The following is a 115,343-nucleotide window of genomic DNA, read 5'->3' as shown; positions in this document are numbered from 1 at the left end:
CCGCTGGAATATCCGACCTGGGATGCAATGGTCTCAATGCTCCAATCGGTGGTTCCCAGGAGTTCTACAGCGCGTTCAATCCGGGTCCGGTTCAAGTATTCATTGGGGGTCAGGCCGACATATTTGCTAAATGTACGCAGTAGGTGGAATTTGGAGAGTCCCATTTGCCCGGCAAGCTGCTCTTGGCCGATCATGGAGCTGTAATGGGTGTCGATGAATTGGACGGAATCCCGAATAGCTGCAGGCCATTCCACTGTGTCCCGTGGTCCGCCCAGAGAGAGTCTGCCGAGCTCCATCATGAATTGATGCAGCAGGGAGGAGGCCATGTAGGGATCTGAAATTCTTCCCGAATGGGCTTCACGGGCAATGTCGCGCAGGATACGGATCGGCCTGCTGCCGGGGACAATGGCCGGAGCGGCTCCGAGCTTGGACTTAATGTCTTCCCAGAGAGGCAGGAGGGACTTCGGCCGGAAGAGCAGGAAATAGAATTCCCATGGCACTGAATCACCGGGATGATAATAACGGTGGCTGCCTGGGATTTCAGTCAGGAACGCCCGGCCCGGCCCGATGCGGTGGGTCTCCAGATCCGTCTCGAACATTCCGTGTCCTTCTACGGTATATTGGAACAGCAGCAGTGGTCCATCCGTACGGCTCATGCCGTTCCAGTGATAGGAGGAGTCCGTCACGATCTCATGTCCGACTGCGAAAAGATGGCAGAGTGACAGACGGTCAGGCTCACTGAAGCGGAAGCCGTAGACCCCGTGGCTGTTTTTGTGTGTCACAGAATGCCTCCCTATAGAACAAAATGTTTATTTTAGCTTATTGTACATAGAATCTACGGTATAGAACAACAAATTTAAAATATTAGTTGAGCGTGAACTTATTGGGCATCCATGGAGTCTTGATCAAGTAGAACAGTAAGAAAGATGGGGAGAATGGATTGCGCGAAGCCTATAAATTCTTATCTTTATACAAAAACAGCCCCCTGCCGGGAGCTGCTTATAAGATAATAGGGTCGAAGTCAAGCAGCTTCTGCTATTCTTTACCTTCATCCTGCTCAGCAGATTCAACAACCTCTGGACGGCGTAGGTCATAATGGCGGGCGGCCAGCCAAATACTGCCGGTGAACAGCACGATGAGGCCAAGAATGATCCCAAAACGCCAGTCCCCTGCCTTGAAGTTGAGCTGGAGAACTGTCAGCACCAGCGCGACCTGTGTCCAGACCAAAGTTCTTTTGCGGAAAGCGGTAATATCTCCAGCCATATTCGGCATGCCGCGGATGACGCGAAATGCGATCAGGGCAAGAATTAGAGCGAAGGCAATGGTTACAATCCATTCCGGTGTTGTTAGCGTATTCATGTTTCTCAAAATCCTTTCGGCTTAACATCAGACTGTGCCATCCCCTGAAGGACGGCACAGCCGGTTCTTCTTATTATACTGGCTATAGCTTATGAAGCAACCTTATGAATATCTTCGGGAGGCAGCGGCGGGAAGAACAAGAAGCCCTGGATATGCGGGCAATTATGCTTAATCAGGAATTCAAGCTGTTCCTGCGTCTCCACGCCTTCGGCGATCAGATCATAACCGAGCTGAGAGGCGACGAATACAATGGATTTGATAATCGTTTCATCAATCGAACTGACACCGATGCCGGTAATGAAGGTGCGGTCAATCTTGATTTTGTTCACGGGAAAGTGCTTCAGGTAGTTCAGCGAAGAATATTTGGTTCCGAAATCATCGATCGAGACGACTATGCCATGATCGCGCATCTGCTGCAGCAGCGGATAATGCTCTTCAAGGAGCGCAGTGCTCTCCGTAATCTCGAACTCCAGCACACTGGTCTCCAGTCCATGATGGTCAAGAACAGCAAGCAAATTCTCGATCAGGTTGCGGTTGTAGAACCAGCTGTTGGAGATGTTGATTGAGGTCCGAAGCAGCGGCAAGCCCATCGCTCTCCATTCACAGAGCTGGCGGCAGACCTCGCGGATGACCCAGTCCGTAAGCTGAATCATGAGTCCGGCTTCTTCCACGGCAGCAATGAAGGTCCCCGGTCCTATCAGGCCCTTCTCGGGATGGTTCCAGCGAATCAGCGCCTCCATGCCGATCATTTTACCGGTAACGGCGTTGATTTGCGGCTGATAATGAAGCACGAATTCTTCACGTTCCAGAGCGGAGTGCAGATATTTGGCGATCATCGTCTTCTGCTCCAGCTTCTCGCGCAGTTCCCAGTCAAAGATGAAGAAATTGGCGTCTTCCAGCGTTTTAGCCTGATACATCGACATGTCTGCGAACTTCAGCAGATCATCCTTGTTCAGCGAATGCTCCGGATACAGGGAGACACCGATACTGGTCGATAAGCTCAAATGCGCGCCGGAAATAAGCAGCGTCTCCGAGATCAGTCCGCTGATCTGGCCGGCTATGACGCGAATGTCCTCCCTGGGAAGGTCGGAGAAGATCATGACGAACTCGTCACCGCCGGTGCGCGCGAACAGTTTGAAGGGCAGCGGGCCACCTTTCAGCCGGCTGGCAAGGGTCTTGATCACCTGGTCCCCGATGGAGTGTCCCAGGGTATCATTGATTTCCTTGAACCGGTTGAGATCGAAAAAGAACAGCGTATAGGTCTGGGTCAGCTCTGCAGATTGCAGCAAGCGTTCGAATTCGTCCATGAAATAACGCCGGTTGGGTATTTCAGTCAGACTGTCGTAATGCGCAAGCTTCTCATACAGACGTTTGGATACGCGCAGATCGCGTGTACGGATGCTGACCACCCGTTCCAGTTCACGGTTGAAGCGGCTCTGATGCCAGAAGATATACAGAATAAATGCGATGACCAGCAAGAAGGCGATGTCGATCCAGAGTACGCTGCGCAGCACCTCCCATTTTTTCTGTGAGGGTACTGGGATGCTCATAAGCCAGTGCTGATTGTAGACGGTAACAGGAACTGTAAGCTGCGTTTCTTCCGCAGGGGAAGGGTTGCCGAACAGAAAGGTATGGTCGTCTGCAGTAACTGAAATTTGGGTGTTCTTCAGCGGGAGCTGGTTCACGATGTTGTCAATCTTCAAAGTGACGGAGACAATGCCGGCAAATGCGCTGTTTTCATAGATGGCTTGCCTGATCACCATACCGTAGTCACCCTGAGCCAGTATCCGTGGTCCGTCTATGGTAATGCCGCGGGAGCGGATCGTTTCCTGTATCATCCCGGGTGAGGAGAGTGCCGAATCCAGTAGCAGGCTCTTGCCCAGAATTGCTGTATTGCCGGGGAGAGGGTATAAATAATGGATGAGGCCGTCCGGAGCGATCATGATATTCATAACGTTGTTAGAATTATTGTGGTATGTGGTGACTAAATATTGGTTAATCAGTATTGGATCAGCGTCAAAGCCGACCGTTTGAATAAAGGAACTGACGCCTTTGACAATCGAAACTTGTTCTTCAATATTCGATGTTAGCATGACTGCTTGTGAGGACAAATCGGCTTTCTCAGCCCGGTATTCCCGTTCTACTGATAGAGAGTAATAGTAGAACAGAGACAGCTGAAGCACGACTAAGAAGCCGATGATGATGGTTAAGGGCTTTTTATTAATGAAAGCCATGGATTGCCTCCGATATCGAAAAAATTCAACATTAAATTTGTCACAAGTAGAAACAGCTACGCCGTCAGATTGAAAGAGGTTTCGCCCGGGTTCCTGCACCAGAGGAAAATGTCGATATATGTCGCAGGTGTTTCTATAGCATGTCATTTTTATCGTCATTGTGCAAGGGAAAAGCTTACAATGTTCCTACAAAATCAAAACGGATAAACACGTTCTGCCTTAGAGCAGATTGTATTTATCCGTTGCGGTGGAAAAACTATTTTTTGAAGATCCCAAGCGGAGCTCCAACCGGTAGGAAGGTGCGGCCAAAATGAGCGTTAAGCACGGATGCGCCGCAGCCGTAAAGGGATACAATACCAATAGCCATTTCGGAGCAGGCCGCCAGCTTGTGGAAGAATTCAGCAGCGACCCCGAAGGAATCCATGGTCAGGCCGAGGAACAGGAAATCAATTAACACAAAGATGATGAGCAGCACCCGGTTTGCTTCTACCGCACCAAGCGTCATGAATAGTGTGAAGACCAGATATCCGAGAAAAACAAATCCGAGCTGTTTGGGATCTACACCTTCCGCCAGAACTGTTCCAAATACTCCGAGCTTGATCAGCCAGCTTGCAGCCATGCCGAACCAGAAGAATGCATAAGCTCCAAAAGCAGTCATGCCGAAAGTGTTGTTGTGCTTGGCATCCTGAATGGATGCGAACAGCTGGGCGAAGGCTCCGAGGAAGATTGCCCATGGGATGCAGTAGCTAAGACCTGTTGTAATTTCGAGCTTTTGTGAAGAAGCGACCAGGGTAACGATAGCCAATCCGAACAGGCCGATGGCGCTAGGGTCGGCGGTGACGATTTTGACGGATTGAGTGTTTGGCGATTGCGCTGACATAACAATAAATGCCTCCAATTTTCAAAAGTGTTCGCATAGGATAACAGCACCCGGAGCGGGTGCTGTTATCAGCTTGCCTATCATATCATATCACCAGAACCTTGCCTATAAAGGAACCGTTCATTTTCTGAATTTTCCTGTGATAATAAGGGAGGGATTTCCCTGGCTGTAACCGGCTTGCTGATATAGAAGCCCTGCAGCTCGTCACTGCCCAGGCTTCGGAGCATATCGAACTGCTCCGGCAGCTCAATGCCTTCGGACACCACGCACAGCCCCAGATTATGGCTTAGCTCGATAATGGCTTTGACCAGCACGTCGCCTTGGGGTGCCGGGGTCATTTCGGAGACAAAGGAACGGTCAATTTTGATTACATCGACAGGGAACCGCCGCAGATAGCTCAAGGAAGAGAATCCGGTGCCGAAATCATCGAGCGATATACGGAAGCCGTGCGCCCTAAGCTGCTGCAGCGACTGGAGGATGCTGTCACCGGAGACCAGCACACTCTCCGTAATTTCGAGTTCCAGGCAGGAGGCGGGCAGCCCGAATTCATTCAGCAAACCCTGCAGCAGATCCAGCAGCCCGGATTGCATCAGCTGGACTCCTGAAATGTTGACCGCAGCTGTTAGGAATAGGCCTTGCTCGCGGAATTTCTGTAAATCAGTGCAAACCTGCCGGAGCACCCAGCCCCCGATACCGACAATGGAGCCGCTCGTTTCCGCAAGCGGGATGAACTCTACAGGAGAAATGGGCCCATGGGAAGGAGTAGTCCAGCGCAGAAGGGCTTCCACTTTGTGCACCTCCAGGTCCGTACTTCTGAGAATCGGCTGGTAATGCACCTCAAACTCATCCTTAGCCGCTGCAGACAGGAGCAGCTGGGACAACACCTTTTTACGCCGGATGCTCTTTTCCAGGTCTTCGGAGTATTGAAAAATGTTGTTTCTCCCCGTCTCCTTGACATGGAACATCGCCAGATCGGCCTGCTTCACCAGATAGTCCGCGTCCTCCCCATTTTGGGAATAGATGCTGATGCCGATGCTTGCTGTGTTATAGAGGAGGTGTCCCTGGATATGATGCGGCATGGAGAGAGCCTCCTGAATACTCGTTAGCTGAGTGGCCATCGCAGCGGAATCGGGGATGTCTGAGAGGAGTATGGTAAATTCATCGCCGCCAAGGCGTGACACCACATCATGCTGGCCGACAGCCTGTGTAATCCGAAAGGCCGTTTCTTTGAGCATAGCGTCACCAAAATCATGGCCAAGCGTATCGTTGACGGTCTTGAAATGGTCCAGATCAATAAAGACGAGCGCAATCTGCCGGCTGCTGTCCTTCGCGGCGGCAATCGCAGCGTTGAGCTTCGCAAAAAAGAGCGAGCGGTTAGGCAGTTGGGTTAGCGGATCAAGCGTGGATTGCTGCCTGAGCTCATCCTGGGCCTGTTCCAGAGAATCAATCATCCGGTTGAACTCATGCTCCACGTCACTGAATTCATCTTTTCCGGTGCTGGGGATCCGGATGGATAGATCCTTACTGCTGCCAATAGCGCGGATATTTGAAATCAGTGAAGACATCCTTTCCAGAATGGAGCGGTTCACGAAGAGCAGACTCAATAGGCAGCTCAGAGCGGTTATCAGAAAAAAGGATATCCGGAAGCTATAGATGGATTCCTGCCCGCTCTCATAGATCTGGCGGGGCTGCTTCAGTGTGATGACCACGCCCGGATTGCCAAACAGATCATCTACGATGGTGTGAGCCGACATCATGCTGTTGGAGACCGGACTCATCCAGAGTGTATTTCCCTTGCTCTGAGCCAGTACTTCTGAGCTCACTCTTGTAATTTGAATACTGGAGGAGCCTTCCCCCCGGATATGGGTGGTTTCCTCCTGGTGAAGCATTCTTCCGGCAATGGCGGTACCGATTACCGGTTGATCTCTGAGGCTGTTGACTATAGGTGTAAGTGTAATTAGCATTGGGCCTTTATCCAGCATCACGATTCCGGACTTACTGTCGTTTGCACCGGAAAAGGCAGGTATCCGGCTATTCATCAACCTTAATAGCGTTTGAAGCTCCGGTGTCAACAGGGAAATTCTCTTGAGGCTTGAATCATATATTCCTCCATATAGAGGCTGTCCCGACTTGTCCAGCAGGGCAATCATATCGAAGTGGTTCACTTCATAGGTTGTCCTATTGAAGGTGCTGCGGATAAAAGCATCGTCTGCCGCAATGGAACCTTCGGACTTACTGCCCGGTTCAACAAACCGGTACGTCTCATCCCGGAGTGAATAATTGAGCAATCCGGTCTTCATATCCCGCAGATCCTCCTGGTAGGAAGAGAGTGTATCCGCCAGGCTGTCCTTCAGAGCGGCTTCATCCAGCTTCTCGAAGCGGTTGAGCATGATGAGGTGCAGAAGCAGGTAAGTAACCCCTAAGGAAAGCAAGGCAACAACAAAAGTGAAAATGATCATTTTTTTGCGTAGCTTCATGATGCTCCCCTTTAATGTATTTAAATGAATAGGAAATAAGTACCATATTGAATAGTGTACCACGATTAGGGAATATTTTGCAGCGCTTTTCTCCCTAATGTGTCGAATTTTGATGTATAATAGTTCGATGATAATGATTATTAAATGATAATAGAAGGAGAAAAACCTTGTTCTACCCCGCATTTATTTGACAGATAAGGAAGTATGGACGTGAATGTGAAAAGTTTTTTACGATTTGTCGAGCTGCCGACGAAGGTGGCAAGCATGCTGCCTTTTTTGCTGGGGACCTTGTACGCCTTGTACCGGTTTGAGGATTTCTATGTACTGCGTTTTGTGCTGATGTTCGTGTCCCTGCTCAGCTTCGACATGGCAACAACGGCAATCAACAACTATTATGATTTTAAAAAAGCGGCCAAAACTCATGGCTATGGTTATGAAACGCATAATGCTATCGTTCGCCACAAGCTGAAAGAGAGTACGGTCGTTGTTACCATTGCTGTCCTTCTGGTGCTTGCGGTAGGCGGTGGAATTGCGCTGGTAGCCGAAACCGGACTGCTGGTGTTTTTGCTGGGCGGCTTGTCCTTCCTGATAGGCATTCTGTACTCATTCGGTCCGATACCGATCTCACGGATGCCGCTGGGCGAATTGTTCTCCGGGTTGTTTATGGGTTTTGTGATCATTTTCATCTCGGCCTATATTCACTCCGATCAAAGTGTGGTGACGCTCCTGTTCTCCGAAGGCTGGGTCAGTCTGCACGTTAACATCCTGGAAGTGCTGTATCTCTTCTGGTTCTCCATACCGGCGATTCTAGGGATTGCCGGAATTATGCTGGCCAACAATATCTGCGACATTGAGGATGATATGGACAACCGGCGGTACACGCTGCCTGTGTATATCGGACGAAGCAACGCGCTTCTGCTGTTCAAGCTGCTGTACTATGTCTCCTATGTAGACCTTGCCGTGCTGCTGCTGTTGGGAGTGAATCCGGTGTTGGCCGCGCTCCTGCTGCTGACCTTGATTCCGCTGCGCCGGAATATTGCGAAGTTTGCCCACAAGCAGGAGAAGGCGACCACCTTCATACTGTCCGTCAAAAATTTTGTACTGATGAGCGTGGCCCGAATTGTGGTGCTGGGTGCGGCAATTCTGCTGAATGTCCTGCTGTAATAACCGCCTCCATTATTAGAGATATGCCGGATTCTGTGATATTGTTTCATTAGAGACAGCCAGAAAATCTATGATAAGGGAAGGTGTATACCGATGACACAAAAGCTGCGTTGGGGCATCATGGGCTGTGCGCAAATCGCGACAGGCTCGGTCATGCCGGCCATACAGGAATCGGAGACGGGCGTGATTCAGGCGGTAGCGAGCCGGGGACTGGACAAAAGCAGTGCCGTCGCTAAGGAATTTGGCGTGCCGCAGGCTTACGGCAGCTATGAGGAGCTGTTGGCGGACCCGAATGTTGATGCGGTATATATTCCGCTCCCGAACCATCTGCACCGGGAATGGGCGATCCGCGCGGCGGAAGCCGGCAAGCATGTGCTGTGCGAGAAGCCGATTGCCCTGAATAGCCGGGAGGCGGCAGAGATAGTGGAAGCCTGCCGGAAGGCGGGGGTGCATTTGGCTGAAGCCTATATGTACCGGCATCATCCGCGGATTGCCGAGGTGCTGCAGATTATCGCCAGTGGTGAAATCGGTGAACTGCGGTCCATACGGGGAACTTTTACCTACAACGATGCCGAAGACACCTCGAATATCCGCTTCAAATCGGCATGGGGCGGAGGTTCCTTGTACGATGTCGGCTGCTATCCGCTCACTGCGGCGCGGCTGTTATTCGGCGCCGAGCCGGAGGCGGTTACAGTCCAGGCGATCTTTTCCCCTGAGCATGATCATGTAGATATGATGGCTTCCGGGCTGGTCGAATTCCCGGGCGGCGTCAGTCTGATCTTCGACTGCGGCATGTGGGCCTACAACCGCCAACTGCTGGAGGTGCTCGGGACAGAAGGGCGGATCGAGATTCCGATGCCTTTCAATGCCAGATTTGACGATGCTGAATTTTTTGTATACGCCGCAGGGGAAGTCAGACGTGCCCGGGCAACGGGGGCCAATCCGTACGTCCGGCAGGCCGATAATTTTGCTGCAGCTGTCTTTGGAGCAGAGCCAGCGGTTGCCGCTGATGACCCGGTACAGAACATGCTGCTGCTTGAAACCTGCCTTGCATCCGCACGGCAGCGGGAGAGAATCAGTCTGAAGCCAGAGTGAGAATACAATATAGGGATTCTATATGGAGCGGCCACTGGCCGTTCCTGTTTTCTTTTCACCCATGTTGCAATTCTTTATAGGTGGACGATGTGAAATTTGATAGAATAGGATTTGTGTTAATAATTACATAAATATGGAATTGGATAACGTAATTTTGAAGGGGGCGCAGGTTATGGGACTTACCGAAGAACCGGTCATTTCGATATCAGGATTATGGATGAATTACAGTGACCGGATGGTGCTGCGGGGGATCGACCTCGAAGTTTACAGGGGACAGATTATCGGCTATATCGGACCGAATGGGGCAGGCAAGAGTACGACGGTAAAAATCATGCTGGGTCTGGTGGATGGCTACACGGGTTCGGTACGGATTTTTGGCAGGGATATCGCGGATGGAGATACCGCCTACAAGCGGAGAATCGGTTATGTGCCCGAGATTGCCGAGCTCTATGACAGCCTGACCGCCCGGGAGTATCTGACGTTCATTGGCGAGCTGTATGGCATGAAGCGGAACGAAGCCGATGCCAAGGCAGAACGGCTGATGGGCTTGCTGAATTTGGAAAAGGCCTACGATATGCGGATTGCCTCCTATTCCAAAGGGATGAAACAGAAGGTGCTGCTTATCTCCAGCATGCTGCATGATCCCGATATTCTGTTCCTCGATGAACCGCTCAGCGGCCTCGATGCGAACAGCGTTATGGTGGTGAAGGAAATCTTCGCTTCACTGGCGGCGCAAGGCAAAACGATCTTTTATTCCTCGCATATCATGGATGTCGTGGAGAAAATCAGCAGCCGGATCATCCTGATCAATGGCGGGGACATTGTGGCGGACGGAACCTTCGCACAGCTTCAGGAGCAGAGCAGGGAAGGGTCGCTTGAGGATATCTTTAATCAGTTGACCGGATTCGATAAGTACCGGGATATCGCCGGCGAGTTTGTGGCCGTTCTTGGAGAAGGTGCTACGCATGAATGATTTCCGGGTATTGAAGCTGCTTGACCGACTGCAGGGCGTATTCAAGAGGGCTGGTGTGGATTATGAGATGCTGCGCAGCATTCTGCAGGTGAAGCTGACCATGGACGGAAGGCGGACACCGACAGTGCTTGGAACACAGAAGAGCGGCCAGGAAACCGAGGGTTCGCCTCTCCGGGTACAGTGGATTTATCTATTGCTTGGACTTATGCTGATCCTCTTCGTTGTACCTGATAGCAACTACATGCTGACCATGAGTGTGCTGTTTGCAGTTGTTATGTTTATGATCACGACCACCCTGATCTCTGATTTCTCTTCAGTCATGCTGGATTTACGGGACAAGAACATTCTGTTCTCCAAGCCGGTGGACCGCAGGACGCTGAACATGGCTAAGAGCCTCCACGTTCTGATTTATCTGGTTTCGCTGACGCTAACCCTGACGGCACCCTCGCTTGTAGTTGCCTTGTTTAAACAAGGGGTGCTGTTTTTTCTGATCTATGCGGTAGAAATTCTGCTGATGGATGGTTTTATTCTTGTGATTACCGCGCTGCTCTATTTGCTGATTATGAGGGTCTTTGACGGGGAAAAACTCAAGGATATCATCAACTATATTCAAATTATTTTGTCCATCGGGATTGCGGTAGGGTACCAGCTGGTTCCGCGGCTGTTCAATATGACAGACCTGACAGGCTCCTTCCAGCCCGTCTGGTGGCAATACTTCATTGCACCTGCCTGGTTTGCTGCTCCGTTTGAGGTACTGGTGGGTGGAAGCAGGGGGACGGAGTTTACGGTGCTGGCGGTACTGGCTGTCATCATTCCGCTGATTCTGCTATATACGTATATCAAGCTGATGCCGTTGTTCGAACGGAGCCTGCAGAAGCTGGCGGAGCAGGGGGCTGCCGGTAAAGACAGTGGCCGCTATCCCCGCTTGTTGTCAGAACTTTTATGCCGGGATAAAGCAGAGGCCATGTTCTTCCGGTTCACCTGGGCAATGATGAGAAATGAACGGGATTTCAAACTAAAGGTGTATCCGACTGTCGGGTTATCGTTAGTGCTGCCTTTTATCTTCATATTCAACCAGGTGTGGAGCAGTGATCCGGCGGTGCATACAGAATCCAAAGCCCATTTGTTCATCTATCTCAGTGCGCTGCTGCTGCTGACTGTAGTACAAATGCTCCGCTATTCTGCCAGCTACAAGGGTGCCTGGATTTACAGAACCATTCCGCTGCCCGAAACAGCTCCCGTGTACCGGGGAATGCTTAAGGCCGCGCTGCTGCGGCTTATGCTTCCGTTGTTTGTTCTGGAGTCAGCCGTTTTCTTCTGGCTGTTCGGAGCCCGGATTCTTCCGGATCTGGCCGCTGTAATGCTTGCATTACCTTTATTTGCGTTAATCTGCTTCCGGGTGCTGCCGCCGGCGCTTCCGTTCTCGGAGAAATACGAGGCGGCGAAGCAGAAGGAGTTCTCAGTTAGCGGATTTGTACTGATCTTTATCCTGATGGGAATGGCGGGCCTTCATTATATGTTCACTCTTATCTCACCGGGGGTTTACATCTATTTGGTAATTTTGGCAGCTGTAAATGTATGGGCTTGGCGCGCAGCCTTTCCTCGTAAAGGTTCGCAGTCCGGACAAATCCCAACCCTCGGCGCATGATGCGAACACGCAAATATGGACATTTTTTGCCGACACTAAAAAAAGGATTCAAGTTCCAGTATTTACTTAGACAGTGTACTAAATACAGGGTAGAATACAGCTAAAGTTAACTTTCAGGGATGGCCTATAATCTTTCCGCACTCTTCCATTTATCTGATATTCGTATATATTTTTTACTTCATACATGTACTGCGGCGACGATGATAATTAAACGGGTAAAGAGGTCGACTATGGATCAAATGGGAATCCAATATAATATATGGATTGTTTTACTATCTTTTGCGCTAGCTGCTTCTGCAGCTTATTCGGCGCTTAATTTGATCTCACAGGCCTCCCGTACGGCAGGAAACGTAAGACGCTTGTGGCTGCTCTCCGGAGCTTGTGTGCTTGGCAGCGGCATTTGGGCCATACACTTTGTGGGGCTGATGGCCAGCCGCCTGCCCTTCGAGGTTAGATATCAAGGGGGCATGGCTGTTTTGTCGCTGCTCATCAGCGTGCTTGCCAGTTATGTGTCGCTATGGATTGCCACTATGCCCCGCCAGAGAACGGGGCGTTTGTTCCTCAGCGGCATGATTCTCGGCTGCGGAATTTCCGCTATGCATTATTTGGGCATGTCCTCCATGAAGATGGGGGGGAGAATTCATTATGAGATGCCCACCCAGGGGCTATCCGTTGTTGTTGCCTGTTTGGCCTCATATACTGGAGTGTTCCTCTTTCGCAGGTTCAAGGATTATCCCGGGTTCAGCCGCTGGAAATTGTACTCCTCGCTGTTTATCGGGATCGCGGTTACGGGGATGCATTACATCAGCTTGCGGGCCAGTCATTTGGAGGTTAACAGCTGGCTTGGTGCGAGGCCTGTTCTCGTCCAGACAAATGTCATTCTGCTGACGGGGGTTTCTCTTGTCACTTTATTTATGCTTGCGGTATCGGGCGGCGCAGTTCTTCTGGACCGGCACGGGCTGGAGCGCATGGCCTATCATGATCCGTTGACCGAGCTGCCGAACCGCCATGGGCTGGAACGGTACTTCAAAAATGAATTTTTTGGCGGGCCCTCAGGAGCAGTGTTCTTTGTCGATTTGGACCGTTTCAAGTCCATTAACGATACCCTGGGACATGATATTGGGGATATGCTGCTGCAGGAAGTTGCCGAGAGATTGCGGAATGTGATTGGTACCAAGGGCAAGGTTTTCCGACTGGGAGGAGATGAATTTCTGATTGCCCTTCCGGTCTGCACCATGGAAGATGCCCGGGAAGAGGCTCACCATGTCCTAGGAGAAGTGAAGAAGTCGTACAGTATTGAGGGGAATGAGCTGTACGTCACAGCGAGCGTAGGCATCAGCATGACTCCTGTCCATGGGATTGACCGCTCTGCCTTGATGAAGGCTGCCGACACGGCACTCTATACCTCCAAGGACTCCGGCAAGAATAAGTTCAGCGTATTCGATCAGGAAATGAACCGCAACCAGCTACGCAGGATGTCGCTGGAGAAGGATCTGCGCAAGGCGCTTGCCCGTTCTGAATTCATGGTAGTATATCAGCCTAAATGGGATTCTCTTATGAATGTAACCGTCGGGCTGGAGGCGCTGCTGCGCTGGAGGCATCCGGAACACGGTATTATTTCACCTGCCGAATTCATTCCGATTGCGGAGGAAACCGGGCTGATCGTGCCGATTACCTATTGGATGCTGCATGATGTATGCAGCCAGAATATGCTCTGGCACAAAGCGGAGGTGGCGAGTGTTGCCGTCTCCATCAACATGTCCGCCCGGATGTTTGAAGGCGGCTCCCTGTATGATGTGGTCGAAGAGGCGCTGGTCCGCTCCGGTCTGGAACCTCACTTTTTGGAACTGGAAATTACAGAGTCCATCGCTATGAACAATATGGAAGAGACGGTAGCTCAGCTCTCCAAGCTGCGGAACCTTGGAGTACGGGTATCGCTCGATGACTTTGGAACAGGCTTCTCCTCTCTGGGCAATCTGGATGAAATTCCGGTGAATACGCTGAAGATTGACCAGGTATTCATCCGCAAAAGCAAGATGCATTCCAAGAAGGCGATCATCAGCAATATCATTGCCATCGCCAGCAATCTCAACATGGAGGTTGTTGCCGAAGGCGTGGAGACACCTGAGCAGATTGAGCTGCTGCAGTCCTTGGGCTGCCGGGTGATGCAGGGCTTTTATTACGGAAGGCCGATGCCAGTCAGCGAGCTGGGCCAATGGTTTATTGAGAATACGGCGTAATAAATACATAGGTATAACCTGCCTCAGACAGCAAAAAGCGCAGAACCTCATCGAGGGTTCTGCGCTTTTTGCTTGTATATGAAAGCCTAGATCTTGAACTTCTCTACCAGAACCTGAAGCTTCTCCGCCAGTGAAGAGAGGAAAGCCGCGGAGGACTCTACTTCCTCCATCGCTGCAAGCTGCTCCTGGGAAGTGGCGGAGAGGGTCTCGGCACCTTCAGCCGTATGATTGGAGATCCTGACAATATTCTGAATCGCTTCTACCAGTCCGCCTGAGATGGATCCCAGCTCACGGACTGTCGCAGAAATCTGTTGGCTTTGGGAAGACATGTCAGAGACTGAGGTTTCGATCTCGGAGAACGACTGGCCGGCAGACACGATCAGTTCCTTGCCTTGCTGCATCTCTTCCGTAGAGCGTCTCATCGTTTCACCGGCATCGTCCATCTGGCTGATAATCAGGCTGACCAGCTCCCCGATTTGTCCGGCAGACTTGGCAGAACGCTCAGCCAGCTTGCGGACGGAGCCGGCGACAATGGCGAAGCCCCGGCCCTCTTCTCCGGCCCGGGCGGCTTCTATAGCCGCATTCAATGCCAGCAGATTGGTTTCTTCGGCAATGCTGGCGATCGTGCCGACAATGTTCTCAATCTCTTTGGAGTGGCTGCCCAGTGTAGTGATAATGTCTGAAAGATCCTGGATGCTTCCGCTCATAACGCCTATCTGTGTGGTTGTGGAGTCAATGGACTGCCGGCCCAGACGGGCCTTTTGGGCGTTGCTCGCAGCAGTATCCCTCGCACTGTCGGCATTGTCGGCGATCTCGGAGATGAAACGGGACATATCCTGCACGGATTTGTAGCTGCCTTCCAGGTCCTTCAGCTGGGTATTCGCGCCATCGGCAAGCTCAATAGTAACATTCACACTGTGTTCGCCGGCCCGGTTCGTCTCCTGGGCGCTGGCAGACAGCTCCTGGGAGGAAGACGCTACCAGCATGGAGGTGTCATTCACCTGGGTGATCAGCTCACGCAGGCTCAACGTCATATCATTGAAGTTGCGGGCCAGTGTCCCGATTTCATCTTTGCTTTTGAAGAGCAGCGGTTCATGGGTAAGGTCGCCTCGGGCGATGGTATTCACAGAACCGGACAGCTTGGTAAGCGGACTGACCATACGACGGATCAACAGATAAGCGGCGAGTATGGCTACGATCAGAATTGATGCGCCGATAATGAAAGGCTGAACAATAATATCCTTGGTCCGTTCCTGAATTAAAGGTCCGTCGAAATTGATAGCCATCAGTGCAATAATGGGTTTGCTGGGATCATGATCCTGATAAATGGGGCCATATCCGGTTTTGAGCGAGGTATCTTGGTAGGTATATACTTTGGAGTATGCGGAATGCTTCATGGTAGTTATCATAGCTTTATCTTCTTCTGCGAAGTAGAAGGAATCACCGGCTTTGTAGCCTCTTTTCTTCATGCTGGCATCGGCGGCGAGAATCTTACCGTCCAGAGAAAGGATGAATGCTTCTTTGAAAATTGGCTTATGAGCCACAATCCAGCCGATCCGGTCTTCAATAGCAGCCACCTTGCTGTTATCTCCACCAACAAGTGCCGCAATGTCTGCGGGATCAATCAGGCCAGTCGTGATGTTGGCGCAGCCCACCAGCTCGATTCCAGCAGCCTCATCCACTTGATGATAAGCGGTGCGGTAACCAAAGAATCCAATGGAAGACCCGACCAAAAGCAACACAATAAGCATCATCCAGGTTAATTTTGTTGCCAGCTTCATTATTTCTACCACCAACCCTACTTCTAATGTTTTCAGCAATACTACTGTATCACTTCTACGATTATAGCTCATGAGCGGCTTGAGAGAATATAGTATTTTTGTGTCGGGAAATGCCGAATCGTGTAAAAAAATCATATATAAAAGCATTGAATCATGGACTGTGATAATGTTACGCTTGATCAAGGACAAACGGACTGGAGCTGAAAGGAATGTCGCAACCCATCGATCCGCTGGTAGAACGTTTGGGATTATCCATGTGGAAGGTACAGCGAAAAATCACATCACAGATGTCTTTGCACAAAGAAATGGGACTTACCGTGCCGCAATTTGGCCTGCTTCGTATGATCGCCCAGGAGCAGAATGCCCGTGTGATCCAGCTTGCGGACAAAATGGAGGTCAAGTCAAGTGCGGTAACAGTGATGCTGGATCGCCTGGAGCTGCTGGGACTTAGTGTGCGCGAGCCGGATGAGCAAGACCGCAGAGCCGTCATTGTGACCCTTACCGCCAAGGGGGAAAAGCTGCTGGAGGAGGCGAGATACCGCTACTTGCTGCTGCTTAGCGAGCATTTAGCCATATTGGAGCCGGAGGAGCTGCGCAATTTGGCTGACTATTATCTGATGCTGGAGCAGCAGGAGCGTTAATTTCGGAGGGCAATTGCCGTTCCGGATAAAAATAATAAGGACTTTATAACAAAAGAGCTATCCCATAAGCCATGAAATGGCTGCTGGGACAGCTCTTGTTTTTGGAGCCGGATAGACGGTTGTGCTCGGGGAGGCTCCTTCGCGTATGGACCATTGTTAATCGGTGCCTGGCCCAAAGACGGACACTACCGCTTTTCCGCGGGTCGCTATAACAATTATTTAAACTTCGAATACAACTAGCTTAGAGATGGTTGCATGATATCCGCTTAGCACATCATCTATAATAGCCTTAACGCTTTTAACCTCAGTGATCAAAGGGACAATTTGTCCCGCCATAACAGCACCCTTCTCTTCAACATCACCTTCCAGCATGGCCTTTTTCAAAGAACTTTCAGCAACCTCTTTCAGTTTTACAGCCGCCTCTGTTTTGCTGAATTGGTTCTCGATGTCGATCATTTCCTCAGAGAGTTTGTTCTTCAATTGTCTGCATGGCTCATCCGTTGAATATCCTGTGATCACAGTCTCCATATCACCGGCTTTGATCATGGCATTTTTGACATTTGGATGCACTACTGTTTCATCAGCACACATAAAAACTGTTCCCATTTCAATACCATCCGCACCAAGGGCAATTGCTGCCGCCATTCCCCGTCCATCTGCAATACCGCCGGAGGCTACTAAAGGTATGGATAAACAGTTCGCTGCTTGCGGAACAAGGACCGTGGTTGCCTCATAGGATGTATGTCCTCCTCCTTCCCAGCCTTTTACAATTACTGCATCTGCCCCGGCCTGCTCTGCCGTAATGGCGTCCTGGATTGTGCTTGCTTTCACAATCACTTTCAGGCCTAAATCATGCCAGATTGAAAAGTACTTTTTGGACAATTCCAGATCAAGCCCTAGTAAGGTGTCTGCATAAATTACAGGCGGTTTCTCCTCCAGAACCACTTTTGTTACATGATCTAATAGCTCAGGAATCATAATAACGTTAACTCCAAAAGGCTTACTCGTTAATTTTCTCGTAGCTATAATCTGTTCCTTAATAAACTCCGCAGGGGCAAAACCTACTCCCAATACACCAAGTCCCCCGTTATCAGAAACTGCTGCCACCAAAGGTGCTGTTGATATCCAAGCCATAGGTCCCTGGATTACTGGTTTTTCAATCCCCAATACTGCGCTCAATCGATTCTTGGACATACAAACTTCTCCTTCTATGCTTGTGCATGGCTATTTATATGAATATTATAATTAAGGAAAAATATAAAAAATATCAGTAAAGCCTGCCCCGATTGTTGCTTAAGCAACACATCATATGGAATATGTTGTTCTCAATCTATGATTATTGTGAACATATTGGAGTGTGAACCCTATTGAAGGATATTACAGACTTGCGCGTGATCAAAACCATTGAAAATATAAAGCGGGGATTTGAAGCATGCATTCTCCAAAAAACCTTTTCGTCTATTTCTGTAAGAGATATTACGGCTGCAGCCAGAATTAACCGTTCTACATTCTACAAGTATTATGAGGATAAATACCAGCTGAGAGAATTACTCGTAAAGTCAACACTTGGAGACCTTGCAAACAATGTTAATTTAGCCTCTTTTAATCTGGAGAATAAACAAACCAATGAATCACTGAATGCTTTAAGAAAACAACTCGAATTTATGTATGATCATAAAGACTGGTATCTTATTTTGTGGAATAAAAATATGGAGTTATCGATCTATGAAGATATGGTGCGGTTATTTGAAAGAAGGACCCGGGAATGTCTTTGTGAAAACAGGAAGGGAACGGAAACGGGGAAGGAAAAGGAGCTTTCAGAAAAACAAGAATTATTAACTCGTCTGTTTGCATCGTCTGCAATGACTACGGTGAAGTGGTGGTACGAATATTCACCCCACATGATTCCGGCTGATGTGGCAAATATTATTATGGACAACATTAAATTTGGAATGCATCGAGCCTTTGAGATATAGATTGATCAACGGTTAAACGCAAAAAAAGAAACCACTCTTTTAGTAAAATGGAGTTACTACATATCCATTTCAAAGGAGAGGTTTCTTTTGTATATTTCTGTTGAGGCAAGACTGTTTTTTGGATGGCGTATTATTCTGCAGCCTTAACTTTATCCGGGAGCTGCGTGACGTAGCTGTCCGAGAGCTGGCGCAGGCGCAGCGCACGGTTGTACTCATCCTCGGTTCCGGCCGGAGACTTGTTTCCCGAGGCCAGACGGGATTGCGTATTATCCTCAAAGCTGTTGCCGGGGATCAGCAGCCCGGAGCTGGCGATAAAGGATCCGGTAGGCAGATAATAACGCTGCGGAAGCAGGTTATAGGCCTGGCTTGTCATGTCCTGTCCGAAGTGAATGTTGTTGTCCATGGACACTCCCAGCAGACTAGCTGCGGTTGGCATGATATCCACTTCGCCGCCGACATGATCCAACGTCTGAGGCTGAATCCTCCCCTCATCATGGACAATCAGCGGGATGTTGAGCATATTGGCATATTCGTAGTCATGCCCGTAAATTTCCGTCATTAATTCCTTATCATCATGATCCAGTGAATAGATTGGCAACCCCATATGGTCTCCATAGACCATGATCAGGCTGTCATCCCATACACCATTTGCCTTAAGCTCATCCACGAACTGTCCAAAGGCATAGTCCGCATAATTCTGGGCCCGGACATAATCCCCGACAAAAGTACCTTCATACCGCTCCGGCAGCTTCATCTTGTATTTTTCCTCAGGAATGGTGAATGGATGGTGGGCAGACATTGAAATGACCTGTGCATAAAAAGGTTTGCTGTCCGTATCCATTTCCTTCAGCTTATCAGAGGTCTTGCGGTAGAGCGCCTCGTCAGAGGGTCCGAAGAAAAAAGAATCCTCGTCTCCGAAGAACTTATGATCGTAATAATGTTCCCAGCCGAGTGCGCTGTAGAGCTCACCGCGGTTCCAGAACTCCACATCATTGGTATGGAAAGTAGCTGTCTGATAGCCGTTGTTCTGCAGTAGACGCGGCAGGCTGGGCAGCTCTTTGTCTACATAAGCCATGGTAGCCGCACCCTGCGGCGGAATATAGAAGGAAGAGTTCACTACAAATTCGGCATCTGATGTATTCCCCTGTCCGACCATTTGATAGAAATTGGGGAAATACAGACTGTTCTCCATCAGATGGTTCAGGTTCGGTGTAATCTCTTGTCCGTCCAGCTTAAGCCCAAGCAGAAAGCTCTGGAACGACTCCAATTGAATAATAATAAGGTTTTTGCCCTTGGCTATGCCTTGAAGCGGTGAGACTGCGGCGGTATCTATTCCCTTCAGCTTGTTGATCGCATCCTGGGTGATTTCACTGGCATTCACAAGCTCAGGTTTGTCTTTGGCAAAAATCGTGTACGCCTCATAATTCAGAATGCCCATCTCCTGCGCCTTCTTGATCTCATTCATACTGGCCTTGTTGGGCAGGATATTGAACAGGCAAAGAGCCAGGGAAACTGCAAACAGAAGACTGTGCGAGAGTTTTCCGTTGCGGTGATTAATGTTATCCTTCTTGTAGGTCCGGCCCTTCTTATTAATAAAGAAATAGAAGCCCAAGACGATGATGTCGGCAAAGATCAGCAGATAATACGGATCCATCAGGGAGAATACGCTGTTGCGTACAGCCGTGACCTGATTGACCTGTTCCGCCGCATGGTAAGTTACGATGACGCCGTAATATTTGAAGTACATAATGGCGGCAAAAAAGATTGCGGTGACAAGCAGATTAACCGTCATGTAATAGCCAAGCTTCCGTTTGGAAGCGAAGCGTTCGATCAGGGCAAATAAGGCCCAGACAAAGGGAATCTCTGTTAAGAGTGTTTTCCAGGAGGCCAAATCCCCAAAGATTACGCCCCAGGCAAGAAAGCTCTTCAGGATAAAAAGAATGGAGAAAAACACGAATGGTTTGAACAACCATCGTTTAACGGGTAAGGATGACACAGCTTCGCCTTCTTTCTGCATAATAAACACCAATTCCCGGCTAGGAGGAAGAGGTACAAGACATAAGAATTCCATTATTAATAGACCTAATTATGCAGCGCTGGGCGACGATTGTCAAAAATCAGAAATGCCGTATAGCCACCCGGTAAAGAGCAATTTGAAATGCAGACCTGTGAAGCCTGGAAGATTAACACTTAATGGTGGTATACCGGAGGAAAAGGGCGGAAATAAGGTGGGGTTAGCGGTGGAGGAGGAAGAAACATGGACTGTGCAGAGGTATTTCTTTCGGTACGAACACTCGTGGAATATGCTTTCAGCAGCGGCAGCCTGGAACCGGGTTTTCGGAGCGGCTCAGCCATGGCGGAAGGCACGCGTATTCACCAGCATATTCAGAAGCAATATAAAGAAGGAGACCGCAAAGAGGTCTATCTCAAGACAGAAATTCCTTATGAGGACCTGCTGTTCATCATCGATGGGCGCTGTGACGGACTGTTAACCGGAGAAGATGGCACTCTGATTGTAGAGGAGATCAAATCCATTGCCGGACCTCTGGATTCCACCCAGGAAGGGCGGGAGGTTCATTGGGCGCAGGTGTTAATGTATGCCTATATGATCACACTTGAGCAGGAGCTCACTTCAATTGAAGTGAAGCTCACCTATGTTCTTAGGGGCAGCGACGAGCAGCGCAGCCTGTACCGGAAGGCTACCCGCGAAGAACTTGCAGCCTTTGCCGCTGACACGGTTGCAAGGTATGCACCTTATGCGAAACTGAGGATACGCCATGGGGCGCTGAGGGATGAGAGTATCCGGAGTCTGACCTTTCCCTTCCCGAACTATCGGCAGGGTCAGCGGCGTTTCGCTGCCGCAGTCTATAAGACGGCTTCCGAAGGTGTGAATCTGTTCGCCCAGGCACCCACAGGCATCGGTAAAACGATGTCGACCCTTTTTCCGGCGGTAAAAGCACTGGGTGAAGGGATAATATCAGGTATCTTCTATTTGACCGCCAAGACGGTTACCCGGTTTGCGGCGCAGGAAGCGGTCCTGCTGCTGGTTGCCGGCGGTCTTCATCTGCATGCTATCACCCTGACGGCCAAGGAAAAGGCCTGCTTCCGGGAGGAATGCGGCAAGGAGGGCTGCCCGTTTGCCGAGGGCTATTATGACCGGGTGAATGCGGCGCTGCTGGACATGCTGGAGCATGAAACCCTGATGACACAGGAGATCATCGCCGGATATGCCCGGAGGCATGAGGTATGCCCGTTTGAGTTCTCGCTGGATGCGGCTTATGCCTGCGATATGGTCATCTGCGACTACAACTATATCTATGATCCCCGGATCAGCCTGAAACGGTTGCCGGAGGAACGGAAGAAGAAGACGGTGCTGCTGGTGGATGAGGCTCATAATCTGGTCGACCGGGGCAGGGAAATGTTCTCCGCCTCGCTGACCAAGGCGCCGTTTCTGAGCCTGCAGCGGCAGTATAAGACGGTAAACCGCAAGCTTGGTGCTGCGTCCAAGGCGGTGAATGCTTTTTTCATTGCGCTGCGCAAAAGCTCTAGTGAAGATGGAGGGGGGCAATGGGCTGAATACCCTGAGGACTTGCCCCTGCTGCTGGAGGCCTTTGCCGCTGAAGCGGAATTAGAGCTGCTGAGTCCATCCTCTTCGCTTGTAGCCCTGCCGGATGAAGAGGAAGGCAGCCTGCTGGATACTTATTATGCGGTCCAGGGCATGCTGCGCACATTCAAGACCTATGACGAGCGGTATGTCACCTACGCAGAGGTAAGGCGCGGCGATGTATTCCTGAAGTTGTTCAATCTGGACCCCTCGCATCTGCTGCAGCAGATGGCCAAGGGCTTCCGCAGCCAGATTCTCTTCTCTGCGACACTCTCGCCCATGTCCTATTACCGGGACATGATTGGTTCGGCGGAGGAGGATTATAGCCTGCGTGTGGCTTCCCCCTTTCATAAAGAGCAGTGGGAGGTGTCCGTGCTTCCGGTATCCACCCGCTATCATGACCGTGCTCATTCCCTGGTGCCGCTGAGTGATGCTTTGCGGGGAATGGTTGCAAGAAAGGGGAATTATCTGGTGTTTTTCCCTTCCTATGCGTATTTGCAGAACGTCTTCGAGGTGTTCACGGACAAGTATCCTGAGATACGGACATTGGTGCAGGGGAGCGGAATGAGTGAGCAGGCGAGGGAGGAATTCCTCTCTTCGTTTCGTCCGGACAACCCGGAGACGCTGCTTGGCTTTGCGGTGCTTGGCGGGATTTTCTCGGAGGGTGTCGATTTGCCCGGAGACCGCCTGAACGGTGTAATGATTGTCGGCGTCGGCCTGCCGCAGGTCGGGCTGGAGCGCAATCTGCTGCGCGGCTATTTTCAGTCCCAAGGCAAGAACGGATTTGACTATGCCTATGTCTATCCGGGCATGTGCAAGGTCCAGCAGGCGGGCGGGCGGCTGATCCGCAGCGAGAGTGACAGCGGGATTATCGTGCTGGCGGATGACCGTTTCCTGCACCAGCCTTATGCGGACCTCTTGCCCGAAGAGTGGCGGGACTACCTTATCCGCACCTGAACGGGTATAATCTTTGAAAAGGTATACATCCAGAATTACGGGAGGTAAAATGATGACACTTCATATAGGGATTGTAGGAACGGGCTGGTTCTCCAAGGTGCATGCCGACCTGCTGGCAGGAATGGAGGATGTGAAGCTCCAGGCCATCTGCGGCAGCACTAAGCAAAAAGGCGAAGAGATGGCTAGTGCCTACAGTGCCGAAGGGTATGGGGAAATTACAGAGATGCTGGATGCCCACAAGCTGGATGCGGTGTACGTTTGTGTGCCTCCACAGTCTCATGGAACGATAGAGCGGGCGCTGATCCGCAGGGATATTCCTTTTTTTGTGGAAAAGCCTCTGGGCTCGAGTACGGAGATTCCGGCCAGCCTGCTGCAGGATATTAAGGAGCATGGACTCTTGACCTCGGTTGGCTACCATTTCCGGTATCAGGAGAATATTGCCCGGCTGAAGAAATTACTTAGCGGGGATAAGGTGGGGATGATTGTCGGACAGTGGATGGGCGGCATGCCGGGTGTAGCCTGGTGGCGCGATCAGGAGCAGTCCGGCGGACAATTTACCGAGCAGACCACCCACATCGTCGATCTGCTTCGCTATCTGGGCGGAGAGGTCACAGAGGTCTACGGCATGTTCGGCAACCGCATCATGCATGAGCAGCATGAGGGCGTAACGGTAGCAGATGTAGGGACGGTGTCCCTGAAGCTGGACAATGGCATTGTTGCGAATATCTCGAATACCTGCGTGCTGCCGGGTGAAGTGGGCCGGGTAGGACTTAGCTTTTATAATGACAAAGGACTGCTGGATTGGAATCCGGAGCGTCTGCTTGAGGTGCGCAGCGGCGACAGCCAGGAATATGCCAATTTAGGCAACCCCTACGCGGTGGAGAGCGAAGCCTTTCTGCATGCCGTGCGGACCGGTGACCGGTCGCGTATTCTCAGTGACTACGAAGACGGCTACAAGACGCTGAAGGTGACATGTGCAGCTTATGAATCAGCGCAGAGCGGATTGCCGGTGAAACTGTAAGAACAGACAGTGAGTAAGCAAGTTCATGCACACAAAGAGACCTGACAGCTCTGTAATCTGTCAGGTCTTGTGGCCCAAGCCGGGGCGGCCTAGTGGAGGAAAACCGCGAGAAGAGCCGGCGCAAGCCCTATGGAGAACAGCGCGGTCAGAATCATCGCGATACTGGAGATGGTGCCGGTCAGCGAACTCAGCTCGAAAGCCTTGGAGGTGCCCGTACCGTGCGCGGCGGTTCCCAGCGATACACCGCGCGCAATTTCGTTGTCAATGCGGAAGAGGCGAAGGACAGAAGGCCCCATCAGTGTACCCAGCACTCCGGTCAGAATCACGAATACTGCCGTAATGCTGGGAACGCCGCCGATGCTTTGCGAGATACTCATGGCGATCGGTGTAGTCACCGAACGAGGTACCAGACTGGTTGCCAGGGCGCCGCTTAGATGCAGCCATTTGGCCAGCAGCATCGAGGAGAGCACGGCCATAACCGTTCCTGACAGCACGCCTGCCGCAATTTCGGCGGCGTGCTTTTTGAGTACCTTGAAGTTTTTATGAAGAGGGATTGCAAAGGCGATGGTTGCCGGCTGCAGCAGATCCGAAAGCCATTTTCCTCCCGCATTGTAGGATTCATAGGGAATTCCCGTCATCAGCAGAAAGCTGATAACCAGCAATGGCGTGATGATGAGCGGGGAAGTATACATTTTGCCACTGGAAGCGTAGATTCGCTTCGCCAGCAGGTACACAGCGACGGTCAGTGCAAGCAAGAGCAGTCCGGTCATCATGAGCCTCTACGCTCCTTTACTTTAAATATGGCTCCCGTGAGCAGCCCTGAGCTGGCCATAACGGCAAAAGTGCCTACGAGCACAACTCCCAGCACTTGAAGGCCGTTTGCTTCGAGCAGCTTCGAATAATTCATAACACCTATAGCTGAAGGGATAAAGAACAGCAGCAGTTCGGCAAGCAGCCAGGAAGCGCCAACTTCTACCCAATTCAGACGGATGATACCGGATTCCAGCAGTGCGAATAAAAGGATCATGCCGATGATGCTTCCGGGAATGGGAATATGGAGATATGGGGTTAAGGAATTAACCAACATCGAAAATACGGTGAGTCCGGCTACCTGCAGCAAGCCTATGCCAAGCTTTTTCATAAGGCTTCGCTCCTTTCGTTCAGAGGACAGCGTGTGCTTTCCTTGTTACTGAAAGTTTACATCCTTTTCTTTCATAGGTAAAATGAATAGATTGAATAAGTGACATTCCATTTATCTATACATGGAGGCGAAAAATTTGGATATCCGCCAGCTGCAGTATTTTGTCCAGGTTGCCAGGCTGAACAGCTTCTCCAAAGCGGCAGAATCGCTGTACATCTCGCAGCCCACCATTAGCAAAATGATCCGGGGTCTGGAGGTGGAGCTGGGAGCCGACCTCTTTTACCGTGAAGGGAAGAGCATTCGTCTCACAGATGCAGGAGAGATCCTGCTGACCAAAGCGCAGAATATCGTGGAATCATTCGTTAACCTTTCCTCAGAACTGGATAGTCTGCGCAATCTGGAGAAGGGGCATATCCGGATCGGGCTGCCGCCCATGGTGGGTGCAAGCTTCTTCCCGGCAGTCATCGGAGAATTTCACCGCCGCTACCCGGACGTCACCATCCGCCTGCATGAGGACGGAGCCAAAAAGGTGGAGGATGATGTGGAGACCGGGCTGCTCGATATCGGTGCAATTGTTTTGCCGGTAAATACGGCGCTGTTCCACTGCTTCACCTTTGTGGAAGAGAAGCTGGAGCTGCTAGTGCCGGCAGGCCACCGCTTGGCAGGAGCCGCCTCTGTGCCGCTCCGGGAACTGGCGGAGGAGGAGTTTGTGCTATTCCGGGAAGATTTCGCCCTCCATGACCGGATTATTACGGAGTGCGTAAAGGTGGGCTTTCAGCCGAAGGTCGTCTATGAGAGCTCACAATGGGATTTGATCAGCCGGATGGTTGAAGCGGGAATGGGCATTGCCCTTCTGCCGGAGACCATCTGCCGGGATATGGACCGCACACGGATTTCTGTGGTTTCGTTGACCGAGCCAGTCATTCCCTGGCAGCTGGGCATGATCTGGCGCCGGGACCGCTATTTATCCTTTGCGGCACGCGAATGGATTCATTTTGCCATGGGGGTTCTGGGAGAACGTTACCTCCCGCCCGGAGAAGAGGGACGGCCGCAATTATGAAAATTTCACTTGTGTGATGATCGACATATTTTTCTTTTTTTTCAAAATATGTTTTTTGGCATCATGAATTATGATAAGGGAGAAGTTGATAGAGAGAAGGTGAGTAACCGTGAACCTTTACCAAAATTCTCCGGTTGAACTTGGAAAAGAATATAGAGAAGATGAGTTATTTATTACTATAGAGAGTCTTAGATGTGAATTGTTGGAGGTTGCTCAGGAACGCAGTCTCAGCGATCATGTAGTCCTGGAGCTCAGCCAACGGCTGGACGGTTATATTGTACTGGCCCAGAACAAAATGATGGAGAGTCTGCGCAGCCGCAAGAACACTGTGAACACCTTCGGAAAGAATACCAAGAGCCAGAGAATACGCAATAAAGCTGCGTTACAGCAGTAGTTTGTCCCGGGATAATAGCTTATGAAAATAATGGCCCCATTTTGTTCGGGTCATTTTGTTGTGCTTTCTATAAGCTTCACCTATAATGTCAATTAATAGAAGGTTCATCTTGAAATTGACGGAGGAGGTGCCGGGTGGAGGCAAAGTTGAAGACCATACGCTCTGAAATTGAGAAGCATCTGTCCCGCTCGGGCCATAATCTCGCTTCGTTTGCCAAGGTTTCCGGTCTGAACCGTGGAAGTCTGAGTGCAATTCTGCACGGGAATCCTCCTAAACCGATGTCTCTGGGGCAACTGGATGCAGTCACCAGAGCTTTCGGATTTCCTGAAGGATGGCTGTATCCGCTGTATGTGGACGAATGCTTCAGTGAGGAGCGGATTTCCCGCAGAAGAGTAGAACCTTTTTTGATCCGCTGTGCAGAAATCGGCAAAATGCATTGTGTCGAAGATGTTCTGAACCGGATTATGGAGTACCCCAAGCCACTGGATATCCTGTACTCCGTGGCAGAGAAGTTGTTTACAGGCGGGAAGATTCAGGAATCCCTGGTTTTTTACCGGATTATCGTAGATAACGAGCCGGATAGCTATTCCGAACGAATGGCTATTTGCCAATACCGCATCTTCAAGTCGCTGGAATCCATAGTGGATAAAGAGGAACAGCTCCGTGCGGTCATTACCTTTGAGCCCTATCGCGGGCGTCTTCCGGAGAAGATGCATCTCGATGGACTGCTGAAGCTGGCTAACGTCTGCTTCACACTCCATAAGTGGAAGGACGTAGAGAAGTTCGCCGATGAATTGAGAGCGCTGGCCAATGGGATTTACAGGGAACAACTTCGGAAGAAATCAAAGAGACGTGAGGAAGAATTGGATTTAGAACGCCCCCTGGTCATCTATTATGGTCATGGCTATCTGGCTAAGGCAACCGCACTTACCAAACAAGGTAAATATGAGGAAGCGAAGAAGTATACCGCCGGATATGCTGACCTAAGCTGGTTTGAAATTTTGGATGATGAGGGACGGGAAGTGGTTAAGGACTTCAGCCTTTTTGCAGTAGCCAACAGCTTTACGCTGGAGATGATGATAGGCAATAAAGCGGCTCTTCCGGCATATTCGGCCTTCTTGGCCAACAACCCTGGTGAGATTTTGCCCGGATTGGTAGTTATTGTCGAGGCTGCGAACCGTTACGGTTTCTCTGTCGATAAAGTGCTTGCGCAGTTTTCACGTGAAATGGTGCGCTTTGAGCAATTTATGGACCCTATTAATATTGACCGGTTATATCGTCTGCGTTACCAGATTTCGATGTACCTTCTGGACCGTGGGCAGTATAATCAAGGAGTAGAGACTATTCTTCAGTCTCTTCATTTGGCCATTCGGCTGAATGGTGCGGGCAACGTGATTGATTGTGTAACTTTATTTGAGACGTACAGGAACTATGCTACGGAACAGCAACAGAAGAAATATGGTGAAACCATAAGGGAGCTGAGAAAAAATGAAGAAAACACTGTTAACGGCATTCAGCGTTCTGGCATTATTTAGCTTTATTGTAATCGGACCAGGAGTGTCTAATGAAACTACGGGGTCAGCAGGCGGATCATTTACAATAATGGAGCATGGAATGGGTTATTAAGATCCGTTGCAGGTTGGACAACCAGGCACACAAAAAAACCGCCACTCCGGCGGTTTTTTTGTGTCTTTGATGTTTATAAAAGTGTTCTTCATTCCGTAATAATTGATAACGCATTCATGAATTGACAAAGTGCAGAACCGAAAATATAATTAGGTAACCTAATTAATATAGTGTTTAATAATTTGGCAACCTAATTAAAATCGAGGTGGAAGCATTGGGATAAATCATGAAAATCCAGTCGCACACAAGCTTTTTGCCGCACTCCGGCAGTTGCGCAAAACACACTGGCAGCACACGGTAGAGGGCCATAAGCCAAGTGAGATGACTTTATTAATATCTATCGCAAAAAGATCGCATGAAGGGGCCATGGGACTGAAGGTTTCTGAAATCAGCCGTTACATGGGACTCACCCCCCCAACCGTCACACAGTTGATTAACAGCCTTGAGGCCAAGCACATGGTGGAACGAATGCCGGATGCAACCGACCGCAGGGTCGTGCGGATCAAGCTGACGGAACAGGGAGAAATGATTACCCGCAGGGCAAAGGATCACATGAACCAGACGCTAAATCACCTGGTGGAGTATCTGGGCGAAGACGAAAGCGACCAGCTGGCGGAGCTGCTGCTGAAGGTGCGCAGATTCGTTGAGGACAATCCGCCGCCTAATTTGGACCGGTTACAAATGAACGGAGATGAGAAACTTGATTAAATTAATGAGACAATTGAAGCCCTTTAAGCTGGCTATCGCAGCCGTGCTGATCCTTGTATTCCTGCAGTCCATGGGCGACCTGTATCTCCCTACCCTGATGAGTGACATTGTTGACAAAGGGATTGTGCACGGAGACCGCAGCTATATTTGGAAAATCGGCGGATTCATGCTGCTGGTTGCCGCCGGAGGAGCTTTATGCTCCATCATAGCGAGTTACCTGTCGGCCAAAGTTGCCGCCGGGTTCGGTAAGAATACCCGTTCACGGATGTTCAATCATGTGGAGAACTTCACCCTGCATGAATTTGACAAGCTGGGAACAGCCTCACTGATTACACGTACTACCAATGATATTACACAAGTACAAACCGTACTGACAATGATGCTCCGCATGATGATCGGTGCCCCGATGATGATGATCGGCGGGATCATCATGGCGGTATCGGAGGATGCCAAGCTTTCCCTGATCTTTGTGGTCGTTATTCCGCTGCTGGTGGGTGCGATTCTCTTCATAGGGATGAAGGGTCTGCCACTGTTCAAAGCGATTCAGGTCAAGCTGGACAAATTGAACCGTGTGCTGCGCGAGCATCTGACCGGTATCCGGGTGATTCGTTCCTTTAACCGGATCAATCATGAGAACGAGCGGTTTACCGAAGCCAACAAAGATCTCACGGATACGGCCATCAAGGTTAATAAAATCATGGCAGGTCTAATGCCTCTGATGATGATTGTCATGAACTTCTCGATGATTGCCATTCTGTATTACGGCGGCATCCGGATTGGGGACGGAGATTTGCAGGTCGGCTCGCTGATGGCTTTTATTCAATATGCCATGCAGATTATGTTCTCCCTGATCATGGTCTCCATGATGTTTGTGCTGATTCCCCGGGCGTCCGCTTCTGCGCTTCGTATTAACGAGGTGCTGGATATGCAGCCCGAAATTACAGATCCAACCGCTGGACAGCTCCAAACCACTGCCAATGCTACCCGCAAGGATGGACGGGACAACATGCATGGCTTTGTTGAATTTGATAATGTATCATTCTCCTACCCTGGTGCCGAACAGCCAGCACTCTCAGGCATCAGCTTCAGTGCGAAGCCCGGTGAGATTACGGCGATTATCGGGGGTACAGGTTCAGGTAAATCCACTCTGCTCAGCATCATTCCGCGGTTCTATGATGTAGACGAAGGCGCAGTGCGTGTAGATGGCGTCGATGTGCGGGACATGACACAGGAGGAATTGCGCAGCAAGATTGGCTATATCCCGCAAAAGGCTGTACTGTTCACGGGTACGGTTAATGAGAATATCCGCTACGGCAAAGAAGATGCTACAGACGAAGAAATTATCCATGCGGCCAAAGTCGCCCAAGCTTTTGACTTCATCTCCGCCATGAAAGACGGCTTCCATTCCGAAATTTCCCAAGGCGGGGGTAATGTCTCCGGCGGCCAGAAGCAGCGTCTATCGATTGCGCGTGCATTGGTAAGAAAACCTGAGGTGTATCTGTTCGACGACAGCTTCTCGGCGCTTGACTTCAAGACGGATGCCAAGCTGCGGGCCGCACTCAAAGGCGAGACTACGGATTCGACCGTAGTGATTGTTGCCCAGCGGGTCAGCACGGTTATGGATGCTGACCGGATCATTGTAATTGATGACGGCCGGATTGCCGGAATGGGCACACACCGCGAGTTGCTGGATAACAGTGAAGTGTACCGCGAGATCGTATCCTCGCAGCTGTCAGAGGAGGAAATAGCATGAGTGAACAGAATAGTGCAAGCAAATCAGCTCCCCGCCGGCAAGGCGGTTTCGGCGGCGGCCGCGGTCCTGGTGGCCCGGGCGGTCCGGGTATGGGACTGCCTCCTGAAAAGGCCAAGGATTTTAAAGGAACGCTGCGCCGTCTGATCCGCTATCTGCGGCCGCGTCAGATGCAGCTCATTATCGTATTTGTTATGGCGATTGCCAGTACAGTATTCAGTATTTTCAGTCCCAAAATCATGGGTAAAGCGACGACCAAATTGTTTGAAGGCGCATATGGCAAGCTGATGGGCGTGCCGGGTGCCAAGATTGATTTTGGCTATATTAACGATATTCTGATTATTCTGGGCGCTCTATACCTGTTCAGCGCATTGTTTAGCTATATGCAGCAGTATGTGATGTCCGGTGTGGCGCAAAAGGTTGTTTTTGATATGCGCGAGCAGATCAACAGCAAGCTGGAACGGCTGCCGCTGAAATATTTTGATTCCCGTACCCACGGGGAAATTCTGAGCCGCGCGACCAATGACGTGGACAATATCAGCACTACGCTGCAGCAGAGCTTGACGCAGCTCATTACGGCCATTGTGACGATTATCGGGGTCATTATTATGATGCTGACCATCAGTCCTTGGCTTACCCTGATCACCATAATTACGCTGCCGCTGAGCTTTGTGGTTATCATGGGGATCAGCAAACGTTCACAGACCTACTTTATCGGCCAGCAGAAATCGTTGGGCCAGTTAAACGGGCATGTGGAGGAAATGTACACGGGTCACCGTATCGTTAAGGCTTTTGGACGCGAGAAGCACTCGCTGGGTGAGTTCAATAAAATTAACGATTCACTCTATGACTCCGGCTGGCGGGCACAATTCATCTCTGGGATTATCATGCCGCTGATGATGTTCATCGGGAACCTGGGGTATGTGCTGGTCTGTGTGGTCGGCGGTATTTTTGTCACCAAGAAGATTATTGATGTCGGAGATATTCAGGCATTTATCCAGTATTCGCGCCAGTTCACTATGCCAATTACGCAGACGGCCAACATTGCCAACATTATCCAATCAACGATTGCCTCGGCAGAGCGTGTATTTGAGCTTTTGGATGAAGAAGAGGAGATTCCTGAAGTCAGTACTTCCCTGGCCAAACGTCCAGCGGATGCAGAAGAGGGTTCGGTTGAATTCCGTCATGTGAAATTTGGCTACAAAGAAGATGCCATTCTTATTGAAGACATGAATATTGAAGTCAGCCCCGGACAGACCATTGCTATTGTAGGACCAACCGGTGCCGGCAAAACCACGCTGATCAACCTGCTGATGCGGTTCTATGAAATTAGCGGCGGTGAGATTATCATTGACGGTGTGAATATTACCCATATGAAGCGCAACGAGCTGCGCAGCAAATTCGGGATGGTGCTTCAGGATACGTGGCTGTTCAACGGGACCATCAGTGAGAATATCGCTTATGGACGCGAAGGGGCTACGGAAGCCGATGTGGTGCGGGCTGCTAAGGCAGCGCATGCCGATCATTTTATTCGTACACTGCCGCTGGGCTATAACACCATCCTGAACGAAGAAGCGTCCAATATCTCGCAGGGGCAGAAGCAGCTGTTGACCATTGCCCGGGCAATTTTGGCCGATCCTTCCATTCTGATTCTCGATGAAGCGACAAGCAGCGTCGATACACGGACCGAAGTGCAAATTCAGAAAGCGATGAATACGCTGATGAAGGGCAGAACGAGCTTTGTCATCGCCCACCGTCTGTCCACCATCCGTGACGCTGACCTGATCCTCGTGATGAACCAGGGTAGTGTCATTGAAAAAGGCACTCATGTGGAGCTGCTGGAAGCAGGCGGGTTCTACGCCGATCTGTACAACAGCCAGTTCTCCGATGAAGGTCTACCGGATGTAGGCTAAGCACTCATAATATAGACGAATAGTTTCATCAGCTGCGGCAGTTGCCGCACGAGAGGCTCCTCCTTCCAGCAGGCTAGTGCTTGCTGGGAATGGGGGGCTTTTTGATGTGCACACAAATGACAAAAAACATCTGATCCAGCACAGAGCCTGCAGTTAAGTATAGAGATATAGGCTATACACATATGAATAATGTGTTCTTTTGAAAAAAAGGTTTGATTAAAATTTTTAGGGTATATATGATAAAGGTAACAAAAATGACCCGCGGTTCATTTTGGGGCTGGTGGGTACGAAGAGAGGATGAAAGGAATGTCAGGCTACGGAAAATGGGTGGCAGGCAGTAAGACCAAATGGATTACTCTTGTTGTCTGGATTGCGGTCATAGGAGCACTCACCATGTTATGGCCTTCAGTGAACTCACAGGAGCAGAACAATGCGTCGAACTTGCCTGGGGACTCGCAGTCGGTACGTGCGTCTGTGGTTGCAGAAAGGGAGTTCCCGGCCGGCAGCGGCGTTCCTGCCTTGCTTGTATGGCATAGGGAAGGCGGAATGTCTGAGAAGGACCTGGTACATATCACCACTATCTACAGCAAGCTTGAAAAGCAGCCATTGGCACATCAGAACTACGTTCCCCCGCTGGGACAGCTGCCGCCGCAGGCGCTGAAGGCTTCGTTGTCAGAGGATGGCAGCACGCTGGTCACACCTGTGTTATTTGATAAGACGGCTGACAGTGACCAACTCAGTGATGCTTTAACAGCATTGAAAAAGATTATAACCGCAGAAACGGGCGGCGACCCGGCTGCGGCGACGACAGACAGTAAGGATTTGAGCCTTCGGGTAACGGGACCGGTAGGGATTTCCGTCGATGCCACAGGACTGTTTCAGAACGCCGACGTATCCCTGCTGATCGCAACGGTTGTGCTGGTGCTGGTGTTCCTGCTGCTGATCTACCGTTCACCAATTCTGGCCTTGATCCCACTGGTAGCGGTAGGCTTTGCTTATGGAGTTACCAGCCCTGTGCTCGGTAAAATGGCCCAGGAGGGCTGGATCACCGTGGATTCCCAGGCTATTTCCATTATGACTGTGCTGCTGTTCGGCGCAGGTACGGACTATTGCCTGTTCCTGATTTCCCGGTTCCGTCAGATGCTGAAGGTGGAGGAGCATAAGGGCCACGCCTTGTTGCGTGCGATCACCCATTCCTCCGGTGCGATCGCAATGAGCGGATTTACCGTTGTGCTGGCGCTGTTTGCGCTGCTGCTGGCCAAATATGGCGCGTACCACCGGTTTGCGGTTCCGTTCAGCGTCTCGATTCTGATCATGGGGATTGCCAGTCTGACACTGGTACCTGCTCTGCTGGCGATCTTTGGCCGGACATCCTTCTTCCCGTTCATTCCGCGCACTCCGCAGATGGAAGCCGCCCGGGCCAAGGCCAAAGGCAAGCCGGCTCCGCAGCCCAATCCGACGCGTAAAAGAGGAATCGGCGATCTGGTTGTTTCCCGCCCCTGGGCGATTGTTGGCATAACGGTGGTCCTTCTGGGTGTCCTCGCGTCCTTTTCCAGCGGGATCAAGTTTACTTATGATATCCTCTCATCCTTTCCGAAGGATATGGAGTCGCGTCAGGGCTTTGACCTGATCGGCAAGCAGTTCTCTCCCGGTGAGCTGGCTCCGGCCAAGCTGATGATTGATACACAGGGCAAGGTGAACGGAGAGGATATCAAGGTTGTCCTTGGCGGCATTTCTTATATCGGTAAGGTATCCGATCCGCAGCAGGGGGCAGTTAACAAGAATATTCTCGGCTATGATATTGAATTCAAGAGCAATCCGTATTCCCTGGAAGCCATGAATCACATTCCTGCGATACAGGCATCTACCGAGCAGGCACTGGCTGAATCCGGTCTGGACCATGCCAAGGACAGCGTATGGATCAGCGGACAAACGGCTACCCAATACGATACCAAAGAAATCGGAGAACGGGATACGGATCTGATTATTCCCGTCGTGATCGGGATGATTACCATACTGCTGTTAATTTATCTGCGGTCTGTAGTAGCGACAGTTTATCTGGTAGCCACTGTAATCCTGTCCTTCTTCTCTGCGCTAGGACTGGGCTGGATTATTATTCATTATATGATGGGGGCAGACGCCATACAGGGGGCGATCCCGCTGTATTCCTTCGTGTTCCTGGTTGCGCTTGGCGAGGACTACAACATTTTCATGATCTCGAACATCTGGAAAAAGCGTAAGGTCATGCCGCTGAAGCAAGCCATTGCCGAGGGCGTAAATGAAACCGGATCGGTTATTACTTCAGCCGGGCTCATTCTGGCCGGAACCTTTGCGGTACTGGCCAGCCTGCCGATTCAAGTGCTGGTGCAGTTCGGCATCATCACCGCCATTGGGGTGCTGCTGGACACCTTTATAGTCCGCCCGTTCTTGGTGCCGGCGATTACTGTACTCTTGGGCCGCTGGTCCTTCTGGCCTGGCAAACACAAGGAGCTGGATCGGACGCTGTCTGTGAGCGAGGTTTGATAAGTATCTGAACATATTGGGAGATGGGGGTCAGGGAGCCTTAAGTAAGGCGTGACCCGGCATCTCCGATACTATTGGATATACAACAGGGATGCCTTGCTGAACCGTATAGGTCAGCGGGGCATCCCTGTTTAGGTAGGTTAAACAACGGCAGAAACGCCGTTAACGGGCGCGCCGCTGCCTCCGCAGCGAAGGCGTTTCTGCAGGCCGCTGCCGGTTTCTGCGCGATGAAGTCTGATCCGCGCTCCTTCCACCACCCGGAGGCCTACTCTCCTTGCGTACGGCTGAGCAGCAGCTCGTATTTGTCGAGCGAGGCTTCAATAATGTTCTCGTTCTTGCCGGCGCCGCGGTGAGACTCGCGGAAGGCCGGGCTGGTGGTCCAGCCCTTGAGGGCGTCCTCATCCTCCCAGGTGGTGCATATTTTCAGTTCTTCTACACCGTTCTTGGGCGCGCCATGCCATACCTCCAGGCGGATGAAACCAGGCATGTCCTGTACGCCATTAGCTTGGCCAAAGCGGCTGGCCAGGCCATCTCCATGGCCTTCTTTTACCTTAATGGTATTCGTTACTACGATCATGTCCAGTCCTCCTTCGAAAGGTTAACTCCCCTGTTTACTGCGGATTAGTAGTCCATATCCCTGCAGTTTTCAGGAAGACGCGGTCCGGCAGCTTCAAGGCGGCCAGCGTTAGCTCGGCTACATCCTCAGGCTGCATCATCCGGTCCTCGTCGCCGATCTTCAGTCCTGCATTCTCCGCCAGTCCGGTGTTAACGGTGCTTGGGGTAAGTGCAACCACTCGGATGTTATGCTTACGGACTTCCTGTGCCAGCGCTTCAGTCATACCCATGAGCGCGAACTTGGAAGCACAGTAGGCTGAGCCGGTGGCAAAGCCACGCTCTCCGGCTGTGGAGGAGATGTTGATGATATTGCCGCTGCTGCGCTCAATCATGGCCGGCAGAGCTGCCCGGGTCACATAGTAACTGCCGAAAAGGTTGATCTGCATATGGCGTTCCCAATCTGCTGGGTCCATCTCCAGAAAAGTACCAAACTTGGCGATACCCGCATTGTTGATCAGCGCATCGAACGCACCAAGGTCATTCTGCAGGGCAACTACGGCCCGCTCTGCTTCCTCGCGCACAGCAATGTCTGCCACTGCAATGCTTACCTTGACATCATACACTTCGGTCAGCGCCGATCTCAGCGCCTCCAGATCAGCCGCTGTTCTGGAGATCAGCCCCAGATTTGCGCCTTCTTTGGCCAGTGCCATAGCCAGAGCTTTGCCGATCCCTTTGCCGGCACCGGTAATGACAATACTTTTTCCTCTCAAATCCATGATCTAACGTCACGCTCCTTTGCAATACTTATTAATAGGGCTGCTATTCAGCTCCCATTATACCCGAGCGGGAATGGAGAATCACGTCTCAGACAGGAGGGGTCGCTTCAGCTTACTCCCCGGACTCCAGCCTGGTGAGCGGAAGTGTCGCCGGACCTTCCAGCACATCTCCTTCAAAAGAGAAGCGGGAGCCGTGGCAAGGGCAGTCCCACGAGCGTTCTCCCTCGTTCCACTCCGTTTCGCAGCCCATATGAGTGCAGGTTCTGTCCACCAGATGCAGATGTCCCTTAGAGTCTCGGTATGCCCCAACGCGCTTGCCGTCATGAAAGACGACTGCACCTTGATCCGGCTTCAGATCATACGTCTTTTTATGGACAATCTCTACCTTGCCTGCTACCAGCTCCTTAGCGACATTGGCGTTTTGGACGATGAAATTTTTGATCGAAGGCCGGGCCTTGAAGCGTGAGGGGTCGAACAGTTCTGTGTAAGGATTGCCGTGCCGCTGGATACCGTCCGCAATCAAGCGCGCCGCCAGAGTTCCGGTAGTCATGCCCCATTTACGGAAGCCGGTGGCGATATATATTTCCTCATCCTCGGCGGTTTTACCGATATAAGGCACACGGTCCAGAGTAACCAGGTCCTGGGTCGACCACCGGAAGGGAATACCCCGGATGCCCAGTAGCTCCCCGGCGAACTTCTCCAGATTCTCATAATGGCCAAAGGTGCAGATGCCTTGTCCGGTTTTATGGTTGTCACCGCCGACAATGACCAGCTTTTTGCCATTCCATTCCACTGCCCGCAGAGAACGGGCGGGAGTTCCGGCACTTAGATACATTCCACCCTCATAGTCGGTTTCCGGATCAATAGCCAGACAGTAAGAGCGCTCCGCATGCAGACGGGAGAAATATAGGGCCCCGCCGTCATAAAAAGGAAAGTGGGATGCGGACACGGCATGTCTGCAGCTGATGGTAAGCTTTCCTTGTTCTGTATGCAGTGTAAGCATGCCACCATCCTTGTTCACTTGTTCTCCAATCATCGTATGCTCGTAGATCATCCCGCCCTTATCCACAATAACGTCCAGGAGTCCCTTAAGATAGTGGAGCGGATGAAAACGGGCTTGGCCCGGAAGCTTAATGGCACCGTCAACCCTCAGGGGAAGCGAAATATGATCCTGCCACTCCCCCGGAAGTCCAATCTTGCTATAGGCCTGGAACTCTGCCTCCAGCTGCTTCAGCGTCTTCTCATCGCCCTTATCGGCATAGAGATAAGCTGCTTCGCGTGTAAGTCCGCAGGACAGGTTCAGTTCTTGCGCCGTTTGGATGATCCATTCCAATGCCTCACTGTTTGACAGGAAATAGAGCCGGGCTGCTTCTTCCCCGAAATCCTTGACCAGATCATGATAGATCAGTCCGTGCTGGGCGGTGATTTTGGCGGTTGTAAATCCGGTAGTCCCGGCAAAAAGTTCCCCCGCTTCCAGCAGCGTCACCTTATATCCTGCCTTGGTTAGCAGGTAGGCGGTGGTAATCCCGGTAATTCCGCCGCCGACAATCGCAACATCGGTATCGTGGTTTTCTGCAAGAGGTGGAAAGGAAGGTATCTCACTGCTGGCTCTCCAGAACGATTGCGGATATTGTGGAAGACCCTGCGGGAACTGTGGTGTGCTGTTCATCCTATTCTCCTTCATGTTAATCTCCTCCATCACTGTAAGACTCATTTCATTTATTACCACACTCCCGTCAAAAGAAACCCTGGTGCAGGGGGGGATGCCTGATGAAAGTAATGCGCGCGGTATTTCTGCATGCTGACCTGACGGATTGACTATGTCATCCTCTGGATTTATACTTGATCTAAAAACAAATTAGAGGATGATAAAGATGAAGACCCTGAATCTGACCTCCCAGCGTCAAGCCGTGTATGATATTGTCCGGGGTTCACATGACCACCCCACTGCCGCAGAAGTAATGAACCGGCTAGTAGAGCAGGGACATAATCTCGCCTATGGGACCGTATATAACTCTTTACGCTATCTGTCGGACAAACAAATGATCCGCGAATTGAAGCTGGGTGAGGCCGCCAGCCGATATGATGCCCGTCTCGATGATCATCAGCATATCCTCTGCGAGGTTTGCGGCGCGGTGGATGAGGTCATGACCCAGGTGCCGCAGGAATGGACAGACAGGGTCAGTGAGGAGACAGACTATTCGATTACTCATGCGCATGTGGTGTTTGGAGGGGTATGTCCGTCCTGCAGAAGCAACATGGGTAAGAGGTCTTAAGCACTGGCTGGAAGTGAAAATTAAATTCCGGAAAATTATGAACATATATAAGAAAAGACCGTTTTCATGGAAACGGTCTTTTTGCTGTGTTTATATGAAAATTCTACAAAGAAGTATGATAATACTGAAGAGTTGGTAAATAAAAAAGGGTTTGTTGGGCTGATATATAATTATATATTAGGCTGAAGATCAATTCATACTTAAGACCCAAAAAGAAAGTGAGCGTGAACATGCATATGAAACACAAGTCCCGTTTAACCATCCGTATGAAGCTGATTACCACATATTTGCTTGTTCTTCTGGTACCGAGCATGATTATAGGCTGGCAAACCTACGATTCAGCCAGCAGCAAAGTGGAAGGCCAGCTTATGAACAATGCTAAGGAAAGTGTAGCGGCAGTAAATGAAATCATTGACGCGAATATTCAATCCAAAATGGATGATATCCAATATTTTGCCAAGAAGGTTTCCTCCGCAGCTCTGAATGGAGAACAGTCTGGAGACGCTGGTGCTGCGGTAAAAGAAAGATTGAAGGAGTATGCCGTGCTACACCCTGATGTGCTGGATATATATGTCGCAACCAGCCGGGCGAAGATGGTGCATGCCGCGGATGTCAAGTTCCCGGTAGGGTATGACCCGCGCAAGGAGAATGCTTATGTAAATGCACTGAAGCACGGGAAGGGAGCGGTGATTTCACCGGCTTTCCAGACGGTTAATAATGAAACAGCAGTAGCGATTTCCGCTGTGCTTGAAGATGGCGGAGGAGTGATGACTCTGAACCTCAACCTGGCTGAGCTGGCGAATCTGACAGACATTAAGGTGGGTCAGGAAGGATACATCTTCCTTATCGACAGCAGCAAAAAGTTTCTCGTACATCCTACAGAAACGATTGGGCAGGAAACCTCGCTTGATTTCGTAAAGCTGATGTTTGAGGGGGAGAGCGGTTCATTCGATTATACCTACAAGGACGCTCACAAAAAGATGACCTATCAGGTGAACGGGCTCACCGGCTGGAGAATCGGGGGGACCATCAGCAAAAATGAGGTGACTGCTGCCACGAGCGGGATTAGGGACAAGGCTCTGATCGTAATCTCCATCTCGGTGCTGCTCGCACTGGTGCTGATCTATTTCAATGTGTCCTCTATCCTGAAGCCGCTGACTCGTCTGCGCAAGGCAACAGAGATTATTGCCCGGGGAGACCTCTCGGAAGATATTGGTGACTTCCATAGAGATGAAATCGGACTCCTGGCAGATAATTTCCGTTCCATGGTCGTAAATCTGCGCGATATGATCATCAGCGTGCAGGAGATGACGGACAATGTATCTGCCTCCGCAGAAGAATTAACCGCCGGGGCGGAACAGACAACCAAGGCCATTGAGCATGTAACAATAGCGATTCAGGAAGTAGCGGCAGGCACGGAGCGGCAGGTGCACAGTGTGCGTAAAGGAACGGAGAGTACAGCCGCAACCGCAAACGAAGTGGCGCAAATCTCCGGATTCATGGAGCAGGTATCGGTAATGATGGATAAAACCTCGCTGTCCGCAGCGGAGGGGAATGACTCTGTGATTACTGTTGTAGACAAAATTAACGGCATTCATGAAACGGTAGAGGAGCTCAGCGGTGTGATCGACAAGCTGAATAACCGCACCGGCCAGATTCACGGAATTGTCGGTGTCCTTACCGGCATTGCCCGCCAGACGAATCTTCTGGCTCTCAATGCTTCCATAGAAGCGGCCAGAGCCGGTGAGCAGGGCAGGGGCTTCGCTGTTGTGGCATCGGAGGTCCGCTTGCTGGCCGAGGAATCGGAGAAATCGGCGCATAGGATTGCGGAGCAGATTTCTTCCATTAACGCTGAGATGCAGCAGGCAACGGTGACGATGGAGGATGCCCGGGGCAAGGTGTCAGAGGGGATTCTTGCGGTGGATTCAACGGGGCGTTCCTTCTCCCGCATCCGCAGAGCCGTTAAGGGGGCAGCAGAGAAGATTGAGGCTATGAAAGGAGCCGTTGGCACGCTGACGGCAGAAGCTGTCAGTATGCAGGCAGCCATTAGCGAAATCCAAGGAATCTCCCAGGAGGCAGCAGGTAATACGGAGACGATTTCTGCAGCTGCCGAGGAGCAGCTCGCTTCAGTGGAGGAGATCGCATCTTCATCGGCCGATCTTAGTCATCTTGCTGAAGAATTGCAGAAGCTCGTGGGACGTTTTAGGTTGTATTCGACAAAATCATAAGCTAAGAATAGCTTTGCATCTTTTCTTTTTCCGCCCTTTGCAAGTATACTGATAAGCAATAATGTTTGGGCTGATGAGGGGGAGAAAGGAATATGGCAGAGCAATTGCAGGGGATTACCGTCGCCCTGGCGGGTCCGCGCAAAGCGGAGGAAATGGCCAAGCTGGTGCAGAACATGGGTGGCACCGCACTGCATCGGCCTGCGCAAGGCACCGTGTTTCTGGATGATGAGGCGCTGCGGGAGGGAATCACCGCCTGGACCGCTCATCCGCCGGACCTGGCTATTCTGACGACCGGGATGGGGCTGGAAGCCCTGTTTGATATGGCATTGCAGATGAAGCTGGAGGATCGCTTTCTCGAGGTTCTCTCCGCTGCGCCGATAGCGGCACGTGGCTACAAGACCGTTAATGCGCTGAAGAAGCGCGGGCTACAGCCTGAGGTGCGTGATGACGACGGCAGTACAGCCGGAGTGATACGGGGCCTCAAAGGCTGGGATCTTCGCGGCAAATCGGTTGTGGTGCAGCTGCACGGAGATCCGGCCCCTCATCTGGTATCCTGGCTGAAGGATGCTGGAGCATCCGTCCTTCAAGTGGAGCCTTACCGCCATACCCCCCCGGAGCCGGGGGCACTTGCTCTTTTGTATGACGATATCGCTCAGGGCAGAGTCGATGCTGTAGCCTTCACGAGTGCTCCGCAATTCCGCTTTCTGGCCCAGTATGCCAGGGAGCAGGGGGCGCTGCAGGAACTCGTGCAGGCTTTTGCAGACAAGGTACTGGCTGTTTCTGTAGGCCGGATTACCTCGGAGTCCTTGAAAGACGAAGGGATCACGCGAATTGTGATGCCTGAGCATGAACGGATGGGCAGCATGTTCGTGGAGCTTGGCAAGTACATCGCAGCACAACGCTATTAATTACAACTACAGATACAGAAAGAAGGAGGAGGCCCCCTATGGACAAGAGAAAATGTCTGCTTTTGGGTGACTATACCCATCCCCGGTTCCATCCGCTGCAGGGTGTGGATAAACAAATTAGTGAAATCCTGAATGATCTGCTGATTGTTCAGTGTTCGGAGAATAAAAAGCTGCTGCTCAGCGAGCATCTGGCCGGGTATGATCTATGCATCGCATACAATGAATTATGGAATGAGACGGTCTCCCCCCAGCAGACTGCCGGTCTGCTGAGCTATGTAAGCGGCGGTGGCGGACTGATCGTCCTGCATACCGGAATCTCACTGGCCAAGCGTAACGAGCTGGCGCAGCTGATCGGCGGCAGATTTACCGGTCATCCGCCGTATGCTCCGCTGAACTTCAAAGTGCTGGAGCATGACATTACGGAGGGTATTGAAGATTTTCAGCTTGATGAGGAGCCGTACACCTTTGAATTCGACCCATTTATGGACAAAACCATATTGCTAGAGTATGAAGCGGAAGGTGAGATGCGGCCGGCGGCCTGGTGCCATAGCTTCGGGCTTGGGCGGGTAGTATTTCTGATGCCTGGTCACCATGAGCCTTCCTTCACCCATCCGGCGATCCGCCAACTGATCCTCCGGGCAGCCACCTGGGCAGCACGGATTCCCAGATAATGATCCTGATAACGGGCTTCAGCAGCCTTAAGCTTTGTGAAATTGCCCGCTAAAGGGTATACTTTATCCATAACTGGAATCATTGGGAGGAAAGTGCCATGAGTGATTTGTTCAAGAAAGCAATCTCTTTAGGAGTAGGCCTCACCATTGTCAGCAAGGAAAAGGTAGAGAAGGTAGTCGAAGAACTGGTGAAAAGGGGCGAACTTGCGCCGTCCGAATCCAAGGCTCTGGTGGACCGGCTTGTGGAGCGGGGCGAGGAAGAGCGCGGCGTGTTCAAGTCTGCGGTTCATGAGCAGGTTGAGCGCGTGCTAAAAGAACTTAAGATCCCTGTCCAGAGTGACGTTGCCGAGCTGGAAGCACGGATTGCAGTCCTGGAACGCCGTGTGGCCGAACTGGAAGGCTCTCCTTCCCCGGAGGAGACATTGCCGGAAACGCGTACGGATTAAATGGCGGTACGTATAAGACATGCCGGACGGTACCGGTCTATTGCCATGGCGCTCATGCGTCATGGCTTCGGTTATATGGTGGAGGAACTCGGCCTCTACCACCTGCTGTCCCTTCCGCGGCGGATGATTACCCAGGAGGTTCACGAGAGTCTGACGCTCGGAGAGCGGATCCGCCGGGTGCTGGAGGATTTGGGGCCAACCTTTGTGAAGCTGGGCCAACTGGCCAGCACCCGCTCTGATCTGCTGCCCGATTCCATTATTCAGGAACTGGTGAAGCTTCAGGACAGTGTCCCACCGTTCTCGGCGGAAACTGCGCGCCATATTTTGGAGCAAGAGCTTGATCAGTCTATTGATGAGATGTTCAGTTACTTTGAGAATGCCCCGCTCGCTGCAGCTTCCATCGGCCAGGTCCACCGGGCCGTCCTGCATGGAGGACAGAGTGTAGCGGTCAAAATACAGCGTCCTGGTGTCATGCGGACCATGACAAGGGATCTGGAGATTCTACAGGATCTCGGCGCCCTGGCCGAGAGAAGGATGGACTGGGCGAAACAATACGGACTTACCCGGATGGTCGAGGAATTCTCCCGCGCCTTGCTGGCCGAACTGGACTACGGTCAGGAAGGGCGCAATGCGGAACGGATTGCAGGTCAGCTGACAGAACAAGATCAGGTCTATATCCCGGTAATTTATTGGGATTACAGTTCTACCCGTATACTCACGATGGAATATGTGGAAGGAATTACACTGAACCATCGTGAGGAGCTGCAGCAGAAGGGCGTGAAGCTAAAGGCGCTTGCCCAGCAGCTCGTGGAGATGATGCTGAATCAGATCTTTATCCATGGTTTTTTTCATGCCGATCCCCATCCCGGGAATGTCATGAGGATGGATGACGGCAAGCTGGCACTAATTGATTTCGGTATGGTAGGACGGCTTAGCGAAGAAATGAAGGACAACCTGTCGGCGCTGATTATCGCGCTGATGCGGAAGAATACCGACTCCATGGTGAGGGCCATCCTGCGGCTCGGTGTCATTCCTGAGGAGGCCGACCGGCTGGCGCTGCACGATGATATGGACCGGCTGCGTGAAGCCTATTATGATATTCCTTTCAATCAGGTAAGCATCGGCAAGGCACTGAACGATCTCTTTGGCATCGCCCGCAAGCACCGGCTGGTTATTCCGCCGGACCTGGCGATGCTGGGCAAGACGATGCTGACGCTGGAGGGTGTCGTCGGTAATCTTGATCCGGCCTTCAGCATTGTGCAGATGGCTGAGCCTTTCGGAAGGCGGCTGGTGAGACAACGGTTCAGCGGCAGCCGCCTCCAGCGCAAGATTCTCAGCGGAGTAGCTGATCTTGCAGAAAGTCTGGTAGAGCTGCCTGCCCAGGCCAGACAACTGTCTTCTTTGATCAGCAAGGGTAAGCTGAAGGTAGAGATTGGGCTGCCGGAGCTGAAGGGAATAGAGCAGAAGCTGAGCCGGGTAGGAAACCGCTTATCCTTCAGCATTGTACTCCTTGCCTTCAGCATCATTATGGCTGGTCTGATTGTCGCTTCCTCGCTTCGCGGAGAGCCCTCTATGCTCTGGGATTTCCCGATTGTTGAGATCGGCTCCGTAATTGCCGCACTGATGATTCTGTGGCTGCTGTACTCTATCTTCAAGTCAGGGAGATTCTAGCGAATAAATATTCTTCGATAGTTGCACACAAACCCTGCTGGATCAAGTACAATATATAGGTTAACTTCTTAATCCTATAAGAAGCTATTCGTAAAGAGTGTAATGGAACGCAAATGGAATGCCGTCTGAACGTCCGGTGGATCGCTGCTGCCCCAGAAACCGAACATTGGACCGCACATCTGCAGGGCAAAGGGCGGCTAGTGAGACGGAAGGGCTCCGGGTGACGGGGTTCTTCCGCTTTTGTTTGAAATGGTTCCGTCCCATAACAGGACGGGAATTCGTTTCTGCTTGAATATGTGGCTATAGGCCGCTGGCGGCAACTGCAACATGCCTACATTACTCCAGAAAATGGATGACTATAGTGTTATGAATTGAACAACATTAAAGAAAATTGTGAGGTGGAGACTATGCCGGGTTTTAAAGAATTGGGAGTATCTGAAATATTGAACGGCCTGCTTCAGGGTCAGGGCATTGTGAAGCCTACGCCAGTTCAGGAAGAAGCCATTCCGCCGCTGGTTCAGGGGCTGGACGTTATTGCCAGAGCCAAGACGGGAACAGGGAAGACACTCGCGTTCCTGCTGCCGATTATGGACAAGATCCGTGTGGAGCAGGCGTATCCGCAGGCGCTCATCATGGCGCCGACACGCGAACTGGCACTGCAGATTACGGAAGAAGCACGCAAGCTGGCACGCCATACCGGCGTGAAGATTCTGGCGGTTTACGGCGGTCAGGACGTGGAGAAGCAGCTGCGCAAACTGGAAGGCGGCAGACATTTGATTATCGGGACTCCGGGCAGATTGCTGGATCATATGCGCCGGGAAACTCTCGATCTGAATGGAGTCAAAATGCTCGTGCTGGATGAAGCCGACCAAATGCTGCATATGGGCTTCCTGGAGGATGTGGAGACGATTATTACGGCTGTGCCTTACCGCCGCCAGACGATGCTCTTCTCTGCGACGATGCCGGATCCGATTAAACGGCTGGCCAGCAACTACATGAAAGAGCCGCTGGATATCATTATTAAAAGCGGTTCACCTATTCCACTGGACAATATCCGCCAGCAGGTCGTGGAATGCTCGGACCGTAACAAGGAAGAGGCGCTAATCGCCCTGATCGAGCGGGACCGTCCGTACCTGGCGATTATTTTCTGCCGGACCAAGCGCCGGGTCTCCAAGCTGAATGAAGCGCTGCAAGCGGCCGGGTATGATTGCGACGAGCTGCACGGCGATTTGTCGCAGGGTAAACGCGAAGCGGTCATGAAGCGGTTCCGCGAAGCTAAGCTGCAGCTTTTGGTTGCTACGGACGTCGCCGCCCGCGGTCTGGACGTTGAAGGCATTACCCATATCTTTAACTTTGATCTGCCGCTGGATGCGGACAGCTACATTCACCGGATCGGCCGGACCGGCCGCGCAGGCGGCAAGGGACTGGCGATCACGTTCTCTTCGCCGCGCGAACGCGCCGGGCTCGACCTGATCGAGCACGGCATTTCCCAGCGGCTGGACCGCCGCCGGTACGAGAAGGATGAATTCGGCGTAGGCGAATTCACCTCTGTGCAGGCTGGCGGGGGTTCGCCTCGCGGCGGACGCCAGAACGCTGCACCGGAAGCGGCCCGCGCTGGACGCGGCGGGCGCGGCCAGGGGCGCAGCGGCGGAGCACCGCGCGCTGAGGCCGGAGCACGGCCGGGCGGACGCGGCCGTGGCAAGGAAGCAGGCGGCTGGGGCGCGCCTGCAGAAGGACGCAGCCGCGGCGATGCGGCTGGCGGCAAGCGCAGCGCCTATGGCGCGGCTGCGCCAAGGGACGGCGGGCCCGCCGGCAAAAGCGCGGCGAAGCCAAGAACGGGCGGCGGCTACGGCAGCTTCGACGCCCGCAGCAACCCGGCTGCAGGTTCTGCAGCCGGAGGGAATGCCGCCGGCCCGCGCGGCGGCAGAGGAGCCGCCGGTTCGGGTGGCGGCCCAAGCAGCGGCTACAGCGCCAATGTCTCGCGTGGCGCGGATGCCGGAGGCTTCAGCTATGGCGCCTCCAAAGGGGCAGGCTCGGGCAGCGGGTATAACCCGGGCGGCGCTCAGGCCAGCCCTAAGCATAGAGCGAATGTGGCCCGCAGCAATGACGCCGGCGGCTGGAGTTCGGCAGCGCCAGCCAAAGGCGGCGGCTCACGCGGCGGCTCCAAAGGCTCCCAAGGCGGCAAGGGCGGCAAAGGCGGCTTTGGCTCGGGTGGACGCAGCGGCGGTGGAAATGCCTCATCGCGTGGCGGCCGTGGCAACGGTTCCGGCGGCTCGCGCGGGGGCCGCGGCTCGTCCAGATAAAGGCGCTGGATTTCAGTATTGTGTTACCCTAGGACGGTCAGCTTACGGGCTGACGTTCTGTGGTAACATTTTTTTTCGCCTGCCTGCTGGCCTGGCTAGTTATGTTTAAGGTTTTGAAACATTTTGGATACAATGCTTGTCTATAATGGATAGAGCACCAGGTGAAACATTCATCAACCTTTCTGGGAGGAAACACGGCATATGTCTAAGACTGGAAAAATCGTTATTTTATTTATTATCGTAATCGCTGTGGGCTGGGGAATCGGTAAATACACCTCACCTTCGCCTTCGGCTTCACAGGAAGAGGGAGCGGCTGCTGGTGTGGGCAATGATCTTCAGGCACAGCCAAACACAGCTCCTGAGCCTTCAGCCGTGGCCTCTGATACTCCGGAGGAGACAGGCGCGAACACGGGGAGCGAGCCTTCAACTGCACCAACTGACAAGCCGGACAATTCAGGCAATCAGGCAAGTGCAGAACCTTCACCAACCGCAACCGCAACTGATAAACCCTCGGATGCAGGCAGCAGCGGTTCAGGCGACCCGTCGGCGGAGCTTACGGCTGCGGAGCCGGAGAGCCTGGAGGCAATCATTAATAAGCAGTACAAGCTTCCGGACGGCTATAAGCCAGCTGACCTGGTCTATCCGGACGTGCCGTTTATTTTCTCTGAAAAGATTGAAAAGCGCATGATGCGCAAGGCCGCGGCTACCGCGCTGGAGAACATGTTCGCAGGAGCCAAGAAAGACGGCGTACACCTGGCCGGGGTTTCCGGCTACCGTTCAGAAGCTACACAGACCCGGTTGTTCAACAATTATGTAGCCAAAGATGGGGAAGAGAAGGCCCGCACCTACAGTGCCGTACCTGGGCACAGCGAGCATCAGACGGGTTTGGCTATCGACCTTTCCGGCACTAACGGCAAATGTGCCGCAGAGAGCTGTTTTGCCGGAACAGAGGAAGCCAATTGGCTTGCAGCCCATGCGGCGGAGTACGGCTTCATCATCCGTTATCCTGAAGGCAAGCAGGCCATTACAGGATACATGTATGAGCCTTGGCATGTCCGTTATGTAGGCAAGGACATTGCCGCATCCATCGCGGAGAGAGGCATTACGCTGGAAGAGTATTTTGATGCGGTTCCGGTTTCGAAGTAATGGAGTTGTTGAATGTTTACAGGCACTGCAGCCCGCCGCAAGGGGGAGGCAGTGCTTTTTTCTTTGTAGTGGAACGAACAGGAAGTCAAAAGGGTAGCGTGTGGGGATCTGCAGGAAGTGGAGTGGAGTTAGTACACTTAAATAGAGATAAAAGTGTCCTGTATAGGGGATAGTTGGAAAAAGTAGACTTCATTTAAGCGAATTCATCCGAAAAGATGGAAATCGGTCGGATTAGGTTTCCTTTTTCCAATTAACGCTTACGTAGTAGTGGGACGGGACAGCATTAGGTTCACTTTTTCCACTTGGACTTGCCGCCAAATCTAATGAAGGCCCTCCAGGCCGCTTTATATCAGAAATCATATAGCGGCTACGCTGTCCTGTTCATGACCAGTAGGCTTTGTAGCAATCTTTGTAGCTGCCGATGTACAATTCCAGCCTGTTTCTAAGCCCACTTATAAATATAAGTTGTTAAAATATCATTCCAAACTACATATAAGTTAGAGGCAGGGAAATACAGCACTCATTTTCTTTCAATTATGGAGGAGGAATGAAATGACCAAGCAGATTCAGGCAGATGTTGTTATTATTGGCGGAGGGACGGGAGGCTGTGCGGCCGCTCTGGGTGCTGCCAGATCAGGACGGTCGGTAGTAATGACCGAGGAATATGATTGGATCGGCGGACAGCTCACCAGCCAGGTGGTTCCGCCTGACGAGAACCGGTGGATCGAGCAGTTGGGCTGTACGGCAAGCTACCGGACTTATCGCAATGCAGTGCGCGATTATTACCGCAGATTATTCCCGCTCACGGAGCAGGCGCGCGCCCGGGCGGCCCTCAATCCCGGAAATGCCTGGGTCAGCCGGCTCTCTCATGAGCCGCGTGCCGCGCTGGCTGTACTCCGGGATATGCTGGCCCCCTATGTACATAGCGGGCGGCTGCAGATATGGACAGGATACAAGCCCGTGCGGGCAGAGACAGACGGCGATGATGTGATTTCAGTAACCGTATGCGGTCAGGATGGGGAGAAGCTCGTCCTGACCGGCAGCTACTTTTTGGATGCGACTGAAGAAGGGGATGTGCTGCCGCTGGCAGGCGTAGAGTACGTAACGGGCGCCGAGTCCGCTGCAGAGACCGGGGAAAGGCATGCGCTTGCGGGTCCGGCCGATCCGCAGGATATTCAAGCGTTTACGCATTGTCTGGCAGTAGACTATACTGAGGGCGAGGATTATACGATTGCCAAGCCGCGGGAATATAACTTTTGGAGAAGCTACCAGGCCGATTTTTGGCCTGCTCCGCAGCTCAGCTGGACGGTTCCTTCCCCTTCGACGCTAAAGCCTGTAACCTACGTGCTCTTACCGGAGGAGGGGGGGAATCCGCTGTTTACTTACCGTAGACTGGCGGACCGCAGTAATTTTCAGCCGGGGGTCTACCAGACAGATCTCAGTGTGGTCAACTGGCCGCAGAATGACTATTGGCTTGGGTCGATTATTGACGTTTCTCCCGGGGAAAGGCAGCGCCACCTGGAGCATGCGAAGCAGCTTAGTCTTTCCTTGCTGTACTGGATGCAGACGGAGGCGCCGCGCAAGGATGGCGGCATAGGTTATCCCGGCCTGCGTCCACGCCCCGATGCTACGGGGGCGCCGCATGGCCTTGCGCAAGCTCCGTATATTCGGGAAGGACGGCGAATCCGGGCGGAGTTCACCATCCTGGAGCAGCATCTGAGCCCGGCAGACCGCCCGGATGGCCGGGCTGAGAAATACCCGGATACGGTTGGCATCGGCAGTTACCGGATTGATCTTCACCCCAGCACCGCGCTGCGGACCTTTATCGACATTCCTTCACTGCCGTTCCAGATTCCGCTGGGAGCGCTGATCCCGATTCGGGTGAACAACCTGATCGCTGCTGCCAAAGACATTGGGACCACGCATATCACCAACGGCTGTTATCGGCTTCATCCGGTGGAATGGAATATTGGAGAGGCTGCCGGCATGCTAGCCGCATATTGTCTGGATAACGGGATCACCCCCCGTGAGGTACGGAATTCTCCCCAGCAGCTGAGCAGCTTCCAGACCCGCCTGCGCAATAACGGCTTTGAGCTGGAGTGGCCGTCCATAGGTGCGGTCTAGACTGGACAAGGGACGAAGTTCGGCCTGTATCTCTGTATTTTCTGTGAATTAGGGGTTGGCGGAAAAGTTCTCGCCTGCTGACCATGCTGTGGCTGCCTTTTCCATTGAAGGCAGCCATCTCCCGTTGATTCATCTGTCTGACCCTTGGTTAAGTAGTGGGAAACCATGAATTTTCCAGCGGAAGGGGAATTTCAGATGTCGGAGCATAATCATGTTGTAGATAAGGACGGAAATGTTGCGCTAGGCAAAGTGAATGAAGCCCTGGACCGGATTGACCCGGAACAGAAGGAAGTCATTTTGAACAATTTTGAGGATTTCAAGGCCTATTTAGGAAAGCGTATTCATCTGGCTCGGAAAATCGGTCTGGGTGAAGAGCAGCTGGCGGTGGCGGCGGAAAAAATAGCCGACTATCTGGCTGACCATGAAGAACCCCGTAATAGCGAGGAGAAGCTGCTGCAGGAGCTGTGGAAGGTGGGCAGCAAGGAAGAACGCCACCGGCTGGCCCATATGCTGGTGAAGCTGGCCCGGTGAGCCGGGCAGATGCTGCTACACTGGCATCTCAAAGTGTGGGCTTGAAGATTTCCGCCCTGTACGGGGCGGTTTTTTGCGAATGAGAGCCTCCGGAAATCATGGTGAAGGCGCGGGGAACGGGATGATATAATGGAGACAGCAATGGTTATCACCCCCTATTACCTGACTTGGAGATGCTCAGTCTATGAAATTAAGCATTTTGGATCAATCACCCGTCTCTGAGGGCTGCACGCCCGCTGAGGCAATCGCCCAGACCGTAAGCCTTGCCAGAGAGGCTGACAGGCTGGGCTATCACCGTTTCTGGGTCTCCGAGCATCATGCCGCACGCGGACTGGCCGGTTCAAGTCCCGAGGTGCTGATGGCCCATCTGGCTGCAGTAACCTCAACGATCCGCATTGGTTCAGGAGCCGTGCTGCTCCCCCATTATAGCGCGTACAAGGTAGCCGAGAATTTCCGCGTACTTGAAGCTCTATATCCCGGACGCATCGATCTAGGGGTGGGCAGTGCTGCAGGAGGCGGGGCACTTGCTGTAAGAGCGCTTCAGGAGAACCGGACAGGCGGTGCGGAACTTTACGAATTGCAGATCATGGATCTGCTCAGCTATCTGTACGGCGGTCCGGATGCCGCACACCGTTTTGCCGGGCTTGCGGCCAGCCCGCAAGTCAGCACTGCACCGGAGCTTTGGCTGCTCGGGTCCAGCAGGGATAGCGCCGATCTTGCCGCAAGGCTGGGCATCCGCTTCGCCTATGCCAGATTCATTAATGGTGACGGAGGCGGGAAGACGGTCCAATCCTTTCAGAACAGCTTCCACCCCTCCCCCGCAGCCGCTGCTCCACGGGCGCTGGTATCGGTGTTTGCTGTGTGTGCCGGGACTTCCGCAGAAGCAGACCGGCTGGCTGCCAGCATGGATTTGTCGCTGGTTCTGCTGGAGAAAGGCCATGTCTCAACAGGGACACCTTCAGTAGAAACCGCTCTGGACTACACCTATACACCGTACGACCGCTTTCGGATTGAGGAGAACCGCAGGCGGACGGTCCTGGGATCGCCGGAGGAGGTGCGGCAGCAGTTTATTGCGCTCATGGAAGAATACCGCTGCGAGGAGATTATGTTCGCCATGCCGATGCACGGCTTGGAGGACAAGCTGAAATCTCTCCGGCTGATTGCAGATGCCTGCGGATTGTCCCGAACGGAAGGGGATCATTAGCTTGTCCGGGCACAATGCCTTTATTTTGTATTCCTCCGGCAATAGGGTAAGATAAAGGTTGGCTTACAGAGCATAGCCGGTTGATCAATCCACGGATGAAGGGAAGGATGCAGAATGTCTATTTACAGTTTTGCCGGAGTGAAACCATCGGGTACAGAAGTGCCTTTCAAGGACTATGAAGGCAAGGTGCTGCTGATTGCCAACACGGCCAGCAAATGCGGACTTACACCACAGTACGGGGATTTGCAAAAGCTCTATGAACAATACGGAGACCAAGGGCTTGTCGTATTGGGTTTTCCCTGCAACCAATTTGCCGGACAGGAGCCCGGAACCAGTGAAGAAGCGGAAGAGTTCTGCCAAATTAACTATGGCGTGAAGTTCCCTGTTTTTGCCAAGGTGGATGTGAACGGGCCGGATGCCAGTCTGCTCTTTCAGTATTTGAAGGGCCAGCAGCCGGGTGATGGCGAGAGCAGTGATATCCAATGGAACTTCACCAAGTTCCTCGTGGACCGCAGCGGTAATGTGGTAGCCCGTGTAGAGCCTAAGGAATCGCCGGAAGGCATGAAGGCACAGATCGAAGCCCTGCTCTAAGATGCGCATTTTTTTCGAATCCTAGCCGCTTTGCTGTCTTTTATAAATTGAATGTATACCTCCCCCCCCTGAATGACGGCATTTGCTGTGTTTAGGGGGATTTTTCAGTTACGGCTTATGAAAATTATCCTTGACGCTTTTCACAGACACTGTATTCTTTGAAGAGGAATAAGGTACATCATGGGGAATGGAATAAAGGGCAGAATGAAGCAGGATAATAACGGCAGGAGGGTTTTATAAGGGCATGAGATTAATTACAGAGGTGGCATCGGCAGCAGGAATTCATGAAGAGCATCTGGAACTGTACGGCAAATATAAAAGCAAGCTGTCGCCATCTCTATGGGACGAGCTTAAGCACAAGCAGGACGGAAAGCTGGTGCTGGTTACTGCAGTGAATCCGACCCCGGCAGGCGAAGGTAAAACGCTGACGACGATCGGACTCTCCCAGGCGCTGAATGCAGCGGGAATCAAGACAGTAGCTGCACTGCGTGAACCATCCCTTGGTCCATGTCTGGGCATGAAGGGTGGAGCAACAGGAGGGGGCAAGGCACAGATTGTTCCGGCAGACGAGATCAACCTGCATTTTACGGGCGATATACATGCGGTAACTTCGGCGCATAATCTGCTGTCGGCTATGATCGACAATCATATTTTCCAGGGCAATGTACTGGGACTTGACCCTCAGCGTATAGTCTGGAAGCGCGTAATGGATATGAATGACCGCAGCCTGCGCAGCATTGTGACCGGCCTCGGCGATGGCAACGGTACCGTGCGGGAGAGCGGATTCCAGATTACGACGGCCTCAGAGATTATGGCTGTACTGTGTCTATGCGATGATCTTACCGATCTCAAAAACCGGCTCAGCCGCATGCTGGTCGGATATGACCAGTTGGGACAGCCGGTGACGGCAAAGCAAATCGGAGCAGTAGAAGCCATGGCTGCGCTGCTGAAGGAAGCCGTGAAGCCTAATCTGGTGCAGACTCTGGAGGGGACGCCTGTGATCGTGCACGGCGGACCGTTTGCCAATATCGCGCACGGCTGCAGCAGTGTAATCGGTACCCGTTATGCCTTGAAGCTGGGGGATGTGGTAGTGACGGAAGCGGGGTTCGGTGCGGATCTGGGCGCAGAGAAGTTCATGGATATTAAATGCCGCCAAGCCGGACTCACTCCCGCTGCAGCTGTGCTGGTAGTGACGGTGAAATCGCTGAAATACAATGGCGGTGTCCGTAAAGATGAGCTGTACACAACCAACCGGGCAGCATTGCTCTCCGGTATTGCCAACATGAAGCGTCACATTGAGAATTTGGGCAAATTCGGCGTTCCAGTGCTTGTAGCGCTTAATCACTTCGAGGGCGACGCCCCTTCGGAGATTAACGATGTCCTGGAGGCTTGCCGCCGTCTGGGTGTGCCGGCAGCCATCTCCAAAGTATGGGCGGAAGGCAGCGCCGGGGGGCTTGAACTCGCCCTGGAGCTGAAGAAGCTCTTGGAACAGGGAGAAGGTAAGCCCTCGGCTTTCGCTCCTTTGTATGAGGACAATTTGGACATTCCGGCCAAAATCAATACAATCGTTACCGAAATCTACCACGGTGCGGAAGTGTCCTTCTCGCCGGCAGCGAAGCGCAGCCTGAACATCATTGAGAAGCTTGGCCTTCAGCAGCTTCAGGTTTGTATGGCGAAGACTCCGTACTCATTCTCTGACCAGCCTAGACTGCTGGGAGCACCCGAAGGCTTCACCATGGGTGTCCGCGATATTACGCTGTCGCTTGGAGCGGGTTTTGCGGTGGTCATCACCGGCAATATGGTCACTATGCCCGGACTTCCGGCCAAACCGGCGGCAGAGGGTATACAGGTAGACGAGGATGGCGTTATTAACGGCCTGGAATAAATCAAAGTCATCTTGATTCAAGACTTCAGCCCCCATATCTCTGCGACTTAAGCAGAAGTATGGGGGCTTTGCTGCGCGGTTTGCCGGCTTGAGGGTTCCCTGCTCCTTCCTCTCCCCTCCAGACATAATGTGCTCGCCCGGGGAGAAACTAATGCAGACGCACCGGAAATACGGGGACGATATATCTGCATCAAATGTGAACAATGTGAGAAAAATCACAAAAAAGGCTTGTAATGTGAGAAAAATCACAATATAATCAACGCATAAAGTGAAATTAATCACATACAAACACAAATAAATGAAATGCCCAATTTGGAGGAGGAACAAACCATGAAAGTAGCAGTCGTAGGATGTACCCATGCCGGAACCGCAGCAATCGTCAATACCGCCCAGCTTTACCCGGATGCCGAGATTACCGTGTATGAACGCAATGATAATATTTCTTTCCTGTCATGCGGGATCGCGCTTTATGTGGGTGGAGTCATTAAAGACCCGCAAGGTCTGTTCTACTCATCGCCGGAGAAGCTTGCGGAGCTAGGCGTCAAGACGAACATGCGTCACGAAGTTATCGGGATTGATACCGACCGCAAAACACTGCGTGCCCGCAATCTGGCGACAGGCCAGGAATTCGATGACTCCTATGACAAGCTGATCATGACTACCGGCTCATGGCCGATTGTTCCCAAGCTGGAGGGCATGGAGCTTGACGGTATTCTCCTCTCCAAGAACTACAATCATTCCAACACCATCATCGAAAGAGCGCAGCAGGTGGACAGAATCACTGTTGTCGGTGCCGGGTATATCGGAGTCGAGCTGGTGGAGGCTTTTCAAATGAATGGCAAACAGGTTACGCTAATTGACGGCGAGGACCGTATCCTGAGCAAATATCTGGATGAAGAATTCACGACTCCTATTCAAAAATCGCTGGAGGATCACGGAATCACTCTGGCACTTGGCGAGAAGGTTAGCTCGTTTGTTGGCGAGAACGGCAAAGTGACCAAGGTAATCACTAGCAAAGGCGAGCATGAGACCGACCTGGTTATCCTCTGTATCGGATTCCGTCCGAATACCGAACTGCTGAAGGGTAAGGTGGATATGCTGCCTAACGGCGCGATTATCGTCAATGACTATATGCAGACCAGCCTTCCGGACATCTATGCCGCCGGTGACAGCTGTGCAATTCATTATAATCCAACCGGCAAACATGCTTACATTCCGCTGGCCACCAACGCTGTACGCATGGGAACACTGGTAGCCCGCAACCTGGTATCGCAGACGATCCCATACATGGGTACACAGGGAACTTCGGGAATAAAGATTTATGAAGATAATATTGCCGGAACCGGGCTGACAGAGGATGCCGCTATTGCAGAAGGAATGGATATCGAGAGTGTTCTGCTGACCGACAACTATCGTCCCGAGTTTATGCCAACCTTTGAGCAGGTTCAGCTAAAAGTGGTCTATGACCGCTCGACCCGCCGCATTCTCGGCGCACAGATCATGTCCAAGATGGATCTGACACAGTCGATCAATACCGTGTCAGTGTGCATTCAGAATAAAATGACTGTAGACCAGCTGGCCTTCATTGATTTCTTCTTCCAGCCGCACTACAACAAGCCTTGGAATTTCTTGAATACAGCGGGACTTCAAGCCCTGCCTGCAACAGTTGCCCGTAAAGAAACCGTAACTGTCTAAACCTAAGGCTGCCCCCGTTAGCCGGAGCCGATTTTGCGGCTCCGGCTTTTTGTTGTGCTCTGGCATTTTGGGGTAACGGAAGTTGACTCCCGCAGAAAATGGGGAATTCGTCTCTTCTGAGATAAAAAATATTCCGCAGCGGATGCTTTTGTGGTAAATTTGACATGTCAGTGAAAACTTTCACTTAGTTTTTACAAGAGTGATATTTATCACGTAAATGTGTTAGTTGACACGCTACAATGGCATAAAGGAACAAATTTTAAGTAATTCGAAGGGGATAGGAATCATGGCTTATAACAAACCGCAGGGGATTGCCGAAGTCACGGTAGAGAACGGAATTAAGAAGGCGCATAATTCACTCAGTACCGTACTTATTCTTGGCTTCTTGGGGGGAGCGTTCATCGCGCTCGGATTTTTGCTGGACATTCGCGTTATCGCAGGCGCACCGAAGGAATGGGGCTCTATCGCTAACTTTATCGGCGCTTCCGTGTTCCCGGTAGGTCTGATCCTGGTGCTGCTGGCCGGAGGGGAACTGCTGACCGGTAATATGATGGCTGTGCCGCTGGCTTTTATGGCGAAGAAGATTTCGCTATGGGAAATGTTCAAGAATCTGGTGCTGATTACAATCAGTAATTTCGCCGGCGCCTTGTTCGTCGCTTATTTCTTCGGCCACGTTGTTGGCCTCACTGCAGATGGCGTGTATCTGGATAAACTGGTGGATATGGCCGGACACAAGATTGATGCTACCTTCCTGCAGGCCTTTGTTTCCGGTATCGGTTGTAACTGGCTCGTTGCCCTGGCGGTATGGCTCTCTTACGGAGCGGATAATTTCAGTGGTAAAATCCTCGGGATCTGGTTTCCGACCATGGCGTTTGTAGCTATCGGCTTCCAGCACGTTGTAGCTAACATGTTCCTTATCCCTGCTGCTATTTTTGAAGGTCACTTTACCTGGTCGCAGTATTTCGGCAATTTCGCTCCGGTCTGGCTGGGCAACCTGACAGGCGGCGCCATCTTCGTCGCTTTTGCATACTGGATGGCTTACCTGCGCAAAGCGCCAGCGGCTATTCAATCGGTGGAAGGTATTTCTGCTGCCGGTGTAAAAAAACACGCATAAAATACTAACGGTCCGCATGGGCTGGATGGTTATACAGACACTCCCTGATATCTATTAGGGAGTGTCTTTTTGTATCTCAGACAACACAAAATTCGCCGTGCATATCCGACTCGGGGGAACGAAATCGGGCTCACGGCGAATTCATAGGGAGTGTTTCATATGCTCTATTACCCTGACATAGTTGGAACGAATCAGTTTGTTTTCGCCTATTTTCTTTACGTAGAACAGGTGCAGTTATAGAATATACATATTCAAGTGACAAGGGGGGACTAACGCCCATGAGTTACAGCGGAGATGGGGTTTTTCCGGCGGTATGTCCGCTGGATTGCCCTGACACATGCGGACTTCTAGTGCATAAGCAGGACGGCAAAATCATTAAGGTGGAAGGCAACCCCGAGCATCCGGTGACCAAAGGGGCGATCTGCAACAAGGTACGGCATATGGCGGAACGGGTGCATCACCCCGAACGTCTGTTGCAGCCTCTGCGTCGTACAGGGCCGAAAGGGAGTGGTTCTTTCAAGCCGATCAGCTGGGAGGAGGCCATCGGTGAAATCGCCAGCCGTTTCAAGGAACTGTCCGGTACCTATGGGCCGGAAAGCATTCTCCCTTACAGCTTCTATGGCAATATGGGGGTGCTTAGTGTGGACGGGATGGACCGGCGGTTTTTTAATGCGCTCGGTGCAAGTCGTCTGGAGCAGGGCATTTGCAGTGCGGCAGGCACTGCTGGCTGGAAATATACGATGGGATTCAATGGCGGGACAAGTCCCGAGGATACGGTCAATGCCGATCTGATCATTGTCTGGGGCGGCAACATTGTCAGCACGAACATGCATCAGGTCATCTATGCCGAACAGGCCCGTAAACGGGGGGCGAAGGTGGTCGTGATCGATGTGCACCGCAACCGTACGGCACAGTGGGCAGACTGGTTCCTGCCGCTCTATCCCGGCACGGATACAGCCCTCGCGCTAGGGATGATGCATATCTTGTTCAGGGATGGCATGACGGATGAAGCATTTATGGAGCGTTATACAACGGGGCACACGGAGCTGCGCGAGCATGTGCTTGCATATCCGCCAGAACGGGTCGCAGAGATTACTGGCATTGCGGCGGCAGATATCGAGAAGCTGGCCAAGCTGTATGGCGAAGCCAAGGTATCACATATCCACATCGGCAATGGCCTGCAGCACCACGATAATGGGGGCATGAATGTGCGCACGATTGCTTGTCTTCCGGCACTTACAGGTGCTTGGCGGAAGACCGGAGGCGGAGCGATCAAGTCAAATGGAGGCTACACCGCAACGAAAGCCCGCGCACTAACGCGTCCTGATCTGCGGTCAAACCGCGGGACACGCACGATCAACATGAACCGGATCGGTGAAGCGCTGGAGATGAAAGAGCAGCCGGTGATGGGCATGTTCGTCTACTGCTGCAATCCAGTAGTGGTGGCGCCTGATGCGGAGCGTGTGCGCAAGGGATTTGCCCGCGAGGATTTGTTCACAGTAGTACATGATCTGTTTATGACCGACACGGCGCTCTATGCCGATATCCTATTGCCTGCAACCTCCACGTTTGAGAATGTGGATCTGTACGGTTCGTATTGGCATCACTATATGCAGCTTCAGGAGCCTGTGCTGGATGCGCCGGGCGAATGCAAAAGCAATATGGAGGTCTTCTCGCTGCTTGGCCGGGCGATGGGCTTTGATGCAGCAGCTTTCAGCGATTCCGAATATGATATGATCCGTCAGGCGCTGGATTATCCGCACAATCCCTATATGAAAGGGGTCACGCTGGAGCGGCTGGTGGCTGAACGGTTCGTGAAACTGGATATGTCGCCGCAGGCGGATTATTTGGAACACCTGCCGACACCGTCCGGCAGAATCGAGCTGTATTCCAAGGCCATGGAGCTGGCCGGGCTGCCTCCGCTGCCAACATACACGCCGCTCAAGGAAGGCTATGACGGTCAGCGGCTGCCGCAGCCGGGGGCGGCTTATCCCCTGATGTTCGTGTCGCCGCCGAATCATAATTTCCTGAACTCCACCTTCTCCAATGTGGAGAAGCACCAGCGCATGGAGAAGCGTCCAACGCTGCAGATTCATCCCGTAGATGCAGCGGCAAGAGGTATAGCCGACGGTGACGAACTGACTGTGTACAACGGCAGAGGCGCTATCGAGCTGTGGGCCATGGTAACGGACAAGATGCTTCCGGGCACCGTGATCAGCCAGGGGCTGTGGTGGGAAGGCAAGGGACGCAGACAGAGGGTGAACGTGCTGACACCGGACCGGCTGAGCGATATGGGCAACGGGGCCACTTTTTTCTCAGCAACGGTAGAAGTGAAGCGAAGTGGAGAAGCGCAGCCTGCAGGAGAATCTGTTTAATTTGAATGGAATATATTATGCTTAGGTGACGCGCCAATGCGTCAGTTCATGCGCTTGCTCTTGACCCTGTTTTGGGATGATACTGGATGGATTAATGACACATAGGTAACAGGGGATGAAAGACAAAATATGAGGTTTTTGCAAGGATATCCTAAAGAAGTCAAAGTATTTCTCATTGCCAGCTTGATCAACGCAACCGGCAGCGCGCTCATGTGGCCGCTTGTGACCATGTATGTATACGATGAGCTCGGCCGCAGTATGAAGGATGCCGGTATCGTACTGCTTGTTCAGGCACTCGGCGGGATTGCCGGCCAGCTGCTGGGTGGCTCGCTCTATCATAAGGTCGGCGTTAACCGCCTGATTGTAGGAGCTCTTGCCTTGACTGCCTTGTCCCTGTTCTCCATTCCTGCGGCAAGCAACAACTGGCATTTATTCATCGTCTTGATGGGATTATTCGGATTGTTCAACTCGCTGTCTCTGCCGGCAATCCAGGCATTTGTCGGATTCCGCTTTGCCGAGCAGCGCGCGGAGCTGTTTAACATTATCTATGTTTGCAATAATATAGGGGTAGCCATCGGAACGTCACTTAGCGGCTTTCTGGGCAACTATATGCTTAGTTTTGTGCTGAACGGAGTGACCTCGGCGGTGTTTGCCGTATTTTTCTTTTTTTATTTGCGCAAGGTGGGAACAGCATCACCGGATGAGCAGCACCTGAGAAAACAACCTCAGCATGAACAATCCGGCTGGAGGCTTATGGGCCACACGCGGATTTACCTGTTCATGGCTATTGGCTCGATGTTTCTGCTGATCGGGAATTCAATCTGGAATGCCGGCGTATCCCCGTTTATTATTTCGGAAGGCTGGCCGAAGCAGATGTACGGCTTCCTGTGGACGCTGAACGGTATTCTGATCTTCGCTGCCCAGCCGCTGGTCAGCCTGATCAAACGCTGGTTCGCGGCAACCTCAACGGCGCAAATGACAGCAAGTGCCGTGTTCTATCTGGCCGGCTATGCGATGATCCTGCTTATGCCAAGCTATCCGGGACTGCTGCTGGCAATGGTGCTGGCTACACTCGGAGAGATGCTGATCTCCCCCGCAATGCCTTCGTTCATCTCAGATCATTCCGGCCACAGTGCTCCATTCTACCTGGGACTTAGTGGTGGAATCGGCGCGGTTGGCAGGGTGATCGGGCCTTATCTGCTGGGCGTCCAGTTTGATAGCGGAGGGCTTGCGCCGACGGGGTGGCTGGCCTGCGGGATGGCTGTGCTGTCGGTAGGGTTCTTTGGGTTCCATGCATACATCAACCGGATGTCCCGTACACTGGAACGGGATGCGGCATAAATCTGCAAGTGGGAATCCTTAATTGAACACGGTGGCCCGTTTCGGGTGACTAGAGTAAGGCAAGGGGTGTAAAAGCGATGCAACAACTGAACAGGGATGCCTTTACAATCCGGCCATCGGAAATCAAGGATGCCCGGGAGCTGATTGTTCTTGATAATATGATCTGGACCGAGGATACAACACCCGGACCGTTAATGTGGCGCTCGCGCGAGGATTATCTGATGCATGCCCCTCCCGGCTCGCAGCTGGTGGCTCTGCAGGATGGGGAACTGTGCGGCTATGTCGGCTTTGGCTGTCCCAGTGGTATGGAGAGCAACCGCCATGTATGTGAGGTCAATATCGCCGTTCATCCCCGTTTTCAGAGACAGGGGATCGGGCGCCAGCTGATCCAGGCGATCAAAAGCCATGCGGCAGAGAATGGAATTCGCAAATTGCGGCTGCGTGTGCTGTCCTGCAACGAACCTGCGCTTGCATTTTACCGCAAATGCGGGTTTGTGGAGGAAGGCCGTCTGTATGAGGAGTTCTATCTCAGCGGACGTTATGTAGATGAGGTCTTTATGAGTTGCAAGCTGATTGGAGGGAATACGAATGGAAGTCATCTCGCTTAATGTAGGCAAGCCCAAGACTGTGGATTACCGGGGGAAGCCGCTGGAAACCGGCATTTACAAACTGCCGGCAGCCGGTAGGATGCAGCTTCATTCGGAAGGGTTCGACGGAGATGGACAAGCGGATCGTGTGAACCACGGCGGTCCCGACAAGGCAGTGTGCGTGTATCCCTTTGAGCATTATGCTTATTGGGAGGAGTGGCTGGGCAAGAAGCTGGAGTATTCTGCGTTCGGCGAAAATATCACTGCCAGCGGCCTGCTGGAGACGGAAGTCTGCATCGGCGATGTGTATGAGATGGGTTCGGCTCTGCTGCAGGTTAGCCAGCCGCGTTTTCCGTGCTATAAGCTGGCGCAAAAACACGGACCCGCCGATATGCCGGCCCAGGTGTTAAAAACCGGATACAGCGGTTTCTACTTCCGTGTGCTGCGTGAGGGTCAGGTGGCCGCTGGCGACCCAATCATCAAACGGGAAAGCGGCGAGGGCAGCTTTCCCGTCAAGCAAGTGCTCTATCTCATGGAGCACGGACGCAAGGTCAAGACTGGCTTGGCAGAGCTTGCCCGGCTGGAGACCCTGTCTGCTGTGACGCGGGCGAAGTTCCAGGGCTGGCTGGATGCGGAGGAGAGCTAGAGCGTCTGCGCTGTTATAGCCGGAGCTTAAGACGAATGTCCGGCTTATCTTTGATATAATCATGCACGGCATACGCAAGGTTCCATCCATACGGTCTAACATTTGAAATGTGTCCAGGTAAAAATCAAACCCCCGGGGGAATAAGTCCTCCGGGGGCTTGGGCGCTGCACTCCGTTAGTTTCGAACCCAAGCATAGGCCGTTCATTCCAACGAGCTTGTACCTTCCGTACCGCATACTGTAGAAACAAACCTGCTTTTTCCGCATCGTATACAGTGCCAGCGCACCTATACTTTCCGTACTGCTTCCCGTCTTAGAAGCCTCTACTCCACCTTTTCACCCCAGCAGCTTCCACTCACTGCGCAGCAGGCCATAGACAGCGTGGTTCACATAGCCGGCCGGGAGCTTCTCCGCTTGGCGGATGACTCCCTCGAATATGAAGCTCAGCCGTTCAGGTATAGCCCGGCTTGCCCGGTTTCCGGTGGCACAGCGGATTTCGACGCGGTTCAGATCCATTTCGAGCAGTGCGTAATCCACGAGGACTCGGCAGGCGCTGGTCATGTAGCCTTTGCCTTCATAGCCTTCGCCGAGCCAGTAGCCGATGCCGACCGAGCGGTTATGCCAGTCAATCTCGTGGTATCCGATGATGCCGGCCAGCTCGCCCCGGACCCACAGTCCGGCAGAGAAACCGCCGTTCTCACTGGCCTGCTTTACGGAATTTTTGATGAATGTCTCCAGATGAGCCTGCTCCGTCACCCCATCAACCCAAGGCAGCCACTTTCTGAGGCGGGTGCGCGAGCGCTCCACCAGCGCGAACATGTGGCGTGCATGCTCAGGCATCAGCAGCTTCAGCGTAAGCTCTTCATCAATGACATAATTGAACATGAGGCTGCCCCCTCTGCGGCATAGAGATTAGCGTTTCTTCCATTCCAATGCGTAAATGTCATCTTCCAGCGATTGCATCCGCTCACCTACCAGTGTGCGGCAGTCGCCCAGTGCTCCGTTATATATCGCCGGGCCCAGCTCCTGCAGGAAGAATTCCAGCAGGCTGTCCGCCGCCAGATGACCGATAGTTTCGCCGCGCTCGGTCTCGAAGTAGGCCTGGATATTCCCGGTAATGATCTCCCGCTGTTCTTTGGGCAGCTTGATCGGCTTCATGAATGAGTCCCCCTCTATTAGATTTACAGATATATACCCATAATCCTCATGCTACCCCATAGCTGTGAAATAAGTCAAAGCACCCCGGGAAAACAGGCCTCTGAAGCTGGACCTCCCCGCCGTTTCTTCTTGACTTTTATTGAACATTCCCTGGTTAACGGGTATATTAGTAGGAAACATGTTCATACAAGGAAGTAGTAATATTACAGAATGAAAGGTTGATAACTGTGGAGAACCGTGGAACACCCTCCAATTTCATCAAGAATGTCATTACCGAAGATCTGAGCTCGGGAAAAGTGAAGGAAGTGGTCACCCGCTTCCCGCCGGAGCCGAACGGTTATTTACATATCGGGCATGCCAAAGCGATCTGGATTAATTTCACCCTGGCTGATGAATTCGGCGGCAAGACTCACCTGAGATTCGACGACACCAATCCGCTCAAAGAGGATACGGAATACGTGAACTCTATTCAGGAGGATGTGAAGTGGCTCGGCTATGAATGGGAAGAGCTGCGTTTTGCTTCGGATTACTTCGGGGACATGTACGAAAGAGCAGAGCTGCTGATTCAAAAAGGCAAAGCTTACGTGGACGACCTTACCGCTGAGCAAATCCGTGAGCATCGGGGTACGCTGACCGAGCCGGGAGTGAACAGCCCGTACCGGGAGCGCGGAATCGAAGAGAACCTGGATTTGTTCCGCCGCATGCGGGCAGGGGAATTCAAGGATGGCGAAAAGGTGCTGCGTGCCAAAATTGACATGTCCGCCCCTAACATCAACCTGCGCGACCCGGTCATTTACCGGATTTCTCATTCTCATCATCATAATACGGGCGATGCATGGTGCATCTATCCGATGTATACCTTTGCGCATCCGCTTGAGGATGCTATTGAGCATGTGACGCATTCGCTCTGCTCCCTGGAGTTCGAGGACCAGCGGCCATTCTACGACTGGGTGGTAGCCGAATGCGAAATGCCGGCTTCCCCGCATCAATATGAATTTGGGCGCCTTAATCTCGCCCAGACGGTCACGAGCAAGCGCAAGCTGAAGCTGCTGGTGGATGAAGGCCATGTTGACGGCTGGGACGATCCGCGCATGCCGACGATCTCCGGGCTCCGCCGCCGTGGCTATACACCGGAAGCAATCCGCAGCTTTGTGCATGAGACCGGGATTTCCAAGAGCCAGGGTCTGGTGGACCTGCAAATGCTGGAGCATTTTATCCGTGAGGATCTCAAGCTGACGGTTCCCCGGACCATGTCGGTGCTGCGGCCGCTGAAGGTGGTTATCACCAACTACCCGGAAGGCCAAACAGAATGGTTCGAAATTGAGAACAATGTGGAGAATGAGGCCATGGGCACCCGCCAAATTCCGTTCTCCCGTGAGATCTATATTGAGCGTGATGACTTCATGGAGAACCCGCCGAACAAGTATTTCCGTCTGTTCCCCGGCAATGAAGTGCGCCTGAAGAATGCTTATTTCATCAAATGTACGGATTTCATCAAGGATGAGAACGGCGAAGTAGTCGAGCTGCATTGTACGTACGACCCGGAAACCAAGAGCGGCAGCGGCTTCACCGGCCGGAAGGTAAAGGGAACGCTGCACTGGGTGGATGCCAGCCAAGCTGTACCGGCAGAATTTCGCCTCTATGAGCCGCTGATTTCCGCCGAGGAGGCGGATCAGGAGGCTGAAGTTGAAGGCATGGAGCCTTCCGCCGATAAGCCGGAACCCACCTTCCTGGATCAGTTGAATCCGAAATCTATCGAGATCCTCCATGGCTTTGTGGAGCCGGGGCTGAAGGACAGTGTAGCGCAGGACAAGTTCCAGTTCTTCCGTCATGGATACTTCAACGTGGACAGCAAATATTCGGCACCGGATCACCTGGTATTCAATCTTATCGTTTCCCTCAAAAGCTCGTTCCAACCTGCCAAATAAGGCTGTAACGTCTGAAATGCCACAAGGGGCTGCCCGGAGTCATGATAGGGCGGAAGCAGCCCCTTTGCTCTGGGGCGAAAGTGACGGAATCAAAGGTAGAAATACCTTTGATTGAGCCAAACAGGCGAAGTAGAGCGGAATCAAAGGCAGAAATACCTTTGAATGAGCCAAACAGGTGAAGTAGAGCGTAATCAAAGGTAGAAATACCTTTGAATGAGCCAAACAGGCGAAGTAGAGCGGAATCAAAGGTAGAAATACCTTTGAATGAGCAGGAGCAGCAGTTGACTAAAAATAAAAAGCAGCGATCTTCCAGCCAAGGGACTGGATGATCGCTGCTTTTCTGATTTTTACGGCCTGAGACTCAGGCTTCAACGTTTCAGTTCAAATATCGTCTAGTTCTTCGTCCGGATGCCCGCCGTGGGGATGATAGCCCCCGCGGCTGACAAGCAGCCACATCGCGCCGAATCCCAGGGTTCCGATCAGCGTCATAAAGACGCTGGATTGGTACATGCTCTGTGCGCCAAGATACTGGTATAGCCAGCCGCCGAGAACACCGCCCATAATCCCAGAGAGGCCGCTCCAGGTCAGGGTATACAGCGCTTGTCCTGAGGAACGGTAAGGCTTCGGAACCAGCAGCATGGTCAGCCGGGTGCCGACAAAGAAGAACCCCCCGAACGTAACGCAATGCAGGATTTGTATAAAAGCCACCTGCAGCGGTGTGGTCGAATCGGCCATTAGCCACCAACGCAGGACGAATAGGGCGCTGACCAGCGCCAGCCAGCCGAGCAGTACCGGTATGCTGCGTTTCAAGTAACGTTCGCACAACAGCAGAACAGCCACCTCCAGAATCGAGGAGAGGAACACGGCCAGACCGATCATGGTTTTGCTGCCCCCAAGCTCCGTGATATACAGGGACACGAAGGTGTTGTTCATCGTATTGGGGATCGAGACCAGAATCCCAAAGAAGATGAAGCTCAGAAAAAACGGATGATAAAAAATCTGGCCGAACCCCTTGAATGGCAGCGGCGCAATACCGATGGAATGGTCGAGTCTGGGCAGGACAATCAGAGAGATCATGGCTGCACAGAGCAGCGCCGCGAATAGGTAGGACAGCACGGACACCCCGCCCCAATCGATTACCGGTCCGGCAAGAATAGCCGTAAACGCCCAACCCAGCGATCCCCATAGCCGGAAAGAGCTGAAGCGGTGCCTTGTACCGTCAATGTAGCTCAGAATCATGGTGTTGCTCTCGGCAAACAGCGGACCCTGGAAAAAATAAAAGAACAGTATGGAAACATAGATCATTTCATATGTATTTGCCTGAAACACAACCTGGGATAATACCAGTGTCCCTGTCAGCATCAGCAGAACAATCCGGCGGATATTCTGGTACCGGTCTGTCCAAATGCCCCAGAAGGGATTGGCAATAATGGAGACAAGCGCCCCAACAGACATTAAACTCCCGATCTCCAGCTTGTTCATTCCCACTTCCTGCAGGTATAGTGGAAAGAAGCTGGTGAAGAGGACGACTGTCCCATATAAGAAGAAGTTGTACCACTTCAATGAGGTGAAGGAAAACTGCTTATCAAGGTTCTCCCGCAAAATTGGGCACTCCTTTCCTGCCAGATGCCTTTCATTCATTCACACAGCCTTGAAGGGGCTGCTTCTACCACTGTAACACTTGTTGAAAAGGGATACAAACCTGCGGTTAAATCATTGCCAAATCCATGGAATAGTGAGGATATATATGGAAATTACAGGAGTGATTTTGGCTGGAGGACGCTCCCGGCGGATGGGAGCCGACAAAGCGCTGCTTATGCTGGAGGGGAAGCCGCTGATCGCTTACAGCGCAGCCAGGTTATCCTCCATAACGGAACATGTAGTCATTGCTTGCGGTGAAGAAGAACGGAGGGCTTACCGCATGTTTCACCTGCCGTTGATCCCGGATATCTATCCGGGACTTGGACCGCTAGCCGGGCTGCATGCCGCACTTCAGGGATCGCATACAGAATGGGTAGCTGTACTGGCCTGTGACCTGCCTTTTGCTTCGGAAGGACTGTTCTTGCATATGCTGGAGATTGCGTATGGAGGGGGGGATATACAGGCCGTTGTTCCTGTAACCTCCGAAGGTCGAGTCCAGCCGCTGCTCGCGCTCTATAACCGGAGCATCCTCCCGATTCTGGAGAAATTCCTGTCGCGGCGGCAACTGCGGGTAATGGAGTTCCTGGATGTACTTGATGTTCATTATGTCCGGGACAGTGATTATGAGGAAGGCACCCGAACACATACGTTTTCCCTGATGAACATGAACACACCGGAGGACTATGCCGCCGCCCTCAAGCTGGCCCCGCTTCACCCGGATGATTCCTCTGTACAATAGTCAGCCGTTTAACTTCAGTTTACACGGCTAAGATAATGTGGTGATTAAGGCGGAAGAGACGGCAAACGACGTCATTGCATGAACCCGCTGGAAAGGGGAATTTCTATGAATAATAATCAGCCTGACAAGAAGCAGGGCACGTCCTTGAAGCCTTTTTTGAAGCTATTGCAGGGCACCAGGCCTTCCTATGGACTGCTTACTCTTGCTGTTGCGCTTAGCATGATATCGACTCTTGTGGGTCTTGTGATCCCCATGTTCACCAAGAACATGGTCGACGGGTTCTCGCTGGCATCCATCAGCAAGCTGCAGATTGCCGGTATTGCGGGGGCTTTTATTGCCCAGACTCTTGCTGGAGGAATCTCGATCTACTTGCTGAACTATGCCGGTCAGAAGACAGTGGCAGGCTTGCGGGACAGGTTGTGGCGTAAGTTTCTTGTGCTTCCGGTAGCGTACTACAATGACAATCGTACCGGAGAAAGTGTCAGCCGGATGACGAACGACACCGGGATCATCAAGACGCTGATTTCGGAGCATTTGGCGAGCCTGTTCACCGGAGTGATCTCCATCGTCGGCTCGATTGCTGTACTGCTCTATCTGAACTGGCAAATGACGCTGGTGCTGTTCACGGTACTCCCGCTGTCCGCACTGATTCTGGTTCCGCTGGGACGGCAGATGTACAAAATATCCAAGGGCACACAGGATGAAACAGCGTCCTTTACCGCTACACTCAGCGGCGTTTTGTCTGAAATCCGGCTGGTGAAATCCTCCGGCGCGGAGCAAAAAGAATATGAAGCAGGGCGTACCGGAATCATGAACCTGCTGTCCTTCGGTATCCGTGAGGGCAAAATCAGCGCCATGATCAGCCCGCTCGTCTCCTTCGTATTCATGATGCTGCTGGTAGTGATTATCGGCTACGGCGGAATGCAGGTGTCTTCAGGTGTCCTGACGGCAGGGGAGCTGGTCGCGTTCATCCTGTATTTAATTCAGATCGTGATGCCGCTGACCCAACTGACCCAGTTCTTCACCCAGATTCAAAAAGCCAAAGGCGCCTCCGAGCGGATCATTGAAACCCTGGCGGCCGATGAGGAAATTTACGAGGGTGTAGAGGAGGTTAAGGGGGCTGAAGAGCCTATCGTGATCGATGATTTAAGCTTTGGTTACAAAACAGGTGAACCGGTGCTCAGCGGAGTGAGCTTCTCCATGCTTCCGGGACAGGTGACGGCGATTGTCGGACCCAGCGGGGGCGGCAAAACCACTCTTTTCTCGCTGCTGGAACGGTTCTATGAACCGCAGAGCGGGGTGATCAAGCTGGGAGCGAATCCGGTGTCCACCTTCTCCCTTCGTTCCTGGCGCAAGCTGATCGGCTACGTGTCTCAAGAAAGCCCGCTGCTCTCCGGCACGATTGCCGACAACCTTGCTTATGGCCTGAACCGGGAGGTTGGCATGGATGAGCTGCGCCGTGCGGCGGCGATGGCCTATGCCGACGGCTTCATCAGCGAGCTGCCGCAGGGTTATGATACGGATGTCGGAGAACGCGGGGTGAAGCTGTCCGGAGGCCAGCGTCAGAGGATCGCCATTGCACGGGCGCTGCTGCGCGATCCCCGGATTCTGATGCTCGACGAAGCCACCTCCAGTCTCGACAGCCAGTCGGAAGCGGTGGTGCAAAAAGCTTTGTCTAACCTGATGAAGGGACGGACGACGATTGTCATTGCCCACCGGCTGGCGACTGTAGTGAATGCGGACCAGATTATTTTTATGGAAAAGGGCCGGATTACCGGCAGGGGAACACATGAGGAGCTGCTAAATGAGCATGAACTGTACCGGGAATTCGCTAACCAGCAGCTGCAGTTAAATACACCGGAGCTTCCGGGCGGCGGAGAAGGGGAGGGTTCAGCAGGATATGGCCAAAATTCTGGTAGTGGACGACGATCCGCACATCCGCGAATTGGTGGAAGTCTTTTTGAGGGCTGAAGGCATGGAAGAGGTCTACGGCGCTTCTGATGGAGTGGAGGCGCTGCAGGTCCTTGAGGATAACAGTGTGGATCTGGCGGTCATTGATGTCATGATGCCGAATATGGATGGCTGGGAGCTGTGCCGGCAGCTGCGGAGAAGCTATGAGTTTCCAATATTGATGCTGACGGCCATAGGGGAGACCTCCCAGATTGTCAAGGGCTTCGAGCTGGGGACCGACGATTATCTGGTCAAGCCGTTCGAGCCTCCCGTGCTGATTGCCCGGGTTAAAGCGCTGCTGAAACGGTACCAGATTTCTGCCGCGCAGAGCGTAACGGTAGGATATCTGCGCATGAACCGCAAAACGTTCGAGGTCATCACGGATCAGGGGAATATGACGCTGCCGCTTAAGGAATTTGAGCTGCTGTTCAAGCTGGCCAGCTATCCGGGGCAGACGCTGACGCGTGACCGGCTGATTGAAGAAATTTGGGGATATGACTTCGATGGGAACGAACGCACGCTGGATGTGCACGTGGGCCGCCTGCGAGATCGGTTCGCCCAGGAGGACTTTGGTTTTACCATCCGCACGGTTCGTGGTCTCGGCTACCGCCTGGAGGTGGATAAATAAATGAGCAGAAGCAGAGCAGGAGAGATTGTAAAAGCAGTCATGGGGATGATCATGGTCATCACAGGCTTCTATCTTTCCTGGAACGCCGGGTACTTCGGATTAAAGCTGCTCGAGAAGCATTATAAATGGTCTCTTACACCCTATAGGTTCCAATTGCTGACGATGGTGCTGCAGTTTCTCATTTTGTTCCTGCTGGCCGGCATCGCGGGGCTGATCGGACACCTGAGAGGAGGCGAACGAGCATTCTATATCCCGATTATTACGGCGATGCGGCAAATTTCCAAGGGGGACTTCAAGGTGGAGCTGGAGAACGACAGGCGCTATGGGCAATTCGGCAGTATTGTTGAAGGCATCAACGAAATGGCGAGTGAGCTGAACCGGATGGAAACCATGCGCCAGGATTTCATCTCGAATGTCTCCCATGAGATCCAGTCTCCGCTCACCTCCATCAGAGGCTTCGCCCGCGCGTTGAGGGATGAAGGGCTGAGTGCGGAGAGCAGGGCGCATTATCTTGATATCATTGAAGCCGAAGGCAGCCGCCTCTCCGGACTCAGTGACAACCTGCTGAAGCTGTCGGTCCTCGAAGCGGAGAGCTTTCCGTTCGAACGCAAGGCCTACCGGCTGGATAAGCAGCTGCAGGAGATGATTCTGGCCTGTGAGCCGCAGTGGCTGGGCAAGAATATTGATGTCGAGGCTGAACTGGAGGAGGTCACTGTAGAAGCGGTTAAGGATCTCTTGAGCCAGGTATGGACCAACCTGCTGCATAACAGCATCAAATTCACCCCGCAGGGCGGAATGATCACGGTCCGGCTGCAGACACTGGATAACCGGATAGAGATTGGGATTAGAGACACTGGCATCGGCATTGCCGAGGAGGAGCTGCCCCGCATTTATGAACGCTTCTATAAGGTGGACCAGGCCAGAAGCATCAGTGGGGGCGGAAGCGGATTAGGTTTGTCTCTGGTCAAAAAAATCGTGGAGCTTCACGACGGCATCATAACCATCACAAGCCGTCCCGGAGAGGGGACGGCTTGTGTAGTGGTCTTGCCGCTGAAGCTTAGATAAATCCGCCGTTCACACGGAGGGTCTGGCCGGTAATCCACCCGGACTGTGCTCCGGCGAGGAAGCTGACGACGCCGGCGATGTCGTCCGGCTGGCCCAGACGTCCGAAGGCATTCATCTTCTTCAGGCCCTCAAGCTGAGCTTCGGATTTGCCCTCCAGGAACAGGTCTGTGGCGACAGGACCGGGCGCAACCGCGTTGATAGTGATGCCTTTGCTGCCAAACTCCTTGGCCAGCTGGCGGGTGAACTGCTCCACGGCGCCTTTGGTTCCGGCATAGATGCTGTAGGCCGGGAACATCTGCCCGTTAACTGAAGTGGAGAAGTTGATGATCCGCCCGCCCTGTTCCAGGTGAAAGAAGGCCTGCTGACAAGAGAAGTAGGTTCCTTTGACATTAATGGCGAACTGCTTGTCGAACTGCTCTTCGGTAGCCTCCCCGACCAGGCTGTTGATCATAATTCCCGCGTTGTTGACCACAATATCGATTTGTCCGAACAATGCTTTCGTATCCTTGTACAGCTGCTCAATCTGTGCGGGCTTGCTGATATCGGCCTGAACCGCGGCGGCGGTTCCGCCTTTGGCTTGGATGCCCTGTACCACCTCATCCGCCTGTTTCGGGCTGCTTGAATAGTTGATAACAACCGAAGCCCCCTCTTCCGCTAATCTCTCCGCGACAGTACGCCCTATGCCTCTTGACGACCCGGTAACAATCGCAACCTTGCCTTGCAGGGACTGACTCATCATATATTCCTCCCAGAATGTGATATGGATTTACTTAATGAACTGAAGCGGTAAGGCCCTGTTCCAGAAGCAGCCATAGCTGATCGAAGTCCTGCCTGGAGCTTGCACTCCGCCATTCATAGGCATGAGCCGGATGGTGAAACCTGGATGTAGCATGAAAAATCGTGCGGGCGAGCATCCCCGTTTCGGCACTCTGTGCAATCCGGTTCTGCTGGACCCCTCTGTCAATAAGGATGCTCATCTGATCTATAATCCGCTGAATGTGCTGCTGGATCAGCTCAGCGGCTTCCATCGTAACATCCGTGTACATCTTGAACATTTCACTGTCCTGTTCGGCATAGTGACGCTTCAGCTCGATCAGCCGGGCGATATATATTCTTAACTGCGCTAGCGCATTCTCTGCCGGGGCATTCACAATCTGTTCCAGCGGGACAACGATCTGCTCTTCCAGCCAGCGTTCCGTAACGGCTTCCCTCAGTGCCGCTTTGCTGGGGAAATGGCGGTACAGGGTGCCGTGGCTGACACCAAGCAGCTTAGCTACATCGGTTACCGAGGTCTTGTCAGGCCCGAATCTTCGCAGCGTCTGTTCTGCGGCATCCATAATCTCCGTTTTACTCAAAAATGAGCCTGCCTTGTTCATGAGCTCACCCTCCTCTGATACACAGTATATCATTGATTTCATCAAATGACAAAAAATATTATTTGTCATTTGATGAATGATTTGAGATTACAAAAATGTTCAACAAATTTCGACATCGCTTTACATTCGCCCTCTATTCTTAATACAGATTGTACGTAATTTTAAGAATATTGGAGGAACACATGTTGAAGAAAAGAAATCTCCGCTTCTATCTGTCCACATCACTTGCTGCAGTGCTTATGTGGCAAAGCTTGTCCATACCACCGGCCTACGGCTCGCCTGCAGAAACCTTGACCCCGCAGGAACCTGCGGCTTCCGCAAGTACAGGGGAATGGATGTCGGGCGAATTCCACGCCCACACCTATGAATCCGACGACGCCCAATCGTCTCTCGAGAGCGTATTAGATGCCGCCTTCGATAAATACGGCCTGGATTGGATCGCAACCGCCAATCACTTGAGATCGTCCAAACGGGACGATACCGGAGCCGACGTGCCGGGAGGACCGATCCCGTTCTCCAAGGGCGCCAGCGAATACGAAGTCCCCAAAATAAAAGCGTTGCAGGCTCAGGGAAAATATGCGGGCAAAACGATATTTTCCGCCTTCGAATGGGACATTCCGACGCATGACCATGCGGCCGTAGGCATTCTGTCCGACCAGCCGGGATCGGCCGAGGCGCTGAAGGCTGAGAACCAATTCGAATATTTGTTCACCAACCGCTCCGAATCGATGTTCAATCCGGCCGATGTGGCGGCCTGGAATCAACAGGACACCCGCATCAGCAACTTCAATCACGCCGATGCCCTAGCGGCTATTCAATGGCTGAAGAAGAACTTCGCGGACACCAGCTACTTTATCGTCACCCACCCTTCCAGAGGGTACGGCAAGACGACGGTAGCCGCCCTTCGCGACTTCAACAATGCGGCGCCGGACATCAACTTCGGGTTCGAAGGCATGATCGGCGGGCAGATGGAGCCGAATCGCGGCGGATATACGACCAGCTACAATACCTCCGACCCGACGGCCGATAACAAGTACAAGAACCGTTCCTTCGGCGGTACGGATTATATGGTCGCCAAGGTTGGAGGCGTTTGGGACGCGTTGCTCGGAGAAGGACGGAATTATTGGAACTTCGCCAACTCGGACTATCACTTCAAGATTATCGCCCCCTACACCAGCGGATACTGGCCGGGTGAATACGCCAAGAACTACACCTGGACGCAAGGCAACGACATGCAAGCCGTTCTGAACGGAATGCGTTCGGGCAAATCGTTCTCCGTCTATGGCGACCTTATCAATGCACTCGACTTCCACATCGATGGAGAAGGCGGCAAGCTGGAGATGGGAGCGAGCAATCCGAACGTAACGGTAACCGAAGGCGATCACCGTAAACTTACGATCCGGTTCAAGAGCCCCAAGAGCAACAATTATGAGAATCCAGTGGACAGCGGGATATCGGGCGGCATGAGGCCCCAGGTGGATCACGTAGACCTGATTGCCGGCGATATTACAGGCTTGGCGGACCCATCCGACTCGACCGCCTACAACAAGGACACCAACGATTCGACCAAAGTGCTCGCTTCGTTTACCTCGGATGATTGGGTAACGGATGCGGAAGGCTACAATGTAATCACTTATGACTTGGGCTCGGCGAAGAAGTCGCAATACTTCCGGTTGCGCGGCACGAATCTGGGCTATAACGTAGCCGGAGAGACCGATGAGCAAGGCAATCCGCTCCTCGATCCGGAGACGATCGAAGCCGACGACACCACGCGCTACAACCAGATCAACGACCGCAACTATAAAGACTTGTGGTTCTATTCCAATCCGATCTTCGTGAATGTGGCACCGTACAGCGACAAGCAGGCAGTGGATGATACCTTAGCGTCGCTGGACCTTGGAAATACAACGGCGGTGACCGCCGATCTGAAACTTCCTGAGGGCGGCAAGCATGGCGCACTGGTGAAGTGGGAGAGCAGTAATCCAAATGTGCTGCGTAATGAAGACGGAGTGGGCCATATCACCCGTCCGGCAGCAGGACAGCCTGATGCTTCTGTAACGCTGAAGGCGACAGCAAGCCGCGGAAATGAGAGCGAAGTGAAGACGTTCGATCTTACTATAAAAGCTATGGATTACACAGACGCTGAAGCTGTGCAGCTTGCCAAAGAGAAGCTGACGCTCGGAGACACAAGCGCTGTGAAAAGCAATCTGTACCTCCCGGAGGCAGGGGAACAGGGCACAAGCATCAGCTGGGAGAGCTCAAGTCCGCTGCTGATGACAAACGCCGGGAAGCTTGTCTTCCAGCCACAAAAGGATACTCAGCTGACGTTGACAGCTACGATCCGCAGGGGGGCTGCTGTGGAGACCAAGAGTTTCAAGGTTAATCTTAGCGGCGATGCCAGCGTGACTCCGCTCGCGCTCCGCGGCACTCTGCAAACGGCGGATGGACATGCCTATCTTAGCGGTGCCTGGACGAATCAAAATGTTACCGTAAGTGTGTACGCCAATGTGTACGTGCCTGGCAGTGAAGTATCCTTTAAGGTTCGTCAGGATGGTGGAGAAGGCCAGCCGTATGAGAAAGGCCAGCCTATCAAGCTTACAGCAGAAGGCCAGCACCAGTTGGAGCTTCAAGCGTTAGATACATTGGGTAATACAGCCTCATTGCCGCTTGCGGTAAATATTGACCGGACCGCGCCCGTGATTTCCCTGAAGGGCAGCAGTAGCCTGACCCTTGCCCAAGGGACCAGCTTCGTTGATCCGGGTACGGAGATTACGGACAAGCTGGGCATTGCGGGACTGGTAACAGTAACCGGAACAGTAGATACCCTGATTCCGGGAACCTATACCCTGCGTTACAATGCCAGCGATCTGGCTGGTAATGCAGCCCTTGAAGTGATTCGGACCGTAGTGGTAACAGCACCTTCCAACACCGGAAATGGTAATGGAAGCGGTGGAGGCACGACCATCAGTCCGGTTGCCACTCCGCCTGCAACAAATGTAGAGAAGCCTCCCGTTGTAGAGGTGAAGGTTGAGGTATCGGCACAGCAGGGCGCTACAGGCTCACTTCCAGGTGTGGCGAGCTTCTCTGTTCCAGCAGGGGCATTACCTGCAAATGCCACGCTCACACTGAAAGCTCTGGCAGCCAATGAAGCACCGGCTGCGGGGCAGCTCAAGTCCTTAAGCCCAGCGGTGGCATTCGCTGCAAGCAGAGAAAGCAAGCTCAGTAAGCCCGTGGCATTATCCCTCGCCTATGATCCGGGGCAGGTCACATCCGGCCATAAAGCGGCTGTATATTATTACAATGAGCAGAGCGGCAATTGGATTTATGTGGGGGGTACCTCCAACCCGGATGGGACGATCACCGCAAATGCCAACCGCTTCGCAACCTATTCTGTAATGAATTATCAGCCTCTGGCGCTCACAGATCTGAGCAACCACTGGGCTACAGAGTATACGGACCGTCTGATCGGGATGGGCGTCATGAAGGGCTTCGAAGACCAAAGCTTCCGCCCGAATGAACCGGTTACCCGGGCGCAGTTCGCTTCTATTATTGCAAGAGCTTTGGGACTGCAGGCTTCCGGCAGTGCCGCTGGATTTGCTGACCAGGGCAACATTCCTGCTTGGGCGGCTGGTGATGTAGCGGCAGCTGTAGAATCCGGGATCATCAAAGGCTATGCATCTGGGGGCCAAGCCGTATTCAGAGGCTCGGAGAAGATTACCCGCGCCGAAATGTCTGTGATGCTTGCCAATGCCCTAAGCACCGGCTCCGCCACACTTACGGGCAGCAGCATTGTCCTTGCCGATCAATCAGCGATCCCGGCATGGGCGCAGGCATCGGTGAAAGCCGGAATCGCAGCCGGCATTCTGGGCGGCTTCGAAGACAACACCTTCCGTCCGGACAAGACAGCCACCCGGGCGGAAGCGGCAGCAGCAATCTATAAGCTGCTTACAGCGCTCTCGATCTAGATGACAAATAAAGGCCGTTCCTGTGTATTGCACAGGGCCGGTCTTTATTTGTGTATAGGGAAGTATGCTTGTCCTTCATTATGCGAACGGGAACGCCCGGCAACCCTGTAACTTACAAACTTGCAAACGGCTCCGCAGTCCAGGTAAAGGCCTTTGTAGCTGTTAGCTTGTTGCACTGTTCAAACACCGGGCTGCTGCAGCTTGCGGATCAATCCGGCTAGCAGAGGGAGGCCAAGCTCAAGCTCGGCAGGCGAGGCGTAGACATAGGACAGCCGCAGATGGCGGTTGTCACCACGGTCATACAGATCGCCGGTGTTCAGCAGCAGCCCTGCTTTATGGGCCGTGCGGAACAGCGTCCGCAGCGGTACCGGCTTGTCCAGGGACAGCCAGATGTAGAAGCCGCCCGCCGGAACGTTCCATGCAGCCAGTCCGGTAAAATGGCGCTGTAGCAGATCTAGCACGGCATCGCGCCGTTTCCGAAGCCGTGCCCGCAGGTGCTGGAGATGCTCCTCGTGATAGCCGCCTTCCAGCCACCGGGCGGCGGCCAGCTGTGATAATGAGCTGGCGCCATAATCGGTCTGCATCTTAATGTCGGCCAGCCGCCGCACGACGGGCTCCGGGCCAACAATCCAGCCGATGCGCAGCCCGGGGCTGGCTGCTTTGGAGAGGGTGCCGAGATGCAGTACTCTGCCTTCGCGGTCCAGTGCTTTTAGCGGTGGAGGCGGGGGTGTATCGAGCCAGAGCTCCTGATAGGCTCCGTCCTCCAGGATCGGGAGGCCAAGCTGGCCCGTTACCTCCATGAGTTCCTGCCTCCGCTTCGCGTTCATCAGAACCCCTGTTGGATTATGAAAAGACGGGATGCTGTACAGCATAGCTGCCTTGGACCGACGGGCTTCCCGGGCCAGCCCGTCCATTTGCAGCCCCTGCTCATCCATAGGCAGGCCGCTGAACTTCACGCCAGCGGATTGGAAGGCATGGATGGAATAGAGATAGGATGGCTTCTCCAGCAGTATGGTGGACCCGCGCGGCAAAAGGCCAACCGCAATCAGCTGCAGCCCCTGAAGTGCTCCGGAAGTAATCAGAATGGAGTCGGGATCAGCTTGTATGCCGTTCTTCGCCAGCTCGCGGCTAACCGCACTCCGCAGTCCGGGGCTGCCAAGGGGCTCCTCATAGGAGAGGGGAGGCAGGGGCTGCCGGGAGAGCTCGGCCAGCACACGGGTCATGGCCGAGCCGGGCAGCAGCTCCGGTGCCGGCTCTCCGGTGCCAAGGCGGATCAGCCCCTGCTCATATTCCAGGCGGTTGATGTCCTGTACCGTAGGCAGATTAGGGTAGTGTACGCCCTCTTCAACGTATGCATTCCAGCTTCCGGCAGACGGCACTGGCAATAGATCTGTTCTTGCCGCATCAGCAGATGAGACCGCTTCGTCTGCGGCTGCCCGTACTTCAGCCACCCGGGTCCCGCCGCCCCGCCTGCCCTCAATCAGCCCCAGCGCTGACAGCTGGCCCAGTGCGGTTACCACCGTGCTACGGTTCACACCAAACTGGCGGCACAGCTCGCGCTGAGGGGCTAGCCGCATGCCGGGCGGCCAGGCCCCGCTGCTGATTTTATCCATGAGATAATTGGAGATCTGCCTGTGCATTGGCAGGGGGGATGACGGGTCAGGTGTCCATCGCTTGCCGGGGCTTTGTTCCGTGCAATGTTTTTCTGTCACAAGCCCAGCTCCTTTTGGAGAGTTATATACACAAGCTGATTAGGAAGTGTTCTTTTATTTGCAGTATACCACCTTTGTCCTGCTCTCCTTAGTTTGGTTGGGTAGCATTTGGAGGATTTGGCTGGATACGTATGCCGTTCATACAGGGTACTATCAGGAATGCGGTGGAACCCAAATCATAATCCGCAGCAGACTGGGAGGAACAGAGTAATGTGGGAAGCAGTAGTACATGGAATCATATTGGCCTTCGGGCTTATTTTGCCGCTGGGCGTACAGAATATATTTGTGTTTAACCAAGGAGCGCTTCAGTCCCGGTTCCGCAGAGCCTTGCCTGTGGTTCTTACGGCAGCCGTATGCGACACACTGCTGATTGCTGCTGCCGTTGGCGGGATTTCGCTCATTTTGCTGTCTGTGGAGTGGGTGACGCCAATCGTGTACGGTGCGGGAATTCTATTTCTATGCATCATGGGCTGGAAAATCTGGAACGCAGCTCCGGCGGAGGGAGAGGCCCGAATGCTGTCCCTGAAAGGCCAAGTGGCCTACGCCCTCTCGGTGTCTTTGCTGAACCCGCATGCTCTGCTGGATACAGTGGGTGTCATCGGTACTAATTCGCTGCAATATACCGGCGCTGAACGCTGGGCTTTTGCAGCCGCCACAGCCGGCGTCTCCTGGATATGGTTCCTGAGCCTGGCGGCAGCCGGCCGGTTGCTGGGCAGAACTGATTCCTCAGGCAGAATCATCCGGCTGCTGAATACCGCTTCAGCTCTGCTAATTTGGGGCATTGCGGTATACATGGGAGTACAGTTATGGAGATCATTTTGACATGCTAATCCTTGTTTCATTGGGAAATGGCAACTGGATTGCCTTAATATTAAGATATTTAGTTTTGTTCACTTTTTATACTAATCTAGTCTATTGACCGGTGGAATATTATCACATAGTATTACAGATATCAAAGAAAAATCCTATTTTCTGGAATTTGAAAGGCGGTGTTTCCTTGGAGGCTACAGCCACGATTCGAGATCAGCTAGCGAGTTATTTATCTGAACAAGGCATGTCTATTAATCAGTTTGCAGACAGATCCGGCATTAATTCCGGAACACTGAGCCGGATTGTCAAAGGGCATCAGCCTATCGCAATGAGTCACCTGGAGCTGATTACCAAAGGAATAGGGGAGGTGGAGGATCGCTTTTTTAGTCTGTATGTGGATGAATGCTTCTATCATTCGGCACCCACCTGGCGGCGGCTACGGCCGTTCATGATCCGGTGTGCAGAGCTTGGACGCATGGATTGCATTGAACGAATGGTCCAGATTCTGCTCGATAATCTCAGCAATGTGCCAACGTTATTCGACGTAGCCGAGGGACTGTTTGAGCATGGTCAGTGGAAGGCGGCAGCAATCTTGTACGAGAATGTGAGCGCCAGCGAGAAATACCAGTATTCCGAACGCCTGGCGGCTTGCCAGTATCGTTTGTTCCGGATCGCGCTTGGGGATGACCAGAGTGAGAATCTGCGTGCGGCGACGCTGTTCGAACCTTATGTTCCCAGACTGGATGAGGCGGATCAGCTGGATGCTTTAAGGCATCTAATGATTGCCTATTATTCTCTTCGTCATTGGCATAAAGTAGATCAGTTAGCACAGGAACTACTGCGGCTTGCCAAGATCCAATACGATCTTCAGTATCGCTCGGAGCGCGGTAATGCTAACAAAAAAAGATCTGTCAAACCTTTGTGTTATTACATTTTATATGCATATCTTATGCGTTCAGGTGCTTGTGTGGAATGGGGAGATTACAACTCTGCACTGAAGCTAGTAGACCTCTCCATGGATGGACACTGGATACAGGAAGATAATGAGGAAGTGCAGCAAGTATTGGCTCAATTTAAGGAATGGGGCAAAGCGAATACATATCTCATCCGTATGCTGGAAGGACAACAAGATGTAATCATGGAGTATGTTGAGTATATTTCAACTCAACCGAGCGAGATATTTATGGCCGTATATAGAATTATTCAATCTGCAAACCGTTATAATTGGGATGTTGATCATGTTCTTGAACGTTTCTCCGATTATGTTGCTTATAGAACAGACCTTAATGATTTTGGTATCCATAATCAACAGGTAATAACGGACCAATATACCAGATTTCTTGTAGAATTGGCGGCATACTACTTACATAATAGACGAAAAGAAGGGATTCAGCTCATACTACTAAGTTTGGAATCTGCTGCTAACATTAACTGTGAAAGTATAATGATGAAATGTGTGGATTTGTTTGAACGGTATCGGCATGAAGCGAGTGAAGAAGAAAAATGCCAGTACCAATTTCAAATCAGAAGGGTGCAGGATGCCAATGAAAAGAAAACTTTTAATGTTGTTAGCTTCGTGTAGTTTAGCTGCTTTTATTATTTTCCCTGTTAGTACTATCGGACTTGGAGTCGAGAACTATCAATCGTTAATAAAACCAATGATACACGGTGCGGGTGATTGACCAGCGGTTTAGAACAGTAGGTATGAATCAAATAAATGTTTACCCAGTGACGTTCCTGTTAATCAGGGGCGTCTTTTTTATGGACAATCCTATGAAAAGTCTTTATTACGGTAAATTGTTAAGGTAATGCAACTCTGGCAACACTTTATAATTTTACATAAATACCTAAAATATTACACATGGAGGCGGGACTGATATGAATAATGCTGTATTCACTAGAATTCGTATTGAGCGGGCAAGACGTCAGCTTCATCAAGTGCAAATGCTTTAACATGAAACAGAGACGACCGCCCGCATAAGTGTATTTTTTCACTATGTAGCTATCAGCCTTGCCTATAGAGGATGTTATGTCCTGGAGATAAGTTGAATAAAAGTTCTAAATAAAGGGGGGGGATAGACTTGGAGCAGACTGTCACGATCCGCGATGAGATATGGGCGTACTTAACTCAACAGGGCCTGTCGATTAACAGGTTCGCACTACTCTGCGGGATCCATTCGGGAACACTCAGCCGAATCATGAAAGGTCAACAGGCGATGGCTATGAGCCATCTGGAACGCATTACCCGAACACTGGGATTAGCAGAGGATTATTTTTTTACTAAATATGTGGAAGAATGTCTGTATCATTCGGCACCGACCTGGCGGCGGATTCGGCCTTTTATTTTGCGTTCCGCGCAGCTTGAACGTTTGGATTGCATCGAGCGGTTGGCACGTAGTTTGCTGGATAATCTCATCTATGCACCTCTGCTGTTTGAACTTGCGGAAGAACTATTCCAGCAGGAATTACAGCAGTCGGCAGCCATAATCTATGAGAATGTGGCTATCAGCGAGAAGTACCAGCATTCGGAGCGGCTGGCGCTCTGCCAATATCGATTATTTGTAGTGGCTTTAGGTGATGATCCTCAGCGTAATTTGATAGTGGCCACTTTATTTGAAAACTATGTGACTCGGCTGGATGAGGCCTATCAGTTGGACGCTTTGAAGCATTTGGCACATATATATGGTGCGCTTCACAAGTGGGATAAGGTGGATGAGCTGGCAGTAGAGTTACTCAGGCTTGCTTCTGTCCAGTATAAGCTTCATTATCAATCTAACCGCAAGCTTAATAAGGAAAAGCATCATGAAAGACCTCTGTACTCATACATTCTATATGCACATTTAATGCGGGCATATGCCTATGAGGAACGCAATGATTATAAGACTGCATTGGAAATTGTGCCGCTGTATATGGATGGGAGCTGGATACAGGAGGACGATGAAGAAGCCCACAGAACGCTTACGCAGTTTCAGGAGTGGGGAACCGCAAACACATATTTGTACCGTTTAATGGATGGACAAATGGAAGTGTTGAATGATTATGTGGAGTACGTATCGACAAGGGAAAATGAGATCTTTACGGCCTTGTTCAGAATTGTCCAGACGGCCAATCGGTATCATTGGGATGTGGATCACATCCTGACACGCTTTGCTGACTACATTCCTTACCGAAGGTACTCCGGTATCTATACCAAACGAAATAAGCAGATTAACGATGACGAACATGCCCGGTTCCGCAGTGAACTGGCTACCTATTATTTATCCCGCAGACGCTTTGGGGGCAATGAAATTGCCATGCGCAGCGTGGACTTCACTGCTGAAGTCGATAATGAGCGCAAAGTGATCAAAGGCAAGATTTTGGTAGATTTTGAAATCAATATTTAACGTGGAATGCAAACACGGAATCCGTAAAGGAAGGTTTGAGTGCATAAGTATTGCATAACAAACCGGCGCTGTGATCCTGCTTAGGATCACACGGCCGGTTGTTTGGCGTTGTCTGGCCGCTACCCGCCGATTTGCGACATGCGTCTCGTGGTTGGGGTATGGCTTTGCGTTTTACGCTCCAGGGCGAGCGCCATTTCGTGGTTATGCGGCTTGTTGCCCAAGGCCTGGCGGAATAAGGCTTGTACGGCTGCAGGATCACCGGTCAGAGGGCGTACATTGTACTCATCTGCCCAGTAGAGACAGGCCTTAATGTGTCCGTCTGCCGTAAGGCGCAGCCGGTTGCAATTGTCGCAGAAATGCTCGCTTACCGGATGGATCAGCCCGAAGGTCCCGCGCGCACCGACCACCCGCCGGTTCTGGGAGGGGCCATTGCCTGAGGGCATGTCCGCTTCTTCAGTAGCCCAGCCTGCTTCATTGCAGGCTTCAATTACCGTTTCCAGCGGCAGATACGTCTGACGCCAGGCATCGCTGGCGCTGCCGATGGGCATATATTCGATGAACCGTACATTCAGCGGGCTGTTCAGGGTCAGCGAGATAAAGTCTTTGATCTCATCATCATTGATGCCTTTCATCAGCACCACATTGAGCTTAATCGGGGAGAGTCCTGCCGCCTCTGCGGCTTCAATCCCTTTCAGCACCTTGGCGACTTCTCCGCCGCGTGTAATCATGGCGAAGCGGTCCTGCTGCAGTGAATCCAGGCTAATGTTCACACGTGACAAGCCCGATTGCTTGAGCAGCGCGGCTTTGGCGGGAAGCATCAGGCCGTTGGTCGTAAGGGCTATATCTTCAATGCCCGGGATGGAGGCAATCATGGAGACCAGCTGATCCAGATCCTTGCGGACCAGAGGTTCGCCCCCGGTTAGCCGGACCTTGCGTAACCCCAGAGGGGCCAGCGCTTCCACCACAGCGGTAATTTCTTCGTAACTCATAATCTCGTCCTGGGGCTGGAATTGCATTCCTTCCGCAGGCATACAATAAATGCAGCGCAGGTTGCAGCGGTCTGTAACCGAAATGCGCATATAATCATGCAATCGTCCAAAAGGGTCCGTCAACGGTTCCATAGGGTGCTCCCTTCAGCGTCGAATTTTAAAAGATAAGAATTTATGCGCCTCGCGCAAACCATTATCCTTATCTTTCTCGCTGAAACGGGTGACGTCCTTGTAAGGACGGCGAAGCCGTTTCCACTTGGTTTAAATTTTAAGGAATGTTAGCGTCCACGTCAATGCGCCATGGCTGTGGCATGTATCGACAATGAAAGTGGAAGAGGGTGACGCCAGTTGTATATGAATAGAAACAGACAACCTATATAATATGTGACGAAACCCGAATGGCAAAGCCCAATTTTGACAGAAATGCGACAATTTAAGGGAATGGTCATAGAATGCTCACCGAAAGCGCTTCCTGATTCCGATATAATCTAGGTGCAGAAGTATTGTTCGTTTACATTCACTCACTTTTTGCGAAGAACACAGCCAGGAGACCGGATAACGCGCGCCTTACATGCTATAGGCGATAAGCGCCCGGCAAACCAATAGGGAGGATTTGCAAAATGACTATAACCACTGTTCCATCGCTTGTCGTGCCGGAGGCATTCACTCGTTGGCTGGAAAGCCGGGGATTAATATATCAACTTTTAGTGGACTTTTATGGACGAAAGCCCAGTCTGTCTCTGGTCGCCCAGTGGAGCCGCAATCGCCAGATCAGTGTCGCAGCCGAGATGACGGAAGGCGGACGGGAGCTCAAACGCTACCTTTGCAGCCAGGAGCCTTCAGCGCTGCCACAGATTTGTGAGCGGGAGAACCGTGAATACATGCGCTTGATGAATGAACGTGCGGCCAGTACTATTGTGGCGCGCGAAGCAGCAGAGCTTGGCCGTGAGGAAGAATTCTGCAACGTGCTATCCGATGTGTATGCGTCGGCGGGAATTGTATTCAAGAAATGCGGCGGTGAAGCCGATGATCATATCTCCATTGAGTTGGAATTCATGGCCGTGCTGCATGAGCGTATGCTGTACAACAGCTTCTCGATCCGCAGTGCCATGGACCTGCTGGAGATCCAGGAACAGTTCCTGGAGGAGCATCTGCTGAAATGGACGCCGCAGTTCTGCGAGCGCCTGAATGCGGCAACAGATAGCCCGCTCTATCTTGGCCTCAGCCATATGTTGGAGGAATTCCTGCCGCAGGACCTGCAAATGCTGCGGGCCTGGAAAGCTTCGCTCGAGAGTTCCGCATCGGCGATGGCCTAAAAGGAGTATATACAGACAGAAATAAGACCGTCCTCAGTCAGGGCGGTCTATTTTTATTAGATAAGCATTAATAAACTTTCGGGGTGAGAGCAGGACTATCACTCTATTTTTGTTTTTGGTAAGGTAGAGTTATATTGTGGATGCACCAGCGGGTGGGAGGACAGGCCATGAACAAAGAAGAACAGGTCTTAACGGGTTTCAGGGACTTATTTAATAAGATGGTTTGGCTTAATAAGGATAAGATGGAAGACAGTCTTAAGGGCCATAAGTCTTCGGAAGTACATTGCATCGAATACATCGAAAGAAATACAGATTCCAACGTGACCAAACTTGCGGAGTCCTTGTATATGACTAGAGGTGCCATAAGTAAAATCACGAAGAAGCTCATAAAAAAGGGCCTTGTTGAAAGCTACCAGAAACCTGATAACAATAAAGAAATCTACTTTAGACTTACGGAACAGGGAAAAGAAATTAACAAAATCCATGAGGAACTGCACCAAGAGTTTCGAGAGCGGGATAAAGCTGTATTTGAGCAAGTAACTGAGGAGCAATTTGACAGTATGCTTATTTTCGTGGAAAGGTATAACAGGCACCTGGATGCAGAAATAAAAAAACTGGGTGCAGATACGAGGCCGGAATAAATTTGAATACTGAAAATCAAACCACAGGCAGCCGGGTTCTATGGAGAACGGGCTGCATTTTTATGGTTATTTTATTGTTGACTAGGAAACAAAAATATATTACGATAAATTTGTTTCCTAGGAAATAAAACGATAGCTTTTGAGGGGAGAACTTAAGTGTCAAAATTCAGATCACACAATGAACAGAAAACGGAACAAACCGTAGATAAGCACGCATTAATATTCGGCCTTATATCTGTTTTTCTTTGTGGAATAGGCTTTAGTATCATAGCACCTGTCGTCCCATTCTTAGTACAGCCCTATACAAGCAATCCAGGAGAACAAGCTATAGTTGTTACGCTGCTGACCTCTGTTTATGCACTCTGCGTATTTTTTGCTGCTTCCGTACTTGGAGCCTTGAGCGATAAATATGGCCGTCGTCCGTTGCTCTTGATTTGCCTTTTAGGTTCCGCAGTAGGGTACTTGGTTTTCGGCATAGGAGGAGCTCTATGGGTACTGTTTGCCGGACGCATAATTGAAGGTGTAACCGGCGGCAGCATAGGTACGATCTTCGCCTATTTTGCTGACATCATTCCTCCGGAGCAGAGAACCAAATACTTTGGGTGGGTCAGTGCGGTTGTAGGGGTAGGCACCGTTATTGGCCCAACTCTGGGCGGGTTACTTGCCAAGTTTGGTTATTCTATACCTATGTACTTTGGAGCCGTAATCACTTTATTGAATGTTACTTATGGATTCTTCTTTATGCCTGAGAGCCTTGGCAAGAATAACAGATTGAAAGTGATTACCTTGGTAAGATTGAATCCATTTATTCAGCTTGCAAGCATACTTTCCATGAAGAACTTAAGCAGGCTGCTTATCTCAGCATTCTTGCTCTGGATTCCGAACGGATCTTTACAGGCCGTTTTTTCACAATTTACATTGGATACTTTCAGTTGGAAGCCTGCACTAATCGGCCTTATGTTCTCAATCATGGGCTTCCAGGATATCATTTCCCAAGGTCTCATCATGCCAAAGCTTTTGAAAAAGTTCAGTGATGAACAGATAGCCATTCTTGGAATGGTCTCGGAGATGATCGGCTACAGTCTGTTTGCGTTATCTGCTTTGTTCTCGTTCTATCCTCTTTTTATCGCCGGAATGTTTATATTTGGTTTTGGCGATTCAGTCTTCGGGCCTTCTTTCAATGGGATGCTCTCCAAATCTGCCGATTCGAGCGAACAAGGAAGGATTCAAGGAGGGAGCCAGTCTATTCAGGCTCTGGCAAGAATGATCGGGCCTATCATCGGAGGTCAAATCTATGTGTCACTTGGCCATGCCGCGCCTGCTTTTATGGGTGTGATCCTTATAGCAGCGGCAATACCCGTTCTATATAAGAGAACGCAAATCAAAGTGTAGCCTATCCATAAAAAAGCACGGCGCCCTCCCTTAAGGAAAGACGCCGTGCTCTTCGGAGATTAAGCCTTATTCATACACCTTTTTGCTGCGGAATTTCATCAGGAATTCATACACGACCGGCACAACGACCAGTGTCAACAGGGTGGAGCTGACAAGTCCGCCGATAACCGTTACACCGAGACCCTTGGAGATGATGCCGGCGCTGTTTTCGAGGCCGGATACGAGCGGCAGCAGTGCGCCGATGGTCGCCAGTGCGGTCATCAGAATCGGACGCAGGCGGGTAGCTCCGGCTTCAAGCAAGGCTTGACGCGTGGATAGCCCTTCTTTTTCCTTGTGGATTACACGGTCGATCAAGACAATCGCATTGGTGACGACGATCCCGATGAGCATCAGTGCGCCCATAAGGGCAGAGACGTTCAGCGTTTCCCCCGCCAGCAGCAGGGCAACCAGTGCACCGATAATCGTGAATGGCAGGGAGAACAGAATTGCGAACGGTGCCAGACCGCCGCCAAACGTAACCACAAGCACGAAGTACACAATGGCAACAGCGGCTGCCATGGCAATGCCGAGTTGTCCGAATGTATCATTAATCTGCTCGGTTACACCGCCGAAGGTGACGGTTACGCCATCCGGCAGATCGAGGGCATCGATTTTTTCCTTGACGCTGTTCGAAGCGCTGTTCACATCATTCGCAATAATCTCAGCGGTAACATCCACCTTCATTTTACCGTCTTCCCGGGTAATGGAGTCCGGCGAAGTGCCGTTCTCAATCTTGGCAACCTCACCAATGGGCACCGTAATACCGAGCGGGGAAGTTAGTGTAGCGTCTTCCATTTCCTGAATGCTAGTATACGTATCTTTGTCGGTTTCAATGTAGACATTGTAGTTTTTGCCGTCCATTGCTACCTCTGTCAGTACAGGGCGGGTACCGGCAGGACTAAGCTTCATAGCAATTTGTCCGGCGGTTAGGCCGAGCGAACTGAGTTTGGCCTGATCCGCGACGATGGTGTACTGATCATAGGCTTCAGAGAGACTGGTCTCCCCGTCCTTGAAGTTGTTGGTGTCGGCCTTCACGATACCGGCAATTTCGTCGGCTACCGGCTTAAGCTGATCCAGACTGTCGCCAAAAATGTTCACGGTCAGCGTACTGCCGCCAAGACCACCGCCGGACATGCCGGACAAATCACCCCAGACACCATTCGGAACTTCTTTGGTCAGACCTTTAATCAGGTTTTCTTTTACCGTATCGAAATCAGGAGTGTCGCTGTCAAAGGTAACGTAGAAGAGACCCGAATTCCCGGAGCCGCCCATCCCGAACGGGCTGCTGCCTCCGATGGAATATTGCATTTTATCCAGATGCTCTTTATCCATATACTTTTGAGCCAGAATATATTTTTCGGCCTTCAGGCCTTGCTCCTTGACGTCTTCCAGCGTTTGTCCTGCTTTTGGAGAGAAGGTAAGCGTAACGTTCTTCTCTTCCTGGGAAGGCAGGAAGCTGACACCGATAGGTTTAATCAGGAACACGCTGCCTATCAGCAGAAGCACAGCAACGCCGAAGGTGATCAGCTTATGGGATAGCGACCAATTCAGAATCTTCTGATAGCCGGCAGCCATTCTGTCAGGCTTCTCGCTATGGCTTTTCTTGCCTTTCTTCAGGCCGTTGCGGAACAGCGTATGTGCCAGTGCGGGCACCAGGGTAATGGCAACTACAAGTGAAGCGAGCAGAGCGAATACCATCGTGAGGGCAAACGGCAGGAACAGCTCGCCCACCATACCGCTGACAAAAGCGAGCGGCAGGAATACAGCAATAGTTACGATGGTGGAGGACATAATCGGGACGAACATTTCACGTGTCGCCGCGCTTATTAGCTCACGGCCGCGCAGTTTCTCCCCGGACAAGGTTAGCCGCCGGAAGATATTCTCTATGACAACGATCGAGTCATCGACGACACGCCCTATGGCAACCGTCATCGCTCCAAGCGTCATCATATTCAGCGTGATGTCCATCTGACGCAGGCAGAGAATCGCAATCAGCAGGGATAATGGGATAGAGATGATGGAAATAATCGTCGAGCGGATATTCCGCAGGAACAGCAGGATAATCAGTACGGCGAACAGAGCACCAAAAGCAGCCTTGGACAACATCGTATTTACGGAATCCTCAATCGGCTTTCCTTGATCCAGCAGGACGGTGAGATTCATCGACTTGAACTGCTTCTTCAGTTGTTCCGTTTTATCCTTAACGCCGTTGACCACGTCTACCGTGTTGGCGTCATTGGCTTTTACAATCTGAATCCCGATGGATTCCTTGCCGTTCGTGCGGGAGATGGACTCGGATTTGCCGACAACTTCAATAGATGCCAGTTCTCCCAGCTTGACTGTGGGCAGTCCGGTCATAGCCGCACCGGGAGCAGGAGCGGCACCAGTACCTGCTGCGGCACCAGCCGAAGCACCAGCTGCATTAGCACCTGGAGCTGCACCTGCACCAGACGGTACCACTGGAATACTCAGGTTTTTCAGATCTTCAACGGTAGTGACATTTCCGTCTACTACTACTGCTTTTTGCGAATGCTCCATGGTGAAAAGTCCAAGAGGCACACGCAGGGAAGAGCCTTGGACAATTCCCTTGATCGTCTCTTCAGTCAGCCCGTATTGCTTCAGCTTATCCTGGTTGAACTTAAGGGTAACTTCCTTCACATATTGTCCGGCAATCTGAACGGAGGCGACGCCTTCGATATCTTCCAGAGCAGGGCGGATATCGTTCTCCGCGATGCGGGTCAGTCCTTCCAGATTCTCAGAGCTGTTGTCGGACAAGCTAAGTGAAATGACCGGCAGGGAGCTTAGGCTGAACCGGGAGATTTGCGGCTTTTGCACATTCTCCGGCAAGGTGACTTCGTTCAGCGCCTCCCGGACAGCTGCCGTAGCGTTATCCAGATTCGTTCCATAATCAAATTCAATGGTGATGCTGGAGGCATTTTCGAGCGAGTTCGAGGTTAGTGTCTTCACGCCGTCCACATTGCGGAGCTTCTGCTCCAGCGGTTTGCTGACATCGTTCACCACGCCCTCCGGTGCAGCCCCCGGGTATATCGTTGTTATGCTGAGATAAGGAATGCTGATGTTAGGCAGCGTCTCCTGCTTCATGGTCAGACCGCTGTAGAGACCGGCGAACACAATGATAATCGTCAGAAGCCAAATAGCGAATTTGTTTCTGAGCGAGAAATTAATTAAGCTCTTCATAAGTTGCGTTTCTGCTCCTCTCGGGCCTTCCTTAGGGAAAACCTCAATATAAATGTGAGACGGTTACTCCTATACATCTTTCTCTCTTTGCTGCTTACACGTACTTAATCAGTGAAAACCGCATATGCCCGGTGATTGTAGCGGGATCTGCTTCTGTAGATCCTCCAGTTGCTGTTGAACGGCAGAACAGCCCTGCAGGTTACCCAGCATGCCTTGAATAATGGCCTTGCGGGGGTGGGGCATGAGAATTTCGCCTTCCAGAATGGCTAACGATTCCAGGCCGTCATCTATGCTCTGCAGGTCCATGTCCTTGGCCGAATTCAGCAGCTCTTTCATTTCTTTGATCAGCTGCAGGGGATTTCGTTGAAGGCTGCTGCCATCATGATTCTCTATCCAGCTGTCCAGAACGATAGGAGCGATCAGAGGGACAGGATGTCCGGCGAGAAGACCGGCAACCACAATATCCAGGAGGTCCACAAGATGATCTGCAAGTCGCGGAATGGAAACTGCGGACTCGTGGTTGAAAAGAACCCAGATGTAGGAATGGAGGATTCCATGCCCCAGCAAGAATAACTCTCCTGTATAAGGAATGATCTCCTTACCATACATAATCTCCAGCTTGTCCCGGGACCAGTTCAGCAGGGGTCCGTTGATTTTGCGCAGCCATTCAGGCGCATCGGGCATGCCTTTTCCGGCCAGCTCCTGAATTTGCCGCTGAAAAAATTCCCTCAGCTCATACACATGATGAAGCAGAATTTCAATCTGGTTGCGCAGCTTCGCGCGGGGAGGTCTTGAGCTCTCCTCTTCCTGCTGCAGAGGGTCGTGGATCATACGGAAGCAATATATATAAATGCTGCGTTCCAGCTCCTCCTTGGATTTGAACACCAGGTAGAGACTGCCTTTGGATATCCCGCATAATTCTGCAATCTCCTGCATCGAGGTGGAGGATGAACCTTTCACAGCGAATAGCTGCATGGCTGTTTTAATAATTTGTTCCTTTTTCATAGCATTTTTATTGGCTGACAAGGATGTTGGCTCCTTTCTGACCAATGAGTTCTGTAATTGACTATTGGGTCAAACCGATTATAGTATATATATTAAGCCAATACAAATGTAGCTACGCAGGAGGCAGTCAAGTGGTTACAGTATTGTTGTAATTTCTGTTTTGCAATCGATTCCTGTAGGAAGAAAGGTTTTCTTCATGTAATATATAAATGTGTCATTTTAGTGATGAAAGGCAGAAAGAGAAGGTAGGTTATCTATGAGAAGAGGATTGCAGGCTTTAGTCATTATTGCAGCATTAGTGGCATATTATTATTTTGGCTTCGGCGTATTTGGCAATACTGCCGGGACAATTATGGGTGTTCTCTCTACGCTCACCGTCGTCTCCATCGGTCTTGGCATTTTTATGGAGAACCGTAATCCCTCCACGACGATGTCCTGGATTCTGCTGCTCGCGCTGATTCCGGTGCTGGGACTCGTCTTCTATGTACTGTTTGGGCAAAATGTGTTCAAACGGCGTAAATATGATAAAAAGGCTCAACGTGACCTAATGGCCTATGAACGGATTGAGAATGATGGCCTTCGTATGCACCAGGACTGGTCCATCTTTGATCCCAACCGCCAAAAGCTGCTGGGATTATCACAGAGGCTGGCGCGGACACCTGTTTCATTCAACTCCGAGACCCGCATTCTGACCAATGGTGAAGAGACCTTCGGCACACTGCTGCTGGAGCTGCGGCAGGCACAGCACCATATTCATATGGAATATTACATTTTTCGGGCGGACCATATCGGGACGCGGATTCAGCAGATTCTGATTGAGAAAGCCCGTGCGGGCGTAACCGTCAGATTTATGTATGACGCGGTGGGAAGTATTCAGCTGTCCCGTGCCTTTCTTAAGGAATTAAGCGATGCCGGAGTTCAGGTAGCGTCTTACGGCAATTCTACGTCCTTTTTTTCCAGCCGGGTCAACTACCGGAACCACCGTAAAATCGTGGTGATTGACGGAGATGTCGGCTTCATGGGCGGATTGAATGTGGGTGACGAATACCTCAGCCGCAGCAAGACATATGGTTTCTGGCGTGATACCCATATGTTGATTAGGGGCGAAGCGGTGCGGACGATGCAGATTATTTTTCTGCAGGACTGGATGCATACGACGGGCGAAAAAATACTGGAGCAGGATTACCTCTCCCCGCAGCTGCGGTTCACGACTGGGGACGGGGCGGTGCAGATTATCGCCAGCGGACCGGACAACGAGCGGCGTGCCCTCAAAAATATTTTCTTTTCCATGATCACTTCGGCGGAAAAATCAGTATGGATCGCCAGCCCCTACTTTATTCCGGATGAGGATATCTTAACGGCACTGCGGGTGGCGGCGATGTCCGGGCTGGATGTGCGGCTGCTGTTCCCGGCCAAACCGGACAAGTGGATTCCCTTTTTGGCCTCCCACTCCTATTTCCCGGCGCTGCTGGAATCGGGCGTGAAGATTTATGAATATGAGAAGGGCTTCATTCACTCCAAGCTGCTGATTACCGACGGTCAAATTGCAACGATTGGAACAGCAAATATGGACATGCGCAGCTTCCATCTCAACTTCGAGGTCAATGCGCTGCTGCTGCAGACGGAAAGTGTCTCCCGTATCGTGGCGGATTTCGAACGCGACCTGCTGTCCACCAGTCAGATTGTGCATGAGACCTTCATGAACAAACGGCTGCTGGAGCGGCTGCTGGAATCGGCGGCAAGACTGATGTCCCCATTGCTGTAAGTCAGGCTTAAGCGGGCTAACGCAGATGGCTAAGCAATCGGCCAATCCAATATATAACCTGAAAAGACCGCCGGACAAGGCTGCGTACAGCTGTCCGGCGGTCTTTGGTATGGAATCAGAGAGTGTGATGCTTCTTCAGGACTTAAAAAGTAGTGAACCCCAGGTTCTTCTGCATACGGAACAGGATATATTTGATCCAGGTCACATCACTTTGGTACTCTTCAAGCGGCAGACTGTACTGTGCATCCTCGTTGCTCCACAGCCGGTTGAAGTAGCTCTCCATTTCGGCATACAGCGGTTGTTCCTTCGTCAAGCCGACCCACAGATTATTTTCCAGATTAATGTCATCCAGGTTGCGGGCTGTAAAATTGGTTGAGCCACCGAGGACTACTGACTGGCCGCTGGCTTTGGCAATGAACATCAGCTTGGTATGGTATTGTTCTGTGCCTGTATTGTACCAGCGGATGGCAATTTTTCCGCCGGTGCGCTTGTTCAGATCCATGGCCACCGGACGGTTGGGGATACCGATTTTATCGCGTCCGAAGGCGTTCTGGTTCGGATCCATCAGGAGCCGGATGTCTGCCCCCCGTGCGGATGCCTTCACCAGTTCGTCCAGAATCCTGTCATCGGCCAGATAGAACATGCCCATCCAGAGCGTGTCGTCCTTGCCGGTGGAACGGATGCCTTCGAGTGCGTATTTATAGATTTTACCTTCGGTTAAGTAACGCACCTCCAGTGGTCCGCCGGGCTTCACAGCACCCTGTCGGGAGAATACGGGCATCTTGCTGAGGATCGGCCCCGCTTCAGACAGATCGGCTGCCGCCTGCTCGCTTTTCAGGATATCGGAGATGATGGGCCCCTGCACTTCCAGCGCAATGTTGGAATGATAGGCACTGGCATCATGTACATTACCCGATGAGATCAGTGCGGTCTTCTCGCTGACTACCACTTTGCGGTGATTGGCTTTTACATTTAGCAGTTTCAGATAGGAGCGGGCCGTGATATCGGGTCCTCCGCTTGCCATCAGGTTGGGAATCCACCCTGTACCGGACTGGCCAAACCATTGAATGAAGGTCCGCCATACGGCTGAGTAGGCAGGGGTCGAATCACGCAGCGGATCAACATCAGTCAGGATGATCTTGATTCCGGCGGCTCTCATCTCTTCCAGCAGTGGATTCGGGGCAGAGCCGTAATTGGTATTGACCTCATCCGTGATGAAGACGATCTCCATATCGGGGTGGTCCGCCTGCTGTGTGACGAGTTTATCGGCCAGCTCCTGGCTTACTGCAGGAAAGTGCTGATCTTTATGGGTGTAATGATTGAACAGGAACAGATCAATCACCAAAAACTGCCTTGATTCTTCTATGATCTGCAGGATGCGGGGCAAGATCTGATCTTCGTGCTGCTCACGCCCGCTCTTGTCCGGATAGGTAAGGTCATGCCAGAAAGACACCTTGTCGACTTGGTACACAGGACTTTCGAAAGATATTCCTGCAGGAAGCGGCTTGTGGGTCTGATATATCATCAACCCCGCCAGCCAAAAAATAAGGAGTCCAAGCATCCACCAAATCCATTTGTGTCGGCGGTGGCGGGGTGACCGCTTGTGATGAAGCGGAGGGAAATTCCGGTTATTGGCATTGTTGTTATCCGTTGGCCCGGACGGAGCGGTAGAGTGGTCTGGATTCATGGGTTCCTCCTGATATGCTGCTGAATAAGCTTGTTATTAAGTATGCTCCGGCATAGTATTCAACTATTTACACCCGGAGCATTAAATTGAAGCAGATCTAATGCCTGATGCAAGGTTGCTACCGTGATTTATGAACATAGATGTGCTTTACGGATATGCGTTGCGGATATGCTATAATGGAACGTGCTGGTAAGCGCTCAACATTATGATGCTGAAAATCTCTTGCGGGAGGCAGTACCTCCCTGCATATCATAGATCGTTAGGAACGGGGGATGACAGCATGAACCAGATGCCGCAGGATGAATTATCATACAACGTAGGCAAGAAACCCGGCACAGCCCCGCAAGCTGCAAAACCTGACGGACATCAGTCTCTGCTGCCTTCATCCACAACGGGGGAACGCAAGATTGAACATGTGAGACTCTGCTTGAACGAGGAAGTTGGAGGCAGCGGCATTACATCTGGCTTCGAGCATTACCGCTTCCGCCACAATGCGCTCCCTGAGATGAATTATGATGATATATCACTGCAGACAGTCTTCCTGGAACGGGAGCTGCGTACTCCGCTGCTGATCAGCTCCATGACCGGCGGAAGCAGTTCTACAGGCGCTATTAATGCCAGGCTGGCCGAGGCAGCCGAGCGCCGGGGATGGGCGCTCGGGGTCGGCTCCATCCGGGCTGCAGTGGAACGCTCCGAGCTTGCCTCCACCTTCCAAGTCCGTGATAGAGCTCCAGGGATTCCTGTCATCGCCAACATCGGAGCGGTGCAGTTGTCCTACGGCTTTGGCGTGGATGAATGCCGCCGTGCTGTAGAGATAGCCGGTGCAGATTGGCTGGTGCTGCATCTGAACGGGATTCAGGAGGTCTTTCAGCCTGAGGGCAACACCGGATTTGCCTCCTTGCTATCGCGGATTGAGCAGGTATCCCGGGCACTTGATATCCCTGTCGGAGTCAAGGAGGTCGGTTGGGGAATTGATGGCGAAACGGCTTCCCGGCTGTATGATGCCGGTGTTGCCTTTGTCGATGTAGCGGGGGCTGGTGGAACATCATGGAGCCAGGTGGAGAAGTTCCGCAGCAGTGATCCGGTACGGCGGGCCGCTGCAGAGGCCTTCGCGGATTGGGGGATTCCCACTGCCGAATGCATTGCGGAGGTAAGAGCGGCATCGAAGCACGGTGCGCTGATCGGCAGTGGCGGGCTGAGACATGGCGTGGATGCAGCGAAAGCACTTGCGCTTGGGGCCGATCTGGCCGGCTTCGGGCGGAATCTGCTCGGTCCGGCAGTGGAATCCGAGGAGGCGCTGGACCATGCGCTGGCTCAGGTGGAGTTGGAGCTGCGGACCGCGATGTTCGGAATCGGTGCGCCTGATCTGGCTGCACTTCGCAATACTCCCCGCCTAATAAAGCATTGAAGCGATTAGAGAATACGGAACAAGGAAGGGCGCAAAACGATGATCAAACTGATTCAAATGGACGAAACCACATTTCAATTTTTCCTGAGCCAATCTACACGGGATTATGCAGAAGATAAAATAAAAGCCGGATCATGGGATACCGAGACTGCCATGCGGCTGTCCCAGGACGAGATGACCAAATCCCTGCCCGAAGGGCTCAACACCGAGGGGGCTTATATCTTTTCCATAGTAGAGACAGAGTCGGATGCCCAGGCCGGGTATATCTGGTTCAACGTGATCGAGGGACGCAGCGGGCGTGAGGCCTTTATTTATGATTTTTATGTTTTCGAACCGTTCCAGGGAAAAGGCTACGGCAAGCAGACGCTGCTTGCGCTTGATGAGGAAGCCCGTAAGCTGGACGTAACCAAAATCGGCCTGCATGTATTCGGGCAGAACAACCGTGCTTTCGAGCTGTACAAAAAAATGGGTTTTCTCATCACGGATATCACCATGTCGAAAGATCTCTAGAATAACTGGCCATGCTGGCAGGGAAGAGACCTCGGGGAGAGGTCTTTTTGGCGTTTTTATACATGAAGGTGGGGGTGGAGCTGATCACTATAAGCAGGCAGCTGCCCTTTAACGGACACATCCGCCGGAGATCCGCTGTTGCTGGCGGTTTTGTTCTAATATATAATGGTTGAGATCAAGCCCCGGAAATTATGCGGTGATCAATCCAACCGAAAATAGGAGTTGTCATATAAATGGCTTTGAAAGCAGGTATCGTAGGACTTCCGAACGTAGGGAAATCCACATTGTTCAATGCAATTACACAAGCGGGAGCAGAATCCGCCAACTATCCGTTCTGTACCATTGACCCGAACGTAGGTGTCGTGGAAGTGCCGGATGAGCGTCTGGATAAGCTGACAGAGCTGGTGCAGCCGAATAAGACGGTTCCCACGGCTTTTGAATTTGTGGATATTGCCGGTCTGGTGCGCGGTGCGAGCAAAGGCGAAGGCCTCGGCAACAAGTTCCTGGCCCACATTCGTGAAGTGGATGCGATCGTTCATGTCGTGCGCTGCTTCGTGGATGAGAACGTTACCCATGTTGATGGCAAAGTGAACCCGATCAGCGACATCCAGACGATTAACCTGGAGCTGATTCTGGCTGACCTGGAGAGTATCGAGAAACGGATCGAACGCTCCCGCAAAAACATCAAGGGCGGCGACAAGAAATACGCCCAGGAAGTTGAAGTGCTGGAGCGCGTCAAAGAAGCGCTCTATCAAGACCAACCTGCGCGCAGCGTGGAATTATCCGATGACGAGCGTCTGATCGTGCGTGATCTTCACCTGCTTACCCTGAAGCCGGTACTGTATGCGGCCAATGTAGGCGAGGATGAAGTTGCCAGTGCTGAAGAGAACCCTTACGTTCAGCAGGTACGCGAGTTTGCTGTTGCCGAGAATGCTGAAGTGGTACCGATCAGCGCCAAAGTGGAAGCGGAGATTGCCGAGCTGGAAGGCGAAGACAAGGCAATGTTCCTGGAAGAGCTGGGCCTGCAGGAATCCGGGCTGAACCGCCTGATCAAAGCAGCCTACAAACTTCTCGGACTCTACACTTACTTCACTGCAGGTGTGCAGGAGGTTCGTGCCTGGACGATCCGCAAGGGAACCAAAGCACCGGGTGCCGCAGGGGTCATTCATACAGACTTTGAACGCGGATTTATCCGTGCGGAGGTTGTAGCATACGCTGATCTGCTTGCTGCCGGTTCGATGAACGGTGCCAAGGAACGCGGACAGCTGCGTCTGGAAGGCAAAGAGTATCTGGTACAGGACGGCGATGTCATGCATTTCCGTTTCAACGTATAGGCAAGCTAATCAAGTTATAGCAGCAGGAGGAAGTCATCCGGGCAGGGTTCTACTGGCGGATGGCTTTTTTTGCATAAGACCGTAGTAAGTCAACCTGTGTGAATAACATTTCTGCTGTTTTTACATAATAAGGAGCGGATTTCTCGGGCTGCAAAAATATACGTGACCTGGTGTGCGGCACTGTAGCCAATTGGCAGGTTCGGTGGTATAATATAAAGTCGTATATCTATTTTTATTGTATCAACAATTTAAAGTTTTAATATTGAATATGAAATTGAATCAGGAGAGGTGAATTCCCTTGTTGGACCGATTGCAATCCCTGGCGGACCGCTATGAGAAACTCAGTGAACTGCTTTGTGACCCGGATGTTGCAAGCGACAGTAAGAAACTGAGGGACTATTCCAAAGAACAATCCGATTTGCAGCCCGCCTTTGAGGCGTATGCCGAATATAAAAATGTAATGGAAGAGCTTGAAGCCGCTAAGATGATGCAGGGCGAAAAGCTTGATGATGAAATGAAGGAAATGGTCAAGATGGAGATTGACGACCTTTCCTCGCGCCAGGTTGTCCTGGAGGAGAAAATCCGCCTCCTGTTACTGCCGAAGGATCCTAATGACGACAAGAACGTGATTGTGGAAATCCGCGGCGCAGCCGGTGGGGACGAGGCGGCATTGTTCGCATCTGATCTGTACCGGATGTACACCCGCTATGCCGATACCCAAGGCTGGCGCATTGAACTGATGGATGTCAATACGAATGATCTCGGCGGATTCAAGGAGGTTATCTTCCTGATTAATGGACGTGGCGCCTACAGCAAAATGAAATTCGAAAGCGGCGCACACCGTGTTCAGCGTATTCCGGCCACGGAATCAGGCGGACGTATTCATACCTCGACTTCTACGGTATCGGTGATGCCTGAAGCGGAAGAATTCGAAATTGAAATTCACGATAAGGATATTCGCGTCGATACCTTCTGTTCCAGTGGTGCAGGCGGCCAGTCGGTTAATACCACCAAGTCAGCCGTTCGCGTAACCCACATCCCTACGGGGATAATGGCTACCTGTCAGGATGGAAAATCCCAGAACTCCAACAAGGAGAAGGCATTGCAGGTCCTGCGCGCCCGGATCTCGGATATGAAACGCCAGGAAGAGGAAGCGAAGTATGCTGGAGAACGCAAGAGCAAGGTCGGCACCGGTGACCGCAGTGAGCGGATTCGTACGTATAACTTCCCGCAGAGCCGTGTAACCGATCACCGTATCGGCCTTACGCTGCACCGCCTGGAGCAGGTTATGAACGGAGATATTACAGAAATTATCTCGGCGCTGTCAATTGCCGAGCAAGCGGAATTGATGGAAAAAGGAGAATAATGCTTTGAAACACGACGCTTATGTCATGCTTAACGTGCAAAGCATCCGGGAAGCCTTTGCGGAGGCTTCTTCTTTTTTGGACCAAGCCGGGTGTAATGAGCCGCAGCGCAGCAGCCAGCTGCTGCTGGAGCATGTGCTGGGCTTGTCCGGAGCGGCCTATTATATGGCTCTGGCTGACCCGTTTCCGCTTGCGGCGCGTGAGGCCTGGGAAGCCGCAGTCACCCGCCGCGCGGCCGGTGAGCCGGTGCAGTATATCATCGGCGAGCAGGAGTTTTACGGGCGGGCATTTGAGGTGACGCCCGACGTGCTGATTCCCCGGCCCGAGACGGAGCTGCTCGTCGAGGCGATTCTGAAGTACGGCGCGGAGCTATGGCCGGACGGCCTTGTGACTGCGCCGGGCGGAGTGGCGCGGGACGTTGCGGTTGCGGGTGAAATAGCGCGGGGCAGTGCTGCGGCAGCGGGCGGAGTGGCTGCGGTTAAAGTGGCGCGGGACGGTGCATCGGCTGCGGGTGAAACAGCAGCCGATGGGGGAGTTGAGGCGGGCAGCTTGGCAGCCCGCCGGGAGAGCGGCGCGGCAGGTGCGCGCGCGCCGCGTCCGCTGACCGCCGTCGATATCGGCGCCGGCAGCGGAGCGATCTCCGTCACGCTGGCGGCGGAAGCGCCGGCGTGGCGGGTCTGCGCCGGCGACATCTCGCCCGGCGCGCTGGCCGTGGCCGGACGCAATGCGCAGCGGCACGGCACGGCACTAGACCTGCGGCTCGGCGACCTGCTCGAGCCGTTTGCGGGGATGGAGACGGATATTCTCGTCTCCAACCCGCCGTATATTCCCGGCGCGGACATCGCCGGGCTGCAGCGCGAGGTGCGCGACCATGAGCCGCGCACCGCTCTGGATGGCGGCTACGACGGGCTGGACCCGTACCGCCGCATGATGGAACAGCTGGCGCTGCTTCCGGCGCCACCGCGCCTGGTCGGCTTCGAGCTCGGCCAGGGTCAGGCCGGGCAAGTGGCCGGCCTGCTGCGGGCGGCAGGCCATTGGAACGAGATCATCACGATCGATGATCTCGCGGGCATCCCCCGCCATGTGCTGGGGATAGCGCGCTAGAACAGCCAAGTGCTATTTGCTGCCGGTGATTGCCCTTCACACGGTCAATCCACGCGCCGTACAAGGCTGCTAGGGAAGGCTGGACAAGCCGGAGACAAGACATCTCCTGTAGTTTATCTTCTGTCTGTAAGAATAGAACTTTAGGAGTATTAACTGCTGATAGTGAAGTGGAATTTCTCCACTTATCCAGCAGGTATCCCTCTCAAGGCGACAGTTAGTGGGAATTCCTCCACTTATTTTGGATGAATCAAGGCTATTCACTCTAAATATCCAGATTAATTCTACTTATTCCCACTAATGACGTTACGGAAGCCGATTACCGCTAATTTAGTTTTACTTTTTCCACTATATAGAGTGAACTTAAGAATCTTACCTTGCAATTCGGTGAATCCCCGGGATAAAAAAGGGAGGGCCGTGCCGCTGCAGCTAAATTTAGCTTATATAAACTATTAAGTGCGGTGAAAGTAAGGCATTCGTGTTACCTGTTACCAGATATGTTACGTTCTCATATGAACTAACTCTATGGGTTGGGCGGACATCCGCTCAGTGGAGCAGAACGATCCTCGTGTGAAATTGTATTTTTGCTGCCCCTTCCTTTACAATAGAATGGACGGGCCTTCGGTGCAGACAGGAATTCAGAAGACCCAGTACGGAGTAAGGAGACAGAATATGCTTCAGAAGATTAAAAAGATCGACGGTGTCATTGTAATCATTCTATTGCTGCTGATGGTCGTCAGCATTTTTTCCATATACAGCGTCACGCATGGGCGGGATAAGCTGGATGGGGCACATCTCCGGATGATCAAGTTCTATGTACTGGGCATCATCGCTTTTATCGGCCTGACTTTTGTGGATTATCGTTTGCTCGTGAAATATGCACTCTATGTGTATATCGCGGGAATAGGGATTCTGGTGCTGGTCAGCTTCATCGGCAAGGAGCAGAACGGAGCCCAGGGCTGGATTAAGCTCGGAGGGTTCAGCCTTCAGCCGGCGGAGCTCTTTAAGCTGATTTTGATTCTCTTTCTGGCGGCCATGCTTGTACGTAAGCGCAAAAACAAGCTGCTGTTCTGGCGGGATGTCGTTCCGTTGGGACTGCTCACCATACTGCCGTTCCTGATCGTCATCAGCCAGAATGACCTCGGTAATGCCCTTTCCTATATCATCATCCTGATCGGCCTGCTATGGATCGGCAATATCAAGTTCACCCATGCGCTGATCGGATTGCTGGTGATAGGCGGGATGGCAGCCGGGGGGATTATAAGCTACATTCACTACCATGATGAAATCAAGGGTTTTCTTACCGATATCGGACGCTCCCACTGGGTGGAGCGCTTTGATCCGTGGCTGGTCCCTAATGAAGCGACTGCCAAAGCAAGCTATCATACCAAAAATGCCAAGCTGGCCATCGCCTCAGGAGGCATGAGCGGTGAGGGGTACATGAAGGGCAGCTCCGTGCAGACGGACCGGGTGCCTTACACCTATTCCGATTCCATTTTTGTGCAGATTGCCGAGGAATTCGGCTTCGTTGGCTCGGCGCTGGTACTGCTGCTCTATTTTATACTGATTCACCGGATGATTCTGATAGCGCTGGAGTGCAAGGACCGGGGCGGGCCCTTCCTGATTGTAGGCATTGTCGCCATGATGCTGTACCAGATCTTCGAGAATATTGGTGCTTTTATCGGCTTGATGCCGCTGACCGGTATTACTCTGCCGTTCATTAGCTACGGGGGAACCTCACTGATGATCAATATGGCCAGCATCGGCCTGGTCATGAGTGTCCGCCTGCATGGTCAGGAAGTGGAAGAGGATCTGCCGAATCCGTCTTTATATGCCTCTCCTGCGAAGCAGGGATAGCTGTTTGAAAGATATACATGAAACCGCTGAAGCCCATCTGATGACGGGCTCCGGCGGTTTTTTATATTGCAGTGATGGTCTTGATGCCACACCAGGGATTGTATGGACGGCTTCTAAAAATTGTATTTGTATTGCAGCATGCTTTAAAATGGAAATTAACGGGTTTCTTCTGAATGAGTGCTCCAGCGGGAAACCGATTCCATGTACAGTTAGGGGCTAGCTCCATGCTGCAGAGGTTCAAAAAGATCGATGGTGTCATCGTCGTTGTTCTGCTTATGCTGATGGTCATCAGTATTTTATCGATATATAGTGTCACGCACGGACGAGATGACGACGGGCTGCACATTCAGATGCTGAAGTGGTACGGGCTGGGCTTTGTTGTGTTCTTCGGATTGTCCCTGTTTGATTATCGTCTTCTGGTCAAATATGCACATTATATCTATATGCTGGGCGTAGTGATTCTGGTGGTGGTCAGCTTTTTTGGGACGGTAAAGTACGGTGCACGGGGCTGGCTGGAGGTAGGGGGATTAAGTGTTCAGCCGGCGGAGCTGTTCAAGCTGATTCTAATCCTCGCGCTGGCTGCACTGCTGGTCCGCAAAAATAAAAATGAGCTTCAGTTCTGGCGGGATGTCGTGCCGCTCAGTATGATTGCGCTGCTGCCGTTTGTGATCGTCATCAGCCAGAACGACCTGGGCAACGCGCTAAGCTATATGGTCATCCTGCTCGGTCTGCTGTGGATTGGCCGGATTAAATGGTCTCATGCGCTGATTGGACTGATTGTTGGGGGCGTTGCGGTGGGAGGGTTTATTTTCAGCTACATTAACTATCATGAGCAGATGACCCATTTCCTCAGTGATACTATTGGCCGCAAGCACTTTGTGGCCCGCTTCGACCCCTGGCTGGTGCCAGAGCTGGCAAGCAGCGACGACAGCTATCAGACGCGCAATGCCAAAATAGCCATTGCCTCAGGCGGGCTCAGCGGGGAAGGCTATATGAAGGGCGGTTCGGTACAGTCTGGTAAAATACCAGTGTTGTATACTGATGCGATCTTTGCCCAGATTGCCGAGGAGTTCGGTTTCGTGGGAGCGGCACTGCTATTGCTGCTGTTTTTTATTCTCATCCACCGGATGATTCTGATCGCTCTGGAATGCAGAGACCGCGCCGGACCTTATCTGATCATCGGGATTGTAGCCATGCTGCTGTATCAGATTCTTGAGAACATCGGCGCGTACATCGGCCTAATGCCGCTAACCGGAATAACGCTGCCGTTCATCAGCTATGGCGGGACCTCTGTATTAATTAATATGGCCAGTATGGGCATTGCGATGAGTGTGCTGCTGTATGGCCAGGATGTAGAGGAAGACCTGCCAGCGCCGGTAGTACATTTCTGAAACCTGTATAATTCATAGATTGATAGGTTTGCAGACTCTCCTTCCCGGGCATACTGGGGACATAAGCGTTTTTGAGGGAGAGGGGCTGCTGGAGATGGAACGGAACAAGACTGGAAAACAGGATTCGCTACGGGTAACTTTTAAGTATACTGCCATTTTAATTTGTTTTTTTATGGTTCTTATGATGGCCTGGGAAGGACAAAAAACCGATGCGGCTGTAGCGGAGATGTCCATTCCGCAGGATTCGATCCGGCTGCGCATTCTGGCGAATTCGGATGCGGCGGGTGATCAGCTCGTCAAACGCCAGATCCGCGACAGTGTAGTCGACCAGATGAACCAGTGGGTGGCTCTGCTGGAAGATCCGCAGAGTCTGGAACAGGCCCGGACGCTGATCCGGAGCCATTTGCCGGAACTGAATGCATTGGTGGCTCGGGAGCTGAATAAGCGGGGGATAGAATATGGCTATAACGTAGAGCTGGGTGTCGTCCCGTTTCCGACCAAAATGTACGGCGGCAAGGTCTATCCGGCCGGAGAGTATGAAGCGGTGCGCATCACGCTGGGCGCCGGCAAGGGACAGAACTGGTGGTGCGTGCTGTTTCCGCCGCTGTGCTTCATCGATGCAGGGTCCGGGGATGCAGCGGCACCTGCCGCGGCCAAAGCTAAGACCGCCTCGGCCGCAGCAGCTGGAGAGGGAGCCAAAGTGAAGACAGCGGATCAAGGGGCGGTAACCACAGCTTCTGTGAATACAACGGTATCCGCTGCAAGCGCGGAAGCGGAAACGCCGAAGGTGCGGTTCTTCTTCTGGGAGCTGCTGGAGAAGTTATGGAGTTGGATCAGCGGATTATTCAGCTGAGATTATATGAATCTATAACGGCCTATGTTACGATATAGTGTGAACTGAATCAGATTTCCTGCGGCGCCACCTGGTGGGGCCGCTTTTGTTGAACTTATAAGAGTTTATATATAAGGCTTTACATGCTGAGGCTATAAAGTCACCCTATGTAGAAAGCTTGTGATGAAAATGAAAAAACCTCAAGATTCCTCGTTTGCGGTCCAGCGCCGCAGCGGCCATATCGAATCTACCCGCTATTGGAAGCTGTCTCCGGCAGAACCAATGGGTACGGATTGCGCTCCTTATCCGCAGAGCACGGCAGACCGGGAAGCCATTGAAGAGGCAGCAGCTCTGCTGCGAGAAGGAAGTACCGTCGCGTTCCCGACCGAGACGGTGTACGGACTGGGGGCGGACGCGCGCAGCACGGCTGCAGTAGAAGCGGTTTTTGCCGCAAAGGGGCGGCCTTCCGACAATCCGCTGATCGTGCACATTGCCGAGCGGAGCGAATTGGACGGGCTGGTGACAGAGGTACACCCTTCCGCGGCCGCGCTGATCGATGCTTTTTGGCCGGGTCCGCTAACTGTTGTGCTGCCGGTCCTGCCAGGCGTGCTGTCCCCACTGGTGACAGCGGGTCTGGATACAGTCGGCGTGCGCATGCCGGATCATCCGCTCGCGCTGGCGTTGATCCGCGCAGCAGGCTGCCCGGTGGCTGCGCCCAGCGCCAACCGCTCCGGGCGGCCGAGTCCAACGCTGGCCGCCCATGTGCTGGAGGACCTCGCCGGATACATCGGCGGAGTGCTTGACGGCGGCGCGGCCGGTGTCGGCCTGGAGTCGACCGTCGTGCAGGTGCAGCCGGACGGGACGGCCGCCGTGCTGCGTCCCGGCGGCATCACCGCCGAGCAGCTCGCGGCGGTGCTTGGTCCCGGGGCCGTTACCCCGGCCCCTGCCCCTGCCGTGGACGTTGCCGCCGGGGCCCCCGGCCCGTCCACGGACCCTGCGGAAGCGCCTGCGGTCGCTTCCGGATATTCCCCCGGCGCGGCGCATGCCGCCGGGGACAATAGCCCGGCTCCGCGCGCGCCGGGCATGAAGTACACGCACTACGCCCCGCGCGGAGCGCTTGGCGTAGTGCGCGGGGCTTCCGCGCAGCGCGTGGCGGAAGCCGCTGCGGATCTGCTGCAGGCGGCGCAGCGCGCCGGCGAGATCACGGGCCTGCTCCTCTTCGAGGAGCATAGGGCCCTGTATCCCGCCAACGCGGCCGCCTGCGTGGTGTCCCTCGGCTCGCTGGCCTCGCCGGAGGAAGGGGCGCGCTCCCTGTATGCCGCGCTGCGGCGCTTCGATGAAGCGGGAGCGACTTACATTCTGGCCGAGGCCTGCCCGGATACCGGCCTCGGCTTAGCCATCATGAACCGGCTGATGAAAGCCGCCGGCGGAACCGTCGTCGACGCGGGATAACCCTCGGGTGGCTTCATTGCCGTATACCCTGACTGTTAAAGTTCCTATGTTGTACTCTCCGTGCGAACAGCGTGCTACAGTCATGAATCCCCCCTTGTCCGCATATGGTTGTGGTACAAGACTTTCGGACTTTGGGGGTATGGGCATGGACATAGGGGGAGTATATGCTGGCTGGGGCCAGATAGTGACGATAGCCATTATGGCAATCGCACTGGGGATGGACGCTTTTTCACTCGGTGTAGGCATCGGGATGAAGGGCATCCGTCTTTTGCATGTGCTGCAGCTCAGTCTCTTGATTGCTTTTTTTCATGTGCTGATGCCCCTGCTTGGGTTGTTCACCGGCAGCTATGTGGGACATTTCCTAGGACAAGTTACCACCTATGCAGCCGGAGGGCTGTTGGTACTGCTCGGCGGACACATGGTATTCAATTCCTTTCGGACAGAGCATACCCGGAGTAATCCTGTGGATCACCGCAATTTCTGGGGGATGCTGCTGATTTCGCTCAGTGTGAGTATAGATTCATTTTCGGTAGGGGTTTCCCTTGGGATGTTTGTGAATAGCATAGTGTTAACCGTGCTCGCCTTTGGGGCCTGCGGGGGTCTGATGTCGATTTCCGGCCTGCTGCTGGGAAGGAGAGTCAGCCGTGGACTTGGTGATTACGGGGAGGCGCTGGGCGGGGGAATCCTGCTTGCGTTTGGCTTACTGTTCATCTTTTGATACAATAACGGCACAACAATATTCTATAACTCAATTTATTTGTTGATGGAGGTGGAAAGTATGCTGCATATTTTATTCGTCTGCACAGGAAATACGTGCCGTAGTCCTATGGCTGAGGGGCTTCTCCGGAAGCTTGCGAAGGAGCGGGGAATCGACGTGGAAGTGCGGTCTGCAGGCGTTTCCGCCATTTCCGGTACTTCCATATCCAGACATGCCGCGGCGATTCTGCGGGACGAAGGAGTCCATGATCATATCCAGTCCACGCAGTTGAGCGGAGAGACAGTAGCCTGGGCAGATTTGGTACTTACCCTCACGGGAGGCCACAAACGCCATTTGCTGCAGTATTTTCCAGAGGCTGTTGCGAAGACATATACGCTAAAAGAATATGTCTACGATGAAGAAGCCGTGAACGCAGATATCTTCGAGCTGGATAGCCTATATGCGGATGCCGAGCTTAGTCTTGCACTGGGAAAAGAGCCGAAATCCGCTGATTTGCAGCGGATCATCGAAATCCGCCAACGGATTCCAAGCTTTGATATTTCCGATCCTTTTGGAGGTCCCAGGGAAGATTACGAGCTGGCCGCTGCTGAGATCCGTACAGCACTGTACAGTCTTCTGGATAAACTGGAGTCCTTACGCCGCTTGTAATGGTGGTTGATTTTTTGCAGCCATTCCTTTAAAATAAAATTAAATATTATCCGGTTCCGGTGTAACTGGCGACAGATGTGGATCAAACCACGATGGAGCACTGGAATAAACGGCCGGTCGCCTGGGCAAAAGAGCACATCCGCAGTAGGTTGCGGACTGCTCTTTTTTGTTTAAAATGCAGGACTGCAGTTAAGTTCAGTTTCTACTTGCTTGAGGGAGGCAGAAGTGATGAATCAAGTCATGAAGCAGGACTCACGGGCGAATCCGGCATCCGGCTATCAATCCGGTGATGCCGGTCAACCGGCGGGAGCAGAGCTTTCTTTAACGGCTGCAACCGCTGCTGTAGTACGGGAGCTGTCAGAAGCCGGAAATCTGGGACCCGGTAAAATCCTAGTCGTTGGTGCAAGCACAAGCGAGGTAGCCGGGGTCCGTATTGGTACCGGTGGTGCGCTGGAAGTGGCGCAGCAGCTGCTAGAGGGGATTGTTCAGGTCGCTGGGGAGAAGGGATTTCATCCGGTATACCAGTGCTGCGAGCATTTGAACCGCTCGCTGGTCATGGAGCGTTCATTGCTGGAGAAGCTGGGGCTTAGGGAAGTATCGGCTGTGCCGATACCGGGAGCCGGCGGTTCTATGGCTGCGGCTGCTTATCGTTCGATGGCCGATCCGGTCCTTGCGGAAACGGTGGAAGCCCATGCAGGCATTGATATTGGCGAGACGCTGATCGGCATGCACTTGCGCCGGGTGGCGGTGCCTTTCCGGCCAAGCTTGCGTTATATTGGTTCGGCCCGGGTGAATGCAGCCTGGAGCAGACCTCCGCTGATCGGCGGGGAACGTGCGGTTTACCGTACTCCCGAGACCAGCGGAACAGGCAATTGCGATTAGTACGCCTGAAATCTTTAAATAGTGGACAGACAGATTCATTTTGCCGGCATGCCACTGAATATGGAGTTTGACTTTACACAACATAAACTAAAGAGCACTAGGGAGGAAATAAGAATCATGGAACAATTGCGTAAGAGTGACCCTGCAGTACTGGAAGCGATGGGACTGGAACTGAGCCGTCAGCGTGCCAACATTGAGCTTATTGCCTCGGAGAATATCGTCAGCGAAGCCGTAATGGAAGCGATGGGTTCTGTGCTCACGAATAAATATGCCGAAGGTTACCCCGGCAAACGGTATTATGGCGGTTGTGAAGATGTGGATATCGTAGAGAATCTGGCCCGTGACCGTGCCAAGCAGCTCTTCGGTGCCGATCATGCCAATGTACAGCCGCACTCCGGTGCCCAAGCTAATATGGCGGTATATCTTGCTGCGCTGAATCCCGGCGATACCGTTCTGGGGATGAACCTGGCGCATGGCGGCCACCTGACACACGGCAGCCCTGTGAATGCTTCCGGCCTTTTGTATAATTTTGTGGCTTATGGTGTGCAGGAAGATACCTTCCTGATTGATTATGATGAAGTACGCAAGGCTGCATTCAAACACCGTCCGAAATTGATTGTTGCCGGAGCAAGCGCGTATCCCCGTACGATCGATTTTGAAGCCCTGGGCTCTATAGCGAACGATGTAGGCGCGTTGTTCATGGTGGATATGGCCCATATCGCCGGACTGGTGGCGGCCGGTCTTCACCCAAGTCCCGTTCCGCATGCCCATTTTGTAACCACAACCACGCACAAAACCCTGCGCGGTCCCCGCGGAGGTATGATTCTCTGCAGACAGCCTTGGGCAGCGGCGATCGATAAGGCCGTATTCCCGGGCTCGCAAGGCGGACCACTGATGCATGTGATTGCTTCCAAGGCTGTTTCCTTTGGTGAAGCTCTTCAGCCTTCATTCAAAACCTACGCCGAGAATGTGGTAAAGAACGCCAAGGTGCTGGCAGAAACATTGATTGGTGAGGGAGTTAACATTGTATCCGGCGGAACTGACAACCACTTGATGCTGCTTGATACCCGCAATCTCAATATCACTGGCAAGGATGCAGAGAAGGTTCTCGATTCTATCGGTATCACGGTTAATAAGAATGCTATTCCGTTTGATCCTACCAGCCCTTTTGTGACAAGCGGAATCCGTATTGGTACACCTGCAGTCACCTCGCGCGGAATGGACGAGCAGGCGATGGTTACCATTGGCCGCATTATTGCCAACGTATTGAAGAATCCTGCTGATGAAGGTAACCTCTCTGAGGCTGCCCGTGAAGTCGCTGCACTGACTGAGCAATACCCAATCTATCCAGGTCTTCAATACTAGTTGGATCGGGTCTAGTGTATCAGCTTCTTATGCATATAATCGTCATTTTGATATTTTCCATTGAGATAGCCTGGATATGATAAAGTGGCTTTGATTTTACTGGGTTATTTTTAATAGTGGGAAATGTATACACCCGAATAATATAGCTTAGGACCCTTTCCTCTAATCGTTTATCTGGTTAGCATTTGGAAATGGTCCTTTTTTTATAAAAATGGATTATTATCTCGAATTTGTGGTTATGAAGGTAGAATGAAAGTTAGCTTTGAGTCAAATTTGATTCACAGTATCGTAACAGAATTAAATCTAATTGCATAGCTATAATGGATAAATAAGGTTATAGTTGGATTATAAAGTATTATTTATTATGGAGGTGGAAAATGAGTAAGGTAACTAATTTTATAATCACTTTTAAAAAAATCAATATATACATAAGGAAATATAAAATAACTTATTATATGAATTTAGTACTGGTTATTTTTTCAGTTGCATTAAATTTAGCCCAACCATTAATTTGGGCCAAGGCCATAGTCACTATATTTAATGGCCAATTAGCAGACTTATTCAGATACTGTCTTTATATGGTCCTATTTTACTTTCTTCAAGCATTGGTCAATTATGTACAAGCGTTAACTGCTTCTTATCTTAATGAGCAAATTACTTATGATTTGAAAAGTGAATTATATCACAAAGTAATGAACTTACCAATAATGGTATTTGATAATACTCCGGTAGGTGAATTGATATCAAGATTGCAGTATGACCCTGAAGTTGTGGCGGATATTGTAATAAATAAATTCACTTCCCTAATGGTGAATATTTTAAAATTTTTGGTTGTTATAATTATTATGCTTTATTTACATATTGAACTCACCTTGATTACCTTAGCACTAGTTCCATTTTCAATAGCCTTATTTTTCTATTCAGGTAAACTTGTTAGAAAACAGATGATGGCGATTTCAGTTTTAAAGGATAAATTCTTTGCTCATATCCAAGAATCATTTACGGGGATTAAAACTATTGTTGGCTTAAATATTAAAGAAGTTAGGATACGGGAGTTTGAAAGTATACTAAATGTTCTAAAAAAGAAAAGTATTACTGCTCGCAACTATTCTGCCTTGTCGCAAAACATTTCTCAATTTTTAATGTTTTGCACGCAAGTTTCAATTATCTTTGTAGGCTCCTTGTTTGTTTTAAAATATAAAACGCTTGATCTTGCATTTTTTCTAGCTTTTAATAATTATTCTTCTCAATTTACATCTTCGGTTATGGAGATTGTAGGGTTAAATTCCAACGTGCAACAAATGATAGTTTCTATTCAACGAATATTACATATGCAAGGTAACCTTGACTATAAAGTAGAGATAGCAGGAACTGTTCACATGAATTTGAAGGGGAAAGTGGAATTTCAAAATGTAAACTTTGCCTATGATATAAGAAATCCTGTTCTTAAAAATATAAATGTTGAAATATACCCCAATACAATGAATGTTATTATTGGGCCAAGTGGTGGAGGAAAGACAACATTTCTGAATTTACTCCTGCGCTTTTACCAACCATCCACTGGCTCAATATTAATTGATGATATTGATATAAATGAATTTAGCATATTGACAATAGGCGGTGGGATTTCGATAGTAGCACAAGATTCATTCTTCTTTAATGACACAATTATAAATAATTTGTTATTGGTAAATAGTGAAGCGTCGTTAGAGGACGTATACGAGAGTTGTAGACAAGCATATATACATGATTTCATAATTACGCTTCCTGAGGGATATTCAACCGTTATAGGAGACGGTGGTTCAAACTTATCAGGGGGACAGAGACAAAGACTTGCGGTCGCAAGGGCACTTTTGAAAAAGTCTAGGATATTACTATTTGATGAGCCTACCTCGTCATTAGATAGAGAATCACAAAAGTTTATTGATGAAATAATACATAGCCTTTCAAAAGAACATACAGTAATTGTCATAACTCATGATTATTCAAGTTTACAGAACGCTGATCGTATTTTTTATATCAATAATGGAGAAATAGCAGAAAATAATGTAAAAAGAACGATAACTTGTATTTAGCAACACTCTTGCTTAAGTAAGGAGGAAGTATGTGATTAACAAAGATAATGATCGTAAAAATATTATTATTTCAATAATTGATAGTGGAATTGATATAAATAAATTAAATTTGGATTGTTATGTACTTGAATCTATAAACTATTGGATTAATGAGAGAGGTCATGTGAATTTTGAATATTTCAATAAATGTTCAAATGATCATGGTACGATTATTGCGCTCGTAATCAAGTATATGCATGAAAATGTGAGATTTATTAGTCATAATATTCTTGACGAAAATTTAAAATCGGATGGTCGAATCCTAATTTCAGCATTAGAACATGCGATCGAAGACAACCCGGATATCATTCATATGAGTTTAGGAACAAATAAAATAAGATACTACATGCCTTTAAAAAAACTAATACGAAAAGCCAAGAAAAAAGGAATTATTATAGTTTCTGCAGCATCGAATACAGGAAATATCTCATTTCCTTCAATTTTTAAGGGAGTTGTCTCTGTGAAAGGAGACGGGGCTATTAATTTCTCCGAATATGAATACCGAATGGGATATTTCGTTGCATCCAATAATGTGGTGCATATACCCAATATAAATCACATAAACAACTACGAATACTATATAGGAACTAGTATGGCAGCGGCGTATATAACGGGTCAAATAGCAAAGATAAAAAGTAAAGGGAGGGATAATTATAACGTAGAGACCATTTATACTTTGTTGAAACTCGGAATAAGAATAATATAGACAAAATGGAGGTATTTATGATGAATGCTATATCTTATCAAATGGGGGAATTTACAAAAGACTGGAGAGACAACGAAGCTCAAGTGATAACTTTTTGTATAACTGAGGATTGTAACCTTGCATGTAAGTATTGTTATATTGTGGGGAAAAACACAACAAATAAAATGAGCTTTGAAATTGCTCGTGATGCGGTAGATTTTATATTAAAAAATTCAGATGATTTTAAACGTGAAGCAGTTATATGGGAATTCATAGGGGGCGAACCTTTCCTGGAAATTGATCTTATTGATAGAATCTGCGATTACATTAAAGTTCAAATGTATACTTTAGATCATCCCTGGTTTGGAAATTATAGATTTAGTTTTTCATCTAATGGTATATATTATTCAACTCAGAAAGTGCAGAATTTTATAAAGAAGAATCACCATAAAGTGAGTATTGGAATAAGCGTTGATGGAAATCAAACAAAACATGATTTGCAACGAATATTTCCGGATGGAAGTGGATCGTATGATTTAGTAGTGAATAGTGTGCCTTTATGGCAAGAACAGTTCCCTAATACTCATACCAAAGCAACTTTTTCACATGAAGACCTTCCGCATTTAATGGACAGTGTAATAAGTTTATGGAATCTAGGGATAAAAGATGTATCTGCTAACATTATTTATGAAGATGTCTGGCATGAAGGAGATAATTTAGTTTTTGAAGAACAGTTAAAAAAACTAGCAGATTATATAATAGAAAACGATCTTTGGATCGATCATAAGATTAGATTCTTTCAAAAGGGGTCCTTTGGATTACCCTTTTCTGAAGAAGATCTGAATTCCACTTATTGTGGTGCTGGGAAAATGGTGGCAATTGACTATCAGGGGAAGCTCTATCCTTGCTTGCGTTTTGTTGATTATTCATTAAATAAAAGGGATGGATATTCAGTTGGAGATATATACTCTGGATTTAATAGGGATAAATTAAGACCCTTTGAGCTTCTAACAATAAGAAATCAAAGTCCAAAAGAATGCATTGAATGTAATGTTGCTAGTGGTTGTTCTTGGTGTGTTGGAAACAATTACGATGTAGCTGATTCAGGTACGCTATTTAAAAGAACTACATTTAATTGTGAGATGCATAAAGCAAATTGTCGAGCTAATGATTATTTCTGGAGTGAGTTTGAAAAAAAGACTGGTATGACTGTAGATAGAAAAAAAGGAAGGTTACATAATACAAGACAGAACTATCTTCAAATCATTCTTTCAACAGACGCTTCGTTTAATTGTTTAGCACCAAGAAAATTTAAAGAGTTTACCTATATGAATGATGATGTTTTCTTTGCAGGTTTAGAGTTTTGTGAAAAAAATAATTATATTCCAGTATTTATAGGTGAAATTCCGTCTAGTCAATCAAATAGGAACGCTTTAAGAGTTGAGAATCTTCATAATTCTGAAAGTCCAGAAAACTCAATTATAGTATTTGATCATAATATCAATCAAATAGATAAAGTTGATGCTGTTAAGAGTGATAATTGTATTCTCGTCATAAGTAGAAGTGAGATAAATGAATTAGCTCAATTAATAGAAAAGATATACTTGAAATTTTCTAGAATAAACCTTGTCATTTCTGACCTAGAAGAATGGAGTCCAAATGATTTGGATTCTTATGACAAGCAATTAAAAGAATTATCAAAAATTATACTGTCGAGTTATTTTGAGAATGAAAGTCCTTTAGAATTGAACGTACTCACCGATATATTAGATTTAAATAAAATGTCTAACTGTGATGCAGGTGAGCATACGTTTACCCTTGCTCCTAACGGGAAGTTTTATACTTGTGCGGCTTTTTATTTTGAAAATGAGAGTGATTCTATCGGTGATCTTACAACTGGGATAGATATAAAAGATAAAGACATGTTGAGTGTCGAAAAATCACCTCTTTGCAACTCATGTGATTCCTATCACTGCAAAAGATGTAAATATTTAAATAAGAAACTCACGTCTCAGATCAATATCCCTTCAAAAGTTCAATGTGTAATTAGTCATATTGAACGAAAAAATTCCTATAAACTCAGATTGGAAATAAATAAAAGTGGCTTTGTAGTAAATAATAATTTCGAGGATAATAACTATTTAGACCCACTTGAAGTGATAATTTCCAAAAGAGAAAATTTTAAATTTAAGGAGAGTGAAGTTAATGTCTAACGAAAAAGTAGGCGAAGTTTCAGAACAGGAGAAAAATGAAATATTGAATCTTTATGAAAGAAAGACTGCCCTTCAAGAATTATTTTCCTCATTGCCATGTTCAAATAGTGATATTGGGGAAATAGAATTGGTTTATGAAAAGATCGTAGCCGATTTAGGTAAAACGTCAGTTAAACTTGAAAACTGGTGGAGTGAAAAGGCTCGTAAGTATATATGGAAATCATCTGTTAATGGAAGTTGGACAATAGACTTTAATACTAACGAAATTTATCTGATTGAAAATTGAATAAAAGACTGATTTTGAGATAATGTCTATCTGCTAGTTAAGTTGTAAACTATGAAAAGGAGGTGAGAGAATGCGCCATTTGTTTTCTAAAAAAAACAACTCAAGAAGCGATGTTCAAGGATACGCTTGCGGAACTTGTACATGGGGAAGTTGTGTAGGCGGCTGTGCTTCAAGTTGCAATTGGACCTGTAGTGCTGGTTGCTTAGCAACATGCAGTGGAAAGGTCATATGGTAGTTTGAAGCGTAAATCATATACTCTCAGTAAATAGGGAATATTGATTAATTAATTTTTGTTAGATGGGATAAACTAACTATTTGAAATCTAGGGTTAACCAGATTTTGCGGGTTAGCCCTTTTCAATTTTGTAACTATGGTTACTCCTACTCAAAAAAGCTGCAAAGAGGGATATAAAGGAACAATTTTACTGTACCCTCAGATATATGTCCGTCATATATAGCGGAACATGAATAGTAAAATAGATAACCTTGACTTAAGCGGTTTTTGAATTTTATTCATAAATAAAATTCGGATTTGCTTTCCTGAATACCTAATGAAAATAT

Annotated in this window: 89 protein-coding genes and 1 riboswitch (1 of these 90 running past the window's edge); of the genes, 66 read left to right on the top strand and 23 right to left on the bottom strand. The window is 51.2% G+C overall.

The window, feature by feature from the left end; genetic code table 11:
• The 5 genes from A3848_RS24085 to A3848_RS24065 all read right to left on the bottom strand — a co-directional run.
• A protein-coding gene (locus A3848_RS24085) for a helix-turn-helix transcriptional regulator (RefSeq protein ID WP_074087400.1) crosses the window boundary here: on the bottom strand, window positions 1–782 show its 5' portion. The gene continues 100 nt to the left of window position 1, outside the view; the window shows 782 of its 882 coding nt (coding positions 1–782); it begins with the start codon at window positions 780–782; its stop codon lies beyond the left edge, outside the window.
• A 253-nt stretch (window positions 783–1,035) separates the two neighbouring features.
• Window positions 1,036–1,359 carry a hypothetical protein gene (locus A3848_RS24080; protein WP_074087399.1) on the bottom strand — a complete coding sequence of 108 codons (324 nt, stop codon included), beginning with the start codon at window positions 1,357–1,359 and terminating at the stop codon, window positions 1,036–1,038.
• Between the two features lie 89 nt (window positions 1,360–1,448).
• On the bottom strand, window positions 1,449–3,593 hold the full coding sequence (locus tag A3848_RS24075; RefSeq protein WP_074087398.1) for a putative bifunctional diguanylate cyclase/phosphodiesterase: 2,145 nt from the start codon (window positions 3,591–3,593) through the stop codon (window positions 1,449–1,451).
• A 256-nt stretch (window positions 3,594–3,849) separates the two neighbouring features.
• Window positions 3,850–4,473, bottom strand: coding sequence for an acetate uptake transporter (locus tag A3848_RS24070; RefSeq protein ID WP_074087397.1), 624 nt, complete (start codon window positions 4,471–4,473; stop codon window positions 3,850–3,852).
• Between the two features lie 80 nt (window positions 4,474–4,553).
• On the bottom strand, window positions 4,554–6,950 hold the full coding sequence (locus A3848_RS24065; protein ID WP_074087396.1) for a bifunctional diguanylate cyclase/phosphodiesterase: 2,397 nt from the start codon (window positions 6,948–6,950) through the stop codon (window positions 4,554–4,556).
• Window positions 6,951–7,160: 210 nt separating this feature from the next.
• Here A3848_RS24065 and A3848_RS24060 point away from each other — a divergent pair, with 210 nt between their 5' ends.
• From A3848_RS24060 to A3848_RS24040, 5 genes are all read left to right on the top strand, one after another.
• Window positions 7,161–8,114: a 1,4-dihydroxy-2-naphthoate polyprenyltransferase gene (locus A3848_RS24060; protein ID WP_074087395.1), complete on the top strand. Its 954-nt coding sequence runs from the start codon at window positions 7,161–7,163 to the stop codon at window positions 8,112–8,114.
• Between the two features lie 93 nt (window positions 8,115–8,207).
• Window positions 8,208–9,209 (top strand): Gfo/Idh/MocA family protein, encoded by a 1,002-nt coding sequence (locus tag A3848_RS24055; RefSeq protein WP_074087394.1) that lies wholly within the window; start codon window positions 8,208–8,210, stop codon window positions 9,207–9,209.
• Between the two features lie 172 nt (window positions 9,210–9,381).
• The gene (locus A3848_RS24050) at window positions 9,382–10,182 is read left to right on the top strand and encodes an ABC transporter ATP-binding protein (protein WP_074087393.1); all 801 of its coding nucleotides are present in this window, start codon (window positions 9,382–9,384) and stop codon (window positions 10,180–10,182) included.
• Window positions 10,175–11,830: a hypothetical protein gene (locus A3848_RS24045; RefSeq protein WP_074087392.1), complete on the top strand. Its 1,656-nt coding sequence runs from the start codon at window positions 10,175–10,177 to the stop codon at window positions 11,828–11,830. The genes A3848_RS24050 and A3848_RS24045 overlap by 8 nt, the downstream gene beginning before the upstream one ends.
• A 230-nt stretch (window positions 11,831–12,060) precedes the next feature.
• Window positions 12,061–14,070, top strand: a complete 2,010-nt coding sequence (locus A3848_RS24040; RefSeq protein WP_074087391.1) for a putative bifunctional diguanylate cyclase/phosphodiesterase — start codon at window positions 12,061–12,063, stop codon at window positions 14,068–14,070.
• 86 nt (window positions 14,071–14,156) lie between these two features.
• Here A3848_RS24040 and A3848_RS24035 read toward each other — a convergent pair whose 3' ends face one another.
• Window positions 14,157–15,851 carry a methyl-accepting chemotaxis protein gene (locus A3848_RS24035; protein WP_074087390.1) on the bottom strand — a complete coding sequence of 565 codons (1,695 nt, stop codon included), beginning with the start codon at window positions 15,849–15,851 and terminating at the stop codon, window positions 14,157–14,159.
• 209 nt (window positions 15,852–16,060) lie between these two features.
• On the opposite strand from A3848_RS24035, the gene A3848_RS24030 reads away from it, so the two are divergent.
• Complete coding sequence (locus A3848_RS24030; protein WP_074087389.1) at window positions 16,061–16,492, top strand: MarR family winged helix-turn-helix transcriptional regulator; 432 nt, start codon at window positions 16,061–16,063, stop codon at window positions 16,490–16,492.
• Window positions 16,493–16,711: 219 nt separating this feature from the next.
• Here A3848_RS24030 and A3848_RS24025 read toward each other — a convergent pair whose 3' ends face one another.
• Complete coding sequence (locus A3848_RS24025; protein ID WP_074087388.1) at window positions 16,712–17,686, bottom strand: NAD(P)H-dependent flavin oxidoreductase; 975 nt, start codon at window positions 17,684–17,686, stop codon at window positions 16,712–16,714.
• Window positions 17,687–17,859: 173 nt separating this feature from the next.
• Here A3848_RS24025 and A3848_RS24020 point away from each other — a divergent pair, with 173 nt between their 5' ends.
• Window positions 17,860–18,468: a TetR/AcrR family transcriptional regulator gene (locus A3848_RS24020; RefSeq protein WP_074087387.1), complete on the top strand. Its 609-nt coding sequence runs from the start codon at window positions 17,860–17,862 to the stop codon at window positions 18,466–18,468.
• Between the two features lie 130 nt (window positions 18,469–18,598).
• On the opposite strand, the gene A3848_RS24015 is transcribed toward A3848_RS24020, so the two are convergent.
• Window positions 18,599–20,485 carry an LTA synthase family protein gene (locus A3848_RS24015; RefSeq protein WP_074087386.1) on the bottom strand — a complete coding sequence of 629 codons (1,887 nt, stop codon included), beginning with the start codon at window positions 20,483–20,485 and terminating at the stop codon, window positions 18,599–18,601.
• A 240-nt stretch (window positions 20,486–20,725) separates the two neighbouring features.
• On the opposite strand from A3848_RS24015, the gene A3848_RS24010 reads away from it, so the two are divergent.
• Together A3848_RS24010 and A3848_RS24005 are read left to right on the top strand one after the other, a co-directional pair.
• Window positions 20,726–23,029, top strand: coding sequence for a helicase C-terminal domain-containing protein (locus tag A3848_RS24010; RefSeq protein WP_074087385.1), 2,304 nt, complete (start codon window positions 20,726–20,728; stop codon window positions 23,027–23,029).
• Window positions 23,030–23,081: 52 nt separating this feature from the next.
• The gene (locus A3848_RS24005) at window positions 23,082–24,050 is read left to right on the top strand and encodes a Gfo/Idh/MocA family protein (protein ID WP_074087384.1); all 969 of its coding nucleotides are present in this window, start codon (window positions 23,082–23,084) and stop codon (window positions 24,048–24,050) included.
• 89 nt (window positions 24,051–24,139) lie between these two features.
• On the opposite strand, the gene A3848_RS24000 is transcribed toward A3848_RS24005, so the two are convergent.
• Both A3848_RS24000 and A3848_RS23995 read right to left on the bottom strand, forming a co-directional pair.
• Entirely contained in the window at window positions 24,140–24,820 is a 681-nt protein-coding gene (locus A3848_RS24000) for a CidB/LrgB family autolysis modulator (protein WP_074087460.1), read from the bottom strand.
• Window positions 24,820–25,191, bottom strand: coding sequence for a CidA/LrgA family protein (locus tag A3848_RS23995; protein WP_074087383.1), 372 nt, complete (start codon window positions 25,189–25,191; stop codon window positions 24,820–24,822). The genes A3848_RS24000 and A3848_RS23995 overlap by 1 nt, the downstream gene beginning before the upstream one ends.
• Before the next feature lie 136 nt (window positions 25,192–25,327).
• Between A3848_RS23995 and cidR the strand changes: the two genes are divergently transcribed.
• The 7 genes from cidR (at window position 25,328) to A3848_RS23960 (ending at window position 35,165) form a co-directional block, all read left to right on the top strand.
• The gene (gene cidR, locus A3848_RS23990) at window positions 25,328–26,251 is read left to right on the top strand and encodes a cidABC operon transcriptional activator CidR (protein WP_143186294.1); all 924 of its coding nucleotides are present in this window, start codon (window positions 25,328–25,330) and stop codon (window positions 26,249–26,251) included.
• 109 nt (window positions 26,252–26,360) lie between these two features.
• On the top strand, window positions 26,361–26,645 hold the full coding sequence (locus A3848_RS23985) for an aspartyl-phosphate phosphatase Spo0E family protein (protein WP_074087381.1): 285 nt from the start codon (window positions 26,361–26,363) through the stop codon (window positions 26,643–26,645).
• A 134-nt stretch (window positions 26,646–26,779) separates the two neighbouring features.
• A complete protein-coding gene (locus A3848_RS23980) occupies window positions 26,780–28,180 on the top strand; it encodes a DNA-binding protein (protein ID WP_074087380.1) in 1,401 nt (466 codons plus the stop codon).
• Window positions 28,181–28,592: 412 nt separating this feature from the next.
• Window positions 28,593–28,979 (top strand): MarR family winged helix-turn-helix transcriptional regulator, encoded by a 387-nt coding sequence (locus A3848_RS23975; RefSeq protein ID WP_083606900.1) that lies wholly within the window; start codon window positions 28,593–28,595, stop codon window positions 28,977–28,979.
• The gene (locus tag A3848_RS23970) at window positions 28,972–30,732 is read left to right on the top strand and encodes an ABC transporter ATP-binding protein (protein WP_074087378.1); all 1,761 of its coding nucleotides are present in this window, start codon (window positions 28,972–28,974) and stop codon (window positions 30,730–30,732) included. Before A3848_RS23975 ends, A3848_RS23970 begins: the two co-directional genes overlap by 8 nt.
• Entirely contained in the window at window positions 30,729–32,642 is a 1,914-nt protein-coding gene (locus tag A3848_RS23965; protein WP_074087377.1) for an ABC transporter ATP-binding protein, read from the top strand. The genes A3848_RS23970 and A3848_RS23965 overlap by 4 nt, the downstream gene beginning before the upstream one ends.
• Window positions 32,643–32,939: 297 nt before the next feature.
• Window positions 32,940–35,165 carry an MMPL family transporter gene (locus A3848_RS23960; RefSeq protein ID WP_074087376.1) on the top strand — a complete coding sequence of 742 codons (2,226 nt, stop codon included), beginning with the start codon at window positions 32,940–32,942 and terminating at the stop codon, window positions 35,163–35,165.
• A 265-nt stretch (window positions 35,166–35,430) separates the two neighbouring features.
• Here A3848_RS23960 and A3848_RS23955 read toward each other — a convergent pair whose 3' ends face one another.
• From A3848_RS23955 to A3848_RS23945, 3 genes are all read right to left on the bottom strand, one after another.
• Window positions 35,431–35,742 (bottom strand): antibiotic biosynthesis monooxygenase, encoded by a 312-nt coding sequence (locus tag A3848_RS23955; protein WP_074087375.1) that lies wholly within the window; start codon window positions 35,740–35,742, stop codon window positions 35,431–35,433.
• 34 nt (window positions 35,743–35,776) lie between these two features.
• The gene (locus A3848_RS23950) at window positions 35,777–36,496 is read right to left on the bottom strand and encodes a 3-ketoacyl-ACP reductase (protein ID WP_074087374.1); all 720 of its coding nucleotides are present in this window, start codon (window positions 36,494–36,496) and stop codon (window positions 35,777–35,779) included.
• 112 nt (window positions 36,497–36,608) lie between these two features.
• A complete protein-coding gene (locus A3848_RS23945) occupies window positions 36,609–38,180 on the bottom strand; it encodes an FAD-dependent oxidoreductase (RefSeq protein ID WP_256702540.1) in 1,572 nt (523 codons plus the stop codon).
• A 190-nt stretch (window positions 38,181–38,370) separates the two neighbouring features.
• Between A3848_RS23945 and A3848_RS23940 the strand changes: the two genes are divergently transcribed.
• The 19 genes from A3848_RS23940 (at window position 38,371) to A3848_RS23850 (ending at window position 62,238) form a co-directional block, all read left to right on the top strand.
• Window positions 38,371–38,772 (top strand): Fur family transcriptional regulator, encoded by a 402-nt coding sequence (locus tag A3848_RS23940; RefSeq protein ID WP_074087373.1) that lies wholly within the window; start codon window positions 38,371–38,373, stop codon window positions 38,770–38,772.
• A gap of 230 nt (window positions 38,773–39,002) precedes the next feature.
• Window positions 39,003–41,000: a methyl-accepting chemotaxis protein gene (locus A3848_RS23935; protein WP_083612343.1), complete on the top strand. Its 1,998-nt coding sequence runs from the start codon at window positions 39,003–39,005 to the stop codon at window positions 40,998–41,000.
• Window positions 41,001–41,092: 92 nt separating this feature from the next.
• Window positions 41,093–41,908, top strand: a complete 816-nt coding sequence (locus tag A3848_RS23930; protein ID WP_074087372.1) for a uroporphyrinogen-III synthase — start codon at window positions 41,093–41,095, stop codon at window positions 41,906–41,908.
• A 38-nt stretch (window positions 41,909–41,946) separates the two neighbouring features.
• A complete protein-coding gene (locus tag A3848_RS23925; protein ID WP_074087371.1) occupies window positions 41,947–42,579 on the top strand; it encodes a ThuA domain-containing protein in 633 nt (210 codons plus the stop codon).
• A 98-nt stretch (window positions 42,580–42,677) separates the two neighbouring features.
• Complete coding sequence (locus A3848_RS23920; protein WP_074087370.1) at window positions 42,678–43,025, top strand: phasin family protein; 348 nt, start codon at window positions 42,678–42,680, stop codon at window positions 43,023–43,025.
• Complete coding sequence (locus A3848_RS23915) at window positions 43,026–44,696, top strand: ABC1 kinase family protein (protein WP_074087369.1); 1,671 nt, start codon at window positions 43,026–43,028, stop codon at window positions 44,694–44,696.
• 407 nt (window positions 44,697–45,103) lie between these two features.
• Complete coding sequence (locus tag A3848_RS23910) at window positions 45,104–46,999, top strand: DEAD/DEAH box helicase (RefSeq protein WP_083612341.1); 1,896 nt, start codon at window positions 45,104–45,106, stop codon at window positions 46,997–46,999.
• A 201-nt stretch (window positions 47,000–47,200) separates the two neighbouring features.
• Complete coding sequence (locus tag A3848_RS23905; protein WP_083612339.1) at window positions 47,201–48,145, top strand: M15 family metallopeptidase; 945 nt, start codon at window positions 47,201–47,203, stop codon at window positions 48,143–48,145.
• 552 nt (window positions 48,146–48,697) lie between these two features.
• Entirely contained in the window at window positions 48,698–50,269 is a 1,572-nt protein-coding gene (locus tag A3848_RS23900; RefSeq protein WP_074087368.1) for an FAD-dependent oxidoreductase, read from the top strand.
• Window positions 50,270–50,464: 195 nt separating this feature from the next.
• Window positions 50,465–50,800: a DUF3243 domain-containing protein gene (locus A3848_RS23895; protein WP_074087367.1), complete on the top strand. Its 336-nt coding sequence runs from the start codon at window positions 50,465–50,467 to the stop codon at window positions 50,798–50,800.
• A 184-nt stretch (window positions 50,801–50,984) separates the two neighbouring features.
• The gene (locus A3848_RS23890; protein ID WP_074087366.1) at window positions 50,985–52,004 is read left to right on the top strand and encodes an LLM class flavin-dependent oxidoreductase; all 1,020 of its coding nucleotides are present in this window, start codon (window positions 50,985–50,987) and stop codon (window positions 52,002–52,004) included.
• 114 nt (window positions 52,005–52,118) lie between these two features.
• Complete coding sequence (locus A3848_RS23885) at window positions 52,119–52,595, top strand: glutathione peroxidase (protein ID WP_074087365.1); 477 nt, start codon at window positions 52,119–52,121, stop codon at window positions 52,593–52,595.
• A gap of 244 nt (window positions 52,596–52,839) precedes the next feature.
• Window positions 52,840–54,480 carry a formate--tetrahydrofolate ligase gene (locus A3848_RS23880; protein ID WP_074087364.1) on the top strand — a complete coding sequence of 547 codons (1,641 nt, stop codon included), beginning with the start codon at window positions 52,840–52,842 and terminating at the stop codon, window positions 54,478–54,480.
• Window positions 54,481–54,810: 330 nt separating this feature from the next.
• Window positions 54,811–56,175, top strand: coding sequence for an FAD-dependent oxidoreductase (locus A3848_RS23875; protein ID WP_074087363.1), 1,365 nt, complete (start codon window positions 54,811–54,813; stop codon window positions 56,173–56,175).
• Window positions 56,176–56,461: 286 nt separating this feature from the next.
• Window positions 56,462–57,289, top strand: coding sequence for a formate/nitrite transporter family protein (locus A3848_RS23870; RefSeq protein ID WP_074087362.1), 828 nt, complete (start codon window positions 56,462–56,464; stop codon window positions 57,287–57,289).
• Between the two features lie 278 nt (window positions 57,290–57,567).
• Complete coding sequence (locus tag A3848_RS23865) at window positions 57,568–59,664, top strand: molybdopterin-containing oxidoreductase family protein (protein WP_083612337.1); 2,097 nt, start codon at window positions 57,568–57,570, stop codon at window positions 59,662–59,664.
• A 129-nt stretch (window positions 59,665–59,793) separates the two neighbouring features.
• Window positions 59,794–61,005 carry an MFS transporter gene (locus A3848_RS23860; protein WP_074087360.1) on the top strand — a complete coding sequence of 404 codons (1,212 nt, stop codon included), beginning with the start codon at window positions 59,794–59,796 and terminating at the stop codon, window positions 61,003–61,005.
• A 77-nt stretch (window positions 61,006–61,082) separates the two neighbouring features.
• Window positions 61,083–61,613: a GNAT family N-acetyltransferase gene (locus A3848_RS23855; protein WP_074087359.1), complete on the top strand. Its 531-nt coding sequence runs from the start codon at window positions 61,083–61,085 to the stop codon at window positions 61,611–61,613.
• The gene (locus A3848_RS23850; RefSeq protein ID WP_371916005.1) at window positions 61,579–62,238 is read left to right on the top strand and encodes an MOSC domain-containing protein; all 660 of its coding nucleotides are present in this window, start codon (window positions 61,579–61,581) and stop codon (window positions 62,236–62,238) included. The genes A3848_RS23855 and A3848_RS23850 overlap by 35 nt, the downstream gene beginning before the upstream one ends.
• Before the next feature lie 334 nt (window positions 62,239–62,572).
• Here A3848_RS23850 and A3848_RS23845 read toward each other — a convergent pair whose 3' ends face one another.
• Together A3848_RS23845 and A3848_RS23840 are read right to left on the bottom strand one after the other, a co-directional pair.
• The gene (locus A3848_RS23845; protein ID WP_074087358.1) at window positions 62,573–63,121 is read right to left on the bottom strand and encodes a GNAT family N-acetyltransferase; all 549 of its coding nucleotides are present in this window, start codon (window positions 63,119–63,121) and stop codon (window positions 62,573–62,575) included.
• 27 nt (window positions 63,122–63,148) lie between these two features.
• The gene (locus A3848_RS23840) at window positions 63,149–63,394 is read right to left on the bottom strand and encodes a DUF2164 domain-containing protein (RefSeq protein WP_074087357.1); all 246 of its coding nucleotides are present in this window, start codon (window positions 63,392–63,394) and stop codon (window positions 63,149–63,151) included.
• Between the two features lie 227 nt (window positions 63,395–63,621).
• On the opposite strand from A3848_RS23840, the gene A3848_RS23835 reads away from it, so the two are divergent.
• Window positions 63,622–65,322, top strand: a complete 1,701-nt coding sequence (locus A3848_RS23835) for a glutamine--tRNA ligase/YqeY domain fusion protein (protein ID WP_074087356.1) — start codon at window positions 63,622–63,624, stop codon at window positions 65,320–65,322.
• A gap of 381 nt (window positions 65,323–65,703) precedes the next feature.
• Here the strand turns inward: A3848_RS23835 and A3848_RS23830 are convergent, their stop codons facing one another.
• On the bottom strand, window positions 65,704–66,924 hold the full coding sequence (locus A3848_RS23830) for an MFS transporter (protein WP_074087355.1): 1,221 nt from the start codon (window positions 66,922–66,924) through the stop codon (window positions 65,704–65,706).
• A 145-nt stretch (window positions 66,925–67,069) separates the two neighbouring features.
• On the opposite strand from A3848_RS23830, the gene mobA reads away from it, so the two are divergent.
• From mobA to A3848_RS23810, 4 genes are all read left to right on the top strand, one after another.
• Window positions 67,070–67,702, top strand: coding sequence for a molybdenum cofactor guanylyltransferase (mobA, locus tag A3848_RS23825; protein WP_083612335.1), 633 nt, complete (start codon window positions 67,070–67,072; stop codon window positions 67,700–67,702).
• A gap of 105 nt (window positions 67,703–67,807) precedes the next feature.
• The gene (locus A3848_RS23820) at window positions 67,808–69,673 is read left to right on the top strand and encodes an ABC transporter ATP-binding protein (protein WP_074087354.1); all 1,866 of its coding nucleotides are present in this window, start codon (window positions 67,808–67,810) and stop codon (window positions 69,671–69,673) included.
• On the top strand, window positions 69,603–70,280 hold the full coding sequence (locus A3848_RS23815; RefSeq protein ID WP_074087353.1) for a response regulator transcription factor: 678 nt from the start codon (window positions 69,603–69,605) through the stop codon (window positions 70,278–70,280). Before A3848_RS23820 ends, A3848_RS23815 begins: the two co-directional genes overlap by 71 nt.
• The gene (locus A3848_RS23810) at window positions 70,281–71,345 is read left to right on the top strand and encodes a sensor histidine kinase (RefSeq protein ID WP_074087352.1); all 1,065 of its coding nucleotides are present in this window, start codon (window positions 70,281–70,283) and stop codon (window positions 71,343–71,345) included.
• Here the strand turns inward: A3848_RS23810 and A3848_RS23805 are convergent.
• Window positions 71,338–72,081 carry an SDR family oxidoreductase gene (locus tag A3848_RS23805; protein ID WP_074087351.1) on the bottom strand — a complete coding sequence of 248 codons (744 nt, stop codon included), beginning with the start codon at window positions 72,079–72,081 and terminating at the stop codon, window positions 71,338–71,340. The genes A3848_RS23810 and A3848_RS23805 overlap by 8 nt on opposite strands.
• A gap of 34 nt (window positions 72,082–72,115) precedes the next feature.
• A complete protein-coding gene (locus tag A3848_RS23800; RefSeq protein WP_074087350.1) occupies window positions 72,116–72,721 on the bottom strand; it encodes a TetR/AcrR family transcriptional regulator in 606 nt (201 codons plus the stop codon).
• Window positions 72,722–72,906: 185 nt separating this feature from the next.
• Here A3848_RS23800 and A3848_RS23795 point away from each other — a divergent pair, with 185 nt between their 5' ends.
• Window positions 72,907–76,686 carry an immunoglobulin-like domain-containing protein gene (locus A3848_RS23795; protein WP_143192088.1) on the top strand — a complete coding sequence of 1,260 codons (3,780 nt, stop codon included), beginning with the start codon at window positions 72,907–72,909 and terminating at the stop codon, window positions 76,684–76,686.
• 179 nt (window positions 76,687–76,865) lie between these two features.
• On the opposite strand, the gene A3848_RS23790 is transcribed toward A3848_RS23795, so the two are convergent.
• The gene (locus tag A3848_RS23790; RefSeq protein ID WP_074087454.1) at window positions 76,866–78,326 is read right to left on the bottom strand and encodes an aminotransferase-like domain-containing protein; all 1,461 of its coding nucleotides are present in this window, start codon (window positions 78,324–78,326) and stop codon (window positions 76,866–76,868) included.
• 282 nt (window positions 78,327–78,608) lie between these two features.
• On the opposite strand from A3848_RS23790, the gene A3848_RS23785 reads away from it, so the two are divergent.
• The 3 genes from A3848_RS23785 (at window position 78,609) to A3848_RS23775 (ending at window position 82,591) form a co-directional block, all read left to right on the top strand.
• Window positions 78,609–79,220: a LysE/ArgO family amino acid transporter gene (locus tag A3848_RS23785; protein WP_074087348.1), complete on the top strand. Its 612-nt coding sequence runs from the start codon at window positions 78,609–78,611 to the stop codon at window positions 79,218–79,220.
• A 175-nt stretch (window positions 79,221–79,395) separates the two neighbouring features.
• Window positions 79,396–80,790, top strand: coding sequence for a helix-turn-helix domain-containing protein (locus tag A3848_RS23780; RefSeq protein ID WP_083612333.1), 1,395 nt, complete (start codon window positions 79,396–79,398; stop codon window positions 80,788–80,790).
• A 499-nt stretch (window positions 80,791–81,289) separates the two neighbouring features.
• Window positions 81,290–82,591 carry a helix-turn-helix domain-containing protein gene (locus A3848_RS23775; protein WP_178382068.1) on the top strand — a complete coding sequence of 434 codons (1,302 nt, stop codon included), beginning with the start codon at window positions 81,290–81,292 and terminating at the stop codon, window positions 82,589–82,591.
• A 119-nt stretch (window positions 82,592–82,710) separates the two neighbouring features.
• Here the strand turns inward: A3848_RS23775 and moaA are convergent, their stop codons facing one another.
• Entirely contained in the window at window positions 82,711–83,712 is a 1,002-nt protein-coding gene (gene moaA / locus A3848_RS23770; RefSeq protein WP_074087347.1) for a GTP 3',8-cyclase MoaA, read from the bottom strand.
• Between the two features lie 488 nt (window positions 83,713–84,200).
• On the opposite strand from moaA, the gene A3848_RS23765 reads away from it, so the two are divergent.
• The 3 genes from A3848_RS23765 (at window position 84,201) to A3848_RS23755 (ending at window position 86,929) form a co-directional block, all read left to right on the top strand.
• Window positions 84,201–84,896: a TorD/DmsD family molecular chaperone gene (locus tag A3848_RS23765; protein ID WP_074087346.1), complete on the top strand. Its 696-nt coding sequence runs from the start codon at window positions 84,201–84,203 to the stop codon at window positions 84,894–84,896.
• Window positions 84,897–85,063: 167 nt separating this feature from the next.
• Entirely contained in the window at window positions 85,064–85,537 is a 474-nt protein-coding gene (locus A3848_RS23760) for a MarR family transcriptional regulator (RefSeq protein ID WP_074087345.1), read from the top strand.
• Window positions 85,538–85,693: 156 nt separating this feature from the next.
• Window positions 85,694–86,929 (top strand): MFS transporter, encoded by a 1,236-nt coding sequence (locus A3848_RS23755; protein ID WP_074087344.1) that lies wholly within the window; start codon window positions 85,694–85,696, stop codon window positions 86,927–86,929.
• A 66-nt stretch (window positions 86,930–86,995) separates the two neighbouring features.
• On the opposite strand, the gene A3848_RS23750 is transcribed toward A3848_RS23755, so the two are convergent.
• Window positions 86,996–90,166 (bottom strand): efflux RND transporter permease subunit, encoded by a 3,171-nt coding sequence (locus A3848_RS23750; protein WP_074087343.1) that lies wholly within the window; start codon window positions 90,164–90,166, stop codon window positions 86,996–86,998.
• Between the two features lie 108 nt (window positions 90,167–90,274).
• Window positions 90,275–91,192: a TetR/AcrR family transcriptional regulator gene (locus A3848_RS23745; protein ID WP_083606872.1), complete on the bottom strand. Its 918-nt coding sequence runs from the start codon at window positions 91,190–91,192 to the stop codon at window positions 90,275–90,277.
• A gap of 235 nt (window positions 91,193–91,427) precedes the next feature.
• Between A3848_RS23745 and cls the strand changes: the two genes are divergently transcribed.
• A complete protein-coding gene (gene cls / locus A3848_RS23740; RefSeq protein WP_074087342.1) occupies window positions 91,428–92,936 on the top strand; it encodes a cardiolipin synthase in 1,509 nt (502 codons plus the stop codon).
• A 142-nt stretch (window positions 92,937–93,078) separates the two neighbouring features.
• Here the strand turns inward: cls and A3848_RS23735 are convergent, their stop codons facing one another.
• Window positions 93,079–94,623, bottom strand: coding sequence for a phospholipase D family protein (locus A3848_RS23735; protein ID WP_178382067.1), 1,545 nt, complete (start codon window positions 94,621–94,623; stop codon window positions 93,079–93,081).
• A 280-nt stretch (window positions 94,624–94,903) separates the two neighbouring features.
• Between A3848_RS23735 and fni the strand changes: the two genes are divergently transcribed.
• The 18 genes from fni to A3848_RS33475 all read left to right on the top strand — a co-directional run bounded on the left by fni (window position 94,904) and on the right by A3848_RS33475 (window position 115,018).
• Window positions 94,904–96,031, top strand: a complete 1,128-nt coding sequence (fni, locus tag A3848_RS23730) for a type 2 isopentenyl-diphosphate Delta-isomerase (protein WP_083612329.1) — start codon at window positions 94,904–94,906, stop codon at window positions 96,029–96,031.
• 39 nt (window positions 96,032–96,070) lie between these two features.
• Window positions 96,071–96,541 carry a GNAT family N-acetyltransferase gene (locus A3848_RS23725; protein WP_256702539.1) on the top strand — a complete coding sequence of 157 codons (471 nt, stop codon included), beginning with the start codon at window positions 96,071–96,073 and terminating at the stop codon, window positions 96,539–96,541.
• A 233-nt stretch (window positions 96,542–96,774) separates the two neighbouring features.
• Window positions 96,775–97,875 (top strand): redox-regulated ATPase YchF, encoded by a 1,101-nt coding sequence (gene ychF / locus A3848_RS23720; RefSeq protein WP_074087341.1) that lies wholly within the window; start codon window positions 96,775–96,777, stop codon window positions 97,873–97,875.
• Window positions 97,876–98,173: 298 nt separating this feature from the next.
• Window positions 98,174–99,241: a peptide chain release factor 1 gene (gene prfA, locus A3848_RS23715; protein ID WP_074087340.1), complete on the top strand. Its 1,068-nt coding sequence runs from the start codon at window positions 98,174–98,176 to the stop codon at window positions 99,239–99,241.
• 4 nt (window positions 99,242–99,245) lie between these two features.
• A complete protein-coding gene (locus tag A3848_RS23710) occupies window positions 99,246–100,343 on the top strand; it encodes a N5-glutamine methyltransferase family protein (protein WP_083612327.1) in 1,098 nt (365 codons plus the stop codon).
• A gap of 669 nt (window positions 100,344–101,012) precedes the next feature.
• Window positions 101,013–102,197 carry an FtsW/RodA/SpoVE family cell cycle protein gene (locus A3848_RS23705; RefSeq protein WP_074087339.1) on the top strand — a complete coding sequence of 395 codons (1,185 nt, stop codon included), beginning with the start codon at window positions 101,013–101,015 and terminating at the stop codon, window positions 102,195–102,197.
• A 224-nt stretch (window positions 102,198–102,421) separates the two neighbouring features.
• Window positions 102,422–103,588, top strand: coding sequence for an FtsW/RodA/SpoVE family cell cycle protein (locus A3848_RS23700; protein WP_074087338.1), 1,167 nt, complete (start codon window positions 102,422–102,424; stop codon window positions 103,586–103,588).
• 94 nt (window positions 103,589–103,682) lie between these two features.
• Entirely contained in the window at window positions 103,683–104,441 is a 759-nt protein-coding gene (gene spoIIR / locus A3848_RS23695; protein WP_074087337.1) for a stage II sporulation protein R, read from the top strand.
• A 168-nt stretch (window positions 104,442–104,609) separates the two neighbouring features.
• Window positions 104,610–105,872, top strand: coding sequence for an L-threonylcarbamoyladenylate synthase (locus tag A3848_RS23690; protein WP_074087446.1), 1,263 nt, complete (start codon window positions 104,610–104,612; stop codon window positions 105,870–105,872).
• 145 nt (window positions 105,873–106,017) lie between these two features.
• On the top strand, window positions 106,018–106,590 hold the full coding sequence (locus A3848_RS23685) for a manganese efflux pump MntP (protein ID WP_074087336.1): 573 nt from the start codon (window positions 106,018–106,020) through the stop codon (window positions 106,588–106,590).
• Between the two features lie 60 nt (window positions 106,591–106,650).
• Window positions 106,651–107,238, top strand: a complete 588-nt coding sequence (locus tag A3848_RS23680) for a low molecular weight protein arginine phosphatase (RefSeq protein ID WP_074087335.1) — start codon at window positions 106,651–106,653, stop codon at window positions 107,236–107,238.
• 51 nt (window positions 107,239–107,289) lie between these two features.
• Window positions 107,290–107,372: riboswitch (ZMP/ZTP riboswitch) on the top strand.
• Window positions 107,373–107,466: 94 nt separating this feature from the next.
• Complete coding sequence (locus A3848_RS23675) at window positions 107,467–108,120, top strand: TIGR01440 family protein (protein ID WP_074087334.1); 654 nt, start codon at window positions 107,467–107,469, stop codon at window positions 108,118–108,120.
• A gap of 114 nt (window positions 108,121–108,234) precedes the next feature.
• Window positions 108,235–109,485: a serine hydroxymethyltransferase gene (locus A3848_RS23670; protein ID WP_074087445.1), complete on the top strand. Its 1,251-nt coding sequence runs from the start codon at window positions 108,235–108,237 to the stop codon at window positions 109,483–109,485.
• Between the two features lie 377 nt (window positions 109,486–109,862).
• Window positions 109,863–111,560, top strand: a complete 1,698-nt coding sequence (locus A3848_RS23665) for an ABC transporter ATP-binding protein (RefSeq protein ID WP_074087333.1) — start codon at window positions 109,863–109,865, stop codon at window positions 111,558–111,560.
• 31 nt (window positions 111,561–111,591) lie between these two features.
• A complete protein-coding gene (locus A3848_RS23660) occupies window positions 111,592–112,305 on the top strand; it encodes a S8 family serine peptidase (RefSeq protein WP_083612325.1) in 714 nt (237 codons plus the stop codon).
• A 20-nt stretch (window positions 112,306–112,325) separates the two neighbouring features.
• Window positions 112,326–114,497 carry a radical SAM peptide maturase, CXXX-repeat target family gene (locus A3848_RS23655; protein ID WP_178382066.1) on the top strand — a complete coding sequence of 724 codons (2,172 nt, stop codon included), beginning with the start codon at window positions 112,326–112,328 and terminating at the stop codon, window positions 114,495–114,497.
• Entirely contained in the window at window positions 114,490–114,783 is a 294-nt protein-coding gene (locus tag A3848_RS23650) for a CXXX repeat peptide modification system protein (RefSeq protein ID WP_074087331.1), read from the top strand. Before A3848_RS23655 ends, A3848_RS23650 begins: the two co-directional genes overlap by 8 nt.
• Before the next feature lie 70 nt (window positions 114,784–114,853).
• Window positions 114,854–115,018, top strand: a complete 165-nt coding sequence (locus A3848_RS33475) for an AC3_0185 family rSAM-modified Cys-rich RiPP (protein WP_083612322.1) — start codon at window positions 114,854–114,856, stop codon at window positions 115,016–115,018.
• Window positions 115,019–115,343: the final 325 nt, after the last annotated feature.

It is taken from the genome of Paenibacillus sp. P32E (assembly GCF_001909085.1).
Classification (GTDB): Bacteria; Bacillota; Bacilli; order Paenibacillales; family Paenibacillaceae; genus Paenibacillus_AQ; species Paenibacillus_AQ helianthi.
The sequence above is the reverse complement of the archived record's forward strand: the minus strand, read 5'-3'. Positions and strand labels throughout refer to the sequence as shown.

What these genes read in the sequence shown, in the direction of transcription:
- A3848_RS23915 (WP_074087369.1), top strand. Translation starts at nt 43,026, where the DNA reads ATGGCGGTACGTATAAGACATGCCGGACGGTACCGGTCTATTGCCATG.
- A3848_RS24070 (WP_074087397.1), bottom strand. Translation starts at nt 4,473, where the DNA reads ATGTCAGCGCAATCGCCAAACACTCAATCCGTCAAAATCGTCACCGCC.
- mobA (WP_083612335.1), top strand. Translation starts at nt 67,070, where the DNA reads ATGGAAATTACAGGAGTGATTTTGGCTGGAGGACGCTCCCGGCGGATG.
- A3848_RS23760 (WP_074087345.1), top strand. Translation starts at nt 85,064, where the DNA reads ATGAACAAAGAAGAACAGGTCTTAACGGGTTTCAGGGACTTATTTAAT.
- A3848_RS23665 (WP_074087333.1), top strand. Translation starts at nt 109,863, where the DNA reads ATGAGTAAGGTAACTAATTTTATAATCACTTTTAAAAAAATCAATATA.
- A3848_RS24055 (WP_074087394.1), top strand. Translation starts at nt 8,208, where the DNA reads ATGACACAAAAGCTGCGTTGGGGCATCATGGGCTGTGCGCAAATCGCG.
- A3848_RS23960 (WP_074087376.1), top strand. Translation starts at nt 32,940, where the DNA reads ATGAAAGGAATGTCAGGCTACGGAAAATGGGTGGCAGGCAGTAAGACC.
- cls (WP_074087342.1), top strand. Translation starts at nt 91,428, where the DNA reads ATGAGAAGAGGATTGCAGGCTTTAGTCATTATTGCAGCATTAGTGGCA.
- A3848_RS23785 (WP_074087348.1), top strand. Translation starts at nt 78,609, where the DNA reads ATGTGGGAAGCAGTAGTACATGGAATCATATTGGCCTTCGGGCTTATT.
- A3848_RS23845 (WP_074087358.1), bottom strand. Translation starts at nt 63,121, where the DNA reads ATGTTCAATTATGTCATTGATGAAGAGCTTACGCTGAAGCTGCTGATG.
- A3848_RS24010 (WP_074087385.1), top strand. Translation starts at nt 20,726, where the DNA reads ATGGACTGTGCAGAGGTATTTCTTTCGGTACGAACACTCGTGGAATAT.
- A3848_RS23875 (WP_074087363.1), top strand. Translation starts at nt 54,811, where the DNA reads ATGAAAGTAGCAGTCGTAGGATGTACCCATGCCGGAACCGCAGCAATC.
- A3848_RS24080 (WP_074087399.1), bottom strand. Translation starts at nt 1,359, where the DNA reads ATGAATACGCTAACAACACCGGAATGGATTGTAACCATTGCCTTCGCT.
- A3848_RS23810 (WP_074087352.1), top strand. Translation starts at nt 70,281, where the DNA reads ATGAGCAGAAGCAGAGCAGGAGAGATTGTAAAAGCAGTCATGGGGATG.
- A3848_RS24050 (WP_074087393.1), top strand. Translation starts at nt 9,382, where the DNA reads ATGGGACTTACCGAAGAACCGGTCATTTCGATATCAGGATTATGGATG.
- A3848_RS23800 (WP_074087350.1), bottom strand. Translation starts at nt 72,721, where the DNA reads ATGAACAAGGCAGGCTCATTTTTGAGTAAAACGGAGATTATGGATGCC.
- A3848_RS24045 (WP_074087392.1), top strand. Translation starts at nt 10,175, where the DNA reads ATGAATGATTTCCGGGTATTGAAGCTGCTTGACCGACTGCAGGGCGTA.
- A3848_RS23950 (WP_074087374.1), bottom strand. Translation starts at nt 36,496, where the DNA reads ATGGATTTGAGAGGAAAAAGTATTGTCATTACCGGTGCCGGCAAAGGG.
- A3848_RS23685 (WP_074087336.1), top strand. Translation starts at nt 106,018, where the DNA reads ATGGACATAGGGGGAGTATATGCTGGCTGGGGCCAGATAGTGACGATA.
- A3848_RS23910 (WP_083612341.1), top strand. Translation starts at nt 45,104, where the DNA reads ATGCCGGGTTTTAAAGAATTGGGAGTATCTGAAATATTGAACGGCCTG.
- A3848_RS23955 (WP_074087375.1), bottom strand. Translation starts at nt 35,742, where the DNA reads ATGATCGTAGTAACGAATACCATTAAGGTAAAAGAAGGCCATGGAGAT.
- A3848_RS23725 (WP_256702539.1), top strand. Translation starts at nt 96,071, where the DNA reads ATGATCAAACTGATTCAAATGGACGAAACCACATTTCAATTTTTCCTG.
- A3848_RS23735 (WP_178382067.1), bottom strand. Translation starts at nt 94,623, where the DNA reads ATGAATCCAGACCACTCTACCGCTCCGTCCGGGCCAACGGATAACAAC.
- A3848_RS23885 (WP_074087365.1), top strand. Translation starts at nt 52,119, where the DNA reads ATGTCTATTTACAGTTTTGCCGGAGTGAAACCATCGGGTACAGAAGTG.
- A3848_RS24000 (WP_074087460.1), bottom strand. Translation starts at nt 24,820, where the DNA reads ATGACCGGACTGCTCTTGCTTGCACTGACCGTCGCTGTGTACCTGCTG.
- ychF (WP_074087341.1), top strand. Translation starts at nt 96,775, where the DNA reads ATGGCTTTGAAAGCAGGTATCGTAGGACTTCCGAACGTAGGGAAATCC.
- A3848_RS24005 (WP_074087384.1), top strand. Translation starts at nt 23,082, where the DNA reads ATGACACTTCATATAGGGATTGTAGGAACGGGCTGGTTCTCCAAGGTG.
- A3848_RS24025 (WP_074087388.1), bottom strand. Translation starts at nt 17,686, where the DNA reads ATGTCCAAGAATCGATTGAGCGCAGTATTGGGGATTGAAAAACCAGTA.
- A3848_RS23855 (WP_074087359.1), top strand. Translation starts at nt 61,083, where the DNA reads ATGCAACAACTGAACAGGGATGCCTTTACAATCCGGCCATCGGAAATC.
- A3848_RS23870 (WP_074087362.1), top strand. Translation starts at nt 56,462, where the DNA reads ATGGCTTATAACAAACCGCAGGGGATTGCCGAAGTCACGGTAGAGAAC.
- A3848_RS23920 (WP_074087370.1), top strand. Translation starts at nt 42,678, where the DNA reads ATGAGTGATTTGTTCAAGAAAGCAATCTCTTTAGGAGTAGGCCTCACC.
- A3848_RS23945 (WP_256702540.1), bottom strand. Translation starts at nt 38,180, where the DNA reads ATGAAGGAGAATAGGATGAACAGCACACCACAGTTCCCGCAGGGTCTT.
- A3848_RS23935 (WP_083612343.1), top strand. Translation starts at nt 39,003, where the DNA reads ATGCATATGAAACACAAGTCCCGTTTAACCATCCGTATGAAGCTGATT.
- A3848_RS23895 (WP_074087367.1), top strand. Translation starts at nt 50,465, where the DNA reads ATGTCGGAGCATAATCATGTTGTAGATAAGGACGGAAATGTTGCGCTA.
- A3848_RS23965 (WP_074087377.1), top strand. Translation starts at nt 30,729, where the DNA reads ATGAGTGAACAGAATAGTGCAAGCAAATCAGCTCCCCGCCGGCAAGGC.
- A3848_RS23690 (WP_074087446.1), top strand. Translation starts at nt 104,610, where the DNA reads ATGAAAAAACCTCAAGATTCCTCGTTTGCGGTCCAGCGCCGCAGCGGC.
- A3848_RS23925 (WP_074087371.1), top strand. Translation starts at nt 41,947, where the DNA reads ATGGACAAGAGAAAATGTCTGCTTTTGGGTGACTATACCCATCCCCGG.
- A3848_RS23930 (WP_074087372.1), top strand. Translation starts at nt 41,093, where the DNA reads ATGGCAGAGCAATTGCAGGGGATTACCGTCGCCCTGGCGGGTCCGCGC.
- A3848_RS23675 (WP_074087334.1), top strand. Translation starts at nt 107,467, where the DNA reads ATGAATCAAGTCATGAAGCAGGACTCACGGGCGAATCCGGCATCCGGC.
- A3848_RS23655 (WP_178382066.1), top strand. Translation starts at nt 112,326, where the DNA reads ATGAATGCTATATCTTATCAAATGGGGGAATTTACAAAAGACTGGAGA.
- A3848_RS23650 (WP_074087331.1), top strand. Translation starts at nt 114,490, where the DNA reads ATGTCTAACGAAAAAGTAGGCGAAGTTTCAGAACAGGAGAAAAATGAA.
- A3848_RS24065 (WP_074087396.1), bottom strand. Translation starts at nt 6,950, where the DNA reads ATGAAGCTACGCAAAAAAATGATCATTTTCACTTTTGTTGTTGCCTTG.
- A3848_RS23765 (WP_074087346.1), top strand. Translation starts at nt 84,201, where the DNA reads ATGACTATAACCACTGTTCCATCGCTTGTCGTGCCGGAGGCATTCACT.
- A3848_RS24015 (WP_074087386.1), bottom strand. Translation starts at nt 20,485, where the DNA reads ATGCAGAAAGAAGGCGAAGCTGTGTCATCCTTACCCGTTAAACGATGG.
- A3848_RS24035 (WP_074087390.1), bottom strand. Translation starts at nt 15,851, where the DNA reads ATGAAGCTGGCAACAAAATTAACCTGGATGATGCTTATTGTGTTGCTT.
- A3848_RS23815 (WP_074087353.1), top strand. Translation starts at nt 69,603, where the DNA reads ATGGCCAAAATTCTGGTAGTGGACGACGATCCGCACATCCGCGAATTG.
- A3848_RS23940 (WP_074087373.1), top strand. Translation starts at nt 38,371, where the DNA reads ATGAAGACCCTGAATCTGACCTCCCAGCGTCAAGCCGTGTATGATATT.
- A3848_RS24040 (WP_074087391.1), top strand. Translation starts at nt 12,061, where the DNA reads ATGGATCAAATGGGAATCCAATATAATATATGGATTGTTTTACTATCT.
- moaA (WP_074087347.1), bottom strand. Translation starts at nt 83,712, where the DNA reads ATGGAACCGTTGACGGACCCTTTTGGACGATTGCATGATTATATGCGC.
- A3848_RS23840 (WP_074087357.1), bottom strand. Translation starts at nt 63,394, where the DNA reads ATGAAGCCGATCAAGCTGCCCAAAGAACAGCGGGAGATCATTACCGGG.
- A3848_RS23705 (WP_074087339.1), top strand. Translation starts at nt 101,013, where the DNA reads ATGCTTCAGAAGATTAAAAAGATCGACGGTGTCATTGTAATCATTCTA.
- A3848_RS23905 (WP_083612339.1), top strand. Translation starts at nt 47,201, where the DNA reads ATGTCTAAGACTGGAAAAATCGTTATTTTATTTATTATCGTAATCGCT.
- A3848_RS23900 (WP_074087368.1), top strand. Translation starts at nt 48,698, where the DNA reads ATGACCAAGCAGATTCAGGCAGATGTTGTTATTATTGGCGGAGGGACG.
- fni (WP_083612329.1), top strand. Translation starts at nt 94,904, where the DNA reads ATGAACCAGATGCCGCAGGATGAATTATCATACAACGTAGGCAAGAAA.
- A3848_RS23975 (WP_083606900.1), top strand. Translation starts at nt 28,593, where the DNA reads ATGACTTTATTAATATCTATCGCAAAAAGATCGCATGAAGGGGCCATG.
- A3848_RS23890 (WP_074087366.1), top strand. Translation starts at nt 50,985, where the DNA reads ATGAAATTAAGCATTTTGGATCAATCACCCGTCTCTGAGGGCTGCACG.
- A3848_RS23865 (WP_083612337.1), top strand. Translation starts at nt 57,568, where the DNA reads ATGAGTTACAGCGGAGATGGGGTTTTTCCGGCGGTATGTCCGCTGGAT.
- A3848_RS23860 (WP_074087360.1), top strand. Translation starts at nt 59,794, where the DNA reads ATGAGGTTTTTGCAAGGATATCCTAAAGAAGTCAAAGTATTTCTCATT.
- A3848_RS23680 (WP_074087335.1), top strand. Translation starts at nt 106,651, where the DNA reads ATGCTGCATATTTTATTCGTCTGCACAGGAAATACGTGCCGTAGTCCT.
- A3848_RS23700 (WP_074087338.1), top strand. Translation starts at nt 102,422, where the DNA reads ATGCTGCAGAGGTTCAAAAAGATCGATGGTGTCATCGTCGTTGTTCTG.
- A3848_RS23995 (WP_074087383.1), bottom strand. Translation starts at nt 25,191, where the DNA reads ATGAAAAAGCTTGGCATAGGCTTGCTGCAGGTAGCCGGACTCACCGTA.
- A3848_RS33475 (WP_083612322.1), top strand. Translation starts at nt 114,854, where the DNA reads ATGCGCCATTTGTTTTCTAAAAAAAACAACTCAAGAAGCGATGTTCAA.
- A3848_RS23805 (WP_074087351.1), bottom strand. Translation starts at nt 72,081, where the DNA reads ATGAGTCAGTCCCTGCAAGGCAAGGTTGCGATTGTTACCGGGTCGTCA.
- A3848_RS23790 (WP_074087454.1), bottom strand. Translation starts at nt 78,326, where the DNA reads ATGCACAGGCAGATCTCCAATTATCTCATGGATAAAATCAGCAGCGGG.
- A3848_RS24075 (WP_074087398.1), bottom strand. Translation starts at nt 3,593, where the DNA reads ATGGCTTTCATTAATAAAAAGCCCTTAACCATCATCATCGGCTTCTTA.
- A3848_RS23820 (WP_074087354.1), top strand. Translation starts at nt 67,808, where the DNA reads ATGAATAATAATCAGCCTGACAAGAAGCAGGGCACGTCCTTGAAGCCT.
- A3848_RS24030 (WP_074087389.1), top strand. Translation starts at nt 16,061, where the DNA reads ATGTCGCAACCCATCGATCCGCTGGTAGAACGTTTGGGATTATCCATG.
- A3848_RS23880 (WP_074087364.1), top strand. Translation starts at nt 52,840, where the DNA reads ATGAGATTAATTACAGAGGTGGCATCGGCAGCAGGAATTCATGAAGAG.
- A3848_RS23750 (WP_074087343.1), bottom strand. Translation starts at nt 90,166, where the DNA reads ATGAAGAGCTTAATTAATTTCTCGCTCAGAAACAAATTCGCTATTTGG.
- spoIIR (WP_074087337.1), top strand. Translation starts at nt 103,683, where the DNA reads ATGGAACGGAACAAGACTGGAAAACAGGATTCGCTACGGGTAACTTTT.